Annotated in this window: 109 protein-coding genes, 3 tRNA genes and 1 pseudogene (1 of these 113 cut by a window edge); 50 read left to right on the top strand and 63 right to left on the bottom strand. The window is 71.4% G+C overall.

All coding sequences use genetic code 11. The annotated features are described in order from the left end of the window. From WHN02_RS04240 to WHN02_RS04225, 4 genes are all read right to left on the bottom strand, one after another. Positions 1 to 611: the 5' portion of a LytR/AlgR family response regulator transcription factor gene (locus WHN02_RS04240; protein WP_434742146.1), read on the bottom strand. 145 nt of this gene lie to the left of the window's left edge; the window shows 611 of its 756 coding nt (coding positions 1–611); it begins with the start codon at positions 609 to 611; the stop codon falls past the left edge of the window. After that, positions 608 to 1813, bottom strand: coding sequence for a sensor histidine kinase (locus WHN02_RS04235; RefSeq protein WP_434742145.1), 1206 nt, complete (start codon positions 1811 to 1813; stop codon positions 608 to 610). The genes WHN02_RS04240 and WHN02_RS04235 overlap by 4 nt, the downstream gene beginning before the upstream one ends. A 19-nt stretch (positions 1814 to 1832) precedes the next feature. Next, entirely contained in the window at positions 1833 to 3344 is a 1512-nt protein-coding gene (locus tag WHN02_RS04230) for a sugar transferase (protein ID WP_434742144.1), read from the bottom strand. A gap of 321 nt (positions 3345 to 3665) precedes the next feature. Then, on the bottom strand, positions 3666 to 4526 hold the full coding sequence (locus tag WHN02_RS04225) for an Fpg/Nei family DNA glycosylase (RefSeq protein WP_434742143.1): 861 nt from the start codon (positions 4524 to 4526) through the stop codon (positions 3666 to 3668). Between the two features lie 25 nt (positions 4527 to 4551). Here WHN02_RS04225 and WHN02_RS04220 point away from each other — a divergent pair, with 25 nt between their 5' ends. After that, on the top strand, positions 4552 to 5754 hold the full coding sequence (locus WHN02_RS04220) for a glycosyltransferase (protein ID WP_434742142.1): 1203 nt from the start codon (positions 4552 to 4554) through the stop codon (positions 5752 to 5754). 72 nt (positions 5755 to 5826) lie between these two features. On the opposite strand, the gene WHN02_RS04215 is transcribed toward WHN02_RS04220, so the two are convergent. The 6 genes from WHN02_RS04215 to WHN02_RS04190 form a co-directional block, all read right to left on the bottom strand. Beyond that, complete coding sequence (locus tag WHN02_RS04215) at positions 5827 to 7077, bottom strand: hypothetical protein (RefSeq protein ID WP_434742141.1); 1251 nt, start codon at positions 7075 to 7077, stop codon at positions 5827 to 5829. 253 nt (positions 7078 to 7330) lie between these two features. Beyond that, a complete protein-coding gene (locus WHN02_RS04210) occupies positions 7331 to 8566 on the bottom strand; it encodes a helix-turn-helix domain-containing protein (protein ID WP_434742140.1) in 1236 nt (411 codons plus the stop codon). Next, positions 8556 to 8741: a hypothetical protein gene (locus WHN02_RS04205; protein WP_434742139.1), complete on the bottom strand. Its 186-nt coding sequence runs from the start codon at positions 8739 to 8741 to the stop codon at positions 8556 to 8558. The genes WHN02_RS04210 and WHN02_RS04205 overlap by 11 nt, the downstream gene beginning before the upstream one ends. A 10-nt stretch (positions 8742 to 8751) precedes the next feature. After that, positions 8752 to 9078: a hypothetical protein gene (locus WHN02_RS04200; protein ID WP_434742138.1), complete on the bottom strand. Its 327-nt coding sequence runs from the start codon at positions 9076 to 9078 to the stop codon at positions 8752 to 8754. Further along, positions 9054 to 9215, bottom strand: a complete 162-nt coding sequence (locus WHN02_RS04195; protein WP_350896240.1) for a hypothetical protein — start codon at positions 9213 to 9215, stop codon at positions 9054 to 9056. Before WHN02_RS04195 ends, WHN02_RS04200 begins: the two co-directional genes overlap by 25 nt. Then, entirely contained in the window at positions 9212 to 9442 is a 231-nt protein-coding gene (locus WHN02_RS04190) for a hypothetical protein (RefSeq protein WP_434742137.1), read from the bottom strand. Before WHN02_RS04190 ends, WHN02_RS04195 begins: the two co-directional genes overlap by 4 nt. A gap of 144 nt (positions 9443 to 9586) precedes the next feature. Between WHN02_RS04190 and WHN02_RS04185 the strand changes: the two genes are divergently transcribed. The 5 genes from WHN02_RS04185 (at position 9587) to WHN02_RS04165 (ending at position 12382) form a co-directional block, all read left to right on the top strand. Beyond that, the gene (locus tag WHN02_RS04185) at positions 9587 to 10468 is read left to right on the top strand and encodes a helix-turn-helix domain-containing protein (protein WP_434742136.1); all 882 of its coding nucleotides are present in this window, start codon (positions 9587 to 9589) and stop codon (positions 10466 to 10468) included. 18 nt (positions 10469 to 10486) lie between these two features. After that, complete coding sequence (locus tag WHN02_RS04180; RefSeq protein WP_434742135.1) at positions 10487 to 10660, top strand: DUF397 domain-containing protein; 174 nt, start codon at positions 10487 to 10489, stop codon at positions 10658 to 10660. A 79-nt stretch (positions 10661 to 10739) separates the two neighbouring features. After that, complete coding sequence (locus tag WHN02_RS04175) at positions 10740 to 11261, top strand: GntR family transcriptional regulator (protein ID WP_434742134.1); 522 nt, start codon at positions 10740 to 10742, stop codon at positions 11259 to 11261. 2 nt (positions 11262 to 11263) lie between these two features. Then, complete coding sequence (locus WHN02_RS04170; RefSeq protein ID WP_434742133.1) at positions 11264 to 12040, top strand: GntR family transcriptional regulator; 777 nt, start codon at positions 11264 to 11266, stop codon at positions 12038 to 12040. 156 nt (positions 12041 to 12196) lie between these two features. Further along, positions 12197 to 12382 (top strand): DUF397 domain-containing protein, encoded by a 186-nt coding sequence (locus tag WHN02_RS04165; protein WP_434743813.1) that lies wholly within the window; start codon positions 12197 to 12199, stop codon positions 12380 to 12382. 222 nt (positions 12383 to 12604) lie between these two features. On the opposite strand, the gene WHN02_RS04160 is transcribed toward WHN02_RS04165, so the two are convergent. The 8 genes from WHN02_RS04160 to WHN02_RS04125 form a co-directional block, all read right to left on the bottom strand. Next, on the bottom strand, positions 12605 to 13015 hold the full coding sequence (locus WHN02_RS04160; protein WP_434742132.1) for a hypothetical protein: 411 nt from the start codon (positions 13013 to 13015) through the stop codon (positions 12605 to 12607). Positions 13016 to 13266: 251 nt separating this feature from the next. Beyond that, positions 13267 to 13662: a PIN domain-containing protein gene (locus tag WHN02_RS04155; protein WP_434742131.1), complete on the bottom strand. Its 396-nt coding sequence runs from the start codon at positions 13660 to 13662 to the stop codon at positions 13267 to 13269. Continuing rightward, entirely contained in the window at positions 13647 to 13895 is a 249-nt protein-coding gene (locus WHN02_RS04150) for a type II toxin-antitoxin system Phd/YefM family antitoxin (protein ID WP_434742130.1), read from the bottom strand. The genes WHN02_RS04155 and WHN02_RS04150 overlap by 16 nt, the downstream gene beginning before the upstream one ends. Before the next feature lie 62 nt (positions 13896 to 13957). After that, complete coding sequence (locus tag WHN02_RS04145) at positions 13958 to 14680, bottom strand: CDP-alcohol phosphatidyltransferase family protein (RefSeq protein ID WP_434742129.1); 723 nt, start codon at positions 14678 to 14680, stop codon at positions 13958 to 13960. After that, entirely contained in the window at positions 14655 to 15722 is a 1068-nt protein-coding gene (locus WHN02_RS04140; protein WP_434742128.1) for an iron-containing alcohol dehydrogenase family protein, read from the bottom strand. The genes WHN02_RS04145 and WHN02_RS04140 overlap by 26 nt, the downstream gene beginning before the upstream one ends. Beyond that, entirely contained in the window at positions 15710 to 16441 is a 732-nt protein-coding gene (locus WHN02_RS04135) for a phosphocholine cytidylyltransferase family protein (protein WP_350896230.1), read from the bottom strand. The genes WHN02_RS04140 and WHN02_RS04135 overlap by 13 nt, the downstream gene beginning before the upstream one ends. A 122-nt stretch (positions 16442 to 16563) precedes the next feature. Beyond that, on the bottom strand, positions 16564 to 17334 hold the full coding sequence (locus tag WHN02_RS04130) for a hypothetical protein (RefSeq protein WP_434742127.1): 771 nt from the start codon (positions 17332 to 17334) through the stop codon (positions 16564 to 16566). Then, a complete protein-coding gene (locus WHN02_RS04125; RefSeq protein ID WP_434742126.1) occupies positions 17331 to 17498 on the bottom strand; it encodes a hypothetical protein in 168 nt (55 codons plus the stop codon). The genes WHN02_RS04130 and WHN02_RS04125 overlap by 4 nt, the downstream gene beginning before the upstream one ends. A 203-nt stretch (positions 17499 to 17701) precedes the next feature. Here WHN02_RS04125 and WHN02_RS04120 point away from each other — a divergent pair, with 203 nt between their 5' ends. Beyond that, complete coding sequence (locus tag WHN02_RS04120) at positions 17702 to 18160, top strand: ester cyclase (RefSeq protein WP_434742125.1); 459 nt, start codon at positions 17702 to 17704, stop codon at positions 18158 to 18160. A 113-nt stretch (positions 18161 to 18273) separates the two neighbouring features. Further along, positions 18274 to 19371, top strand: a complete 1098-nt coding sequence (locus WHN02_RS04115) for a PLP-dependent aminotransferase family protein (protein WP_434742124.1) — start codon at positions 18274 to 18276, stop codon at positions 19369 to 19371. Between the two features lie 368 nt (positions 19372 to 19739). Here the strand turns inward: WHN02_RS04115 and WHN02_RS04110 are convergent, their stop codons facing one another. After that, on the bottom strand, positions 19740 to 20609 hold the full coding sequence (locus tag WHN02_RS04110; protein ID WP_434742123.1) for a hypothetical protein: 870 nt from the start codon (positions 20607 to 20609) through the stop codon (positions 19740 to 19742). A gap of 84 nt (positions 20610 to 20693) precedes the next feature. Between WHN02_RS04110 and WHN02_RS04105 the strand changes: the two genes are divergently transcribed. The 6 genes and pseudogenes from WHN02_RS04105 to WHN02_RS04080 form a co-directional block, all read left to right on the top strand. Next, the gene (locus WHN02_RS04105; protein ID WP_434742122.1) at positions 20694 to 21224 is read left to right on the top strand and encodes a peptidylprolyl isomerase; all 531 of its coding nucleotides are present in this window, start codon (positions 20694 to 20696) and stop codon (positions 21222 to 21224) included. Positions 21225 to 21281: 57 nt separating this feature from the next. Next, positions 21282 to 22193, top strand: coding sequence for a rhomboid family intramembrane serine protease (locus WHN02_RS04100; RefSeq protein ID WP_434742121.1), 912 nt, complete (start codon positions 21282 to 21284; stop codon positions 22191 to 22193). A 56-nt stretch (positions 22194 to 22249) separates the two neighbouring features. Further along, positions 22250 to 23308 carry a phosphotransferase gene (locus WHN02_RS04095; RefSeq protein ID WP_434742120.1) on the top strand — a complete coding sequence of 353 codons (1059 nt, stop codon included), beginning with the start codon at positions 22250 to 22252 and terminating at the stop codon, positions 23306 to 23308. A 123-nt stretch (positions 23309 to 23431) separates the two neighbouring features. Then, on the top strand, positions 23432 to 23986 hold the full coding sequence (locus WHN02_RS04090; protein WP_350896220.1) for a hypothetical protein: 555 nt from the start codon (positions 23432 to 23434) through the stop codon (positions 23984 to 23986). Positions 23987 to 24065: 79 nt separating this feature from the next. Further along, complete coding sequence (locus WHN02_RS04085) at positions 24066 to 24758, top strand: response regulator transcription factor (RefSeq protein ID WP_434742119.1); 693 nt, start codon at positions 24066 to 24068, stop codon at positions 24756 to 24758. Beyond that, positions 24751 to 26181: pseudogene (locus WHN02_RS04080) on the top strand (sensor histidine kinase); the annotation flags it as partial. The gene WHN02_RS04085 and the pseudogene WHN02_RS04080, both read left to right, overlap by 8 nt. 41 nt (positions 26182 to 26222) lie before the next feature. Here the strand turns inward: WHN02_RS04080 and WHN02_RS04075 are convergent. Then, the gene (locus WHN02_RS04075) at positions 26223 to 28226 is read right to left on the bottom strand and encodes a hypothetical protein (RefSeq protein ID WP_434742118.1); all 2004 of its coding nucleotides are present in this window, start codon (positions 28224 to 28226) and stop codon (positions 26223 to 26225) included. Positions 28227 to 28348: 122 nt separating this feature from the next. Between WHN02_RS04075 and WHN02_RS04070 the strand changes: the two genes are divergently transcribed. Continuing rightward, positions 28349 to 29053: a glycosyltransferase family 2 protein gene (locus WHN02_RS04070; protein ID WP_434743812.1), complete on the top strand. Its 705-nt coding sequence runs from the start codon at positions 28349 to 28351 to the stop codon at positions 29051 to 29053. A 51-nt stretch (positions 29054 to 29104) separates the two neighbouring features. Here the strand turns inward: WHN02_RS04070 and WHN02_RS04065 are convergent, their stop codons facing one another. Both WHN02_RS04065 and WHN02_RS04060 read right to left on the bottom strand, forming a co-directional pair. Next, a complete protein-coding gene (locus WHN02_RS04065; protein WP_434743811.1) occupies positions 29105 to 29989 on the bottom strand; it encodes a transketolase family protein in 885 nt (294 codons plus the stop codon). A 137-nt stretch (positions 29990 to 30126) separates the two neighbouring features. After that, positions 30127 to 30882: a transketolase gene (locus WHN02_RS04060; RefSeq protein WP_434742117.1), complete on the bottom strand. Its 756-nt coding sequence runs from the start codon at positions 30880 to 30882 to the stop codon at positions 30127 to 30129. A gap of 46 nt (positions 30883 to 30928) precedes the next feature. Between WHN02_RS04060 and soxR the strand changes: the two genes are divergently transcribed. Next, positions 30929 to 31411: a redox-sensitive transcriptional activator SoxR gene (soxR, locus tag WHN02_RS04055; protein ID WP_434742116.1), complete on the top strand. Its 483-nt coding sequence runs from the start codon at positions 30929 to 30931 to the stop codon at positions 31409 to 31411. Here the strand turns inward: soxR and WHN02_RS04050 are convergent. Then, positions 31389 to 32375: an NAD(P)H-quinone oxidoreductase gene (locus WHN02_RS04050; protein WP_434742115.1), complete on the bottom strand. Its 987-nt coding sequence runs from the start codon at positions 32373 to 32375 to the stop codon at positions 31389 to 31391. The two genes, soxR and WHN02_RS04050, sit on opposite strands and share 23 nt — an antisense overlap. Positions 32376 to 32688: 313 nt before the next feature. Between WHN02_RS04050 and WHN02_RS04045 the strand changes: the two genes are divergently transcribed. Beyond that, positions 32689 to 32775: transfer RNA gene (locus tag WHN02_RS04045), tRNA-Ser, on the top strand. Positions 32776 to 32857: 82 nt separating this feature from the next. Here WHN02_RS04045 and WHN02_RS04040 read toward each other — a convergent pair. Together WHN02_RS04040 and WHN02_RS04035 are read right to left on the bottom strand one after the other, a co-directional pair. Next, positions 32858 to 33532 (bottom strand): DUF6891 domain-containing protein, encoded by a 675-nt coding sequence (locus WHN02_RS04040; protein WP_434742114.1) that lies wholly within the window; start codon positions 33530 to 33532, stop codon positions 32858 to 32860. 203 nt (positions 33533 to 33735) lie between these two features. Then, a complete protein-coding gene (locus WHN02_RS04035) occupies positions 33736 to 33909 on the bottom strand; it encodes a hypothetical protein (RefSeq protein WP_434742113.1) in 174 nt (57 codons plus the stop codon). A gap of 115 nt (positions 33910 to 34024) precedes the next feature. Here WHN02_RS04035 and WHN02_RS04030 point away from each other — a divergent pair, with 115 nt between their 5' ends. Continuing rightward, positions 34025 to 34558, top strand: coding sequence for a YbhB/YbcL family Raf kinase inhibitor-like protein (locus WHN02_RS04030; protein ID WP_434742112.1), 534 nt, complete (start codon positions 34025 to 34027; stop codon positions 34556 to 34558). Positions 34559 to 34708: 150 nt separating this feature from the next. On the opposite strand, the gene WHN02_RS04025 is transcribed toward WHN02_RS04030, so the two are convergent. Continuing rightward, complete coding sequence (locus WHN02_RS04025) at positions 34709 to 35419, bottom strand: class I SAM-dependent methyltransferase (RefSeq protein ID WP_434742111.1); 711 nt, start codon at positions 35417 to 35419, stop codon at positions 34709 to 34711. Positions 35420 to 35729: 310 nt separating this feature from the next. Further along, positions 35730 to 36443, bottom strand: coding sequence for an IucA/IucC family C-terminal-domain containing protein (locus WHN02_RS04020; protein WP_434743810.1), 714 nt, complete (start codon positions 36441 to 36443; stop codon positions 35730 to 35732). Between the two features lie 296 nt (positions 36444 to 36739). On the opposite strand from WHN02_RS04020, the gene WHN02_RS04015 reads away from it, so the two are divergent. After that, a complete protein-coding gene (locus WHN02_RS04015; protein ID WP_434742110.1) occupies positions 36740 to 38266 on the top strand; it encodes a peptide deformylase in 1527 nt (508 codons plus the stop codon). A gap of 141 nt (positions 38267 to 38407) precedes the next feature. Here WHN02_RS04015 and WHN02_RS04010 read toward each other — a convergent pair whose 3' ends face one another. Then, entirely contained in the window at positions 38408 to 39526 is a 1119-nt protein-coding gene (locus WHN02_RS04010) for a globin domain-containing protein (protein WP_434742109.1), read from the bottom strand. A gap of 174 nt (positions 39527 to 39700) precedes the next feature. Between WHN02_RS04010 and WHN02_RS04005 the strand changes: the two genes are divergently transcribed. After that, the gene (locus tag WHN02_RS04005; RefSeq protein WP_434742108.1) at positions 39701 to 40471 is read left to right on the top strand and encodes a CPBP family intramembrane glutamic endopeptidase; all 771 of its coding nucleotides are present in this window, start codon (positions 39701 to 39703) and stop codon (positions 40469 to 40471) included. On the opposite strand, the gene WHN02_RS04000 is transcribed toward WHN02_RS04005, so the two are convergent. Then, on the bottom strand, positions 40432 to 41202 hold the full coding sequence (locus tag WHN02_RS04000) for a hypothetical protein (protein ID WP_434742107.1): 771 nt from the start codon (positions 41200 to 41202) through the stop codon (positions 40432 to 40434). The genes WHN02_RS04005 and WHN02_RS04000 overlap by 40 nt on opposite strands. 630 nt (positions 41203 to 41832) lie before the next feature. On the opposite strand from WHN02_RS04000, the gene WHN02_RS03995 reads away from it, so the two are divergent. After that, positions 41833 to 41923, top strand: a tRNA-Ser gene (locus WHN02_RS03995). 35 nt (positions 41924 to 41958) lie between these two features. After that, positions 41959 to 42031: transfer RNA gene (locus tag WHN02_RS03990), tRNA-Arg, on the top strand. 171 nt (positions 42032 to 42202) lie between these two features. Here the strand turns inward: WHN02_RS03990 and WHN02_RS03985 are convergent. After that, complete coding sequence (locus WHN02_RS03985) at positions 42203 to 43117, bottom strand: NADP-dependent oxidoreductase (protein ID WP_434742106.1); 915 nt, start codon at positions 43115 to 43117, stop codon at positions 42203 to 42205. Between the two features lie 99 nt (positions 43118 to 43216). Between WHN02_RS03985 and WHN02_RS03980 the strand changes: the two genes are divergently transcribed. Continuing rightward, positions 43217 to 44155: an AraC family transcriptional regulator gene (locus WHN02_RS03980; RefSeq protein WP_434742105.1), complete on the top strand. Its 939-nt coding sequence runs from the start codon at positions 43217 to 43219 to the stop codon at positions 44153 to 44155. A gap of 54 nt (positions 44156 to 44209) precedes the next feature. Beyond that, positions 44210 to 44575 (top strand): trypsin-like serine protease, encoded by a 366-nt coding sequence (locus WHN02_RS03975; RefSeq protein ID WP_434743809.1) that lies wholly within the window; start codon positions 44210 to 44212, stop codon positions 44573 to 44575. Here WHN02_RS03975 and WHN02_RS03970 read toward each other — a convergent pair. The 3 genes from WHN02_RS03970 to WHN02_RS03960 form a co-directional block, all read right to left on the bottom strand. Next, the gene (locus tag WHN02_RS03970; protein WP_434742104.1) at positions 44496 to 45266 is read right to left on the bottom strand and encodes an rRNA methyltransferase; all 771 of its coding nucleotides are present in this window, start codon (positions 45264 to 45266) and stop codon (positions 44496 to 44498) included. The genes WHN02_RS03975 and WHN02_RS03970 overlap by 80 nt on opposite strands. A gap of 330 nt (positions 45267 to 45596) precedes the next feature. Then, positions 45597 to 46265 carry a response regulator gene (locus WHN02_RS03965; protein ID WP_434742103.1) on the bottom strand — a complete coding sequence of 223 codons (669 nt, stop codon included), beginning with the start codon at positions 46263 to 46265 and terminating at the stop codon, positions 45597 to 45599. After that, positions 46262 to 47560, bottom strand: coding sequence for a sensor histidine kinase (locus WHN02_RS03960; protein WP_434742102.1), 1299 nt, complete (start codon positions 47558 to 47560; stop codon positions 46262 to 46264). The genes WHN02_RS03965 and WHN02_RS03960 overlap by 4 nt, the downstream gene beginning before the upstream one ends. Before the next feature lie 147 nt (positions 47561 to 47707). Here WHN02_RS03960 and WHN02_RS03955 point away from each other — a divergent pair, with 147 nt between their 5' ends. Genes WHN02_RS03955 through WHN02_RS03945 form a run of 3 tightly spaced genes read left to right on the top strand, consistent with a single transcriptional unit; the run spans position 47708 to position 50375 of the window. After that, the gene (locus WHN02_RS03955; protein WP_434742101.1) at positions 47708 to 48475 is read left to right on the top strand and encodes an ATP-binding cassette domain-containing protein; all 768 of its coding nucleotides are present in this window, start codon (positions 47708 to 47710) and stop codon (positions 48473 to 48475) included. Next, on the top strand, positions 48472 to 49809 hold the full coding sequence (locus tag WHN02_RS03950) for a hypothetical protein (RefSeq protein ID WP_434742100.1): 1338 nt from the start codon (positions 48472 to 48474) through the stop codon (positions 49807 to 49809). The genes WHN02_RS03955 and WHN02_RS03950 overlap by 4 nt, the downstream gene beginning before the upstream one ends. Then, entirely contained in the window at positions 49806 to 50375 is a 570-nt protein-coding gene (locus tag WHN02_RS03945) for a hypothetical protein (RefSeq protein ID WP_434742099.1), read from the top strand. The genes WHN02_RS03950 and WHN02_RS03945 overlap by 4 nt, the downstream gene beginning before the upstream one ends. A 139-nt stretch (positions 50376 to 50514) precedes the next feature. On the opposite strand, the gene WHN02_RS03940 is transcribed toward WHN02_RS03945, so the two are convergent. The 4 genes from WHN02_RS03940 to WHN02_RS03925 form a co-directional block, all read right to left on the bottom strand. After that, positions 50515 to 51702, bottom strand: coding sequence for a hypothetical protein (locus WHN02_RS03940; RefSeq protein ID WP_434742098.1), 1188 nt, complete (start codon positions 51700 to 51702; stop codon positions 50515 to 50517). Beyond that, positions 51689 to 52222 (bottom strand): SigE family RNA polymerase sigma factor, encoded by a 534-nt coding sequence (locus tag WHN02_RS03935; RefSeq protein ID WP_434742097.1) that lies wholly within the window; start codon positions 52220 to 52222, stop codon positions 51689 to 51691. The genes WHN02_RS03940 and WHN02_RS03935 overlap by 14 nt, the downstream gene beginning before the upstream one ends. Before the next feature lie 148 nt (positions 52223 to 52370). Beyond that, positions 52371 to 53606 (bottom strand): MFS transporter, encoded by a 1236-nt coding sequence (locus tag WHN02_RS03930; RefSeq protein WP_434742096.1) that lies wholly within the window; start codon positions 53604 to 53606, stop codon positions 52371 to 52373. 115 nt (positions 53607 to 53721) lie between these two features. Further along, entirely contained in the window at positions 53722 to 54726 is a 1005-nt protein-coding gene (locus WHN02_RS03925; RefSeq protein WP_434742095.1) for a LacI family DNA-binding transcriptional regulator, read from the bottom strand. A 411-nt stretch (positions 54727 to 55137) separates the two neighbouring features. Between WHN02_RS03925 and WHN02_RS03920 the strand changes: the two genes are divergently transcribed. Next, positions 55138 to 56811 (top strand): cellulose-binding protein, encoded by a 1674-nt coding sequence (locus WHN02_RS03920; RefSeq protein ID WP_434742094.1) that lies wholly within the window; start codon positions 55138 to 55140, stop codon positions 56809 to 56811. Between the two features lie 135 nt (positions 56812 to 56946). Here the strand turns inward: WHN02_RS03920 and WHN02_RS03915 are convergent, their stop codons facing one another. Together WHN02_RS03915 and WHN02_RS03910 are read right to left on the bottom strand one after the other, a co-directional pair. Continuing rightward, positions 56947 to 57939, bottom strand: a complete 993-nt coding sequence (locus tag WHN02_RS03915) for a MerR family transcriptional regulator (protein ID WP_434742093.1) — start codon at positions 57937 to 57939, stop codon at positions 56947 to 56949. A gap of 69 nt (positions 57940 to 58008) precedes the next feature. Continuing rightward, positions 58009 to 58665 (bottom strand): TetR/AcrR family transcriptional regulator, encoded by a 657-nt coding sequence (locus WHN02_RS03910; RefSeq protein WP_434742092.1) that lies wholly within the window; start codon positions 58663 to 58665, stop codon positions 58009 to 58011. Between the two features lie 243 nt (positions 58666 to 58908). Between WHN02_RS03910 and WHN02_RS03905 the strand changes: the two genes are divergently transcribed. Further along, positions 58909 to 61200, top strand: a complete 2292-nt coding sequence (locus WHN02_RS03905) for an MMPL family transporter (protein ID WP_434743808.1) — start codon at positions 58909 to 58911, stop codon at positions 61198 to 61200. 98 nt (positions 61201 to 61298) lie between these two features. Here the strand turns inward: WHN02_RS03905 and WHN02_RS03900 are convergent, their stop codons facing one another. Continuing rightward, a complete protein-coding gene (locus tag WHN02_RS03900) occupies positions 61299 to 62282 on the bottom strand; it encodes an RNA polymerase subunit sigma-70 (protein ID WP_434742091.1) in 984 nt (327 codons plus the stop codon). Positions 62283 to 62321: 39 nt separating this feature from the next. On the opposite strand from WHN02_RS03900, the gene WHN02_RS03895 reads away from it, so the two are divergent. From WHN02_RS03895 to WHN02_RS03860, 8 genes are all read left to right on the top strand, one after another. Beyond that, positions 62322 to 62945 carry a maleylpyruvate isomerase family mycothiol-dependent enzyme gene (locus tag WHN02_RS03895; RefSeq protein WP_434742090.1) on the top strand — a complete coding sequence of 208 codons (624 nt, stop codon included), beginning with the start codon at positions 62322 to 62324 and terminating at the stop codon, positions 62943 to 62945. 74 nt (positions 62946 to 63019) lie between these two features. Then, positions 63020 to 63157, top strand: a complete 138-nt coding sequence (locus WHN02_RS03890; protein WP_434742089.1) for a hypothetical protein — start codon at positions 63020 to 63022, stop codon at positions 63155 to 63157. Positions 63158 to 63244: 87 nt separating this feature from the next. Continuing rightward, positions 63245 to 65941, top strand: coding sequence for a DUF4040 family protein (locus WHN02_RS03885; protein WP_434742088.1), 2697 nt, complete (start codon positions 63245 to 63247; stop codon positions 65939 to 65941). Beyond that, positions 65938 to 66264, top strand: coding sequence for a cation:proton antiporter subunit C (locus tag WHN02_RS03880; RefSeq protein ID WP_434742087.1), 327 nt, complete (start codon positions 65938 to 65940; stop codon positions 66262 to 66264). The genes WHN02_RS03885 and WHN02_RS03880 overlap by 4 nt, the downstream gene beginning before the upstream one ends. Beyond that, positions 66261 to 67793, top strand: a complete 1533-nt coding sequence (locus WHN02_RS03875; protein ID WP_434742086.1) for a monovalent cation/H+ antiporter subunit D family protein — start codon at positions 66261 to 66263, stop codon at positions 67791 to 67793. The genes WHN02_RS03880 and WHN02_RS03875 overlap by 4 nt, the downstream gene beginning before the upstream one ends. Then, on the top strand, positions 67790 to 68158 hold the full coding sequence (locus WHN02_RS03870) for a Na+/H+ antiporter subunit E (RefSeq protein ID WP_434742085.1): 369 nt from the start codon (positions 67790 to 67792) through the stop codon (positions 68156 to 68158). The genes WHN02_RS03875 and WHN02_RS03870 overlap by 4 nt, the downstream gene beginning before the upstream one ends. After that, the gene (locus WHN02_RS03865) at positions 68155 to 68412 is read left to right on the top strand and encodes a monovalent cation/H+ antiporter complex subunit F (RefSeq protein ID WP_434742084.1); all 258 of its coding nucleotides are present in this window, start codon (positions 68155 to 68157) and stop codon (positions 68410 to 68412) included. The genes WHN02_RS03870 and WHN02_RS03865 overlap by 4 nt, the downstream gene beginning before the upstream one ends. Beyond that, positions 68409 to 68771: a cation:proton antiporter gene (locus WHN02_RS03860; RefSeq protein ID WP_434742083.1), complete on the top strand. Its 363-nt coding sequence runs from the start codon at positions 68409 to 68411 to the stop codon at positions 68769 to 68771. The genes WHN02_RS03865 and WHN02_RS03860 overlap by 4 nt, the downstream gene beginning before the upstream one ends. On the opposite strand, the gene WHN02_RS03855 is transcribed toward WHN02_RS03860, so the two are convergent. Continuing rightward, the gene (locus tag WHN02_RS03855; RefSeq protein ID WP_434742082.1) at positions 68757 to 69353 is read right to left on the bottom strand and encodes a class I SAM-dependent methyltransferase; all 597 of its coding nucleotides are present in this window, start codon (positions 69351 to 69353) and stop codon (positions 68757 to 68759) included. The genes WHN02_RS03860 and WHN02_RS03855 overlap by 15 nt on opposite strands. Before the next feature lie 370 nt (positions 69354 to 69723). Between WHN02_RS03855 and WHN02_RS03850 the strand changes: the two genes are divergently transcribed. Further along, on the top strand, positions 69724 to 70950 hold the full coding sequence (locus tag WHN02_RS03850) for a lytic polysaccharide monooxygenase (protein ID WP_434742081.1): 1227 nt from the start codon (positions 69724 to 69726) through the stop codon (positions 70948 to 70950). Positions 70951 to 71052: 102 nt separating this feature from the next. Here the strand turns inward: WHN02_RS03850 and WHN02_RS03845 are convergent, their stop codons facing one another. From WHN02_RS03845 to WHN02_RS03825, 5 genes are all read right to left on the bottom strand, one after another. Then, a complete protein-coding gene (locus WHN02_RS03845; RefSeq protein ID WP_434742080.1) occupies positions 71053 to 72054 on the bottom strand; it encodes a glycoside hydrolase family 11 protein in 1002 nt (333 codons plus the stop codon). A 310-nt stretch (positions 72055 to 72364) separates the two neighbouring features. After that, the gene (locus WHN02_RS03840) at positions 72365 to 73399 is read right to left on the bottom strand and encodes a hemolysin family protein (protein WP_434742079.1); all 1035 of its coding nucleotides are present in this window, start codon (positions 73397 to 73399) and stop codon (positions 72365 to 72367) included. Then, positions 73396 to 74745 (bottom strand): hemolysin family protein, encoded by a 1350-nt coding sequence (locus tag WHN02_RS03835; protein WP_434742078.1) that lies wholly within the window; start codon positions 74743 to 74745, stop codon positions 73396 to 73398. Before WHN02_RS03835 ends, WHN02_RS03840 begins: the two co-directional genes overlap by 4 nt. Positions 74746 to 74883: 138 nt before the next feature. Further along, entirely contained in the window at positions 74884 to 75525 is a 642-nt protein-coding gene (locus WHN02_RS03830) for a response regulator (protein WP_434742077.1), read from the bottom strand. Beyond that, positions 75522 to 76751, bottom strand: a complete 1230-nt coding sequence (locus WHN02_RS03825; RefSeq protein ID WP_434742076.1) for a sensor histidine kinase — start codon at positions 76749 to 76751, stop codon at positions 75522 to 75524. Before WHN02_RS03825 ends, WHN02_RS03830 begins: the two co-directional genes overlap by 4 nt. 146 nt (positions 76752 to 76897) lie before the next feature. Here WHN02_RS03825 and WHN02_RS03820 point away from each other — a divergent pair, with 146 nt between their 5' ends. Both WHN02_RS03820 and WHN02_RS03815 read left to right on the top strand, forming a co-directional pair. Next, positions 76898 to 77668, top strand: coding sequence for an ABC transporter ATP-binding protein (locus WHN02_RS03820; protein WP_434742075.1), 771 nt, complete (start codon positions 76898 to 76900; stop codon positions 77666 to 77668). After that, positions 77665 to 80217 (top strand): FtsX-like permease family protein, encoded by a 2553-nt coding sequence (locus WHN02_RS03815; RefSeq protein WP_434742074.1) that lies wholly within the window; start codon positions 77665 to 77667, stop codon positions 80215 to 80217. Before WHN02_RS03820 ends, WHN02_RS03815 begins: the two co-directional genes overlap by 4 nt. 54 nt (positions 80218 to 80271) lie before the next feature. Here WHN02_RS03815 and WHN02_RS03810 read toward each other — a convergent pair whose 3' ends face one another. The 4 genes from WHN02_RS03810 to WHN02_RS03795 all read right to left on the bottom strand — a co-directional run bounded on the left by WHN02_RS03810 (position 80272) and on the right by WHN02_RS03795 (position 83923). Continuing rightward, positions 80272 to 80697, bottom strand: coding sequence for a hypothetical protein (locus tag WHN02_RS03810; protein ID WP_434742073.1), 426 nt, complete (start codon positions 80695 to 80697; stop codon positions 80272 to 80274). After that, entirely contained in the window at positions 80697 to 81416 is a 720-nt protein-coding gene (locus WHN02_RS03805) for a hypothetical protein (RefSeq protein ID WP_434742072.1), read from the bottom strand. The genes WHN02_RS03810 and WHN02_RS03805 overlap by 1 nt, the downstream gene beginning before the upstream one ends. Positions 81417 to 81477: 61 nt before the next feature. Then, positions 81478 to 82053, bottom strand: coding sequence for an FHA domain-containing protein (locus tag WHN02_RS03800; RefSeq protein WP_434742071.1), 576 nt, complete (start codon positions 82051 to 82053; stop codon positions 81478 to 81480). 1 nt (position 82054) lies between these two features. Then, a complete protein-coding gene (locus WHN02_RS03795) occupies positions 82055 to 83923 on the bottom strand; it encodes a serine/threonine-protein kinase (protein ID WP_434742070.1) in 1869 nt (622 codons plus the stop codon). A 191-nt stretch (positions 83924 to 84114) separates the two neighbouring features. On the opposite strand from WHN02_RS03795, the gene WHN02_RS03790 reads away from it, so the two are divergent. Both WHN02_RS03790 and WHN02_RS03785 read left to right on the top strand, forming a co-directional pair. After that, complete coding sequence (locus tag WHN02_RS03790) at positions 84115 to 85227, top strand: alginate lyase family protein (protein WP_434742069.1); 1113 nt, start codon at positions 84115 to 84117, stop codon at positions 85225 to 85227. A 51-nt stretch (positions 85228 to 85278) separates the two neighbouring features. Beyond that, the gene (locus WHN02_RS03785; RefSeq protein WP_434742068.1) at positions 85279 to 87081 is read left to right on the top strand and encodes a peptidoglycan-binding protein; all 1803 of its coding nucleotides are present in this window, start codon (positions 85279 to 85281) and stop codon (positions 87079 to 87081) included. Positions 87082 to 87169: 88 nt separating this feature from the next. Here WHN02_RS03785 and WHN02_RS03780 read toward each other — a convergent pair whose 3' ends face one another. Continuing rightward, on the bottom strand, positions 87170 to 87940 hold the full coding sequence (locus WHN02_RS03780; RefSeq protein ID WP_434742067.1) for a hypothetical protein: 771 nt from the start codon (positions 87938 to 87940) through the stop codon (positions 87170 to 87172). 179 nt (positions 87941 to 88119) lie between these two features. On the opposite strand from WHN02_RS03780, the gene WHN02_RS03775 reads away from it, so the two are divergent. The 6 genes from WHN02_RS03775 (at position 88120) to WHN02_RS03750 (ending at position 97435) form a co-directional block, all read left to right on the top strand. Further along, entirely contained in the window at positions 88120 to 89352 is a 1233-nt protein-coding gene (locus WHN02_RS03775) for a helix-turn-helix domain-containing protein (RefSeq protein WP_434742066.1), read from the top strand. Positions 89353 to 89644: 292 nt separating this feature from the next. Beyond that, positions 89645 to 89782, top strand: a complete 138-nt coding sequence (locus WHN02_RS03770) for a hypothetical protein (RefSeq protein WP_434742065.1) — start codon at positions 89645 to 89647, stop codon at positions 89780 to 89782. Further along, on the top strand, positions 89769 to 90980 hold the full coding sequence (locus WHN02_RS03765) for a helix-turn-helix domain-containing protein (protein WP_434742064.1): 1212 nt from the start codon (positions 89769 to 89771) through the stop codon (positions 90978 to 90980). The genes WHN02_RS03770 and WHN02_RS03765 overlap by 14 nt, the downstream gene beginning before the upstream one ends. Next, on the top strand, positions 90977 to 91237 hold the full coding sequence (locus tag WHN02_RS03760; protein ID WP_434742063.1) for a hypothetical protein: 261 nt from the start codon (positions 90977 to 90979) through the stop codon (positions 91235 to 91237). The genes WHN02_RS03765 and WHN02_RS03760 overlap by 4 nt, the downstream gene beginning before the upstream one ends. A 163-nt stretch (positions 91238 to 91400) precedes the next feature. Continuing rightward, positions 91401 to 91844 (top strand): DUF5956 family protein, encoded by a 444-nt coding sequence (locus WHN02_RS03755; protein ID WP_434742062.1) that lies wholly within the window; start codon positions 91401 to 91403, stop codon positions 91842 to 91844. A 131-nt stretch (positions 91845 to 91975) separates the two neighbouring features. Beyond that, the gene (locus tag WHN02_RS03750) at positions 91976 to 97435 is read left to right on the top strand and encodes a carboxyl transferase domain-containing protein (RefSeq protein ID WP_434742061.1); all 5460 of its coding nucleotides are present in this window, start codon (positions 91976 to 91978) and stop codon (positions 97433 to 97435) included. A 98-nt stretch (positions 97436 to 97533) separates the two neighbouring features. Here the strand turns inward: WHN02_RS03750 and WHN02_RS03745 are convergent, their stop codons facing one another. From WHN02_RS03745 to WHN02_RS03725, 5 genes are all read right to left on the bottom strand, one after another. Further along, positions 97534 to 98646, bottom strand: a complete 1113-nt coding sequence (locus tag WHN02_RS03745) for a sodium:proton exchanger (protein ID WP_350897792.1) — start codon at positions 98644 to 98646, stop codon at positions 97534 to 97536. Positions 98647 to 98776: 130 nt separating this feature from the next. Then, the gene (locus WHN02_RS03740; RefSeq protein ID WP_434742060.1) at positions 98777 to 99457 is read right to left on the bottom strand and encodes a S1 family peptidase; all 681 of its coding nucleotides are present in this window, start codon (positions 99455 to 99457) and stop codon (positions 98777 to 98779) included. A 149-nt stretch (positions 99458 to 99606) separates the two neighbouring features. Next, on the bottom strand, positions 99607 to 100251 hold the full coding sequence (locus WHN02_RS03735) for a class I SAM-dependent methyltransferase (protein ID WP_434742059.1): 645 nt from the start codon (positions 100249 to 100251) through the stop codon (positions 99607 to 99609). Between the two features lie 54 nt (positions 100252 to 100305). Further along, positions 100306 to 100791, bottom strand: coding sequence for an NUDIX hydrolase (locus WHN02_RS03730; protein ID WP_434742058.1), 486 nt, complete (start codon positions 100789 to 100791; stop codon positions 100306 to 100308). Between the two features lie 141 nt (positions 100792 to 100932). Then, the gene (locus WHN02_RS03725) at positions 100933 to 101724 is read right to left on the bottom strand and encodes an FkbM family methyltransferase (protein ID WP_434742057.1); all 792 of its coding nucleotides are present in this window, start codon (positions 101722 to 101724) and stop codon (positions 100933 to 100935) included. A gap of 269 nt (positions 101725 to 101993) precedes the next feature. Between WHN02_RS03725 and WHN02_RS03720 the strand changes: the two genes are divergently transcribed. Continuing rightward, positions 101994 to 103574 carry a Na+/H+ antiporter gene (locus WHN02_RS03720; RefSeq protein ID WP_434742056.1) on the top strand — a complete coding sequence of 527 codons (1581 nt, stop codon included), beginning with the start codon at positions 101994 to 101996 and terminating at the stop codon, positions 103572 to 103574. Positions 103575 to 103636: 62 nt separating this feature from the next. Here the strand turns inward: WHN02_RS03720 and WHN02_RS03715 are convergent, their stop codons facing one another. The 7 genes from WHN02_RS03715 to WHN02_RS03685 form a co-directional block, all read right to left on the bottom strand. Beyond that, positions 103637 to 105040: an MBL fold metallo-hydrolase gene (locus WHN02_RS03715; protein ID WP_434742055.1), complete on the bottom strand. Its 1404-nt coding sequence runs from the start codon at positions 105038 to 105040 to the stop codon at positions 103637 to 103639. Positions 105041 to 105154: 114 nt separating this feature from the next. Beyond that, positions 105155 to 105712 (bottom strand): hypothetical protein, encoded by a 558-nt coding sequence (locus WHN02_RS03710; protein ID WP_434742054.1) that lies wholly within the window; start codon positions 105710 to 105712, stop codon positions 105155 to 105157. Between the two features lie 222 nt (positions 105713 to 105934). After that, complete coding sequence (locus WHN02_RS03705) at positions 105935 to 108031, bottom strand: cellulase family glycosylhydrolase (RefSeq protein ID WP_434742053.1); 2097 nt, start codon at positions 108029 to 108031, stop codon at positions 105935 to 105937. Between the two features lie 184 nt (positions 108032 to 108215). After that, the gene (locus WHN02_RS03700; protein ID WP_434742052.1) at positions 108216 to 109640 is read right to left on the bottom strand and encodes a DUF6297 family protein; all 1425 of its coding nucleotides are present in this window, start codon (positions 109638 to 109640) and stop codon (positions 108216 to 108218) included. Beyond that, positions 109637 to 110254, bottom strand: a complete 618-nt coding sequence (gene ccmA, locus WHN02_RS03695; RefSeq protein WP_434742051.1) for a heme ABC exporter ATP-binding protein CcmA — start codon at positions 110252 to 110254, stop codon at positions 109637 to 109639. The genes WHN02_RS03700 and ccmA overlap by 4 nt, the downstream gene beginning before the upstream one ends. A 65-nt stretch (positions 110255 to 110319) precedes the next feature. Next, on the bottom strand, positions 110320 to 111087 hold the full coding sequence (locus tag WHN02_RS03690; RefSeq protein WP_434743807.1) for an HAD family hydrolase: 768 nt from the start codon (positions 111085 to 111087) through the stop codon (positions 110320 to 110322). A 234-nt stretch (positions 111088 to 111321) separates the two neighbouring features. Next, entirely contained in the window at positions 111322 to 111774 is a 453-nt protein-coding gene (locus WHN02_RS03685) for a PRC-barrel domain-containing protein (RefSeq protein WP_434742050.1), read from the bottom strand. Between the two features lie 107 nt (positions 111775 to 111881). Between WHN02_RS03685 and WHN02_RS03680 the strand changes: the two genes are divergently transcribed. Next, positions 111882 to 112139, top strand: a complete 258-nt coding sequence (locus WHN02_RS03680; protein ID WP_434742049.1) for an SCO4848 family membrane protein — start codon at positions 111882 to 111884, stop codon at positions 112137 to 112139. Positions 112140 to 112170 lie beyond the last annotated feature (31 nt).

Genomic DNA, 112170 nt, shown 5'->3' with positions numbered 1-112170 from the left:
TGGACCAGGAACGACCGGTGGATCCGGACGAAGCCGCCGTCCGCCCACCGTTCGGCGAGGGTGGCCAACGAGACCCGGACCAGGTGTGAACCGTCCCCGGTGTGCAGCCGGGCGTAGTCCCCCTGCGCCTCCACCCACCGGACCGCCGAACGGGGCAGCATCCGGGTGCTCCCGGCCAGCTCGACCGGGATCGTCGGATCCTCCTCGGCGCGGGCCAGCGCGGCCGGATGACTCGGCACCACCCGGGCGCCGATCACCCGGCGCAGCGACTCGGCGAGCCGCTCGGCCCGTACCGGCTTGCGGACGTAGTCGGTCGCCCCCACGTCGAAGGCGTCCGCCGCCCCGTCGTCGTACGCGGTGACGAAGACGATCGCCGGGGGCCTGGCGAACCGTTGCAGCACCCGGGCCAGCTCCATGCCGTCCAGGCCGGGCATCCGGATGTCGAGGAAGACCACGTCCACGTCGTCGTCGCGCAGGACCCGCAGCGCCTCGGTGGCGTCGGAGGCGGTGTGCAGCCGGGCGACCCGGGGGTCGGCCCGCAGGTGGTACGCCAGCTCGTCGAGGGCCGGCGGTTCGTCGTCGACCGCCAGCACCCGCAGGAACCCGTTCACGAGGTGACCCGTACGCCGGGATGGAACTTCGGCACCCGCAGGCTGACCTTCGTACCCGAGCCGACACCTGTCTCGACGACCAGGCCGAACCGGTCCCCGAAGGCCGACCGGAGCCGCTCGTCGACGTTGGAGAGGCCGACGTGCTGGCCGGAGTCGTCGCCGGGGTCGCTCCCGGCCAGGTCGGCGATCCCTGCGGTCAGGGTCGTCGGATCCATCCCCACGCCGTCGTCCTCCACCGTGATGTGGCACTCGGCACCCGCGTCCCGGGCCTCGATGCTCACCATGCCGGTGCCGGGCTTGCCGGACAACCCGTGCCGGACCGCGTTCTCGACCAGCGGTTGCAGGCAGAGGAACGGCAGGGTCACCGACAGCACCTCCGGGGCGATCTGCAACCGCACCTGCAACCGGTCACCGAACCGGGCCCGCTCGATGGTGAGGTACCTGTCGATCGACCGCAGCTCCTCGGCCAGCGTGGTGAACTCGCCGTGCGCCCGGAACGAGTAGCGGGTGAACTCGGCGAACTCCAGGATCAGCTCCCGGGCCCGCTCCGGGTCGGTGCGGACGAACGAGCCGATCGCCGTCAGCGCGTTGTAGATGAAGTGCGGGCTGATCTGGGCGCGCAGCGCGCGTACCTCGGCGCGGGCCAGCCGCTCCCGCGACGCGTCCAGCTCAGCCAGGGCGATCTGGTTTCCGGCCCAGTACGCCGTCTCCAGGGTCGCCTGCACCAGCCCCGGCGCGGGGGCGTCGTCGGCGACCGCCACCAGCGCCCCGACCACCCGTCCGGCGGCGCGCAGCGGGGCCAGCACCGCCCCGCGTACCGGGCAGTCGACCCGGTCGCAGCGCAGCTCCGCCTGACCGAGGACCGTCGACCGGTCGGTCGCCACGGTCCGCCGGGCCGCCGCGAGCAGCTGCCCGGCGTGGTGACCGCCCCGCCCGTCGAGGGCGAGCAGCTCCGCCCGGTCGGTCAGCGCCAACCCGGCCGCGCCCACCAGGGTCCGCAGATGGCGTACGGCCTTCGCCGCCCCCGCCTCTGTCAGCCCGGTACGCAGCGGCTCGGCGGCCAGCCCGACGGTGTGCAGCACCTCGTAGGTGGCCCGCTGGGTGGCGGTGGCGATCCCCCGCCGGGCCCGGAGCCGGACCAACGCCCACAGCGCCGCGCCCAACGCACCGACCAGGACCGCCCCACCGAGTGCGGCGGTCATCCCGAACCCCGGGTGCCGGTCAGTACGCGCCCTTGCGGGCCAGGACCACACCGACGGTGCGCCACAGGATGCTCAGGTCGTACGTGAGCGACCAGTTGTCGACGTAGTAGAGGTCGAGCCGGACCGCCTCGTCCCAGGACAGGTCGGAGCGCCCGGAGACCTGCCAGAGCCCGGTCATCCCGGGCCGGACCAGCAGCCGCCGCCGGACGTCGCCCAGGAAGTCACCGTCGTCGGCGGGCAGCGGACGCGGCCCGACCAGCGACATCTCCCCCTTGAACACGTTGATCAGCTGGGGCAGCTCGTCCATCGACGAGGCACGCAGGAACCGGCCCACCGGGAAGACCCGGGGGTCCTCCTTCATCTTGAACAGCATGCCGTCGGTCTCGTTCTGGTCGACCAGGCTGGCGAGTCGGTCCTCGGCGTCGACGTACATGGTCCGGAACTTCCAGACCCGGAAGGTACGCCCCTCGTGGCCGACGCGGGGCTGCCGGAAGAAGACCGGACCCCGGTCGGAGATCTTGATGGCGATCGCGATGGCCACGAAGACCGGGACGAGCGCGAGCAGGCCGAGTCCGGCGGCGGCCTTGTCCATCAGGTTCTTGGCCAGCAGGGCCGGCCCGGACAGGGTCGGCTCCTCCACGTGCAGCAGCGGCAGGCCCTCGATGGGGCGGATGTGCACCCGGGGGCCGGCGATGTCGGTCAGCTGCGGGGCCACCACCAGGTCGACCCCGGAGCCCTCCAGCTGCCAGGCCAACCGGCGCAGCTCACCGGGCTCGGCGCTGGCCGAGCCGCAGACCGCGATGGTGTCCCCGCCGACCTCCCGGACCAGGGCGAGCACGTCGCGTCCGGCGTACACCGGAACCGGCGTCTCCACCCCCCGGGTGGCGGTGTAGCCGTCGGTGAGGTGGATGGCCACCGGCACCAGCCCGGCGCTCGGAACCCGGGTGACGGCGGTGTAGACCTCCAGGCACTCCGGGAGGGTGCCGACCAGGACCATCCGGTGCCCGGCCTGGCTCATGTTGCGGCGGATGACGTGCAGCACGAAGCGGCAGAGGATCCGGTTGAGCAGGACCAGCAGCAGCGCACCGAGCAGGGCGGTGCCGACGGTGAACCGGGACAGGTCGGTCTTGGTGGCAAAGGCGAGGAAGGAGACGGCCGCGACCACCGCCACCCCGGCCCGGATCACCCGCTTGAACTCGTCAGGTCCGAGTCCCAGGTAACGCCGGTCGTACGCCCGGTTGCCCCACAGGATGACCATCCAGCCCAGCGGGAGCAGCCCGAACGCCACCGTGTAGAACCAGGTCGGGTCCTCGGCTGCCTGGTAGAACCCGGCCCGGGACTGGTCGAACGACTCGATCGCGATCAGGCTGGCGACCGCCGCCGCCCCGAAGTCCAGCAGCAGGAGCAGCACGATGTACGGGCGGTGCCAGCGGGACACCCGCCGCCGTGCCCGAGCCCAGGCCGACCGGGGAACCCCGTTGGGAGACGGAGGTGTGGGCGGCTGGATCTCGAAGCTGTCGACATGCCGCACTGCTCTGCTCCGGCCTGAGTTGGATACTGGGCGCTGGAGGCTAGTCGTCACCTCAACCCTGTCCTCCCTGACGCGTACCGCTCACGTGCCGTGAGGGCGCGGATCGCCCACCGGTTCCGTTCCCATGCGTACCCCGACCGGACGTGAACGTGCTCGACCTGCTGTGTTCGGTGGAGTTCGATGGGATCTGGCCGGTTCTGCCACGCTCGGCAGCCGGGGACCGGGCCACTATACCGGCGGAGACCGGGCGGGTGGCAGCGGCGAGCGGGGGGTTCTCCACCTGATGGGCGTTTCCCGCCGACGAACGGTAGGTGGCGTCACTCACCGTACAAGTCGGGACAACCTGCGGTCAGCGAGCGTCCGGCCGTCGGTCTGGCAGGCGGGGCAGTACTGGAGGCTGGAACCACTGAAGGAGACCTCGCGCACGGTGTCCCCACAGACCGGACACGGCAGGCCGGTCCGGGCGTGCACCTGCAACCCGGACCGCTTCTCCGACTTCAGCTCCGCCGCCCGCTGGCCCACCGAACGCTGCACCGCCTCGGTCAACACCCGACGGGTCGCGGCGTGCAGGGTGGTCAGCTGCTCGTCGGTCAGCCGGTCGGTGAGGGCGAACGGCGAGAGCTTCGCGGCGTGCAGGATCTCGTCTGAGTACGCGTTGCCGACCCCGGCCAGCACCTGCTGGTCGGTCAACACCCCCTTGACCTGCCCTCGGCGGCTCCGGATCCGCTCGGCGAAGACGGACTGGTCCACCGACAGGGCGTCCGGCCCCAGCCGGGCCACCCCCGGCACCTGGGCGGGATCGGTCACCAGGTAGACGGCGAGGCTCTTCTGGGTGCCCGCCTCGGTCAGGTCGAAACCGGAGCCGTCGTCGAGGCGTACCCGCAGGGCGATCGGCCCCTTCCCGGGGCGCAGGGGTGCGGCGGAGGGGAACCCCTCCCGGTAGTGCAGCCACCCGGCCCGGGCCAGGTGCACCACCAGGTGCAGGTCCCCGTCGACGACCACGTCCAGGAACTTGCCGTGCCGTCGGGCGTCGACGACGGTACGACCGGCCACCGCGGTCGTCGGCGGGTCGTACGTCTTCAGGGCGCTGACGGCCGCCACGTCCAGCCGGTCGACACGCCGCCCCACAGTGCGTTGTCGCAGGTAGCCGGCGAGCGCCTCCACCTCTGGTAGTTCGGGCACGAACCTAACGGTAGCGTGTCACGGCGTGAGAATCGTGGTGGCGCACAACCGGTACCGGGAAGCTCAGCCGTCCGGGGAGAACACCATCGTCGACGTGGAGACCGCCCAACTCAGGGCGGCCGGAGTCGAGGTGCTGCCGTTCGTCCGCAGTTCCGACGAGATCCCGTCCATGTCGAAGACGTCGAAGGCGCTGCTGCCGATCTCGCCGATCTACGCCCCGAAGGCGCAGGCCGACCTGTCCCGGCTGATCACCGAGCACCGGCCGGACGTCCTGCACCTGCACAACCCGTACCCGCTGCTCTCGCCCTGGGTGGTCCGGACCGCGCACAGGCACGGGGTCCCGGTGGTCCAGACGGTGCACAACTACCGCCAGGTCTGCTCCTCCGGGCTCTACTTCCGGGACGGGAAGATCTGCCAGGACTGCCGGGGCAAGACGCTCGGGGTCCCGGCGATCAAGAACCGGTGCTACCGGGGTTCGACCGTGCAGAGCGCCCTGATGGCCACCACCCTCGCCGTCCACCGGGGCACCTGGCACTCGGTGGACCGGTTCATCGCCCTCACCTCCGCCGTCGCCGACCACCTGCGTGACTACGGCGTCCCGGCCGACCGGATCGTGGTCAAGCCGAACGCGATCCCCGACCCCGGCCCGCCCGCACCGGTCGGCGAGGGGTTCCTCTTCCTCGGGCGGCTCTCCCCGGAGAAAGGCCTCGACCTGCTACTGGACGCCTGGCGGCGGCACCCCGACGGCTCGCTCGGCCCGCTGCGGATCGCCGGTGACGGCGAGCTGCGTCCGCTGGTCGAGGCGGCTGCCGCCCAGCGCGCCGACGTGACCTTCCTCGGGCCCCTGGACCGGGCTGGGGTCCGCGCCGCACTGGACGCCAGCGCCGTGGTCCTGGCCACCTCCACCTGGCACGACGTCCTCCCCACCGTGATCATCGAGGCGCTGGCCAGTGGCCGCCCGGTGCTCGGCACCAACCTCGGCGGCATCCCGTTCCTGGTCGGCGCGGACCACCCCGGCGCACCCGCCGGTGCGGCCCTGGTCCCGGGCGAGGCGGGATGGGTGGTCCCGGCGGATCCGGCCGCCCTGGCCGCCGCCCTTCCGGTCGCGGCGGCGGGGGCCGCCGCCCTGTCGGCCTCGGCCCGGTCCCGCTACGAGCGCACCTTCCACCCCGACGTGGTCACCAAACGCCTGATCGACGTGTACGCCTCACTCGCCCCCACCGCCTGATTCCTGGTCGAGACAGTTACGGAGTCATCCGACGAACGGTGACCGCCCCGGGTCTGCCGCAGCGGGAATCGCTCAGGATCTGGGCGACTGGCTCCGCCGTTCCGGCCTGCTCTGGTCGGTGCGCCAGGCTCTACCAGGTGGTTCCGTGGCGCTGGAGGTAGCACCGACCCCTCCTGGGGTCATCCAGGCGTATTTCCTCCCTCTGCTCCCAGCCGCGAACGCCACCATCGAATTCGTACTCGCGATGTCGGCTGCACGTCGGTCTTCATCCGGTCGAGCCTGTGCTTGGGTCCGCTGGGAGCCGGCTTGTTTTGCCTGGTCGATGATTTCCTGCTGTTCGGGTGTGAAGGTGACGAAGCTCCCGTTTACCCAATTGCTCAGTGTTCCGGGCGGAAGGTTGTTCTCTTCGGCGTATCCGGTCAGGGTTGTTCCGTATGCAATGCGTTTTTCTGCCCAGCTCACTGCGTGTTCGACGCGTTTCGCGACCGGGGTCCGCTGGGAGCTGGCTTGTTTCGCCTGGTCGATGGTTTTCTGCTGTTCGGGCGTGAAGGTGGCGTTTGTGCCCCCGTTCGCCCAACTTCTCAGTGCTTCGAGCGAAAGGCCGCGCGCTGCGGCGTATTCGGCCATGGTCGTTCCGTGTGCAGCGCCTTCTTCTGCCCAGCTTACGACGTGTTTGATGCGTTCCTCGACCGGCAGAATCCGTCGAGTGGCTTGTTTTGCCTGGTTGATGACATCCTGCTGTTGGGGTGTGAGGGTGGCGCCGTTGTTCCCGTTTGTCCAACTGTTTAGCGTTCCTATCGGAAGGTCGTGCGCTGCGGCGTATTCGGCCATGGTCGTTCCGTGTGCAATTCCTTCTTCTGCCCAGTTGACGGCGTGTTTGATGCGTTCTTCGACCGGGTGGATCCGGTGGGAGGCCGCTTGTTTTGCTTGGTTTAGCATTTCTTGCTCGTCGGGCGTGAAGGTGGCGCCGTTCCCGTTGACCCACCGGGCGAAGGTTGAGGGTGCAATGCCATTGATCTCCGCGTATTCGATCGTTGGCATTGGACTCCTCAGGCATTCTCGGGTCCATTTCATAGCGTGTCGAACGCGCTCTTCGGGTGAGTAGATCCGGTAATCTGAAACGCGTCTCGCTTGGTTTACCAGCTTTTTTTCCTCAATGGTGAATCTGACCCCGTTGTCCCCGTTTGTCCAATTGATCAGCGAGCCGGTCGAGATCCCGTTCTCCCTCGCGTATGCGTCCCTCGACTTTCCCTCGTCAAGTCTGGCCTGCGCCCATCCCAGGACGTGTTTCTTGCGTTCCTCGACGCTGTACTTCTCTTTCATCTGTCACCTCTGTCAGATCGGCTCGAAGATCTCTCGGCTCTCCACCTGGAAGCGGCCCGCGTGACGGTGACTGGTTCGTCGTTGCTCCCACTGTGCTGGTGATGCCGGCCGGATACCGTCAGGACGGATGCGAGGGGTCGTCGGTTCAACTGGAGGTGCCGAGTTTCTCGGCCGGCGAGTGGCCGTCCACGTCGGCTCGCCGACACGACCACCGGCGGCTCGGACGACACCGACCTCGGTCCAGGCCCGATCGTCACCACGCGCCGTGAAGTCCGGCCGCTTCGGCCAGGGCCAGGAGGTGCGGGTCCGGGGTCGGGACCCTGTCCAGTACGTCGGCCAGCACCGCCCGCCCGGCGGGGCGTACCCGCACCTCCGGTGGGGCGAGGCGGTCGGCGGCCCGCAGGGTCCGGACCGCACCGGGCGTGTCGTCGGCCGCCAGGTACGCCCCGGCCACGTCGAGCAGGTACCCGGCCCGGTGCTCGATCGGCAACCCCCGCCATCCCGGCCGGGCCGTCAGGATCTCGTGCAGCTCGACCGCCGTCCGGTGGTCGCCGAAGGCCGTTGCGGCGGTGACCCCGGCCGCGTCGACCGCTGCCCGCTGCGGCCCCTCCGGCTCGGTCAGGGTGGTGGCGTCGTCGAGGAGGTCCAGGGTGGTCGACGGGTCCTCGCGTTCGGCGGCGGCGAGGGCTGCCTGCACGAGCAGCGCCACGCTGGCCGACCGCGCGGCGGGCGTACCCGGATCGGGGGTGAGCGGGGTGACCTGGTGGGCGGCGGCGACGGTGGCCTCGAACGCGGCCCGGGGGTAACCGGCGGACCGCAGTGCCTGCCCGAGGGGTAGGGCCGCGACCGCTTCCAGCAGCGGATCGTCGACGGTGGTGGCCAGGGTCAGGCCCCGGTCGGCGGCCAGCCAGGACAGCTCCGGGTCACCCAGCTTCACCATGACCTGGGCGGTGAGCCGGTATCCCCGGATCCGCAGGTCGGCGGAGACCTCCCGGCGGTGGCTCTCGTCGAGCAGGCCGGGCAGCAGCCGGAGCAGCGAGGGGTACTCGGCCCGGTCGTACCCGGCCTCGGCGTGGGCGATGCGGATCCGGTACCGGCCCGGGTCGACCGGCGGGTCGTCCCCCGACGGCAGCAGCCCGGGGTACCGGGCGAGGGCGGCCCGGACCAGCCCGACCCCGGAGGTTCGCCCGTCGCCTACGCGGTCGGCGGCGGACGGGTCGCTGCCCGGGTGGCCGGAGCCGGGCGGCCCGTCGCCGGGTCGGCCGGGTGCGGTCGGGGCGGTGTCGTCCAGCAGGACGGCCGGGGCGACCCCGAGGGCCTGGGCGACCTCCCGCAGCACCGACCACCTGTCCAGGCGGCGCACCCCTCGCTCGACCTTGTCGACCCACGACTTGGACTTGCCGAGCCGGTCGGCGAACACCTGTTGGGACAGCTTCCGCCGATTCCGCCAGTACGCCACGCGTCGGCCGACCGGCAGCTCATCGCCCATCCCGCCACCGCCGTTCCGGCACGGCCCGGGTGGTGTCGTCGAGGGGGGTCCGCTCCGCCTCGGCCTGGGCGAGGATCCGCTGCTTGGCGGCCTCGTGCTCGGCGGCCTGCACCTCGGCCGCCAGCACCTCGGTCGCCGTCGGCCGGTCAGTTTCTTTCCGGGTACGTCTGATCATCGCCATCCCCTCACGGCTGCTGTCGAGGGCATCTGGGCGCGGATGCCGTGGCGGTGGCGTCTCGCCCGGGATGCCGGGGCTTCGGTGCGGAGCTGCCCAGGGTGGGCAGCGTGCGGATTCCGGCGAGCCGGACGAACAGTTCCCGGCGGGCGACCGCCTCGCCACGCTCGTCCACCTGGTAGCCGTCGAGCCAGGACCAGCCCTGGTAGGTCGGCAGGTCCAGCACCCGGATCAGGCGGAACCTGATCGGGGTACCGAACTGCACGCTGGCGGCCCGGGTGAGGTGGAGCAGGTCCCCGGCCCGGAGCCCGGTCACCGGCTCGGGTAGCGACGCCACGCCGTGATCCGGGTCCGGGCCACCTGGACGGCCGGACACCACCCGCCGGTCGTGCAGCGTGGGCAACGGTGGTGCCGGTGGAAGTCGAGGACGTACCAGGCCCGCCGGACCAGGTAGGGCAGCCGTCGCACCGTCACGACCAGAGTCCCGCCCGGACCTCCCCGGCGAGGGTCAGCAACGGCCGTTCCGGCAGGTAGACCACCCGGGCCACACCGATCGCCCGGTACGCCGCCACCCGCTCGGCATGGATCGTCGCCAGCCCCGGGCGGTCTATCGGTCTCGCCCGGGGCCGCCCGAACGGCCAGATCCTGCGCATCCTCCACAGCAGACCGCCGCTTGGCGGGTTCTTCGCGTGCCGAGCCATGGGACCTCCCGGAAGGTAACAGCTTCTACTCAGAGAGTGACAAAGCTGATCCGAGAAATCTAGACTTCCATGGAAGATTTCCATGGAGAATCTAGGTTCGCTTGTCGTTCCTTGATCTCGGAGGGGGAGAGGAGAACACTGGCGATGTTCACGACCCTGGAGGTAGACGTGGCGAGGGCAAGCGGCCCGACGATTGCTCGATGGCAACTCGGGCGGGAGCTGCACCGGCTCCGCGAAGCGGCGAACGCCTCGCACAAGGAGATCGCCGCAGAGCTGGGCTGCTCCGAATCCAAGGTCTACAAGATCGAGTCCGGTGATGTCGGTGTCAGTCGAGCCGACGTGATCGTGATGCTGACCCGCTACGGCGTCGAGGACGAACCGACTCGGCAGGCCGCCCTCGACCTCCAGCGTCAAGGTAAGGAACGCGGCTGGTGGGCCAAGTTCGGCCAGCTTCCGAACCCGTACAGCATGTACATCGGGCTTGAATCCGCCGCGACTGCTGTACGGAACTTCGAGTTGGCCGCCGTCCCGGGACTACTCCAGACCGAGCGGTACGCCCGAGCCATCTTCGACCAACAACGGATGACCGAGGCGGCATCCGAGCGGGAGAAGCGACTCCAGGTGCGGATGGCGCGACAGGTGTGCCTCACCGAGGAGCCACTACTCAACCTCTGGACGATCATCGACGAGAGCGCGCTGCACCGCGAAGTCGGCGGTCGGGAAGTGCTCCGGGAGCAGTTACTCCACCTCGTGGAGATGAGCGGGCGCGACAACATCGACATCCAGGTCCTGCCGTACGGCGAGGGTGCCCACCCGGGGATGCTCGGCTCGGTCGCCATCCTGGAGTTCCCACAGGGTGTCCACACCCCGGTCGCCTACGTCGAGAGCTTCGCCGGTGACGTGTATCTGGAGCGGGAAGAGGACATGCGCCGAGTTACCCTGGCGTATACGTACCTGCACAGCTCGGCCCTCAGCTCCACCAAGTCCCGTGAGCTGATCGCCGATGTGGCCAGGAGTCTGGCGTAACCGGTAGGAGGGGTGGCCATGAAGCCGAAGTGGCGCAAGAGCAGCAGAAGCCAGAGCAATGGGCAGTGCGTCGAAGTGGCGGACCTCCGGGACGGGGTCGCCGTTCGGGACAGTAAGGACAAGACCGGGCCCGTGCTGGCCTTCGAGGCCCAGGGCTGGCGCACCTTCGTCGACTCCCTCAAGAGCAACTAGCCCGACCTCTCGTGACGTGCCCCGGCTACCAGCTCTGGAGTCGGGGCACTCTCGCTGTCCCGGGACGGAGCCGGAGCCGATGCAACAGGACAGCACCTCAGACCGGTACGTGACCCCCGGTGGTGGCGATGCGTGGGCCCAGGAGGCAGCCGCGACCGGCAGGCGCGGAACCCAGCGCATCACCGCAGCGGAAGAGATCGCCGCACCGGCGGAGGTTGCCGAGGCCCTGCACCTGGCACCGGACACCCGGGTCGTGCTCCGGCGGCGCGTGATGCTGCTGGACGGTCGCCCTGTCGAACTCACCGACTCGTACTACCCGGGCAGCATCGCCACCGGCACCCCGCTGGCAGAACGCGCCAAGATCCCCGGCGGAGCCGTAACCCTGCTCGCCAACCTCGGTTACACCCCCGATCGGGCGGTGGACGACATCACCGCCCGCCTCCCCACCCCCGAGGAGCAGCATGACCTTCGTATCTCCGAGCGTGAGCCAGTGATCGTGTTGACCCGGCTCACCTTCACCGCCGACGGCACCCCCTTCGAGTACAGCGTCATGACCATGACCGCCACCGGCCGACACCTCCGCTACCAGACCAAGGCGTGACCATGCCCCGTCCCAGCAAGGACCCGCGCTCGCGGCACCAGCAGATCGCCGCCGACCTGCGGGCGAGGATCCTGACCAAGGACCTGCCGCCGGGCACCAAACTGCCGAGCACCGCGCAGCTACAGGAGGAGTACGGCGTACCCAACCAGACCGTGCAGAACGCAGTCGCCGTCCTCAAGCGTGAGGGCTACGCCGACAGCGCACCGGGCAAGGGCGTGTTCGTCCGCGAACGACCGCAGCGCGTCGTGGCGCCCGCCGCCTTCGTCACCCCTTCCCCGCCGGGGGAGTCGTACCCCTGGCTGAGTGAGGCCGAACGACGCGGACTCAAGGGGTCGATTGAGCTGTTGCACGTCGCGGAGGTGGTACCGCCCGTTCAGGTGCGACTCGCCTTCGGCCTCGGCGACGAGGATGTGGCCGTGCTGCGCAAGCAGGTCATGCAGCTCGACGAGGAGCCCGCCGAACTGGTGTACTCCTACTACCCGGTCGATCTCGCGCGGGGAACCCCGCTCGCTGAGAAGCGACGCATCAAGGGCGGCACACCGCGCGCCCTCGGCGACATGGGATTCAACCCCCACGAGTTCGTCGACCAGGTGTCGACGCGTCCCCCGACGCCGGAGGAGTTCGTTGCCCTGGAGCTACCGCCCGACATCTCAATCCTGCGGACCTTCCGCGTGGTCTACGCCGAGGGTCGCCGTCCTATCGAGGCGACGGTGATGGTGAAGGCCGGGCACATGTACGAGTTGCAGTACCACCACGTCCTCACTCCACCCGCCGTCTAGTCCATGCCGAAAGGCACCTGTCGGAGTGTCCTGCAACCGGCGAGCGATCGTCGAGGTTACGTCCCCGGCATCCTCCAGACCGACGCGGATTACCTCGACAGCCCCGAGGCGCTTCGGTCCTACAATCGGCTGTGGGCTGGTCTCCGGGCTGCGGCCCTGGGGCCGGCGGAGTCCCGCAAACTCAAGTCCACCCGCAGCGACGCCAACGGTGGCGCGTGCGTCGAAGTGGCGGACCTCCGTGACGGGGTGGCCGTCCGGGACAGCAAGGACAAGACCGGTCCCGCGTTGGCCTTCGACGCCCGGGGCTGGCGCACCTTCGTCGACTCTCTCAAGAGCAACTAGCGCTGACTCGTCAAGTGCCCCGGCTACTCATTCCTGGAGCCGGGGCAATCTCCTCGTCCGCCACGTGACCCCCCATCGATCTTGGACACTTTTCGTTGGATCCAACGAAAAGTGTCCAAGATTCGGAAGGTCGGTGGCGGTCGACCCCGGGCGGCTCCGTCCCCTGCTCGCCGGGGGCGACCGCAGATGCGCAGACCTCTGGCGAGCTGGGAGAAGCGGTTGTCAGGGCTTGTGCCCGCTGCTGTTCTGGTGGGGTCCCGGCGTCGTCGTACTGGCCGGGGTGGTGGGGGCGGAAGGGTTCGGCCGGGCGTTCTGCTGAGCCGTCGAGGTGACGGTGCCGCCAGCCCAGGGCGAGGTCATGCCGGCGGCGTACGACGTGTCAGTCTGCGGTGAACTGCTTGAGGCGGCCGACGTCGCGGCGTCTCGGTACGCGGCCAGCCAAGCCCCGGTCATCGTGGTTTGGACGTGATTCACCACAGGGCTGTCGACCCCCTGCCCTGCAAGTTCTTCTCTTGCCGCAACGACAGTGTCGAAGTCCCGCGAGAAGGCCCTCATATTGGCCCGGTCCCGTAGACCGTTTGCCGTCATCTCCCAGGGCTTCTTCTCCCGGGAGGGGTTCCTGTCGTCAGGCATTGTTGATCTCCGTTCGCGGGGGCTGGGGCGCTACCCTGCCGGGTCACCCCGCTAGCCAGAAATCTTGGACATCTGCTGTTCGCACCGAACGCCAGGCGTCCAAGATTCACAAGGCGGCCCTGTGCATCCTCAATGAGTCCACATGGGGTGGTGAACGATATCACCGGCCGCCCCCCGCCCCCCGCCCCCCGCCCCCGAGGAGCAAGTTGAACTCCGAATCGAGCACGAGGTTGCGGGGCGACGTCACCGGGTCAGATCGCGTGAATCGTGATGAGGTCTTCGAGACCTGCGAGGTCGTCGGCATTGCGGGTGTATATGGCGGCATCATGGGCGTGTGCAGTGGCAGCGATGAGCAGGTCCATCACCCGGGCTCTGGGCTGACGGCCGGTGTCGACAACGCGTGCGGCCAATCGCGCATAGCTGTCCGCGATGGCCTCGTCGATGGGTAGCGGGTCGAATCGACGTTGGATGGCGCTCAGTCGGGCCAGACGGAGTGCCCTCGCCTCGGCGGTCTTGGCGACTAGAACGCCGAACTGAAGTTCGGCGAGGCTGGCGACGCTGATGGCCAGTTGTCCGGGTATCGGGGTGACGTCAGTGGCGATGAGGACGCTGGTGTCGAGGATGCCCCGGCTCACCGTTCGGCCCACGGATCGACAATCGTATTGTCGAGTAGGTCCCGATCGTCCGCCCATCCCGGGTCCGTCGATTGGTCGAAGATGCCGGCGAGGTCGCTCCATTCACGCCAGGCGCGAGGGCTGACCGGGCCGAGGACGGCTGCCGGCCGTCCTGCGACAGTGATCGTCACGCGTTCACCCGCTTGTGCCCGGCGCACCAGGTCGCTGGCATTCTGCCGCACGTCCCGCAGTCCGACCTCATTCATGCAACCGAACGTAGCACATGTGCTACGTGCGGAGTGGCACATGTGCTACATGACGTGTCGGGTCAGAGCGAAGCCCGGGCCGAGAAGACGATGCTGGCGAGGAGGAAGCCGCCGTTGACGACGGTGAAGGCGATGATCACCCAGAAGACCAGGGCCGGGGCGAACGCCAGCACCAGGGCGGCGGCGAAGATGACAGCCCCGTAGTCGCGGACCAGCTTCACCAGGCGTACCGGCAGGGAGGTGGAGGTGACCATGCTGGCCGCGTTCGGGCCGGACTGCATGACCGAGGTGACCAGGTTGACCATCCAGGTGCCGGCGAAGATCGCCACCAGCCAGGTCGGGGTCTCGGGGCGCTGGGCCACGGCGGTCGCCGCCAGGGCGGCCACCAGGGCGATCTGGGCGGCCACGTCACAGAGGACGTCGACCCGGGCACCGGCCGGGCTGCCCTGCCCGGTCACCCGGGCGAGCTGACCGTCGGCGCAGTCCAGGGCGTACGCCACCTGCCACCCGACCAGCGCCACCGACCCCACCAGCCAGGCCGGTACGGACCCCTCGGCGACGGCCGGGGCGAGCGCCACCACGCTGACCGAGGTGGCCAGCCCGAGGATCAGGTTGGTGATGGTCAGCACTGTGGGGCGGAGCCCCAGCCGCTGGGCGACGAGCGCGAAGACCGCCCCCAGCCACTGGCTCACCGACTCGCTGAACAGGCCGCCGCCCCGGTTGACCCGGTGGAAGTCGGCGACGGAGGGCTTGGTCGGCTCAGCCAACGTGCTGGCGTAGTTCATCGGCGTACTCTCCAAGCCGCCTCCGGGTCTCCGCAGGCGTGAGCGTGAGGTGTTCGAGGATGGTGTAGCGGTCCGGTCGGGTCCGTGGCGCGTGCTGCACGACCTCGACGAACTCGTCGTCGGTCAGGCCCAGGTCGGCGGGGGTGGTGGCCAGCCCGTGCCGGTGCAGACAGCGGGCGAGCTGCCCGAAGCGTTCCAGGTCGCCCCGGAGGAAGGTGCAGAAGAGGGCACCGAGCCCGGCCTGCTCCCCGTGCGAGGACCGGCCCGGGTGCAGGTGCTCGATGGCGTGTGAGATCTCGTGGTCCCCGCCGCTGGCCGGGCGGCTCGACCCGCAGATCGACATGGAGATCCCGCCCAGGATCAGGGCCTCGGCCAGGGTGGTGAGGAACCCGTCGTCCGTGATCTTGCCGGGGTGGTTGATCAGGGCCTCGGCTCCGGTCCGGGCCAGGGTGACGGCCAGCCCGTCGATCGGTTCGCCGCGTGCCTCGTGGGCCAGTTCCCAGTCGGCGCAGGCGCTCAGGTTGCTCACCGCGTCCCCGATGCCGGCCTGGGTCTGCCGGTCCGGCCCGTTCTCCACGAAGTCCAGGTCGACCATGACGGCGATCGGGATGTGCACCCCGTACGAGCCCTTGCCGCCCTCGTGGGTCAGCGACGCCACCGGGGAGGCGATCCCGTCGTTGGCCAGGCTGGTCGCCACCGTCACCATCGGGATGGCGTACCGGCTGGCGGCGTACTTGGCGGTGTCGATGGTCTTCCCGCCGCCGATGCCCACCACCGCGTCGTAGTTGCGCAGCCGGAGTTGGTCGCCCAACTCGTTGGCGGAGTCGACGGTGCCCCCGGTCACCGTGAACACGTCGGCGGAGCCGAGCGTCGGACGGCACAGCTCGGCGATCTTCTCGCCCTGCCCCGGGCCGACCACCACCGCCACGTCCCCACCGGCGGAGATCCGCCGGTCGGCCAGGAGCGGACCCAGGTCGGCCACCGCACCCCGGCGTACCTCGATCGCCAGTGGGGTGTTGACCGTACGGGCTAGTAGCGGCACGCGATCTCCCGCGCCCGGGCCAGGTCGTCGTGGTTGTCGACCTCCACCCAGGCGACGTCCCCGATCGGGGCCGCCCGGACCTCGCCGCCCCGCTCGGCGAACTCCTGGTAGCCGTCCTCGTAGTAGAGGTTCGGGTCCCGTCGCCAGGTGGCCTCCAACGCGTCGGCGAGCGCCTCGGCCACCTGCGGTTCGATGAGCGTCGCGCCGATGTACTCGCCGTACGCCTCGCCCGGGTCCATCAGCTTGGTGATCCGGGTCAGCTGACCGGCGGCGTCGAAGGTGGTCTTCATCTCCTCCTCGGCCAGCACCTTGAGGGTGTCGACGGCGAGCAGGACCCCCGGCCCCCGCTCGGCGAGGAGGGTCTTCTCCACGCTGACCGGGTGCACGGTGTCCCCGTTGACCAGCAGGACGCCCCGGGCGAAGTGCTCGCGGGCCAGCCAGAGCGAGTACGCGTTGTTCCACTCCTCGGCCCGGTCGTTGTGGACCAGGGTGAGGGTGACGCCGTAGGTCTGCTCCAGGTCGGCCTGACGGTCCCGGACCGCGTCGGCGGCGTACCCGACGACGATCACGACCTCCCGCAACCCCACCTCGGCGAGGTTGCGCAGCGCGATGTCCAGGATGGTGGTCTCCCCGTCCACCGGCACCAGCGCCTTGGGCAGTGTGTCTGTGTACGGCCGCAGCCGGCGTCCGGCACCGGCGGCGAGCACCATCCCGATCATGCCGACGTCCTCCCTCGTACGACTGCGGTCACCGGTGGAGGATAGCGCTGCCGTCGGCGTGCCCCATGGCCAACCGGTCAGCCGGGGGAGCGCGGCCAGGTCAGCCGGGGAGGGCGGCCGAGTCAGCCGGGGAGGGCGGCCAGGTCGGCCAGGACCGACAGGCGCTCCGAGGCGGTCAGCGCGGCGTACGGCGTCGCGGCCCGCCGGTCGGTCTCCAACTCGATCGCCATCCGCTCCGGCCCGTCCGACAGGTCGTCGACGCTCTGCGCGGTGTGCCCGGCGGCGCTCCAGGCGGCGGCGTGGGCGTCCGCCCGGTGGTACCGCAGGGCGCCGAGCCGGTTGAGCAGCAGCACCCCGGGCGGGGTGCCGTCCGGCTCGTACGGGGGTGCCAGCGCACAGAACGCGCTCGCCTCGGCGGTCTCGTCCGACTCCACCGCCACCAGCGCGTACTCCAGCAGCAGCCCGAACGCCTCCACCAGCCGGAGCACCCGGTCGTCGTGACCGGCCCACAACTCCTCGGTGACCTCGGCGTGCACCTGGAACAGCTCGCCGAGGAAGGCGGTGCCCCGTTCGGTGGCGGAGAACGCCCCGTTGCCCCGCCGGTGCAGCATCCCGTGCGCCACGTGCTTGTCCAGGGCACGTCGGCTGTCCGCCGGGTTCCGGTACCGGCACACCGCAGCGAACCCCGCCGCGTCGACGATCCCACCGGGTGCGGCGAGTCGGGTGCGGAACTCGACGAGGAAGGCGGTGGCGGTCGGGCCACCGTACCGTTGGCTCAGCTCGGCACCGCCACCGTCGCGACCGGCCAGGACACCGGCGACGAAGGCCCTGTCGATCGCCGGGCTGACCAGCCCCGCGAATCGGTGCGGTGCCAGCTCGACCGCGTCGCTCACCGACCGATCGCGCAGCCGGCGGCGGTGGCGGTGGTGACGCGCCACCGGAACGGCCCGTCACCGACGGGTACGAGGCGCCGGTGCTGGGGCCGTCGCAGGTGTGCGGTTGCGCCGTCGTCGCCGACGACCAGCACGCCGGCGCAGCGTAGGGGCTCGGTGGACACGTCACGACAGTAGCGAGCGGGCCGGCGGTTGCGCGACGGCCGGTCTGCTTCGCGTCGACCACACACGGTGGGCGACCGATCGACTCCGCCCAGGTCACAGCGGTTTGCAGGTGTGAACGGGCCATCGACGGGTAGAGATTGACTGCGGGTGCGGACGGGCCGCAGGACCCGCGGAGGGCACCGAGCCCGCGGAGGAGGGCACCATGAGCACCGCCGAACGCCTCGCCGGCCAGCAGTACGCGATGATCCTGCGCCGGGACCTCGCCCGCCTGCCGGGCCTGTACGCCCCGGACGCCGCCTACACGATCCCCGGCGCCACCCTCCGGCCGACCGAGCTGCCGGCGTTCCTGCGTACCTGGACCGGGGCCTTCCCCGACCTGCGGGCAGACGTGATCGGGCGGGTGGAGACAGCCGGCGGGCTGGCCCTGGAACAGCGGCTCACCGGGACCCACACCGGGGTCCTGCACACCCCGCTGGGCACCGTCGCGCCGACCGGCCGGACGGTGAGCTGGGACGTGGTGGACGTGGTCCGGGCCCGTCGGGGCCGGATCGTGGCGTGGCGGTCCTACTTCGACTGGGGTCAGTTCTACCTGTCGCTCGGGGTGCAGCTGTCGGGGTTCTCCCGTCAGCTGCGGCACGAGCCCCTGGCCGTCGCCGCCTGAGCGCTCCCGACCCGCTGCGTCGCTGGTCGGAGGTCACCCGACAGGTGGCTCATGATGCGGACATGGCCGTGCCGTCGACGATCGGCCGGGGACCGCCCGTACGCTCTGGAACCATGACCGCCGAGCAGCTGATCTCCTTCGCCCGTGGCGCTCCCTCGCTGGACATCGTCGACGTCGAGGGCCTCAAGGCCGCCGCCGTCCGCGCCTTCGACACCGACCCCGCCGGGATCACCGCGTACGGTACGTCCGTCGGGTACCCGCCCCTGCGGAAGTGGATCGCCGACAAGCACGGCGTCCCGGCCGACCAGGTCCTGATCACCAACGGGTCGTTGCAGGCCGACGCCTTCCTCTTCGACCACCTGGTCCGTCCGGGCGACCCGGTGGTGGTGGAGCGCCCGACCTACGACCGGACCCTGCTCAACCTCAAGCAGCTCGGCAGCGAGCTGCACGCGGTGACCATCCAGCCGGACGGGATCGACACCGCCGAGCTGCGCAAGCTCCTGGAGTCCGGGGTACGCCCCCGGCTGGCCCACATCATCCCGAACTACCAGAACCCGGCCGGGGTGACGCTGTCGCTGGACAAGCGTCGGGAGCTGCTCGACCTGGCGGTCGAGTACGGCTTCACCATCTTCGAGGACGACCCGTACGCCGACATCCGGTTCCGGGGCGAGGCGCTGCCGTCGATGCTCTCCCTGGACACCCGCGACGTCGTGGTGCACGCCTCCAGCTTCACCAAGACCGTCTGCCCCGGCGTACGCGTCGGCTACCTGGTCGGACCGGCGGCGTTGATCGCCGACATCGCCAAGAAGGCGACGAACCTCTACATCTCCCCGGGCATGGTCTCCGAGGCGATCGTGTACCAGTTCTGCGTCTCCGGTGACATCGACCGCTCGATCGAGACCGTCTCGACCGCCCTCGGCGAGCGGGCGCGGGTCCTCGCCGAGTCGTTGCGTCGGCACATCCCGGACGCCCGGTTCGTGGAGCCCGACGGTGGCTACTTCCTCTGGGTCGAGCTGCCGGACGACGTCGACGTCGAGCTGGTGGCCCCGGCCGCCGCCGAGCGTGGGGTGGCGGTCGTCAAGGGCAGTGACTTCGTCGCCGAGGGTGGTCGGCACGCGCTGCGGCTGGCCTTCTCGGCGGTGACCGCCGACCGGATCGACGAGGGGGTCCGTCGGCTCGCCGAGGCGGTCGCCGAGGTCCGCAGCCGCTGACTCCACCGGCGGTAGCTGGGGAAAGTTATCGGATGGTGACCGGCCCGGGGGTCCCGCCGGGCCGGTCGACGACCCGACAATGTCGCGAGCACCATTCATGTTGTGGTCGTGGTCACCCTGTGCCCGACGTGCGACCTGGACGGTGCGGCGAGCATCACCCCCGCCCCCAGGGTGCCGGGCGGGTCGGGTCGCCTCTCACCCCCCTGAACCGACCCCGCCCGCCCGGCACCACCCCCACCACCCCACCACCCCACCCGATGTGTTGATCAAGGGATTTGCGTCAGGTAAGCCGACTACCGTGACGCAAACCCCTTGATCAACGAGGTGAACGGGTGGTGCGGGTCAACCGGTGGTGCGGGGGGTGGGGGTCAGCGGTGGGTGGGGGTTTGGGCGCCGTTGCGCCTGTGCAGGGCCTCGTTGAGGTCGTCGGCCGGACGGCCGGAGACGTCCCGGGCGCCCTCGGCGACCGACGGCACACCGGGGTTCTCGTGGATCACCGGCTGGGTGCCGGGCCGCGTGGTGGAGGCGCTGTCGCCACCGGCCACCGGGGAGCTACCCGCCCCGGTCGGGCCACCCGCCACCGGCGAGCTGCTCGACATGGTCGACGCGTCGGACACCTTCGCCGACGCGTCGGCGGTCCGCACCGACGAGGAGTCACGCCCGGTCGCCGTCCGGACCTCAAGGGTCTCCACCTCGTCGTGCATCGGCTCCAGGGTGTGACCCGGGTCGTACTCGGCCCACTCCTGCTGCTCGCGGCGACGCCGTACCGCCATGGCACCGGCGGCCACCCCGGCGACGGTGCCGACGGCGAGCAGCCCGACCAGCATCCCCCGGGACCGCTTCTGCCGACGGGCGGTGGCCTTGCGGGTCTTCGCCTTGGCCTTCTTGCTCATCGCGGAGGTCTTCGCCGCGGCGACCTTCTTCCCGGTCTTCGCCCGCCCGGCCGCCTCGGCCTGTGCGGTGCGGACCGCCAGGGCCAGCGGTGCCATCGCGGCGGCCGTGGTGGACAGACCGCTGGTGGCCCGGTCCCGCACCACCAGGACGGTCGGCGCGACGTAGCTCTGGGCCGCCCGGACCCGTGGGCCGACAGTCGCGCCCGCACCCTTCGCGGCGTGCGTCGCGGCCGACCTGAGGTGGCCGACACCCTGGTTGAGTTCGGCCCTGGCCAACTGCCCCTGGGTCTTCCGTCGCGCGATTCCAAACACGTTCCCACCTCCTGGGAGTCGTTCCTCCGTCATCCTCCACCTTCGGATGCCTCCGCACTGCCAGATCGGGCACATGGGAGGATCCGCATGGAACTGACCAACGACTGAGGAGTACCCGTGGCCGAGGCTGTCTACGCCACCTTGCACACCAACGCCGGGCCGATTCGCCTGGAGCTGTTCCCGAACCACGCCCCGAAGACCGTCCGCAACTTCGTGGACCTGGCCGAGGGCAACCGGGAGTACACCGACCCGCGGACCGGTCAGCCGGGCTCGGGGCCGTTCTACGACGGCACCATCTCGCACCGGGTCATCTCCGGTTTCATGATCCAGATGGGTGACCCGACCGGGACCGGTCGGGGCGGACCGGGCTACAAGTTCGGTGACGAGTTCCACCCGGAGCTGCGGTTCGACCGTCCGTACCTGCTCGCCATGGCCAACGCCGGGCCGGGCACCAACGGGTCGCAGTTCTTCGTCACCGTGGCCCCGACGCCGCACCTGAACAACCGGCACACCATCTTCGGCCAGGTCGCCGACGAGGAGTCGGTCAAGATCGTCAACACGATCGCCAACACCCCGACCGGCCCGAGCGACCGGCCGTTGCAGGACGTCGTGATCGAGCGCGTCACCATCGAACGCAACGAGGCCTGACCGAGGACCGCGAGGTACCTTTGCCTGCATGACTGAGCGCTCCGCAGGGCGGGCACGGTGAGCGAATCCCCGCCGACCACGCCGGTCTGCTACCGGCATCCGGGTCGGGAGACGTACATCCGGTGCAACCGGTGTGACCGTCCGATCTGCCCGGACTGCATGCGCGAGGCGGCTGTGGGGCACCAGTGCCCGGAGTGCGTCGACGAAGGCCGTCGCAGTGTACGGCCGGCGCGTACCGCCTTCGGTGGCGGTGACGCCGGCCGTCACGGCTACGTGACGAAGGTTCTCATCGGGCTGAACCTGATGATGATGTTGGTGTCCATCCTCTCCGACCGTGGCGGGGACGCGGTGGCGGGCGGGTCCGGGTTCGGCGGCCTGATGGGCGGCAGCACCCCGCTGACCAACTGGGGTGCGGTCCTCGGGCAGGCGGTCTTCCTCGACGGCACCGTCGGCGGCATCGCCCAGGGCGAGTGGTACCGCCTGGTCACCGCGATGTTCCTGCACTACGGCGTGCTCCACCTGCTGCTCAACATGTGGGCGCTCTGGGTCCTCGGACGCTCCCTGGAGGCGGTCCTCGGCCCGGCCCGGTTCGTCGCGCTCTACCTGGTGGCCGGGCTCGGCGGCAACGTCGCCGCCTACCTGTTCAGCGCGGAGAACCAGGCCACCGCCGGTGCCTCCACAGCGATCTTCGGTCTCTTCGCGGCGACCTTCGTGATCATGCGACGGCTCGGGCGGGACACCTCGGCGATCCTGCCGATCCTGGTGATCAACCTGATCTTCACCTTCGCCGTGCCGGGCATCTCCATCGCCGGTCACCTCGGCGGCCTGGTGACCGGGGCGATGGTCGCGTTGGTCATGGCGTACGCCCCCAGGTCGCACCGGACCCTGGTCCAGTCGGTCGGCACCACCGCCGTCCTGGTCCTCCTGCTGGTGCTCGCCCTCGGCCGGACGTTCGCCCTGCTCGGCTGAGGGAGCCTGCGGAAAACGGCTTCCCGACGCGCCACCGGCCCGCCTACGCTGCGCCGATGACCGCCCCGCCGTCCGCCGACGCCACCGACTCGCCCTATCCCGCCGTCGGAGCGCCCTGGTCGGCGACCTCCTGGCGCCGACAGGCACAGGAGTGGATCGCCGACCGGCTCGCCGCCGGGTCCGGTCGGCGGGTCACCGGCCCTGTCGAACCCCGGGTCCGCCCGTGGTCGGTGGTGTGGCGGGTGCCCACCGACGCCGGGCCGGTGTGGTTCAAGGCCAACAACCCCGCCACCAGGTACGAGGTCCCCCTGGTGGCGACGTTGGCCCGGATCGCCCCGGAGGCGCTGCTCACCCCGCTGGCTGTCGACGTCGAGCGGGGGTGGACACTGCTGCCCGACGGGGGTCCCACCCTCCGGGCGGTGCTCGGCTCGGACGGCCGGACCGCCGCAGCGCAGGGCCGCCCCGGGCTCGCCCGATGGGAACACGCCCTGGCCGGGTACGCCGCCCTGCAACTCGCCTCCGCCCCGCACGTCGGGGAGCTGCTGGCCCTCGGGGTGCCGGACCACCGGCCGACGGCCCTACCCGACCTGCTCGACGACCTCCTCGACGACGCCACGGCGCTGCGGGCCGGGGAGGACGACGGGCTCACCGCCGACGCGTACGAACGGCTGAGGGCGTACCGGCCGAGCTTCGTGGAGCTGTGCGTCCGGCTGGCCGAGTCCGGTCTGCCCGCCACCGTCCAGCACGACGACCTGCACGACGGGAACGTCTTCGCCACCGCGACCGGGTACCGCTTCTTCGACTGGGGCGACGCCTCCGTCGCCCACCCGCTCGGCACCCTGCTGGTCACCCTCCGCTCGGTGGCGTACGCGTTCGACCTGCCGCCCGGCGATCCGGCGCTGCTCCGGCTCCGGGACGCGTACCTGGAGCCCTGGACCGATCGTCACGACCGGCGTGACCTGCGGGCGGCGGTCGCCCCGGCGATGACAGTGACGAAGGTCAGCCGTGCGCTGTCCTGGCGTCGGGCGGTGGACACCGGCGATCCGGCCCGGGACGGCTACGTCGCTGCGGTCCCCGGTTGGCTGACCGAACTGTTCGAGCCGGATCCGGTCTGACCGAGCCCGCCGGGTGGCGGGTCGGCGCGCCCGGGAACCGGGATCCGCGTCGCGTGGCGTGGAAGTTCCGCAGAATTGTGGCGTGTCCCACGTCACATTTGCGACACCGTCGTTGGTACCAGCATGGACGTCTTCTCCCGTACGTTCCTGCCGGCCGCCGCCGAGGCGGGCCTGGCGGTGCAGACCGTCAGCCGGCACATGCCGATCTTTCGCCGGTGCGTGGGCTCCGGCGACGCCACCGTCATGGTGGCCAGGTGCAGCCGACCCGACCGGCCGATGGCCGGCGAGTACCTGCTCCTGCTGACCCATCGCCGTCTGGTGGTCACCCGGCAGACCCGGGTCCTGCACCGGCTTCGCCTGCACCTCAACAGCGAGCTGCGGGAACTGAGCCACGTGACCTGGCACCCCGACCCGCGTACCCCCGCGCTGGAACTGGCCGCCACCGCGATCGACGGGGTACGCGAACGGTTCGTCATCCGGGCCCACCACGCCAAGCAGGTGTGGCACCTGGACGCCCTGCTCGGGCAGGCGTTCCGACTCCGCCCGCCGGGCACCCCGGCCCGCCCGCCGGTGACCGCCGCCCCGGACCAGCTCTTCCGGCCCGACGGCCCGGCCCGGGACCGACGCCAACCGTTCGCCGCCCAGGTGACGGCCGGATCCGTCGCGCTCGGCGGCTGAGTCACCCCGGCCCGGCTCCTTGCCGAACCCGGACACCCGTCGACCCCCGGCACGGCCGGGGGTCGGTCATCATGAGCCGGTGACCGTCGACACCGCAGGGCGTGGGCTCGTCCTCCTGGTCGAGGACGAGCCCTCCATCGCCGACCTGGTGCGGCTCTACCTGACCCGGGACGGGTTCGGCGTCCACCTGGAACGCGACGGCGACGCGGGCCTGTTCGCCGCCCGACGGCTGCGCCCGGTCGCCTGCGTGCTGGACATCGCCCTGCCCGGCCTCTCCGGCACCGAGGTCTGCCGCCGGTTGCGGGCCGACGGGGACTGGACCCCTGTCGTCTTCCTCACCGCCCGCGACGACGAGGTGGACCGGATCGTGGGCCTGGAGTTGGGCGCCGACGACTACGTGACGAAGCCGTTCAGCCCCCGGGAACTCGTCGCCCGGCTCCGGGCGGTGCTGCGTCGGACCGCCGGGGTGCCCGACCCGACCGGGCAGTCCCGGGTGGTCGGCGCGGTCCGGCTCGACCCGGCCCGCCGGACCGTGACCGCCGCCGGGCACCCCGTGCAGCTCACCTCCACCGAGTTCGACCTGCTCGCCCACCTGATGGCCCGGCCCGGTCGGGTGTTCACCCGTGAGGAGCTGCTCGCCGCGGTCTGGGGGTACGCCGCCCACGCCGGCACCCGGACCGTCGACGTGCACGTCGCCCAGGTACGCGCCAAACTCGCCCCGGTCACGGTGATCCGGACCCACCGGGGCGTCGGGTACGCCGCCGATGGCTGACCCGACCCCGCCGGTCGACGGTCCCCGACCCCGGGGGCGGTTCGCCCGTACGCTGACCGCCCGCGCGGTCCTGGTGACCTGCGCGGTGGCCCTGGTGTCCGTCGTGGTGACGGTCCTGGTCGCGGTCCCCCTGGCGGTCCGCAGCGCGGAGCGGCGGGATCGGGAGGCCCTCGCCGACCAGGCCCGGCTCGTCGCCGACGTGCTGCGGGCCGAGCCCGACCGGGTCCGTACCGCAGCCGGGGATCCGCTGCCGGCCCGCCTCACCGACCGGGACGTCACGGTCCACGTCCTGCCCTCCGGTACGACCGACCGGTCCGGGCTGCCCCGGCAGGTGGTCAACCGGCTCGCCGAGGGCCGGGACTTCTCCGGTAGACGCCTCGTCGACGGCCGCCGCGCCCTCGTCGAAGGACGGACCCTGCCCGGTGGCGACGCCGTGGTGCTGACCCGACCGACGAGCCCCGGACTGTGGCGTCGGGTGGCCGGAGGTCTCTGGCTGCCCCTGGTGGCCGGGCTCGCCGCCGGGGCGGTGGCCGGGTCGTTGCTGGCCCGTCGGTTGGCCAGGCCGATCCGGGGCGCGGCCGACGCGGCCAACCGGCTGCGGGCCGGACAGCGGGGGGTCCGGTTGCCGGTCCACCCGCCCGACGAGGTCGCCGACCTGGCGTACGCGCTCAACGGGCTGGCCACGGCACTGGCCGCCAGCGAGGGACGGCAGCGGGAGTTCCTGCTCTCGGTCTCCCACGAGCTGCGGACCCCGTTGACGACACTGCGGGGGTACGCCGAGGCGCTCGCCGACGGGGTGGTCGACGCCGACGACGCGGCCCGGGTCGGGCGGACCATGTTGGCCGAGGCCGAACACCTGGACCGGTTGGTCGCCGACCTGTTGGCGTTGGCCCGGCTGGAGGCCGTCGACTTCCCCCTGGAACCGGTGCCGGTGGACCTGTCCCGGCTGGTCGGTGACGTCGGCGAACGGTGGGCGGACCGGTGCGCGACCCTCGGGGTGCCGTTGCGGGTGGAGGTGCCCGACCATCCGGTCCGGGCGTACACCGATCCGGGGCGGATCCGGCAGGTGGTCGACGGGCTGCTGGAGAACGCCCTGCGGGTGGTGCCGCCCGGCGCGCCGGTCGTGGTCGCGGTCCGGGCCGCCGGGCCGGGTCCGGCCGACGGCGGCCTCGTCGAGGTACGCGACGCAGGCCCCGGCCTCACCGACGACGACCTGGCGGTGGCCTTCGAACGCGGGGTCCTGCACCGGCGTTACCTGGGTGTCCGCAAGGTCGGCAGCGGGCTGGGTCTGGCCCTGGCCGCCGGACTGGCCCGCCGTCTCGGCGGCGACGTCACCGCCGGGCACGCCCCCGAGGGGGGTGCCGCCTTCACGGTCACGGTGCGAGGAGAACCCGCCGACCCGGTCCCGACAGCGACCCCGGCCGGAACTGGTGTCCGGCCGGGACGGGTGCCCGGTCAGCCCGGTCAGCCCGGCGGGCGCAGGGCGTAGCCGACGTAGTCGCGGAACTCCAGTCGCCACCCGTCGGGGACCAGGTCGGCGCAGACCTTACGGGAGCCGGTGCAGACGATCGCGTCGACCGAGGTGGGATCGGCCGGGGGTCGGTCCGGCAGCACCGACTGCAACGCGACCAGCTCCGGGGCCTGCCCGTCGGCGTCGCGCAGCAGCAGCCACCAGGGGTACTCCCAGTTGTCGTTCTGCTGCACCAGCCCGACCCGGCCGGCCCCGTGCTCGCGTACCGCCGAGGCGGCCCACTGGAACTCCGCCGTCCACTGGGGCCGGCGCAGGAACCGGGTGTCCCACTCGGAGGTGGTGAAGACCGATCCGTCCCCCACCAGTCGCCGGGGGAAGCCGTACGACACGGCGAGGACACCGGCCAGGGCCGAGGTGGCCAGGACCGTCACCACCAGCCCGGTCGCCACCGACCGTCGGCCGTTGCCGGACCGGCTGCGCAGGAGGGTGTCCAGCCAGAGACCGGCCAGCGGTACGCCGATGGTCAGGGCGTACACCAGCAGCCGGTTCCCCCACGGCTGCCACTTGATCATCGAGGTGTGCAGGAGGAGGGTGATCCCGATCGCCACCGCGTACGCCCGTACCGCCGGTGGCATCGTCGGGGCCACCCGCCCCGGTCGGGCCATCGCCAGCACCAGGGCGATCAGGACCGCCATCCCGGCGAGCGGGAACGCCACCCGATCCTCGTCCGGATACCAGGACGGTTCGGGGAACATCTCCCGGCCGAAGGTGATCTCCCGGTCCTGCGGGTCGACACCGATCGCCTCCGCGCCGGCGACGATGGCGGCGGCCGAGCCCTTCCGCAGCGGCTCCAGCGGGGTGTCCAACGCGGTGTGCCCGATCCGCAGCGCGTTGACCAGGATCGCGGGCGGGTCGTGCCGCTCCATCGGGATGGACTCGCGCAGCCGGGGCGGCCCGAGCGGGTGTCCGAACTCGGCTGTCACCCGCACCAGGAACGGCCCGACGACGAGGGCGGCGACGGTCAGGATCGCCACCGACCCGAGCACCGTCGTCGCGTACCCCCGGCCACGTCGGTCGGCCCTTCCGGCGTACGCCAGGCGCAGTTGGGCCAGGCCCCAGAGCACCAGCAGCGGCCCGACCCCGATCAGGCCGCTGGTCTTGGTCACCGCGGTCAGTCCGGTGGCCGCCCCGAGGGCGAGGACGGTGGCCGGTCCGCTGCGGCGGTGCAGCCCGTCGAGGACGAGGGTGGCCGCGCAGGCGACCCAGGCGGCGCAGACCAGGTCGGTCTGGGTGCTGGTCGCCTGAAGGGCGATCATCGGCGTGGTGGCCAGCAGGAACGCGGTGATCAGCTGGGCCCGCCGCCCCCCGCCCAACTGGGCGGTGATCCGGGTGACCACGACGACGGCGAGCACCCCGGCGGCCCACTGGACGAGGTTGTGCAACCCGTCGGAGCCGGTGAACAGCCGCAGGTGCAGCAGGAGGTACTCGGCCCCCGGCGGGATCGTCACCTGCCGGTGGATGGCGGTCGCCCAGAACTCCAGGTCACCCTGCTGCACCCAGTGCTCCACCTTGGGCAGGTGGTAGGTCTGGGAGTCGAAGTTGTTCGGTTCGGCGAGCAGGGCGACGACCAGTTCGACCAGGATCAGCCCGGCGACGGTGCCGAGGAGCAGGCGTTCACCCCGACCGGCCGTACCCCAGCGTTCTCGTACGTCGCTCCAGGTGGGACGGACCGGGTCACGACGGTGCCGCAGCCAGACCGCTGTCCCGGCGGCGGCGAGGGCGACCACCCAGGCCAGCGCGAACGCCGGTGCGGTCAGGCCGCCGACCGCGCCGAGCAGCTCCACCACCCCGACGGCGTACGCTCCGGTGAGCAGCGCAGCGCGCACCACGGCCAGCCGGAGCGGAGCCACCGGTGTCGTGCCGGACGGGCGCAGCGCGTAGGTGAGGGCGGCCACCGTGGCGACCGGCAGGATGACGAGCAGGAAGCCGGCGGACATGGCGGGAAGTAAACACCATCACGTTCGGGGCGCTGCGCCGACCGTTGGCGATGGCAACCGTCTCCGCCAGGGGTACCAGGCTAGGCTAGGTCGGATTTACTGTCGCCACCGTGGAGAACCTCGTGAAGCTCTCGATCCTCATGCCGGTCTACAACGAGGAGGACCGCATAGCCGACGCCCTCAAGCAGGCGTTGGCGGTGGACTACCCGTGTGAGATCGAGCTGCTGGTGGTCGACGACGGCAGCCGCGACGGCACGGGCGAGGTCCTCGGGCGGGCCGACGACTCCCGGCTCCGGGTGATCACCCACCCCCGGAACCGGGGCAAGGGCGCGGCGATCCGGACCGCCGTCGACAACGCCGACGGCGAGTACATGGTCATCCTCGACGCCGACCTGGAGTACGACCCGCAGGACATCCCGAAGCTCCTCGACCCGGTCCTCGACGGCCGGGCCGACGTCGTCTACGGCAACCGGACCTTCGGCAGCCACAGCGCCTACAGCTTCTGGTACGTGATGGGCAACAAGGGCGTCACGATGGCGGCGAACGTCCTGTTCAACTCCTACATCGGCGACCTGGAGACCTGCTTCAAGCTGATGCCGGTGGCCCTCTACCGATCCCTGGACATCAGGTCCCAGGGGTTCGGGATGGAGGCCGAGGTGACAGGCAAGCTGCTGCGTCGCCGGATCCGCCCGTTCGAGGTCCCGATCAGCTACCGGGCGCGGGGTCGCGAGGAGGGCAAGAAGATCACCTGGAAGGACGGCGTCGAGGCGATCTGGATCCTCGGCCGGGAGCGGACCCGCCGCAAGTCCGACGGCCCTCCCCGCTGACCCCACGTCACCGTGTCGCCCGCTCCGGCGCTGCCGCTGCCGGGATCCGGCTCAGGGCGTCGACAGGAAGCCGGTGACCGACCGGCGGATCCCCGTCTCGTCCAGGCCGTGCCACCGGTCGTGGTCCTCGGCCGACCCGTAGCGCCGGAGGTCCGCCCGGCCGACCCCGAGCGCCAGGAGCCGGTGCGGTCGGTCGGCGAGGGCGTCGGCGACCACCCGGCTGGACGTACCGGCCAGGTAGGGCTCGACCAGGATCACCTCGGTGCCGGCCAGCGCCCGCAGCCCCACCGTGTCGAACGGTCGAGGGCGGTGTGTCCAGGCCACCGTCACCGGCAGGTCGGCCACCGCCGCCACCGCCGCGTCCCGCAGCGGCCCCACCGCCACCAGCAGCGGCGCGCCCGCCCCGGCGTCCCGCACCACCTCCAGACTTCCGTCGCCGAACCGGGGCCGGTCGTTGGTCCGCGTCGACAACCGCAGGTACGCCGCGTCGTCCCGGGCCACCAGGGCGCGCAGCAGGCGGGGCACCTCGTCGGGGTGCCCCGGAACGTGCACCGTCCAGCCGCCGAGGGTGTCGATCAGGGCCACGTCGGCGGGTGACAGGTGGGTCCGGCCGGACTCCGGCCTGTCGTACGACGCACCGATCCCGACCAGGACCGCCCCGACCCCCTGGTGGTCGAGGTCCAGCTTGATCTGTTCGTACGCCCGCTCGACCAGGAACGGCGCGTAGCTGTGTGCCACAGGTCGCATCCCGGTCAGGGCGAGCCCTCCGGCGACCCCCAGCAGCAGCTGCTCCCGGATCCCGACGTTGATCACCCGATCGGGGTGCCGGTGTGCCGCCGAGGCGAAGGCCAGGGCGGAGATGTCGGCGAGCACCAGTGCGGTACGCGGCTGTTCCGCCAGCAGGTCGGTCATGGTCCCGACGAACGCGTCCCGCATGCTGTCGGCACCGCCCGTCGGCGTCGGCGGGCCTGTCGGCGGAACGGCAGCGGCCGTCGGTGGGGCTGTCGTCGGCGGAACGGCAGTGGTGGTCGGCGGGACGGGCGTGGTCGTCGGGGGGACTGTCGTCGGCATCGTCACTCCTCGGGGTCGACGACCGCGACGACGACGTGCGGCCGGTGCGCGGTCTGCCCGGTCAGGGCGGAGTACAGGAGGTCGTGGTCGTGGCCGTCCACCGTGTCGGCGGTCCAACCGTTGACGGTGAACCGAGAGGCGATGCCACCGGGCCACCCGTGGCTGGCCGACCCGTTGTCGATCACCACGGCGGTCAGCCCCGCCAGGCCGGTGGCTCCGGCGTACGCGATCGCCTCGTGGTTGGAGCCCTCGTCGAGTTCGGCGTCGCCGACCAGGACGTACACCCGGGGGGTGGCAAGGCCCTGGGCGCGCAGGCCGAGGGCGGTCCCGACGCCGAGCCCGAGTCCGTGGCCGAGCGAACCGGAGCCGATCTCCACCCCGGGGACCAGGACCCGGTCGGGGTGCCCGCCGAGTCGGCTGGTCGGGGAGCCCGGGTCGTCCAGCCACTCGACCGGCACGAACCCCTTCGCGGCGAGGAGGGCGTAGTAGCCCTCCACGTCGTGCCCCTTGGAGAGCAGGAACCGGTCCCGGTCCGGGTCGTCCACGGTGTCCGGGGTGATCCGCAGGATCCGGTCGTAGAGCACCCAGAGGACGTCGAGGGTGGAGAAGACGTTCGGGTCGAGCGCCCCCCGGGCAGCGAGCCGGTCCACCGTCGGGACGAGGGCTCGGGGCAGGTTCCGGGCGGCCGGGCCGGTCCGGGATCGACCGGGGTCGGCTCTGTCCGGAGCCGGTTCGATACTGGCGGTAACGGTGTCCATGCGCCTAGCCTGCAAGATGAAGTTCACTTCAACTCAAGGCGAGCGGATGAACGAATCCCTGACGATCGGTCAACTCTCCGACCGCAGCGGGGTGGCACCCTCGGCGCTGCGCTACTACGAGCGGATCGGCCTGATCAGCGCCGCCCGTACCGGCGGCAACCAACGCCGGTACGCCCGATCGGAGCTGCGTCGGGTGGCGTTCATCCGGATCTCCCAGCAGATCGGGGTCTCCCTGGAGGAGATCAAGGCGGCGCTGGACTCCCTCCCGGCGGGGCGTACCCCCAGCCCGGACGACTGGGCCGCGCTCTCCACCGCCTGGCGGGACCGGCTCACCGAGAAGATCGAACTGATCACCCGGCTCCGCGACAAGCTCCACGGCTGCATCGGCTGCGGTTGCCTGTCGTTGCAGCTCTGCACCCTCTACAACCCCTCCGACGACCTCGCCGCCGAAGGCCCCGGCGCCCGCCTGATGCTGCCCCGCCCACCCGGAGAGGAGACGGCTGCGGTCACCCCGCCGGATCGACGGTGAGCAGGACCTTGCCCAGGTGGTCACTCGCCTCGACCAGCCGGTGCGCCTGCGCCGCGTCCGCCATCGGAACCCGCCGGTCCACCACCGGCCGGATCCGCCCCGCCTCGACCAGCGGCCACACCTCGCCCCGGACCCCCGCGACGATGGCGGCCTTCTCCGACACCGGCCGGGACCGCAGGGCGGTGGCGGTCACCGAGGCGCGCTTGGCCAGCAGCGCCCCCAGATCCAGTTCGCCCCTCCGACCACCCTGCATGCCGATCACCACCAGCCGACCCCCGGTGGCCAGCGCCGACACGTTCCGGCCCAGGTAGGCCGCGCCCATGATGTCCAGGATCACGTCCGCGCCCCGCCCCCCGGTGACCCGGCGTACCTCCTCGACGAAGTCCTGCTCCCGGTAGTCGACGAGGTGCGCGGCCCCCAACTCCCGCAGCCGGTCGTGCTTGGCCGACCGGGCGGTCGCCACCACCGTCGCCCCGAGGGCGGCCCCCAACTGGATCGCGAAGGTGCCGATCCCGCTGCCACCCCCGTGCACCAGCAGGGTCTCCCCCTCCGCCAACCCGGCCACCTGGACCACGTTCGACCAGACGGTGCAGGCCACCTCCGGCAGGGCCGCCGCGTCGACCGGGTCGACCCCCGCCGGAACCGGCAGGAGCTGCCCGGCCGGAACGACCACCCGCTCGGCGTACCCGCCACCGGCCAGCAGGGCACAGACCTCCTGCCCGACCGCCCACCCGGTCACCTCCGGCCCGACCTTGGCCACCACCCCGGAACACTCCAACCCGGGGTACGCCGACGCGCCCGGCGGGGGCGGATAGTGCCCCTGCCGTTGCAGCAGGTCGGCCCGGTTGACAGCGCTGGCCCGAACGGACACGAGCACCTCACCGGGGCCGGGCTCCGGGTCGGGGACCTCCGCCCAGACGAGTGCCTCGGGGCCACCGGGTTCCGGGATCGTGACAGCACGCATCCCCCAGTCTTACCCGCTCCACCCCACCCCCTCACCCACCGCCCCTCACACCCCCACCCCTCGCACCGAGCGGGGGTTTTCATGATTGTTTGCGGTTCAGCGACCTTTTCCCCGGCGTGTCGGGCTGCTCAACTGCAAACGATCACGGCGGGCCTGCCTCGGCGGGCTGCTCAGCCGCAAACGACGATGGTCGGCCCGCCTCGGCGGTGCAGGGGCGGTCCGCCGGCGTGTGGCCGGAGTCGGGTACGGGGATGGCACCCGTGCGGGCTTCTGGCACACTGGTCGGCGGTCGCGCCCTACGGGGCGCGGGCCGGGAGGGTTCGCCTAGAGGCCGATGGCGCTGGTCTTGAAAACCGGTAAGGCAGCGATGTCTTCGTGGGTTCGAATCCCACACCCTCCGCCCACACTGGATCTCCTCAGAAGCAGGTCAGCCCCGGTCTCCGGACCGGGGCTGACTCATGGTGGGGAGCTCATGGGGGGAGTCAGACCAATGGCGCGTACCACTGGGCTCCGGTCACCCGGACCCGCCTGTTCTGCTGGCGGTTCCACTCCACCCGCATCCCGTTCCTGGTGAGCACCGGGAACACGAGGTCGTCGAGTAGCCGTTCCAGGTCGGCCTGGTAGCGGGCCTGCTGTTCGGATTCGGGGAGGGCACCGTAGGCGGCCTCGTCGAAGTCGGCCGGGGCGAATGCACCGTAGCCGAGGTAGACCTCGCCGTCCTCGCTCGTGAGCAGCGCTTCGGTGTCCTGCTGGTGGAACCAGACGTATCCGTGCCAGTGTCGGGAGTCGTCGCGCTCGTCGTGGATCTCGGTGGCCGCGCAGGTGCCGCAGCAGGTGAAGTCCGCCCTGGCCACCACGCCGAGTTCGGTGAGTTCGGCGAAGGCCCGGTCGAGGTTGCCCCGGATCTCGCCCCACTGCTGTTGCTGCTCCCGGCGGGCTGCCAGTGCCTTCCCGTACGCCGCACGCAGGTCGTCGTCGGTGGCACCGTGGCGGTACTCGTCCCCGTCGAGGTGGTCGACGAACTCGTCGGGGTCGTCCTCGCCGCGTACCACCCAGTCCCAGATCTCGTCCTCGATCTGGGTACGGCCCGGCTCGGCGATCCGCTCGTCCAGGACCCTGAGCCCCTCGGGGCGGTCGTTGTAGATCCACTCAGTCACGGCGCCGATCCTCACACGACCCTGTGACACCCCGACCTCAGCCTCTGCGGCGCAGGGCTGCTGCGGGCGCTCTCCGTCCGGCTCGCCCGACTCGACCACCGGGTCCCCGAGAGCCAGGACCTGGACATCCCCTCTGCACCGGATATTGACCCGACCCGCCGGCGGACTAGTGATCGCCGTACGCCCGGGGTGGACCGCCGCCGTCAGGCCGGCCAGGCGACCCTGTCGGTCGGCGGCAGCTCCTTGTCGGTCAGCACCTCGTGCAGCGCGATCTCCAGCCGCGCCAGCCCCGGCCGGGACCGTGGGAAGCGTCGCGCGGAGACCAGGAGGATTCCGGCGTGCGGCATCTGGGTGGCGAGTCGGGCAAAAGTCGACAATCGGGTGACGAGGTCGAACAGGGCGGGGTCGGACGGGCGACTGTCGGGACCAGTGGCGCTCGACGGGGTATGAAGGTGCGCAGACAACATCCGCACACCGGAAGGATCCGTTTCGATGAGCCTGGAACGACCGATCGCCCCGGACCCGTACGAGCTGCTGCCGATCGTCCCGAGCTTCGAGCTGACCAGCGCGGACGTCCGCAACGGCGAGCCGCTGGACGGGTCGTACGCACACGGCAGCGCCGGGGGTGACAACGTCTCGCCGCAGCTGGCCTGGTCCGGGTTCCCCGACGAGACGAAGAGTTTCGTGGTCACCTGCTTCGACCCGGACGCCCCGACCGGGAGTGGTTTCTGGCACTGGGTGCTGGTGAACCTGCCGGCCTCGGTGACCGAGCTGCCGCGCGGGGTCGACGAGGCCGGGCTGGGTGGGGCGTTCAGTGTGCGCAACGACTACGGGGACTCCGGGTACGGCGGTGCCTCCCCGCCGCCCGGGGACCGGCCGCACCGGTACGTCTTCGCCGTGCACGCGGTGGACGTGGAGAAGCTGGACCTCGGGCCGGACGCCTCGTGTGCGTACGTCGGGTTCAACCTGGCCTTCCACACCCTGGCCCGAGCGGTGATCCGCCCGACGTTCCAGGTCAAGGAGTAGGCCGGGCGCGGTCGGTGACCGCGCCACGCGTGGTTGTGGTGGCCTGCGCCGAATGGTCGAGGCCACCACAACCTGTGCGCGGCCCACGGGAGCGTGGGCGCGGGCGACAGGCGGGGTGGTCGGTGTGGTGGGTCGAGCGAAGAGGCGCGCTCAGCCGGGGACGCGGGCCACCGCGAAGACGGACTGGCCGAACGGGGGGCGGACGACCTGTTCGGCGCCCTTGGTGGCGGGCAGGACCAGGGTGTCGTAGACCTTCACCATCGGGCCCTCCTTCGGCATCAGCCGGAAGACCTTGGTGGCCATGAAGTAGCCGATCAGGCCGAGGGCGTTGGCGTAGTGGATCCGCTCGACCCGCAGGCCCGCCTGGGTCATCGCCGCGCCCAGGGTCTTCTTGGTGTAGCGCCGGACGTGTCCGGTGGCGACGTCGGCCGGGCTCATCGCGAACATGAACGCCGGAACGATGATGATCACGGCCCCGCCGGGTCGGACCAGGTCCTTCATGCTGCTCAGTGCGCCGACGTGGTCCTCGATGTGCTCCAGGACGTTGTACGACACCGCGGCGCTGTATCCGCCGTCCTCGGAGTGCGGCAGCAGCATCTGCCGTACCTCGATGTTGGGGTGGTCGGCGAGCCGGTCCTTCAGGGAGACCAGCCGGTCGGGGTCGGCCTCGGTGGCCGTGAACCGGGGGACGTGCGGCGCCCACTCCAGGGCGTAGTCGCCGAGGCCACTGCCGATCTCGATGGGATCGTCGCCCAGGTACGGCAGGGCCAGCTCGACGAACCATCTGCGGTGGTTGACCGCTGTGGCCAAGCCTTCGAGCACCTCTGACTGGATGCGCTGATCCCCAGTGATATCTGCCATCGTCGTCGATTCCTCACGGTATGACTAGACCCGCGCCTGAACCGACAGAGTGAATCACCCGCCCAGAACGTGCCGGAACCGGGGGACCAGGATGGCCGAATCGTGGGTCGGGGGGCGGCGCGAGATCGGCGGTCAGCGAACCCCGCACATATTACGCCAGTGCCTCGAACCCCGCACGGCGCCCGGAGCGCTAACTACCCTATGAATTGTCATGACTACTCATTAAATAGGATGAAATGCCGCTTTCGGGAACGGGGGTGACCGGGGTTGACCAGGTGTTCTATCTCGCACCGGCGATGAGGAGCGGCGGTCAGGAGCGGACGCAGCAACCCTGGCAGACCTTCGGCCTCGGCAGGGTGAACGCCAGGCAGCAGGTGCGGCGTTGCACGGTGGGCCGGCCGGAGGCGTCGGGCACCACCTCGACGAGGTCGGCCAGGTCGAGGGCGTCCAGCAGGGTGTCGACGCTGCGGGTCGTGGGTCCGGGTAGCGCGTCGGCGGCCTGGAGCAGCGCGTGGGCCGCGCTGGAGGCGACCGATCCGAGCAGGGTACGGGTGCCGACCCGGGCCTCCCGCTGGAAGGCGGTGATCATCGGGTGGAAGTGGGCGTCCAGGAGGGTGGAGCGCAGGACGGCCAGGAGTTCGGACTCGTCGGCGACCACCCGGGTCCCGGGGAGCCCGGCCAGCGGGTCGGTGGGCAGCACCGCGACGGGGATCGAGGCGCGCAGGCCCAGCGTGACCAGTGGGCGGGGGTCGGCGAAGGTGATCAGCACGTCGGCCGGGTCGAGCAGCGGGACCCGCCGGGCGGCGGCCCAGCCGAGGATCGCGGGCAGCGCCGCGTAGTAGCTGTACGACTTCCACGCCAGCGCGGCGCAGGCGTGCGGGGTGCCGCCCCAGCGGCGGGCCGCCTCGGCCAGCACCCGTGGCAGGTGGGTCCCGTCGATCAGGGTGGTGGCCGGTTCCCAGCCGAACTCGTCGGTCACCAGCAGGCCGGGGGTGAGCCCGGGCAGGTCGTCGGTGCCGAACATGGCGCGCAGGGTGGCGGTGACCGGGGTCAGCGCCTCGCCGACGGTGAGTTGTAGGTGGTCCGCCCCCGGCTTCGGCAGTACCGACGTCACTGGAATCACCCCTTTCGTCACCGTTTGGCCGTCTCAGCTAAGGCAAGCCTAACCAACCTGTCGAACGAGCGGAAGGGTTTGCCGAGAGTCGGTGCTCACGATCGAGGTAACCGGGGGATGTCAAGGCAAAAGTCGAGAAGACGTCACTTTCTTCGGTCGACGGACACCGAACGTGAGACTTGTACTACCCAGCCCTGAGGAAGCTGATGACGACATCCCCGCTCGACCGGGCCGCCGACTCCTTCGCGGCCGAGCTCGCCCGACACCGCACCGGGCGGGGGCTGTCCAAGAAACAGCTCGCCACCATGATGGGGTTCGACCCGTCGTACGTCAGCCACGTCGAGGGACGCCGACACCGGCCGACCGAGGACTTCGCCCGCCGGGCCGAGGCCGTCCTCGAAGCCAGCGGCGCCATCTGGCAGCGATACCGCGAGTACGACGACCTCCGACACGCCCGGTCCCTCCCCGCCCACCGGGAACCGCCCCAACCCGGCCAGTGGATGCCACCCGGGACCGGCCTCATCGTCGAACGCGAACACGCCACCCTCACCCACACCGGTGACGACTACCACTGCGTCATCCGGCGGGAGCTGTACAACGCCGGAACCGAACCGGTCACCCGCTACCTCGCCCGGGTCGCCGTCGACCGCTACCCCAACGATCCGGGCCGCTCCAACCTGCACCACCGGGAACACCCCCTCACCTTCGCCGAACTGCAACTGAACGCCCTGCGCGACGACGCCGGCGAACAGGAGCCGATGCACTGGCGGGCCAAACACGACAGGGACGCCTTCAAGGAGATCTGGCTGCTCTTCGAGAACGCCGACAGGCGTTTCCCGCTCTACCCGGGTCACCGGGCCACCATCGAGTACTCGTACCGGGTGGGCCGGGACAAGTGGGGCACCTGGTTCCAGCGGGCCGTACGCCTGCCCACCCGGCACCTGGCCGTCCGCCTGGACCTCCCCGCCGACCTCGACCCGCAGGTGTGGGGGGCGGAGACGTCGCTCTCCTCCGAGGAGGGACCACTGCGTACCCCCGTCGCCCGACAGAACGTCGACGGGCGGGCGGTCTTCGACTGGAAGACCGAGGACCCGCCGCTCAACGCGCGCTACCGGATGCAGTGGCGGTTCCGGGCCCAGCCCGGCACCGAGTCGGAGCACCCCGACACCCCCACCCGGGTACGCGCCAGCGACCGGATGCGGGAGTTCGGCATCGTCCAACGCGGCGCCGACCTGCTACGACAGCCCAGCCACCAGTTCGACCTGCCCCGACAGGAGTCCGCCGCCCGGGAGATCGTCGACCGGCTGAACACCGCCCTGGCCCGGCTCGACGAACTGCACCCGTTCCGCAAGGGGGTCGGCATCGCGGCCCCGCAGCTCGGCATCGACTGGGCGGCGGCCGTGGTCCGCCCCCCGGACCGCACCGCCGACCCGGTCGTCCTGCTCAACCCCCGGGTCGTCGACGCCGCCCCCGACACCGACGAACAGTACGAAGGCTGCCTCTCCTTCTTCGACCACCGGGGACTGGTGCCCCGGCCGCTGCGGCTCGACGTCGAACACTCCCGCTGGGACGGGAGCCGGATCATCACCTCGTTCGAGTTCGGCATGGCCCGCCTGGTGGCGCACGAGGTCGACCACCTGGAAGGGCGGCTCTACGTCGACCGGATGACCCCCGGGGTGCCCCTGGTCCCGGTCGAGGAGTACCGGGAGACCGGCCAACCCTGGCGGTACTGACCCCTGAACCAGGCGCGGCCCAGGTCGCGTGCCGACAGGCGACACCGAGCCGGGTCGCGTGCCGACAGGCGGGACGGGGGCCGGGTCGCGTGCCCCAGGGGGCAGGGGCACGCGACCCGGCACGGGGGGAGGAAAGAACAGCTACAGGTTCCCGAACGTGTCGTACCTGATGTGGGCCGGCGGGACCTCGTCCTCCGCGAGCGCCCGCAGGGTGGCCCGGACCATCCGGGCCGAACCGGAGACGTAACAGTCGTGGTCGGTCCACGGCCCGAACCGGGACAGCACGTCCGAGACCAACCCCTGCTCACCGTCGAAGTCGGTCCCCTCGCTGCACGCCGGGGTCACCGACAACCACTGATGCTCGGCGACCAGCTTCTGCAACCCCGGTAGGGCGTAGAGATCCTCGGGGCGGCGAGCGCCGTAGAAGACGTGCACCCAGCGGGTCCGGTTGTGCGCTGCCAACTCCTCGACCAGCGCCTTCACCGGTGCCACCCCGACCCCGCCGGCCACCGCCACGATGTCCCGCGTGGACGCGCCGTCCACTGTCATCGAACCCATCGGGGCGGCGATCCGGAGCAGGTCACCCGGCTTGGTCCGGCGGACCAACGCCCCCGACACCCAGCCCGCCCCGGTCGGCGTACGCACGTGGAACTCCAGGACGTTCTCCTCGTTCGGCGCGTTCGCCACCGAGTACGTCCGCCACACCCGGGGCAGATGCCGGGGCACCTCGACACTGACGTACTGGCCCGCCTTCCAGGGCAGCGGGAACTGCAACGCCCGGCAGGTCAGGACGGCCGTGTCCGGGCCGATCCGCTCGTGGGTCAACACCTCGGCGTGCCAGAACGGCGGATTCGGGTCCCCCTCCGCCCCGGCCGTCATCTTCGCCGAGATCGCCGCGTACGCGTCCCGCCAGGCCTGGTCGAACTCCAGGTTCCAGTCGTCCCCGGCGGTGGTCCGCAGAGCGTCGAGCAGGGCGACGCCCATCGTCGCGTAGTGCGCCGCGTCGACGTGGTACTTGCGGTGGTCCCGACCGAGTGCGCGCAGGTACTCGTCGAAGGACTCCGGATCGTCGACGGTCTGACTGGCGGTGATCACCGCGTCCAGGAGCCGGTCACCCTGCCCGGACATCTCCGCCGGGAACAGCTTGCGCAGTTCGGGGTCGAGGAGGAAGAGCCGAGCGTAGAAGTAACCACTCAGGCGGTCCCGGTCGGGCTCGACCAGGATCCAACTCTCCTTCAGCAGCCGCGCGAAGTGCTCCACTGGCACGCTCCCTCGGGTGACCGGCGTTCGGGCTCACCAAGGATGCGTACGGAGCGTGTGCGTGGGTCGCACAGAATGTGCGACCGGCTCACAGAGTGATCCCGTCCCGCCCTCCCGACCTGGTCGTCGGCCCCGGACGGCACCGCAGACCACGTCGTACGGCACAGTGGTGCGGTGACGGTCGACCTCACCCGCCAGCTGTCCCGCCGGACCCTCGGCACCGAGACCGTGCTGATCCTCGGGCTCACCCTCGGCCAGTCGGCCGTCTACGCGGTGGTCTCCATCATCGCCAAGCTGACCGCCGAGGGAGGGCTGTCCCAGCAGACCGCAGCCCTGAACACCACCGCGTCACCCCGGCCCTACCTGGACCTGACGTACCAACTGCTCGGGATCGCGTTCGCGCTGCTGCCGGTCCTGTTCGCCGTGCACCTGGTGAACCGGGACCCCGGCGACGCCCTGCGGACCCTCGGCCTGGACGCCCGCCGACCCGGATCGGACCTGGTCCGGGGGGCCGGGCTGGCGGCGCTGATCGGCCTCCCCGGACTGGTGCTGTTCTGGGCGGCCGCGCAGCTCGGCCTCAACGCCACACTGGTCCCGGCGGCGCTGCGGGACTACTGGTGGGCGGTCCCGGTGCTGATCCTCGCCGCAGTGAAGAACGCGGTCCTGGAAGAGGTGATCGTGGTCGGCTACCTGGTCACCCGGCTGCGGCAGCTCCGGTGGCGGTTCTGGACGATCATCGCCACCAGCGCTGTCCTGCGCGGTTCCTACCACCTCTACCAGGGTTTCGGGGCCTTCGTCGGCAACGTGGTGATGGGGGTGGTGTTCACCTACTTCTTCATGCGTACCCGGCGGGTGATGCCACTGGTCGTCGCGCACACCCTCATCGACATCGTGGCCTTCGTCGGCTACGCCCTGCTCCCCCGGGAGTGGTTCGACTGGCTCTGACCAGCCGGTCGGTACTGGGCGAGAGCGCGGGCGGCCACCCGGTCCGTCGCGGCGTACCCTCCGGCTGCCGCCGCAAGCGCCGACGCCCCCGGCAGGAGGCGTGCCGCGAGGCGGACCGGTAGCCGACCACCGCCGACCAGCGGCTCCACCAGCCGCCACACCGACGCCACCACCGGCGACCAGGCGACGACCCCCGTCCCGGACACCCCGCTCTCCTCCCCCGTCGCCTCCGCAGCGGCCTCCAGTGCCGTCCGTGCGGCGACCGGGTCCGGGTGGATCCCGGTCGAGACCAGCAGCTCGACCGCCCGGTCCGGGTGCCCGGGATCCCGGCCGTACGCCGCCGCCAGGTGCAGGACCAGCTCCGCCTGCGCCCAGAGCACCGCCGCCGACTCCACCACCGGTGCGATCAGGCCGGTCGCCGTCGCCGCCGCACCACCCACTCCCGCCCGCCGACCGAACCGTCGTACGGCCAGCCGCGCCAGACCCGCCGCGTCAGCCTCCGGATACCGGGCCCGCAGACCGTCCGCCCAGGTCCCGGCGCGCGGCCCCAGCACCTCGACCGCCGCCAGGGCGAGCAGCTCCGGGGCGTACTCCGGCCTGTCGAGCACCGTCGCGGCGACCTCCCGGAAACCCCCTCCACCGGTACGCCCACCCGGCGTCTCTCCCCGGTCCTCGACCTCGACCGGACGGCCCTGGACCGTCTCCGGGGCGGGCGGGGTGACGACCGGCACCCCGGCACCAGCGGTCCGCGCAGGTGCCTTGGTGGCCTCTGCCGCTGACTTGGTGGTCTTCGCCGCTGCTTTCGTGGTCTTCGCCGCTGCCTTCGTGACCTTTGGTGCTGCTTTCGTAGCCTTTGTCGGCGTCGCGGCGGGCGCCTTCGTGGCCTTGGCGGTCGTCTTGGCCGGCTTCGGAGCCTTCGCGGTGGCCGGCTCCCCGTGGTCGAGGGCGGCATCGGACGCCGCCGCCCGAGGCGCCGGTCGGCGTCGGGGCACCACAGGTGTGTCGACAGTCTCAGGAGGCTGGAAAAGCACCTTCGGAGCGCTCTTCACCCGCCGGGTCGACGCCCGTGGCGGCTCGACATGCTCGGATTCCCCCTCGCGCGGCGGCGGGACCGGGTCGGGCTCCGGCGGGCGGCTCCCGGACGCCTCCGCACGGGGGCGACGGGTCGGACGGCGGGGCGGGACGCTCGGCGGCTGCTCCTCCATACCCGTGCAGAGTAGCCTTGATCAGGCCGTTCCACCGGTCGTGGCGCTCCCGGCGACCGGTGTCGGCCGAACCCGGGGCGACGGGGTGGGATAGTCGTTTTGCTCCGGGTGGGTGGGGGCCTGTATCCTCAGGCCCGGTGGTCTGCAGGCCACCGAGGAGACTTCGCCTAGTCTGGTCTATGGCGCCGCACTGCTAATGCGGTTGGGGTCTTAAAGCCCCTCCCGGGTTCGAATCCCGGAGTCTCCGCGCGAAAGCCGGTGTGTAAACTGGCCGAGCAGCGAGCGCCCGTAGCTCAATGGATAGAGCATCTGACTACGGATCAGAAGGTTAGGGGTTCGAGTCCCTTCGGGCGCACATCAGAATCAAGGCCGTGACCCGGTGTAACGCCGGGTCGCGGCCTTGATCAGTTCCTGGCATGTGCCGTGCTCTTCCACCACGTGACACCTGGTGCTCTGAGAACCGGGTGGCGGCCCCCGACACCTGACCCAGCCCTGCGAGGCCTCGGCTGCCGCTGAGCCGCGTACTTCACGGAACAAGGATCGTCTTGCCGCGGATGCGGTCGGACTCGGCGTCGCGGTGCACCGCGGCCAGGTCCGCGAGTGGACGCGACGCGGCGATGTCGACTCGAACGGCGGCGGCGTCGACGAGCTCGACCAGGGCGGCGAGGTCGCCGGTGTCGTTGCGGGCCACAAAGCGTATTGCCGTCACCGGCGACCCGGCGGGCACCCCCAGCGCAACGGTGGCGGAGACGACGACGCCACCTGACCGCACCAGCGATGTCAGCGTCGCAGCCTGCTGCGCACTGACCACGACGAAGTTGAGGATCACATCGACCGGGCCGTCGAGCGCGTCAGCGAGGGGTTCGGCCGTGTAATCGATGATCCGGTCGGCTCCGAGGTGGCGGACCGCCTCGGTGCTGCGTGGGCCAGCCGTTGCGACGACGTGGGCCCCGGCATGCTTGGCGAGCTGGACCGCGAACCCGCCGACGCCACCGCCCGCGCCGTTGACCAGGACCCGCTGCCCGGACGTGACACCCGCGTGCTCGAACACCGCCTGCCAGGCGGTGACACCGGCGATGGGGATGGCGGCGGCGTGCGGAAGCGGAATGGCGGTGGGCGCCGCCACTACGGTGTCGGCTGCGGCAGTGACGTACTCGGCCGCGGCGCCACCGGTGTCGAGCCGGCCGATGACCCGGTCACCGACGGCGAGTGTGTGCACGCCGTCGCCGACCTCGACGATCGTGCCGGCGACGTCCCCGCCGAGGGTGTACGGCAGATCCAGCGGGGAGACGGAGCGCAGCAGCCCGCGGCGCAGCCCGATGTCGGACGGATTGAACGAGGTCGCGGCGACCTGGATCAGCACGTCACCACGGCCCGGTACCGGGCGCGGCACGTCTTCCTCGCGGATGACCGAGGCATCACCGTACTGGTGGATTCGCATAGCTCTCACGATTCGAACTTATGGCGGTACCCGAAGACGGACCATGCTCAGTAGTCCTCGATTCATTCTTGTGCGTCTCCACGGTGATACTCGGACCGTATGGACGTACTCAGTGACGTGATCACGGTCTTGCGCATCGGTCAGCCGCGCTCCGCGCGGGTCGCCTGGCATGCCCCGTGGGCGCAGCAGTTCGTGTCCGTACCCGGCTCCGCCGGCTTCCAGATAGTCCTGGAGGGACCGTGCTGGCTCATCGCTCCCGACACCGGCCCGGTGCCACTCGCGGCCGGGGACATCGTGTTCCGGCCGCACGGTCGCGGGCACCTGCTGGCCGACAGCCCATCGACCCCACCTGGCGCGCCGGCCTGCGACCCGGACGACCCGCAGCTCCAGCGTTACGCCACCGACGTCGTCGGCGCCTCCGCCGACACCGGCGTTCCCGCCACGGTCATCCTGTGCGGTGCCTATCGACTTGATCCGGCCCGTGCCCATCCGCTGCTCAACGATCTGCCCGAGCTCATCCATCTTCCCGCGCACCTCGGGCGACACCCCGAACTACGCGCCACTGTCAGTCTGCTCGCCACCGAACTGGAACATCGCCGTCTCGGCACCGACGCCGTCGTTCCGGCGTTGCTCGACATCCTGCTGATGCACATCCTGCGTGCCTGGCTCGACCGGAACCCCACACCGGAGACCGCAGCCACCGGCTGGGCGGCGGCGCTCAACGATCCGGTCACCACGGCCGCCCTGCAGGCCATCCACCGCGATCCGGCGCGGCCGTGGACCGTTGCGACGCTCGCCGCTGAAGCGGGCCTGTCCCGAGCGCCGTTCGCTCGCCGTTTCGCCACTCTTCTCGGGCAACCACCACTGACCTATCTGACGTGGTGGCGGATGACCACCGCCGCCCGACTTCTCCGCCAATCCGACACGTCGGTGAGCGCCATCGCGGGAAGAGTCGGCTACACCTCCGAGTTCGCCTTCGCCAATGCCTTCAAACGCCAGTACGGAATCGCCCCCGGCAGATACCGTCGTAGCAGTTGACCAGTGACAGCACTCATCCTGCGGCTCGCCACCGTGTCCCGGCAGCTGCAGTCGATGACCGTCACCGGCTGGGGCACGAAGAAGGCAGGCGGCCCCCAGGAACGCTTCCTCGACAAGGTGGAGCTGCCGTTCCTGCCGGACGAGCAGTGCTTCGACGATCCCTGGTGGGACGAGCACCCCGAGTATCCGAGGTCGACGATCTGCGCGAAGTCGGTGGACCAGAAAAGCCACGGCCCCGGCGACTCCGGTGGAGCGGCCCTGCGCCGGCTGCCCAGGGACGGCTGGGAACAGGTCGGCATCGTGACCGGGCCGCTCCCGAGGCCCTCAAGGTCGAGTGGTGTCACCGTTCGAGGGTGCCGGCCACCGCGGGTCGAAGGTCCTTCAGCCGAACGAGTGCTGTCGCCCGCGTTCCGATCTTGAACCGGGCCGTGGTCTGGACACCTTCTGGCAGCCCGACGCGGCGACCTCGGGTCGTCAACGCGATCAGGGTGTCGGGGGGAAGCGCCGACGCGAGCGTTCCCAGCAGTCCGGGGATGCTGTCCTCCTGGTGCGGACCCAGCCATGAGGTCTGTTCGCCGTACGGGATGTCGGTCAACACGAGATCCGGCGGCGACATGTCGGTCAACAGGTCGGTCACCTGCTGTCGGTCGAGGGCGTCGGCCTGTCCGACGACATGGGGGAGGTCTGCGCCGCTCCGGGACAGCAGTTCCTGCAGGCGCCGTGCGGCTTCGGCGGATTGGGCGTAGGAGGGTCGGCCGAACCGGCGGGCCATGTCCTCCAGCTCGGCCCGCCGCTTCCTCATGCCCTCGGCGGTCAGGAGGGCGAGGTTGGCTCGTGCGAGCCGGAGCGGGCCGTCGGCGATGTCCGAGGCGACGAGTCCCGCGATCCTGTCCCGATGGAGCAGGCCCAGCACGGTCAGCAGGTACCCGCTGCCGCAGCAGGGGTCCCACACGGTCAGAGACCGGGGTCGTCCCAGGGCGTGCCATGCGCGGAGGAACACCTCCGAGGCGAGGCGGACGGGAAACCCCGGATGGCCCGGTGCCGAACGCAGCACCGCCCCGCCGGCCAGGTCGGAGTAGTCGAGTCGCTCCGTCACGAACCGATAGGTCATCGCACCCCCGAGTCGGCAACCACTGTCCGCACCACGCACGCCGGACCGCGCACCCCGCACCACGAACTACGCACCCCAGCACCTCCGCACCCCGCGCCGCGCATCTCGACGTCGACGTCGGTCGCTCGCGTCCGGTGTCCATCATGGACCAGATCGGTCCCCGTCGACACCACATTCAACCGGGGGGCGGAGCGTTCCGATGCGGTCGGCGAGTTCGCGCACCACAGCGGCGCGTCCTCGCGCGTGGCCCACGGTGCGGTCCGGGACCTACCCGCCCGCACATGTGCCGTCGATCGACGACACGACTTCAGGGGTGGAACTCCCGATCGGTCAGGTCGGGGAGCAGACGTCGTTGCGCCATGCCCAGGCCGCGATCTCCACGCGGTTACGGGCGGCGAGTTTGCGCTGCACGTTGGCCAGATGCGTCTTGACCGTCGACAGCGTCACGTAGAGCCGTCCGGCGATCTCGTCGTTGGTGTGCCCGTGCGCCACCAGCCGGACCACTGCGAGTTCGCGTTCGGTGAGCGGCTCCGTGGGGGGCGACTCCACCGTCTCCTGTTCGGCGTCGCGGCGGGGGGCGAGGTGGGAGAGCAGGCGTACGGTCACCGCCGGCGAGATCAGGGAGGTTCCCTCGGCGGCTGCGCGTACCGCCTCCACCAGCAGGTTGGGTGAGGTGTCCTTGAGGAGGAATCCGCAGGCCCCGTTGCGCAGCGCCCGGTACACGTACTCGTCGAGGTCGAAGGTGGTGACGATGAGGACGTTGAGCGGGTTCCGGACGGCCGGGCCGGCCAGGAGCCGGGTCGCTTCGAGGCCGTCGAGTTTCGGCATCCGGATGTCGAGCAGGCACACGTCGGGGCGGAGTCGACGGGCCTGGTCGACGGCGGCCTCGCCGTCCGCCGCCTCGGCCACCACCTGGATGTCCGGCTGGGTGCCGAGGATCATGCGGAAGGCCGTACGGATCATGTCCTGGTCGTCGGCGAGCAGGATCCGGATCGTCATCGGCTCTCCTCGACTTCCGCTCCGGTCGCCGACCGACGTGGCGCCGTCCGACGTAGCGCCGTCCGACCGTTCCCCGACCGGCGTAGCGCCGACCGCCATCCACCGGTCGGGGAACGGTCGGTGATCGGCAGGGCCGCGGTGACCTGCCACCCTGATTCGACAGGCCCGGCCGAGAGTTCGCCTCCTGCGGCGCGTACCCGCTCGCTGAGCCCGGTCAGGCCGAAGCCGCCGGCCGGCAGGGGCGACTCGGTGGCTCTTCCGTCGTTGCGGACCGACACCTCGGCGAGGTCCGGCCGGTCGGGGTGGATCCGGAGGCGGATGTCGATCCGGGCGGTCCCGCTGCTGTGGCGCAGCACGTTGGTCAGCGCCTCCAGCACCGTGTGGTGCGCGGCGTCGAGGCTGGCCGGGGGCCACGGCCGGTCGGACAGCGCCTCGTCGACCGAGACCGTCGGTGTGGGGTGTCCGGGCGTCAGGGTGCCGACGACCTCGGTCAGCATCTCGTCGAGGTCGGCGTGGACGGTCGCGGTCGCTGGTGTCTCGTCGCGCAGGATGCCGACGAGTTTACGCATCGAGGTGAGGGCCTGGCCGCCGGCCTTTTCGACGCCGGCCAGCAGGGTGTCCAGATCCTCGGGCGACGGGGCGGTACCCGCGCCGGTGACGAACCGGATGGCGCGGGTCTGCGCGACGATGGCTGTCACGTGGTGGGCGACGTAGTCGTGCAGGTCGCGGGCGTGGTCCATGCGTTCCGCCTGCCGGGCCAGCCGGTCCAGGTCGGCCCGACGGCGTTCCAGCAGGCGCAGGTAGAGGCCGAGCAGTGCCAGGAACAGCACCCAGGCGGTCAGTACGGCGGCCACCAGGCTGCCGTCCTGCGCCATCGTCGGCGCGTTCACCGGATGGAACAGCACCCGGGTCGGCAGCAGCCCGATCGCCAGGACGGTCAGGGCGGCCGGAGCCGCCGCGTACCGGATCGGGTGTTGCATGACCAGGCGGATCACCGCCACCGAGAGCACTGCGAACTCCACGATGCCGAAGGTGTGCTCCGGACGCAGCGCCGGTACGAGCCCGAAGGCGGCCGAGACCGCGAGGGAGACGGACGCGGCCACGGCGACCGCGACCGGGCGGGCCTCGGCCAGCAGCAACACGGCGACCGCGAGGAGCCCGCTGACGATCATGGCGAGCTTGGCGGGAAGGGTGGGGCCGTCCGACCCCTCGACGACGACGAGGGCCGCCGCCACGACGGCGAGCAGGCCCACCATCACCCGCTGCCACCGGGGTCCCGGAAAGATGATCAGCACGGAAGGCCACGGTACGACACCGACACGTGGTCGGTGTAGTTCTTTCGGCCGAACCCCCTCGGTTCCGCTCGGCAACTCGGCCGAGGTGGATCACCGTCGCGCCGCCGCACGATCGAAGCCCTACGAAATCGACGAGCGGAGAAGATCGTGGCGACGACGGTGCAGGCTGAAGGTCTGCGAGTGAGAACAGGCCGATACCTGGCGGTCGACGGCGTGGACCTGGATCTGGGCACCGGCGTCCATGGACTGCTCGGCCCGAACGGCGCCGGCAAGACCACCCTGATCCGAGCCCTGGCGACGGTCCTGCGCCCCCACGACGGTCGGCTCCGGTTGCTCGGGCAGCCGATGGACGGGCGGCCCGACCTGCGTGCGGTACGCCGGGCCCTCGGCTACCTGCCCCAGGAGTTCGGCTACTACCCGAGGTTCACGGTGTCCGAGTTCGTCGAGTACATGGCGTGGACCAAGGACGTGCCCGCCGGTGAACGCCGCCGTGCCGTACGGAACGCGATCGAGCGGGTGGGTCTGGTCGACCGGGCGGACTCACCGATGAAGGCCCTCTCCGGTGGCATGCTGCGGCGGGCCGGCATCGCACAGGCGATCGTCAACGAGCCGGAGCTGCTGCTGCTCGACGAGCCGACTGTGGGCCTCGACCCGCAGCAGCGGCTCGACTTCCGGGCGATGCTGCGTGACCTCGGCGAACGCTCCTGCGTCGTGGTGTCGACCCACCTGGTCGAGGACGTGGCGGCGGCGTGTTCGAGCGTCGTGCTGGCCGACGCCGGCCGGATCGTGTTCCACGGGACGCCGGACGCCATCGCGGCAGCCGGTGGTCCCGACGACGCCGGGGACAGCCCCATCGAGCGTGGCTACTCGGCGCTGATCACGCGGCACCGGGCCGGACCGGGGGTGGCGTCGTGACCCGCATCCTCCGGATCGAACTGCGCCGTTGCGGCGCACTCCTCACAGGGGCGGCGACGGCCGCGATCGGCGTGGCGGGGCTCTACGTCCTCGCGCTCACCGGGCAGACCGACCTGTGGGACCAGCAGTGGAACCTGCTCGCCGTCTTCCAGCGCATCATGCTGGTGATCCTCTGGCCGCTGGCGCTGGCCGGCGGTGCCTGGCAGGCCGGCCGGGACCGGCGCAACCGGATCGAGGAGTTGCTCGGCACCACACCGGCTCCCCGGTGGCGGCGGATGCAGCCGTCCGCCGTGGTCACTGCGGCGTGCCTCGCCGGTGGGTACCTGGTCGTGCTGGCCGCCGGGGCACCGAAGGTCGCTGTCGCCGCCGGCCATCCGGGCAGCGGTTGGCCGGTGGTGACGCTCGTCGGCGTACTGACACTGGTCGCTGCGGGCTGGCTCGGCCTCGGCGTGGGCAGGCTGCTCCCGCACCCGTACACCCCTGCCGTCGCGGGAGTCGGCAGCCTCGCCGCACTTCTCGCGGCGATCGAGGCGACCAGGCCCAGCGAGGTCACGGACCCCGGGGCGGCCCTCCTGCTGCCCTTCTTCACCAACACGATCTCCGAGTTCGAGATGGTCGCCGGGTCCGTCAGCGCGGGCCAGGCCTGGTGGTTCGGCGGGTTGGCCGCCGGAGGACTGGTGCTCTACCTCGCGACGAACCCGCTGGTACGACTGCTCGCCGTGGTCCCGCCGGCACTCGGGCTGGTGCTCGCCGCTCCGATGCTGACCGTACCCCTGGAGCGGGCCTTCCCTGTCGACCCGGCTGCGGTGGCCGAGGTCTGCACCACCGACGACGGTCCCCGGGTCTGTGTCACAGCAGCCCACAGCCGTCAGCTACCCGCTCTCGTCGCACCGGCCCGGGACGCGCTGCGCCTGCTCGCGAAGCTGCCGGACCCGCCGGTCTCGGTGCACGAGGTGGTGCCGGACTCCGGTCGGGCACAGCCGGCGACCGAGGCGTGGGTGGACAGCGGCAACCTCGGGCCGACCCGCGATCCCGCCGACGTGACCGCCCGCATCCTGGCCGGGGCCGGTACCCCACTGTGCGTCCGGGCCGACGACGACGCGTACCTCGACGTGCTGCGCGCCCGGTCCGTGGCGGCCGCCTGGCTCTACGGCAGCCACCCGGTGCCCGGCCAGACCCTCTTCGGGGACGAGCAGGCCGTCCGCGACGGGATGTGGGAGACGTTCACCGCGCTGCCGGCCGACGAGCAGGTACGCCGGGTCGCAGCGGTCCGCACCGCCGGGCTGACCTGCGGTGACCAGGCTGCCGCCCTCGGCATCGGAGCCGACCGGTGACGCCCCTGCTCCTGTTCCTGCGCTCCCGTGAGGTGCCGCGAGGGCTGCTCTGCGCGGTGCCGACCATGGCCCTGCTCGCCTGGTTCGGTGCCGCGCAGGACGACCCGAGGCACGCCGTCACGGCCGCCGCCCTCGCCCTGGCGCTGGGCGTGGCGGTGCTCGGCAACGGCCTCGGCGGGCCGGACACCACCCTGGACGCGACGGCGGCGATCCGCTGGACGCCTCGCCGCGCGCTGCACCTGGTCGCGATGACGGTGGTCGCCGGCACCGTGGTGACAGTCGTGACGACGGCCCCGGTCGGTGTCGTCCTGCGTGACGCGGCGGGTTTCACCGGGCTCGCCGCCCTGGCCGCGACGCTGTTCGGCCGGCGACTGGCCTGGACCCTGCCGGTCGTGACGGGCTGCGTGTCCGCCGGTGTCCCCGCGGTGCCGGAGCCGTTCGCGTTGTACCTGGTCACCTGGGCGGGCCAACCGTCGGACAGCGTGGCGGCGATGACGACCGCCGGGGTCTTCGCTGTCACCGGGGCGGCCGCCTACGTGATGCGCGGCCCCCGCCGGGTCGACTGACCAGCCCCCACTGCCACGGCCGGCCCGGGGGAAGGACAGTCGCGGCCGGGCCGTGCGGCCCGAGGGAACAACAGTGGCGGCCGGGGGGAAACAGTGGCGACCGGGCCCCGAGGAGCCCGGCCGCCACGTCAGGCGACTGTCACTTGACGAGCGCGGTGGCCGCGTCCGCCCAGGTGGAGTCGTTCTTCACGTTCCTCAGCTTCAGGCCCTTGAGGATCTTGGTCATCTCGGCGTCGGAGAGGCGTCCCTCGCTCGCCACCTGGATGCTGGTCTTGCCGTCCTTGCTGCGGTGGGTGCAGAAGCCGTTGCCGCACTTGATCGTCGTGTCGCCGGTCGTCTGGTTCGAGTTCTTCGACGGCACCACGAAGATCTGGAAGCTGCCGGGAAGGCTCGCCCCGTCGACGCCGCCGTACGGCTCGACCAGGCCGGTGGTGGCCGGTGCCGGGTTCGCGAAGATCGCGCCACCGTGGTCGCCGTCGCGGGCGGCAGCGATGCCGTTCAGGCCCGACATGCTGTGCGAGCCGATCTCGACGGGCTGGTAGCCGGCCGGCACGTAGTCGAGGGTGAACGGCAGCTTGGCCGGGGCCGCCTTGACGGGCTTGAGGCCCGGGACGATCTTCTGGAGGTCCGCGTCGGACGGGTCCTCGGTGGAGTTCGAGTTCGTCGACAGGACCGCCCACGCGTCCGAGTCGTACGACCAGGCGAGCGTCCGACGGGTGCCGCCGTGGGCATCGCCGCTGACCTGGTACGCCTCCTTGCCGTCGACGGTCAGCCTGGTGGCCCCGGTCAGACCGGCGGGGTCGAACGCGCCCGGCCGGTACAGCACCAGGTACGCGTAGATCGTCGGCTTCGGCGTGTAGCCCGGTCCGCCCTTGCGCCGGTCACCGCCGCGGGCGATCTCCGCTTCCTCCTCGTCGGTGACCGCCCTGTCGTTGGTGGTCCGGCCGTCCAGGTAGACCGGTGCGATCTGGTACGACGTCGACGCCACGGTAGGCGCCGCCACCTTCCAGCGGTCGACCTCGAAGGCGCCGAACGTGAACTGGAACGGGTCGGCCGGGAACTCCCAGGTGGCCGCTCCGGCGTCCTGGGTGACAGCCGACGGGGCGGCCCCCGCCTCGATGACGGTGCTCTGACCCGTACCCCCGAAGACGGACGGGAGGGAGACGGCAGCGCTCACCGCGACCACGGCGAGCGCCGCGCCCGCACTGGCGAAACCGGCCCGCCGCCGACGCTGCGCCCTGCGGCCCTTGCCGACGATCTCGTCGACAGTGTTCCGGTCCGGCGGCGCGTTCGACGTCGCCAGATCCACCACCTCATGCAACCGCACGGGACAACTCCTCGGTATCCGCGACCCGTAGGTCGATTCTCTCGGTGGCCAGCAGCTCACGAAGGCGCGCGAGCCCTCGCGAGGTCTGGCTCTTGGCGGTGCCGACGGAGACCCCCATCACCGCCGCGCTCTCCTCCAGGGTCATCCCGAGGTAGTAGCGCAGGATCAGGGCGGCCCGCTGCTTGCGGGGTACGGCACGCAGGGCGACCTGAACCCGGATCCGTTCGTCGGTGGCGGCCGCCGGGTCGCGCAGGGCGACGTCCGGCATCTCGTCACCGGCGGAACGTTCCCGACGCCACGGTCGGCGGACCTCGTCGACAGCGGCCCGGTACACCATCGTCTTGGCGTACAGGTCGGGACGGTCGAGCTTGCGCCAGCGCGGGTAGAGCTTGGCCAGGGCAGTGGACACCGCGTCTTCCGCCGTGTGCCAGTTACCGCAAGTCAGGTACGCCAGTTTGCGTAACGGTCCCAGTTGGGCCGCGACGAACTGCCGGAAACCTTCCTCTTCCTCGGCATTCAAGATCGCCTGCCTCCTTCGACGGAGATGGAACGGTGGCAGCCGGGGAAAAGGTTGCAAACAGCTTCTGTGTGACGTGCGGCACATGGACGGCTGTCGTGTCGCAATTCGGCCGGACCTGCGCGATCGCGGACCGGTCTGCTGTGGGAACTCAGGTGTGCCGGGTGGTGGGCGTGGCCGGTCGGTTCGCGAGCACGCGAGCGAGGACCAGGACGAGACCGCCGGCGAGGACGACGGTGAGCAGGCCGACCCGGAGGCTGGTGAGGTCGGCGATGATCCCGACAGTGGGCGCGGAGAGCAGGAACCCCCCGCGTAGCAGCCAGCTGACGATGGTGAGGCCGGTACCGGGCGGCAGGCCGGGTAGCTCGTCGGCGGTGTGCATGGCGGCGGGGACGAGGGTGGCGACGCCGAGTCCGGCCAGGGCGAAACCGATGAGGGTGGCCGGGACGGACTGCACGGCCAGGGCGGTGCCCATCCCGGCGGTGACGAGGGCTCCACCCGCCCGGGCGACGGTGCGTTGGCCGTAGCGGTCCACGACACGGTCGCCGGTGAGGCGGCCGACCGTCATGGCCACCTGGAGGGAGACGACGGCGAGGCCGGCGGTGGCGGCGCCGGCGTTCAGCTCGTCGTTGAGATATATCGCGCCCCACGAGGCACCGGCGTCCTCCACGACGGCACCGCAGGCGGCGAGGACGCCCAGCGCGGCGAGCATTCGGACGGTGACCGCCGAGAACGAACGCCATCGGCGGTTCGGCACTGCCGCGTCGGAGGGGGCACCGGCGTCGGGGCGTCGTTCGGCGTTGTCGTCACCTGGCAGGAGGAACCGGTGGGCGAGCAGGGCGACAGCACTGAACAGGACTGCCGAGGCGGCCAGGTGGATGACGAGCGGGATGCGCAGACCGGCGGCGGCGGAACCCATCAGGCCGCCGAGGACGGCACCGACACTCCACACCCCGTGCAGGGAGTTGACGATGGAGCGGCCGTACCGGCGTTGGACGCGGAGGCCGTGTGCGTTCTGCGCGACGTCGACGACCGCGTCGAGGGAGCCGACGACGAACAGCGCGGCGGCGAGGGCGGTCCAGTGCGGAGCGACGGGTACGGCCAGCGTGGCGACCGTGGTCACCACGATGCCGAACGACGCCACCCGGGCCGAGCCGAGTCGGCGTACGGCCGCGCCGGCCAGCAGACCGGCGAGCAGCGCCCCGGCCGGGTAGGCGACCAGGGCGGTGCCGAAGAGCGCGTTGTCCAGGCCGAGGTCGTCCTTGATCTGCGGATACCGGGGCACGATGTTGAAGAAGACGGCCCCGTTGGTCAGGAACAGCACGGCCACGGCGGCGCGGGCTGCACGGGTGTCCCGGGTCGGCACGGTGGTGGTGGGCAGGGACACGGTGGTCTCCGAGATCGTCTGGGCTCTGCTTCTCGACCGCCCTCCGGCGGGAAGGGCGGACGGCGGCACGTCGAGCGTCGGTCGTGGGCGGCTGCCCCGGCCGACCGGCGGGCTGTCAGGTCGCGAGTCGGCCGGTGCTGTCCCGCTCGACGAGCTCGACGGTGAACCGTTGCCGATGGCCGCTGGGGACGTCGCCGGTGAGCAGGAGCCGGGTCGCGGTCGCGGCCATCTCCTCCACGGGCAGGCGCATCGTGCTCAGGGGCGGGTTCGCGCAGACCGCGGCGATGCTGTCGTCGAAACCGACGACCTGGATGTCGTGCGGTATCCGGCGGCCGGTCGAGGTGATCGCCTGGACCGCACCGGCGGCCATCAGGTCGCAGGCGACGAAGATCGCGTCGATGTCCGGATGCTCGTCGAGCAGGCGCAGCGCGGCCCGGTGGCCACCGGCACGGAGGAAGTCCCCGTGGGCACCGATGTTCGGCAGGCCGAGGTTGTCGACGGCACGCCGGTAGCCGGTGTGCCTGTCGATCGCGCAGGGGTTGGTGGCGGGGCCGTGGATCGCGGCGATCCGGCGGCGGCCCAGCGCGTGCAGGTGCGCGACGGCCCGGTACGCCCCGGCGGTGTTGTCGGCCTCGATCGCGGGCACCGACGGTGCGGTGGCGACCAGGGACACCGCCCGGGGACAGCGGCGGTGGAACCGGGCGGCCATCGTGGGGGTGACGGTGGCCAGGACCGCGCCGACAGTCGCGTTCGCGGCGATGGTGTCGATCGTGTCCGGCGTGGCGTCGCCGTTGACGGTGTGCAGCCGTACCGGCACCTCGGCGGCCTCCAGCACCGACATCATCCCGGCCAGGACCCGGCTGTAGTACGGGTGCACCCCGAGCCAGCCCTCGACCGGGCCGTAGGTGACGGCGAGTACGTCGACGGCGCGTTGCCGGCCGGATGCCAGTGCCCGCGCACTCTGGTTGGGTCGGTAGCCCAACCTGCTCACCGCGTCGTGCACCCGTGCGCGTACCGGGTCGGACGCGCCGGGCGCGTCGTTGATGACCCGCGACGCGGTCGCCCGGGAGACCCCCGCCACCTGCGCCACGTCGTCGATCGTCGGCTTGGATCTGCTCATGTCCGGATCCCACGTTCCGTCGTCCGGCCGCACGGGGAGATGCGCGGCTGCCTGCACGATAGGCCCGAGAGCGCTCTCATCCGAAGATCCTTCGGGAGCCGTCGTCGGTCGGGCCGGTGCGGGGCGCCCGGGCCTTCCGTGACCTGGTCGAGGAGATGGACCCCGACGGCCGGGTGCGGTGTCCGTCGTCGGTGTGTCTCGTCGCCGGTCGATTCCGTCTCCCGGATGTTCTGCAACAAACCTGCACGTCTTTAACCCTTGCGCCGCAGGCAAGCGCTTTCCTAACCTGATGTTACATCGATGTTTCGCTCTCTGGCCGGGCTGAAGACACGGACACGTAGTAGTCACCCTGCGGTGTCGGGCTGTGCAGGCAGTGCCCTCGCACCGTGCTCACTCCCGAGGAGTCAAACAGTGAGAACTGTCGTGCGACACAGGCTGATGGCCGGCGGTACCGCAGTGGTCGCCGCAGCCGCGATGGCGGCGGCGTTGCCGATGGCCCAGGCGTCGGGCGCGGCTGACGGCCCCGCCGCCGCACCGGTCAGCGCCGCCGCCACCAACCTCAGTCTCGGGGCCGGTGCCGACGGCTCCAGCAAGGGCGGCGGCACCAGCTACGGCAACGTGCTCGACGGGAACACGGGCACCTACTGGTCCCCGTCCGGCTCGACCGGCCGGATCTCGATCAAGTGGGGTGCGGCGACCACCGTGGCCTCGGTCAACATCCGGGAGGCGGCCGGAGCGGTCGGGGCCGTCGGCTCGTGGCGGCTGGTCAACAACGACACGGGTGCCACCCTGGCCAGCGGTACCGGGGCCGGGGTCGTCAACTTCCCAGCCACCTCGCTTCGCAAGATCAACTTCGAGATCACCGGTGCGACCGGCACCCCGAGGATCGCCGAGTTCGAGACGTACGCCTCGGGCGGGACGACCCCGCCGACCACCCCGCCCCCGACGACCGGGCCGACCACCCCGCCGCCGACCACGCCCCCGCCGACGACCCCGCCCCCGTCGAGCAGCACCCTGTACGTGGCACCGACCGGCACCGACAGCGCGCCCGGAACGCTGGCGAGCCCGACGACGCTCACCTCCGCGATCACCCGCATCCAGGCCGGTGGCACGATCTTCCTGCGCGGTGGGACCTACCGTCACTCGCAGACCATCACCATCGGTCAGGGCAACAGCGGCACGTCGAGCGCCCGCAAGAACATCTTCGCGTACTCGGGGGAGACCCCGATCCTGAACTTCTCCGCCCAGAGTGAGGATCCGGCCAACCGGGGTCTCGCGATCGGCGGATCGTACTGGCACATCAGGGGGATCATCGTCGAGCGGGCCGGGGACAACGGCATCCTGCTCGCCGGCAACAACAACATCATCGAGCGTACGGTGACCCGCCACAACCGGGACTCGGGACTCCAGCTCTCGCGGCTGATCGCCGACGCGCCCCGCGCCCAGTGGCCCTCGAACAACCTCGTGGTCAGCACCGTCTCGCACGACAACGTCGACTCCGACGGTGAGGACGCCGACGGGTTCGCCCCGAAGCTGACCGTCGGGCCGGGCAACGTGTTCCGCTACACGGTGGCCCACAACAACATCGACGACGGCTACGACCTCTACACCAAGAGCGACACCGGGGCCATCGGCGCGGTGACCGTCGAGTCCTCCCTCGCCTACGCCAACGGCACCCTGAGCAACGGTGGCCAGGCCGGCAACGGTGACCGCAACGGGTTCAAGCTCGGCGGCGAGGACATCGCGGTGAACCACACCATCCGGGGCAACATCGCCTACGACAACGGCAAGCACGGGTTCACCTTCAACCGCAACCCGGGCACGATGACGGTGTCGAACAACGCCAACATCGGCAACACCGAGCGCAACTTCAACTTCGACGGCGGATCCTCGGTGTTCCGGAACAACACCTCGTGCGACAGCGGCTCCAACGACCGGATCGTCGGCAACTCCGACAGCTCCAACCAGTTCTGGTCCGGTACCAACGGATCCCGGTGCTCGTCGTACACCGGGGCGTTGGGCTGGTCCTTCGCCTCCGACGGCCGACTCGTCGTGACCTTCGGCGGCCGGGTGGTCACCCCCTGACGGACAGCACAGGACGCCGGTGTCACCCTCACGCGAGGGTGACACCGGCGTCGCTCGTCCGCGCGGCAGGTCGGCGGCGGGGTCGGCAAGTGCCCGCCCTACGGCGGGACCAGTGAGTACGCGCCCGGCGGCGGGTCAGTGAGCCGACGGGACGGAGGCGTGCAGTGCCGCAGCCAGCCACTCGTACGGGAAGAACTCGGGCGGCTCGTCGTTCACAGTGGTGACCAGATCCATGTACCGCTCGAACAGACCCTCCGGTTCCACCGGGGTGCGCTCCCACTCCGCGCCGGCCGACATGTGCTCGGCCGTCTCGGTCCGGAACTCGGGGGTGTCCGGGATGCCGGGGCTGTCGGGTGTCGCGAAGATGGTGGTCAGCCACCCCATCCACTGGTCGGCGATCTCCCGCCCGCGTGGCGAGTCCGGCGACACCCCCTCCTTGGCCGCCGTCATCACCGCCTCGCTGATCGGCATCCCCGCCTCCAGGGAGTCCAGCATCGGTGACGAGGTCATCAGCGGGCCGACCCCGGTGTTGCACACCTCGTGCAACTCGTGCCGTACGGTCCGCCGGGTCTCGGGGTCCCGGACCAGCTCGGCCAGCTCGATCCACGCCTCCAGCTGCTTCGCCGTGGGCTGCTCGGGCAGCACCGGCCGGGCGGCCCGCCACCACTGGACCATCCGCTCCGGCGGCTCCCAGCCGGTGGAGACCTCGGTCCAGAAGTCGTCGACGAGCCGGTCGCGCTCCTCGTCGGGCATACCGACCAGCTTGTGCATCAACGTGACCTGTTCGGCGGTGGAGTCCTGCCGCAGGATGGTCGACAGCACCGCGCGACGGCTGCGCAGCCGGGCCTCCTGCCGGGCCAGCAGGGCCAGGTGGGTGGTGGCCAGCTCACGCAGCGTCGCCTCACCGGCCAGCACCCGTCGGATCTCGTCCAGGCCGGCGTCGAGTTCCCGCAGCGTCCGGACCAGTTCCAGGCGGGAGATGGCCGACACGTCGTACAGGCGGTGACCGGCCGGGGTGCTGGCGGCGGGTGTGACGACACCGGCGTCCGCGTAGTACCGGACGGCGCTGACGCTCAGGCCGGTTCGCCGGGCGACGTCCCCGATGGCGTACAACTCGTTCATGTCCACGGCCCCACTATGCGATCTCAAGCAGCTTGAGACGCAAGCGGTCGTGCGCCGGTCCGGCGTGGCGAACCCTCACCACACCTCGGGGTGATCCGGCTGGGGGTGTGGCGGTTCGAGGAGCCGTTGGAGCAGCAACAGGCCGCTCTTGATGTCGGCGCTGCCGTCGAGGAGCCACTGGGTGCTCAGGCCGTCGGCCGCCGCGAGGACGAGCGAGGCCGCCTCCTCCAGGGGGATGTCGGACCGTACGCTTCCGGCCGCCCGACCTTCCGCGAGGAGTGCCACGATGTTCTTCCTGAGGTCGGCGTACCGCTGCGAGAAGTGTGCTCGTGATCGGTCGTTTCCGGCCTCCAGCGCATGGGCCACCATGCTGTTGAGCAGGGCCATCAGCCCCGGCACCCGCATGCTGTGCTCGGTCGACTGGTGGATCAGGTCGACGAAGGTGCCCTCGCCCTGGGCGGGGGCGTCGAGGAACCGCCTGTCGTACTCCCGCAGGACCTCGATGAAGAGCTGTTCGCGGGTGCCGAAGTGGTGTTTGAGGACCGGGTGGGTGACGCCGATGGCCTCGCCGACGGCGCGTAGCGAGGTGCCCTCGAATCCCAGCCTGTTGTAGACCGCCAGGACCTCGTCGATGATCTGCTGCCGCCGCGCGAGTCCCTTCGCGTACGGGCCTCTCTTCGTCGAGGTCTCCTGCGGGGTGGGGCGGCTGCCCCGGGGTCTCTGGTCGGTCATCGCATCCTCCATCGCGATCGACGGGCTGGTGGAGCAGGGCCATCCTATGAGCCACGACCCGAAAATATCCAGTCGGATATTTTCGTGCTACGGTCTGCCCAGCGACGAGATCCCGTCGCCGTCCCCGACCCCGAGGGAAGTGACCAGATGCGTGTCGCCGAAGGCCCGACGACCGGCGTGGCCCGCCCCAGCCGACCGACGACCGACCCGAGCGCCGACCCCGGACGCGCGGGAGGGGGCGGCATGGCGTGGCAGTTGTTCAGACTCGGTCGCTGGTCGTTCCGCCGCCGGTGGACGGTGACGGGAGTCTGGGTGCTGCTGCTCCTCACCGTCGTCCTCGGGTCGGTGACCCTCTCCGGCAAGACCAACGACAGCTTCGAGCTGTCGGGCATCGAGTCGACCGAGGCGTTCGACCTGATCAGGGAGCGGGACCCGGAGGCAGCGCCGGACGGCGCGACCGCCCGGGTGGTGTTCCAGGCGCCGGAGGGCCGGTCCATCGCGGACCCGGCCAACCAGCAGGCCGTCTCCGAGGCGCTCGCGGCGCTGCGGACCAGCGGGGTCGTGTCGGTCCTCGACCCGTTCACCGCCGGGACGATCTCCGAGGACGGGCGCACCGCCTACGCCTCGGTCAGCTACGACCGGGGTGCCGTCGACCTGTCCCCGGCGGACCGGGACGGCCTGGAAGCCGCCCGTGACGTCGCCGAGCAGGCCGGGCTGACGGCCGCCATCGGCGGAGACGTACTCGGGGTGGAGATCGGTGGGGCACTCGCCGAACTGATCGGCATCGCCATCGCGTTCGTGGTGCTGGCCCTCACCCTCGGGTCGCTCGTGGCGGCCGGGATGCCGCTGCTGACCGCGCTGGTCGGGGTCGGGATCGGCATCACCGCCATCGCCACCCTCTCCGGGTTCGTCGAGCTCAGCACCACCACCCCCGCGCTCGGTTCGATGCTCGGACTGGCTGTCGGCATCGACTACGCGCTGTTCATCCTGTCCCGCTACCAGGCCGAGGTACGCCGGGGCCGCCCGCTGGAGGAGGCGGCGGGCCGTGCCGTGGGCACCGCCGGCTCGGCCGTGGTGTTCGCCGGTCTGACGGTCGTCATCGCCCTCGTCGGGCTCTCCGTGTGCGGCATCGGATTCCTCACCGAGATGGGCCTGGGCGGGGCGTTCATGGTCGGCCTCGCCGTCCTCATCGCCCTCACCCTGCTGCCCGCCCTCCTCGGGTTCGCCGGCGACCGGGTCACGAAGCGCAGCCGCCGCTCGGCGAAGACGGTCGGCGGCACCGGGTTCACCGGGCGCAGCCACCGCTCGGCGAGCACGGACGCCGACGCCGACGCCGACGCCGACGGTGCTCGCGTCGAGCCCCGTCCGCTCGGACGCCGGTGGGTCGAGGGTGTGGCCCGACACCGCTGGGCCGCCCTCCTCGCCGGGATCGTGGCCGCCGCCGTGGCCGCCGTCCCCGTCGCCTCCCTGCAGCTCGCCCTGCCCGACGACAGCACCAAGCCCGCCGGCAGCGACGTGCGTGTCGCGTTCGACCTCATCGAGGAGAACTTCGGCGCCGGAGCCAACGGTCCGCTGCTCGTCGTCGTCGACACCAGGCAGGCCCCGGACCCGGTCGGTGCGGTGGCCACCGCCACCGAGCGGCTACAGACCCTGGCCACCAGGGACGACTCCGACATCGCCCTCGTCATCCCGGCGATCATCAGCGACACCCCCGAGGCGCAGGCCGCGTACCTGGGGCAGTTGGAGACCGCACAGCTCGCGACCCTCACCGTCGTCCCCCGCTCCGGGCCGTCGGACCAGTCCACCAAGAACCTCGTCGCCGACATCCGCACCGCCCTGTCGGACCTTCCCGACCAGAACGGAGCCCGGGCGCTCGTCACCGGCGTCACCGCCGTCGGCGTGGACATCTCCAACGAACTCGCCGACGTGTTCCCGCTCTACCTCGCGGTCGTCGTCGGGTTGGCGCTGATCCTGCTCGTCGCGGTGTTCCGCTCGATCTGGGTACCCGTCAAGGCCGCGCTCGGCTTCCTGCTCTCCGTCGGCGCATCCCTGGGGGCCACCGTCGCCGTCTTCCAGTGGGGTTGGCTCAACGAACTCGTCGGCCTCGACGCCACCGGCCCGGTGCTGTTCCTTCTGCCGATCCTGCTCACCGGCATCCTGTTCGGCCTGGCGATGGATTACGAGGTCTTCCTCGTCACCCGGATGCGGGAGGCGTACGTCCACGGCACCCCGGCCCGTCAGGCGGTCGTCGAGGGGTTCACCCACAGCGCCCGGGTGGTGGCCGCCGCAGCACTGATCATGGTCGGCGTCTTCGCCGGCTTCACCTTCACCGACGACATCATCCTCAAGACCATCGGTTTCGCCCTCGCCGTCGGCGTCCTGGTCGACGCCTTCCTGGTCCGGATGCTCGTCGTCCCCGCCGTCATGCTCATCCTCGGCCGCCGGATCTGGTGGATGCCCCGCTGGATGGAGCGGGTCGTCCCGGCCCTGGACGTCGAGGGTGAGGCACTCGAACGCCGACTCGCACCCCGCTGACCGACAGTCACCGCGATCGACGTCGCACCCCGCACCGCCCCGGCCGAGCGTTCACCCCTCGGCCGGGGCGGTGACCCCGTCGAGGGGCGGGTTTCCCCTCACAGCGCCGCCGGGAGGCCGAAGGCGGGGAAGTGCTCGCCCCCGAGGAACGACGTGATCAGGGAGATCCGCTCGGCCCGGACTGTGAGAACCGTGATCGACCAGGCGGCGTGGGGACCGTCCCGGTCCGGCCCGACGTAGAACGCGACAGCCGGTTGGCCGTTCGCGCTCACCACCCGGTACCGCCAGCTCGGGCAACGGGTCATCGGCACGGCGACGGCGAAGTCGGCCACCGCCCGACGCCCCCGGTACCAGCGTCGCAGCGGCGGCATGGACCAGGTCACGTCCTCGGTGACCAGGGCGACGAAACGGTCGACGTCACCGCGTTCCAGGGTGTCGGCGAACTCGGTGGCGAGCCGACGCAGCCGTACGTCGTCGAGCGTGGCCGTCTCGTGCCGACTCGGCCGAGGGGCCTTCTCCGCGACGATCCGGCGGGCCCGGGCCAGTGCCGAGTTGACCGCCGTCGTGGACGTCTCCATCATCCCGGCGATCTCACCCACCGTGAACCCGAGGACGTCGAAGAGCAACAGTGCCGCCCGCTGGTTGCCGGGAAGGTGTTGGAGGGCGGCGACGAAGGCCAGCTCCACCGCCTCGCGCTGCTCGTACGCGGTGAGCGCCGAGTCGGCGTACGGGCCGAGCCAGGCGATCTCGACGGCCGGCTCGTCGGGCCCGTCGGCGACCCGTTCCGCCGCGGGGCTCAGGTCGGCGGGGAGCGCCCGTCGGCCACGCTGTTCGGCCAGGTCGAGACTGGTGCGGGTGGCGACGGTGTAGAGCCAGGACCGCAGGCTGCTCCGCCCCTCGAAGCCCGCCAACCCCCGCCAGCCCCGCAGGAGGGCGGCCTGGAGTGCGTCGTCCGCGTCGTGGACCGACCCGAGGATCCGGTAACAGTGCGCGTGCAGCTCGCCACGAAGTGGTGCGACGAGGCGGGTGAATGCCACGTCGTCGCCCGCCTGGGCTCGGGTCAGGTCGGATTCGTCGTTCACCACCGACGATTCTGCCCCGTCCCGGCGGTCACCATTCACATGACCGAGAAGAACCTCTGGCCGCTGGTCCACGCCGAGCGGGCCGCCCTCGCCACCGACCTCACGACGCTGACCGAGCCGGACTGGCGTACGCCCTCGCTCTGCTCCGGGCTCAGCGTCCGCGACGTACTGGCCCATCTCACCGCCGCCGCCAGCCTCACCCCGTTGCGGTGGTTCGCCGGGGTGGTCCGCTGCCGCTTCGACTTCGACAGACAGGTCGCCGTGCGGCTCGCCGAGCACCTGGGGGAGACCGGGGGCGAGACGCTCGACCGGTTCCGGGCCGTCGTCGACAGCACCACCAAGCCGCCGCTGCCGGTGGTGGCGATGCTCGGTGAGGCGGTCGTCCACGGGGAGGACATCCGACGTCCGCTGGGGATCCGACGGCGTCACCCGTCGGCCGTCCTGACCCGGCTCGCCGCGTACTACAGCGGGTCCGACCTGGTGGTCCGGGCCAGAAGCCGGATCGGCGGTCTGCGGCTGGAGTCGACCGACGGCCCCTTCCGGGTCGGCGAGGGTGCCCTCGTCACCGGCCCGACACTGGCGCTGATCATGGCGATGACCGGTCGCGCCGACTACATGGAGGAGTTGAGCGGCCCGGGGGTGGCGACGCTGGGCAGTCGGTGACGACCGGCGACCGGGCCGGGCGGTGAGACGCGGGTCACCGGCCGCCGCCGGGAGCGGCGACTAGGATCGTCTCCATGTCTGCCCTGGCCCCGACCTGGCGACCGGCACGGGTGCCGGTCCGGTGGGTGCTGTCCCATCCGGGCACCAACGGGTACGTCTCCACCTGGGGCGCGATCCTGGCCGGCGTCGTTCCGGTCCCTGCCGACGCGTAGGCCTCGGCCCGACGTCGTCCGACGCTTCGCGAGGACGACAGCTCGCCGGTCCGAGGGTTTCCCTGGCATTCGGACTGAGGTGGACTCGTGCTCTTCGCCTGTCTCGGGGCGTCCCTGCTCGCCTGTGTCGCCGCCCCCGTCGTCACCCGGACGGTCGGGCGGGCCGCAGGGTGGGTGTCGGCCCTGCCGCTGCTGGTGGCGGCGACCCTCGGTGTCGACCTCGCCCTGCGCCTGGACGACCTGGCCCTGCTGTTCGCCCTGCTGGTCCTGGTGATCGGTGCGGCGGTGCTCGGATACTCGGCCCGCTATCTCGGGCCGGGTCGACACACGTCGTTCTTCGTCCTGATGACGGCGTTCGCCACGGCGATGCTGCTGCTGGTGCTGGCGGACGACCTGGTGGTGCTCTTCGTCGCGTGGGAGGCCACCACCCTCTGCTCGTTCCTGCTCATCGCCCGGTCCGGCCCGGCCGGGCGTGAACCCGCCGTACGCACCCTGCTGGTGACGGCCGCCGGTGGGTTGGCCCTGCTGGCGGCGGTGGCCCTGACTGTCGTCCGGACGGGCACCACCCGGATCGGCGAACTCCTCACCGACCCGGTCTGGGCGCAGGACCCCGCGTTCGCCACCACCGTCGCGGTCCTGCTGGCGGTGGCGGCGTTCACGAAGTCGGCGCAGTTCCCGTTCCAGGCGTGGCTTCCGGACTCGATGGTGGCGATCACACCGGTGAGCGCCTACCTGCACGCGGCGGCGATGGTCAAGGCCGGCGTCTACCTGCTGCTGCGGTTCTCCCCGGCGGTCTCGGACGTGCCGGCCTGGCGGCTGCTCCTGGTGACCGGCGGCCTGGTCACCGCAGTGTTCGGGGCCGTCGCGGCGCTGCGCCGACACGACCTGAAGGAACTGCTGGCGTACTCGACGATGAGTCAGCTCGGGTTGCTGACGGCGTTGATCGGGGTCGGGACGCCGGCGGCGCTCACTGCCGCCGTCGTGCACACCGTCGCGCACGCATTGTTCAAGTCGGCCCTGTTCATGCTGGTCGGGGTCGTCGACCACGAGGCCGGTACGCGGGACGTCCGCCGGCTCCGCGCGATGCGCCTGTCGATGCCGGTGACCGCCGTCGCCACGGGTACGGCTGCGGCGTCGATGGCCGGTGTCCCGCTGCTGCTGGGGTTCGTGAGCAAGGAGTCGATGTTCGCCGCGTTCCTGGACATGCCGGGTCCGGCCTGGATCGGGGCCACCGTCACCGGGGCGGTGGTGGTGACGGCGGTGCTGACCTTCGCGTACTCGGGTCGGATCGTGTTCGGGGCGTTCGCCGGGCGCACCGGACGGGTGGTGCGCGAGGCGCCGGTCACGCTCTGGGCCGCGCCGGTGCTCTGCGCCCTCGCCGGGCTGGTCCTGGGTTCGGCTCCGTTCCTGCTCGACCCCCTGGCCACCGGTGCGGCCTCGGCGGCGGCCGGTGCCCCGGTGGACGTCCACCTCGTGCTGTGGCACGGGTTGACCCTCGCCCTCGGGATGTCGGTGCTGGTCCTCGGGCTGGGCTCGACGGTGGTGGCGGCCCGGCGTCGGGTCGACCGGGTCCTGGCGCCACTGCGGTCACCGGTCTCCGGGATCGACGTGGTCGACAGGTCCCGGGCGGGCCTCGTCCGGTTGGGTGCCGTCGTCGGCGGGTGGACCGGCACCGACGCACCCCGTCGACACCTGGCCGTCCCCGTCGTGTGTGTCACGGCGATCGCCCTGGTCGGCGTACTCGCCGGGAGCCCACTGGGGCCGGTCGTCGGCGACCCGTCGCTGCCGCTGGACTGGCTGCTCGTGGCGTTGGTAGCGGGGGGAGTCCTCGCTGCCGTACGCGCCAGGACCCGGATCGCCGCCGTGGTGGTCGTCGGTGTCACGGGGTTCGCGACGGCGTTGTGGTTCTTCGCCCTGGGCGCTGTGGACGTGGCGTTGACGCAGCTGCTGGTGGAGATCCTGACGGTCTGCGTGATGGTGCTGCTGCTGCGACGACTGCCGGTCCGGTTCGCCGCCGAGCGGGTGCGGCGGCGACTCCCGGCGGCCCTCCTCGCGATCGCGGCGGGTACGGCGACCACCCTCGGGGTGTGGGCGTTCACCGGCCGACGGGAGATGTCGGCGGCGTCGGAGTACTTCCTCCGTCAGGGCGAGCAGACCACCGGCGGGGCGAACGTCGTCAACACGATCCTCGTCGACTTCCGGGCGATGGACACCCTCGGCGAGTTGACGGTGCTCGGGGTCGCCGGGGTCGCCGTCGCGGCACTGTTGCACGCGCGTCGACCCGTCCCGGTACGGTCGGCCCGCCTCGACGACCGGTCCCCGCTGGCCGACCCGCTGGACAACACCGTCTTCGTCCGGACGGTGACCCGGGTGGTCGGTCCGCTGATCGTCCTGCTGTCACTGCTGTTGCTGGTCCGTGGTCATCAGGAACCCGGCGGCGGGTTCATCGCGGCCCTGGTCGGCGGGGCCGGGTTCGCCCTGCTGTACCTGGCGGCCCCCTCGGACCCGGCGGCGCGGATCCGCTGGCCGTACCTCCTTCTCATCGGTTGCGGCGTCGTCGTGGGCACCGGGACCGGGCTGCTCGGCTACGTCGACGGGTCGTTCCTCAGACCGCTGCACGGGGAGGTGTTCGGGATGAAACTGACCACCGCGTTGGTCTTCGACGTCGGTGTGTACCTGGCGGTGGTCGGGGTGGTGCTCACCGCCTTCAACCTGCTGGGCCGACAGCACCGGGTCGGTGGACCCGGCGGTGCCCCGGCTCCTGACGAGGTGGGCGCACGATGACCCTCGCCGTCACCGCCGGACTCCTGGTCGCCGGGGCCGTCTACCTGTTCCTCCAACGTGAGATGCTGCGCGTGATCCTCGGGTTCGTCCTGCTCGGACACGCCGTGAACCTCGCCCTGATGGCGGCCGGGGGGACGTCACGTCGTGCGGCGCCGTTCGGCAGCCCCGAGGATCTGTCGGCGGTCGCCGACCCGTTGCCGCAGGCCTTCGTCCTGACGGCGATCGTGATCGCGTTCTCGATCACGGTCTTCATGCTGGTGCTCGCGGTGACCGGCCGGGAGGACGACACCACCGATCCGGCGGCGGACGGGGGGCGGCGATGACCGCCTCGGTGCTTCCGCTCCTGGTGGCGGTGGCGTTGCTGGCCGCCGGGTTCCTGGTGGCGTGCGGAGACCGTCCCCGCCTCCACGCCACGGTGCTGCTCACAGTCCTGACGGCGGTCACTGCCACCGGTGTCGGCCTCGTGGTCACCCTCGCCGACGGTGGCGTGCTCGCCCACGGGGTGGGCCGGTGGCCGTTCGGCGTCGCGATCCCCTTCGCCGCCGACATGTTCACCGCCCTCATGCTCACCGTCACCGGGCTGTTGTCGCTCACCGTCGCGGCCTTCGCGCTCGCCCAGGGGCGGGTGGGCACCCGGTACTTCGCCCCGCTCGTACTGGTCCTCACCGCCGGGGTGAACGGGGCGCTGTCGACCGCCGACCTGTTCAACCTCTTCGTGTTCGTCGAGGTCATGCTGCTTCCGTCGTACGGCCTGTTCGTGCTGGCAGCCCCCCGGAAGGCCCCGCTACGACAGATCGCCGGGGCCCGGCTGTACGTGACGGTGAACCTGCTGACCTCGACTGTCTTCCTGGCCGGGGTCGGATTCGTCTACGGCACGGCCGGCACCGTCAACCTCGCCGAGTTGGCAGGTGCCGCCCGCCGGGACGAGACTGTCGCACTCGCCACCGCCGTGTGCCTGTTCGCCCTCGGCATCAAGGCCGCCGTCGTACCGGTGCACGGATGGTTGGCGCGGGCGTACCCGGCCACCTCACCGGTGGTCACCGCCCTCTTCTCCGGCCTGCACACCAAGGTCGCGATCTACGCGATCTACCGCATCTACGCCGTGGTCTTCGACGGGGACACCAGGTACCTGTGGGTCGGCGTCGTCGTGTTCAGCCTCACGATGGTCGTCGGCGTGCTCGGCGCGGTCGGGGAGGACACGACCCGGTCCATCCTCGCCTTCCACATGGTCAGCCAGATCGGTTACATCCTGCTCGGCGTCGCCCTGTTCACAGAGGCGGGGCTGACCGCAGGGATCTTCTACCTGCTGCACCACATGATCGTGAAGGCGTCGCTGTTCCTGTCCACCGGGGCGGTCGAGGTCCGCCACGGCACCGGGGCCCTCGGCGCGGTCTCGGGTCTCGCCCGCCGGGAACCGGTGATCGCCGCCGCGTTCCTCGTGGCCGCGCTCTCGCTGGCCGGGCTGCCGCCGTTCTCCGGATTCGTCGCCAAGCTCAGCCTGGTGACGGCCGCCCTCGACACCGGCCGGAGCACCGCGGCAGTGGTGATGATCCTGGTCAGTCTGGTCACCCTCCTGTCCATGCTCAAGATCTGGTCCGGCGTCTTCTGGGGTCCCGTCGGCAAGGGGCCTGTCGGCAAGGGTTCCGGCGGTGAAGGTCCCGTCGGCCAAGGTCCCGGCGGTGAACCGGCGGGGCCTCGGATCGGTGTGGCACTGGCGGCACCGGCGGTCGTGCTCGCGACGCTCACGCTCGGTCTCGGCCTCGGGGCCGAGTTGCTGCTGACCCTGGCCCGGATCGCCGCGGCGGGCCTGCACGACCCGTCCGGCTACGTCGAGGCGGTGATCGGGTCGTGACCGCCTGGATCACCTGGCCGCTGCGGCTCGTCGCGTTCGCCGCCTGGTACGTCAGGGAACTCGTCGTCGCCAACGTCGTCGTGCTGCGCGACAACCTCACCCCCGGACAGGACTCCACCCCGGGGATCGCCCGCCTGGACACCCGATGCCGTACCGACGCCGAGATCACCCTGCTCGCGGCGCTGATCACCCTGACTCCCGGCACCCTCACCCTGGGCACCACCACCAGCGCCGACGCCAAGGGCACCCGGGTGCTGTTCGTCCACGGCATGTACGCACCCGACGCCGACGCCCTGCGCGCCGAGCTTCGCGTCATGGAGACCCGCATGCTGCATGCCGTCCGTCCCTCCGGAGACCCGACATGATCGGTATCGACCTCGGCATCGTCGTCATCGGACTCGCCTGTCTGGTGGGCACCGTCCGGATGGTGGTCGGTCCCACCGACGCCGACCGCGCCGTCGCCGGTGACCTGCTGTTCTTCGGGGTGATCGGCCTCGTCGCCCTCGTCGGAGTACGAACGGCCAGCCCGTTCACCTTCGACCTCGTCCTGGTCGCCGCCCTCGTCGGCTTCCTCGGCGCCCTGTCGCTGGCCCGCGCACTGACCCGGGGGAAACGATGAGCAACGCCCTGACAGTCGTCGGGAACGTCGTCGTGGTCCTCGGCGCGTTGGTCTTCGCCACCGCAGCCCTCGGCATCGTCAGGTTCCCCGACCCGTACACCCGGATCTCCGCCGTCGGCACCGCCGGTGGCGTCGGCATCGTGCTCGTGGTGACCGGGGCCCTGCTGGTCCAGCCCAGTCTGTCCGGGCTGGTGAAGGTCGTCGCGATCGTCGCCCTGCACCTGACCACCTCCGCGATCGGCACCATCGCGCTGGCCCGCTCCGCCCACCTCACCGGCACCCGGCTGCGACGTCGGCACTTCGACGAACTCGCCACCGCCGCAGCGGACGATCCGACCCGGGGGTCAGGGGCGGGGTAGCGGGCGGCGGCAGTGGTAGACCAGGGCGGGAGGCATGTTGGCCCAGACCGTCCGACCGACTGTCACCTCGTCGAAGGCCTCGGTGAGGAGCCGGTGGAACCGTCGGGCCGGAGGGGTCGGCAGCGCGTGCCGGTACGCGAAGGTGGTGAAGACGCCGCCGGCGTCGAGCGACCCGACGACGGCGTCGAGGATCACCGACTGCCGGTCCTGCGGCAGGGCGGCCCAGGGCAGTCCGCTGATCACCACGTCGGCGGCGGCCAGGCGACGCTGGGCCAGCAGGTCCCCCAGCGTGGCCGCGTCGGCCTGGACGACGTCGACCCCCGGGTGCCGACGGGCCAGTCCGGTGGCGAAGCTCGGATTGACCTCGACAGCCAGGTGATGGCCCCGACCTGCCAACCGCTGCTGGATCGCCTCGGTGAACACCCCGGTCCCCGGCCCGAGTTCGACCACCAGGGGGTGCCCTCGGCGCGGCACCGTCGCGGTGATGTCCCGGGTCAGCGTGGACCCGCTGGGCAGTGCAGCGCCGGTGGTGAGGGGGTGGCGGATGAACTGGCTGAGAAAGGTCGAGCGGTCGCTGATCACGGTGTCGACGCTAGACGGGAGAAGGCGAGGGAGTCTCGTGGCGGTGGTCGGCGTACCGGACATTTGGCGGGGGCCCTGTGGCCGATGGAAGGACCGTCGGGGGTGCGCTACGTCACGTGACAGGCTGGACGGTTCTGAGCTTTTCCTGACCGGTGGATCAATCCGTGGTGACATTCGTCCTGGTCCGGCTGAACCGAACCCCCATTCACCCCGTGGTAGGGGTGGCGGCAGTCACAGCCGCCGTCCGCGAATGACTGAGGAGTGTGTGATGGGACTGAGGTTCGGTCGTCGGGCATCCTTGGCCGCCTGGCCCGCGTCATCCGGGGGCATGCCGTCCCGGGACGGCTCGACAGCAATGGATCGCTTCGGGGTGCGTCGGGTCGCCGCGCTCACCGCCTCGGCGGTCCTGGCCAGTGCCTCGGTGGTCGCCTGGGTGTTCACCCTCGGCGAGGGGCAGGCGGCGGCGCACGGGTCGATGCAGTCACCGCCGAGTCGGATCTACCTCTGCTACCAGGAGGGGGCGGAGACGCCACGGTCGGAGGCGTGCCGGGCGCTCCTGGAGGCCGGTGGCCCGCAGGCCCTCTACGACTGGAACGGCGTCCTCGTGCCCGACGTGGACGGACGGCACCGTGAGGTCATTCCGGACGGCAAGCTGTGCAGCGCGGGCAACGAGGCGTTCCGGGGCCTGGACCTGGACCGGGGCGACTGGCCGACGACCAACCTGCCGTCCGAGGGCAACTACCAGTTCCTCTGGCACGGCACCGCGCCCCACGTGGGCACGTTCGAGTTCTACGTGACGCGCGACGGATACGACCCCGCCGCCCCGTTGACCTGGGGCGACCTGGAGTCGGAGCCGTTCCTGCGGGCGGAGCGTCCGCCGCTGGAGGGGAACCTCTTCAAGATCGACGGTCAGTTGCCGGGGAAGCAGGGCCGGCACCTGATCTACACGATCTACCAGCGGTCGGACAGCCCGGAGGCCTTCTACGCCTGCTCGGACGTGGTCTTCGGAGGCGGCGGCACGCAGCAGGGCAACCCCGAACAGCAGCCCGACCCTCGGCCGCACAACCTCATCGAGCAGCGCCCCGAGGACCAGCCGCCGGGTCACGAGCACCACGACGGCCACGGTGAACACCACACCCCGGGCGGGCAGGAGAACGACCAGCACGAGAACCACCAGAACACCCCGCCGCCGGCACGGGAGCATCGTGCCGACACCCGGAACCCGGGTGGCCAGGAGAACCACGGTGAACACCACACCCCGGGCGGCAACGAGAACCACAACCCGGGCGGAGCCGAGTGGGCGGCCGGTACGTCGTACGCGGCCGGGGCGCAGGTGACGTACCAGGGGACGACGTACGTGGCGGTGCAGGGGCACCAGGCGCAGCCCGGTTGGGAGCCGTCGAACGTACCCGCCCTCTGGCACGCCGCCGCCGAGGCCGGTGGTGAAGGGGTGCCGGACTGGCGGGCGCAGACCCCGTACGCGACCGGCGCGCACGTCACCTACCAGGGAGTGGTCTACATGTGCCGGCAGGGGCACGTGGCGCTGCCCGGTTGGGAGCCGACCCAGACCCCGGCCCTGTGGGAGCGGATGGGCTGACAGGCGACCGGCGCACCCGTACGTGCGGGTGCGCCGGGGGGTTCTCGCAGGTACGGCGGGGTGTCGACGACTGTTCGTCGGCACCCCGCCGTCGCGTTCGGGTCAGCCGGTCGTACAGCTGGCGGTGGGTGTGGTGTTGTTGCCGTTCTTGTAGAGGGTGACGCCGAAGTTGTTGCCGTTGCCGTTCGGGCGGGCGGTGAGGGTGCCGCTGGTGCCGCTGACCGATGCGTTCCAGCTGTTCTGCAGGCTCTGGCCGCCGTTGGTACGGATGCTGACGACCCAGTTGTTGGTGCCGCTGACCGAGAGGTTCACGTTGAACCTGTCGCTCCACTCGTCGGCGCGGCTCACCGTGACGGTGCATCCGCCACCGGGCGGCGGGGTGGTCGGGTTGGGCGGGTTGGTGCTGGTGCCGCCCACTGTGATGTTCGAGCTTCCGCTGCTCTGGTAACCCTCGGTCGCCATGATCTGGTAGTAGTGGTTGCCGAGGTTCATCCCCCGGGCGGCCCACGCGTCGAAGTGGGCGCCGGTGGTGATGGTGCCGCCCACCCGCTTCGAGGTCCGGACGCTCCAGTACTGGTAGAACGTCTGGATGCCGTCGATGGAGGGCTGCTGGACCCGCTGGGTGCGGTAGATGTCGTACGTCCCGCCGTCGGTGTTGATCGTGCCCATCGAGTTGGCGCCCGGTGGGCGCCAGGAGCCCCAACTGTCGACGATGTAGTACTCGACGAGCGGACTCCTCGTCCACCCGTAGAGGGTCAGGTACGAGTTGCCGTTCGGGCTGAAGGTGCCGGAGTAGGTGACGTTGCGCCGGGTGCCCGGGTTCCAGCCCTTCCCGGCGACGAAGTTGTTGACGTTGCTCCACTGGGTGCTGTACTGACCGCCGCTACCCATGGTCATGGAGACGTTGCCGCTGTCCTTCCAGAACGAGAAGAAGTAGCCGTTGTGGTTGCCTTCGAGGTTCGACGTCACGGTCTGGGCCTGGGCGGGACCCGCCACGATCGCTGTGGCTGCTGTGGTGGCCAGCACGGCGGCGCAGGCGGCACCGAGGAGCATTCGGAGGCGGGGGCGTCTGCGGTGGCGTACCTGGGCGGGGTTGTCGAGCATGTGCGTGCCTTCTTCCTCGGGACGGGCTGGCGCGGGGTCCGGCAGCGGGTCGTCCGGCACGAGCTGCCGGGGTGCGGTGGGTGGGATCGATCTCCATGGATGTCAATCGATGGCGCCAGTATTGGACTGACCGATCGCCCTTGTCAACGACTTTCGGAAATATCGGCGAAACACTGTGGCGTAACCGGGCCGAAAGTTTCGGAAGCGGTGCCCCGTCAGGTTCCGCCGGACCACGACGAAAGCCCGGCACCACGACGAAAGGCCGGTACGGAGAACGGTCTCCGTACCGGCCCTGTCGGTGTCGGGTCGGTCAGCGGGTGGTGGCGTCCTGGACCTCGCCGACCAGCTCCTCGACGATGTCCTCCAGGAAGAGGACGCCGGTGGTGGTGGCGCTCTCGTCGAGGACCCGGGCGATGTGCGAACCGCTCCTGCGCATCGCGGCCAGCGCGTCCTCCAGCTCGCTGTCCCGGCGGACCGCCGCGAGCCGGCGTACCCGTTTGGCCGGTACGGCGAGGGTGTACTCCTCGCCGGTCAGGTCCATCACGTCCTTGACGTGCAGGTACCCGCTGGGCTCACCGTCGTCGGTGAGCAGGTAGCGCGAGTAGCCGTGCGCCGCGACCGCCTGCTGGAGGTCGGCCGGGGTGGCTCCGGACGGCAGGACCACCAGCTTGTCGAGGGGGACCTCGACGTCCCCGACGGTCTTCTCGGTGAACTCGACCACCGCCGTCAGGGTGCCCGTGTCGTCGACGAGCACCCCCTCCCGGGTCGACTGGGCCACGATCGTGGCCACCTCGTCCAGGGTGTACGTGCTGGTGGCCTCGTCCTTCGGCGTCACCTTGAACAGGCGCAGGATCCCGTTGGCGATCCCGTTCAGGCTCCAGATGATCGGCTTGAAGATCCTGGCGACCAGCACCAGCGGCGGGGCGAGGATCAGCGCCGCCCGGTCGGGCACCGAGAACGAGATGTTCTTCGGCACCATCTCACCGAAGACCACGTGCAGGAACGTCACCAGGACCAGCGCCACGACGAACGCCAGGACGGTGACCGACCCGGGCGACAACGGGGTGTGCGCCAGCGGGATCTCCAACAGGTGGTGGATCGCCGGCTCGGAGACGTTCAGGATGAGCAGCGAGCACACTGTGATGCCGAGCTGGCTGGTGGCCAGCATCAGGGTGGCGTGCTCCATCGCCCAGAGGGTGGTCTGGGCGGCACGGCTTCCGGCCTGGGCCTTCGGTTCGATCTGGGACCGGCGGGCGGAGATGACAGCGAACTCGGAACCCACGAAGAACGCGTTGACGACCAGCAGGACGAAGAGCCAGATGATCCCGGGTAGGTACTCGCTCATCGGGTCTTCTCCTCCGTACGGTCACCGGCCGGGCGGTCGGCCCCGGTGGCCGCCACCTCGGTCGGGAGGAACCGCAGCCGGTCCACCTGTACGCCGTTGAGGTGCTCGACCCGCAGTACCCCGCCCGCGATCTGCACCTCGTCCCCGATCTTCGGGAACCTCTTGAGGCGGTCGGTGACGAAACCCGCGACGGTGTCGTACTCGTCGTCCTCGGGAATCACGATCTTGGCTCGTTCGAGGAGTTCGTCGGGGCGCAGCGAGGCGTCGAAGTAGACCGACTTGCCCCGCCGCAGCAGGACGGTCCGCGCCCGGTCGTGCTCGTCTTCGAGATCGCCGATGATCTCCTCGACGAGGTCCTCCAGCGTGACGATCCCGGCGGTACCGCCGTGCTCGTCGTAGACCACGGCGAACTGCAGACCCTTGCCGCGCAGGGTGGGCAGCAGCACGTCCAGGTGCATCGACTCGGGGACCCGCGACGGCTCCACGAGCAGGTCGCTGGCGCGTACCTGTGAACGCTCCGGCAGCGGGACGGCGAAGGCGTGCTTGACGTGCAGCACCCCGACGACGTCGTCGGAGTCGCGGCCGATGACCGGGAACCGGGACAGGCCGGTGGACCGGGACCGTTCGACGATCTCGGCAGCGGTCGCCGTGGTCTCCACCGCCGTCATCCGGACCCGGGGCGTCATCACGTCACCGGCGTTGCGCTCCGAGAACCGCAGGGTACGGTCCAGCAGCGTCGCGTGGTCCTGGTCGAGTACGCCGGCCCGCGCCGAGTGTCGCAGCAACGAGCTGAGTTCCTCGGCACTGCGTGCGCCGGACAACTCCTCCTTCGGTTCGATCCCGAAGGCCCTGATGACCGCGTTGGCGGTGTTGTTGAACCCCAGGATCACCGGCTTGAGGACGGTGGTGAAGAGGGCCTGGAACGGCACCACCAACTTCGCCGTCTGCAACGGCACCGCGAGGGCGAAGTTCTTCGGGACCAGCTCCCCGATCACCATCGAGAAGAGCGTGGCGAGCAGGATGCCGACGATCGTGCCGACGGCGGGAACGGCCCGCTCGGGTACGCCGACGGCACCCAGCGGGTCGGCCAGCAGTGAACTCACCGCCGGCTCGAAGGTGTAACCGGTGAGCAGGGTGGTCAGCGAGATCCCGAGCTGGGCGCTGGACAGGTGGGTGGAGGTGATCTTCAGCGCGGCGATCGTCGGACCGAGGCGCTTCTCCCCGCGTGACTGGCGTGCCTCAAGTTCGCCGCGATCCAGATTGACCAGCGCGAACTCGGATGCCACGAACATGCCGGTGCCGACGGTGAGCACCAGGCCGATCCCGAGAAGGATCAGTTCATACATCGGTCAGCCCCTGCCGCGTGGTGATCGCCGGTTCGGCGGTCAGGACGAGCAGAGGCCACGGACTATGATGAGGTAAATCTTCCATAATCCTGCGGATACTAGCCGCACCCGCTGTGAGCAAGCGCTAGACCCAGCCGGTCAGGTGATCAGGTGTCGTTCCCAGGCCCAGGCGGCGATCTCGACCCGGTTCCGGACGTCGAGTTTGGCCTGGATGCTGCCGAGATGGGTCTTGACGGTCCCGACCGAGATGTAGAGCCGTCCGGCGATCTCGGCGTTCGTGGCACCCCTGGCGACCAGCTTGACCACGTCCAGCTCACGCGGGGAGAGGACGTTCTGCGGTGCCCCGGAGGGCGTCGACGGCGGATTCAGGTGTTGCAGCAGCCGTACCGTGATCGAGGGGCTGATCAGGGCGTCACCGGACGCGGCGGCGCGGACCGCCTCCACCAGCAGGGCCGGGCCGGAGTCCTTGAGCAGGAAACCGCAGGCCCCGTTGCGCAGCGCGGTGTGCACGTACTCGTCGAGGTCGAAGGTGGTGACCACGACCACCCGGACCGGATGGGCGGCGGGGTCGGCGAGCAGTTTCAACGCCGCCAGGCCGTCCATCCTCGGCATCCGGATGTCGAGGAGGGCCACGTCCGGGCGGGTCCGGCGGGCGACCTCCACCGCCTCGACGCCGTCACCGGCCTCCCCGACCAGCTCCATGTCCGGCTGAGCACCGATGATCATGCCGAAGCCGGTCCGTACCATCGCCTGGTCGTCGGCGACCATCACCCTGATCACCGGGGCACCGTACCCCTGGTCAGGGGCAGTTCCGCGTCGACGGTCCACCCGCCGTCGACACCCGGGCCGAACCGGAGCCGCCCGCCGGTGGCCGCTACCCGCTCGGTCAGGCCGACCAGCCCGAACCCCTGCCGGGAGCCACGGCGGGTCACCGCCCGGGTGGTCGGGGCGTCGTCGGTGACCCGGACCAACAGCCGATCCGGCGTACGACTCACCCACACGTCCACCCGTCGGGCACCTCTGGCGTGCCGGCGGACGTTCGTCAACGCCTCCATCACCACCCGGTACGCCGAGGAGGTCACCTCCACCGGCAGGTCGTCGAGGGCACCCTCGGTGTGCAGGTGGGCCTGTACTCCGTCGGCGGTGCCGAACCGGCCGACCAGATCGGGGAGGTCCGCGACGTCGACGAGGGGGGCCAGCGGGGCGTCGGGTGCCGCGTCGTCCCGCAGGACGCCGACCATCCGACGCATCGCGGTCATGGTCTCCGCCCCGGCGTGCTCGATCCGCTCCAACGCCTCGACCGCCCGCCCCGGGTCCTGTGCGGCGACGTACCGGGCGCCCTGGGCCTGCACCACGATCCCGGTCACGTGGTGGGCGATGAAGTCGTGCAGGTCCCGGGCGAACTCCGCGCGCTGCTCGGCGCGGACGGCGGCGAGTTGCCGGTCCCGGACGGCGGCGGTCAGCCGCAGGTACATTCCGCCCGCCGCCACCCCGGCGGCGACCAGCGCGTAGACCATGCCGAAGAAGAGGTAGACGAAGTCCGTCCCGGACCGTAGGGGCATGACGGCGAGCGCGAACCCGGTGCAGCCGAGGGCGACCATGGCGGGCACCGGCCTGGCGATCCGGGCCAGGGCGAAGACGACGCCGAGCAGCGCCAGTGACTCGGGCAGCCCCCAGAAGGTGGGGGCGAGACCGCCGTACCCGACGTCCCGGTAGTCCCCTGCGCCGAGGCCGAGCAGGACGACCGGGCCGATGCTCAGACCCGCCGACCCGAGCGCCACCAGTGTCGCCGCGACCGCCGACCGGGTGGGGCCGAGCCGGTGGGCGGCGAGCCAGACCCCGGCGGCGGCGACGGTCAGGAACCCCCGGGCCACCATGACCAACGCGGTGTACGGCCCGGCACCCGGGTTCCCGAAGGTCGTCTCGAAGAGCCAGAGGACCCCCATGCCGGTCAGGGCGAAGACCGTCCCGGCCCGCCCCAGCCAACGCTGAATGGTCTCTGTCATCGCCCACCCACGGTAGCCAGCCCCGACGGCCCGCCGGATCGGCCGAAAGTCAGAGCCGTCCGCCCCCGGACCTGCCCCTGGACGGATGTGCCGATGGCCGGTGTCCCGCCAGGATCGACCCCGTTCACCCCAGACGTGGAGGGAAGATGAGGATGCGACACCCCGCCCCGGCCGGTCCGCCGCCACCGACGACGGCGGTCGCGGCCGTCGATCTGGTCAAGGTGTACGGCAGGGGCGAGACCTCGGTACGCGCCCTCGACGGCGTCACCGTCGGGTTCGGTCGGGCCGCCTTCACGGCGATCATGGGGCCGTCCGGCTCCGGCAAGTCGACGCTGATGCACTGCCTGGCCGGGCTGGACACCGCCACCTCGGGGCAGGTGCTCCTCGGCGGGACCGACCTGACCCGGCAGTCCGACCGGGTCCTCACCCGGGTCCGGCGGGAACGGATCGGGTTCGTGTTCCAGTCGTTCAACCTGTTGCCGCAGCTCACCGCCGAGCAGAACATCAGGCTCCCGCTGGACCTCGCCGGGCGCGACGCCGACCCCGCCCTGTACGACCACGTGGTGGCGGTCCTCGGCATCGGTGACCGGCTCCGGCACCGGCCCAGTGAACTCTCCGGCGGGCAGCAGCAGCGGATCGCCCTGGCCCGAGCCCTGGTCACCGCCCCGGAGGTGGTCTTCGCCGACGAGCCGACCGGGAACCTGGACTCCACCTCCGGTGCTGAGGTGCTGTCGTTCCTGCGTACCTCTGTGCGGGAACTCGGGCAGACGGTGGTGATGGTGACCCACGATCCGGTGGCCGCCGCGTACGCCGACCGGGTCGTCCTGCTCGCCGACGGGCGGATCGCCGGTGACCTCGACCGGCCCGACCGGGCGACGATCGCCGGGGCGTTGCAGGGCCTGGCGGTGCCCCGGTGAGCCGACGGACGACGGTGCTGCGTTCCCAGCTGGTCGACGGCCTCCGGCGACCCCGGCGGGTGCTCCTGATGGGGCTCGCGATGATCGTCGCGGCCTTCGTCACCTTCGGCACCGTCCTGGCGGCCCGGAGCACCGAGCGGACGGTGGTGGCCGACTTCGCCGGTACGCCGGCCGCCGTCGACTACGTGGTCGGCGCGAGCGGCGGGGCCGACCCGAGGATGCTGGCCGCCGTCCGTGAGCTGCCGGAGGTCGCCGAGGCGGTGGCCCGGACCTCCGTCGGCACCCGGCTGGTGGGGGAGCCCCGACCGATCACGATCGCCGTCGACCCGGGCACCGGTCCGCTGGCCACGGTCCGGGTGGTGGCGGGGCGGTACCCGAGCGCCGACGACGAGATCGCGGTGACCCGGCTCACAGTCGAACGGCTCCGGCTCGACGTCGGCGACACCACCCGGATCGAACCGCCGGTCGTCGACGGGTCCGACGGCGCGCCGGACCCGATCACCCTGAGGGTGGTCGGGGTGGTCGACGCCCCCGGCGACGGCGGCGACACCGCGTACACCACGGACGCGGCGGCGGTACGCCTCTCCGCCGGCTGGATCGCCCAGATCGAGGTACGCCTGGCTCCCCGGGCCGACCAGACCGCCGCCCTGGCCGCCCTGGAAGCGGTCACCGGGGGCACCGTCACCGACGGGCAGAGCCCGACGATCGTCACCGGCGAGGAGACCCGACAGGCCGAACTCGACGCCGTCAGCGACAGCATCGACAGGCTCTTCGCCCTGGTCGGCATGTTCGTCGCCGTCACCGTCGTGGCCGCCGCCCTGGTGGCGACCTCCACCTTCCGGATCGTCTTCGCCCAGCGGATGCGCCAACTCGCCCTCCTGCGCGCGGTGGGGGCCGACCGGGGCGAGCTGCTGCGGGCGCTGGTCGCCGAGGGAGCGCTCACCGGTCTGGTCGCCGGTACGGTCGGCGTGACGGTCGCGTACCTGCTGGGTCTGCTCCTGCCCCGGGTGGCGGGCCTGTCCGGCGTCGAGGTGGTGGCCCCCGGCCACCCGGTCGGGGCGGCGGTGGCGGTGGTGCTCGGCACCGTCCTGGTCGCGGTGACGGCGGTCCTCGCCCCGGCGGCGACCGCCGCCCGGGTGGCACCGCTGGAGGCGTTGCGGACCGCCGCCACCGCCCCCGGGGGCAGCGGGGTGGGACCGTTGCGCGCCGTCGCGGGGGTGCTGGGCGCGGTCGGCGCGCTGGCCGTCGCCGCCCTGGTGGTGACCCGACTGCCCGGCGCCGAACCGCAGGCGTACGACGCGACGGTCCCCCTGATGCTCGTCGTCCTCTCCGGCACCCTCGGGTACGCGGCGCTGGTGGCGCTCGGTCCGCTGGTGGTACGGCCGGTGGTGGCAGCCGTCGGGTGGCCGCTGCGTCGACTCGGCCCCCTGGGTCGGCTCGCCGTCGGCGGGGTCGGCGGGGCGCCACGGCGGGCGGCTGCGGTCAGCGTGGTGGTCGCCCTCGGGGTCACCCTGGTCGCCGGTGTGCTGATCGGCAAAGCCTCGTTGGAGCAGGTCATCGACAGGGAGTTGGCCGGTCGGGCGCCCGCCGACCTGGAACTGCACGGGAGCGTGGACAGCGGGGTGCCGTTGTCGGCCGGGGTGCTGGACCGGGTCCGGGCGGCCGACGAACTGACCCGGGTGGTGCCCTTCCGGGCCACCCGCGACGTACGGGTCGACGAGGTCGAGGTCGACGGGCTGGACACCGTCGACGTGGACCTGCGCGCCCTGACCACCTGGGCGGACTTCGGTGCCGCCGCCGGTGACCTGGAGGATCTGAGGCCCGGCCGGGTGGTGCTGTCGAGCGCTGTCGCCCGCGCGGCGCAGGTCATCCCCGGGGACACCGTCACCCTCACCCGGGGCGACCGTTCGGTGGAGCTCACCGTGGCCGCCACCCTCGACGACACCCCGGTGAGCGCCGGGTCGATCCTCCACCCGCAGGACCTGGACCGGCTCGGCCTCCCGGCGGCACCGACGGCCCTCCTGGCCGACGTGGCGGGCGACCGGGACCGGGACCGGACGGCGGCGGTGGACGCCCTGCGGGCCGCCGGAGGTCCCGACGCGTACCTGACGGTGCTCGCCGACGGCCGGGACGACCTGGCGGGGAACCTGGACCGGGTGGTCGGGGTGATGCTGTCCCTGATCGGCCTGACAGTGCTGGTGGCGGTGGTCGGAGTCGGGACGACTACCTCGCTGTCGGTGGTGGAGCGGATCCGGGAGTCAGGTCTGCTCCGGGCGGTCGGGATGTCCCGGGGACGGCTGCGGTTGATGATGACCGTCGAGGCGGGGCTCTACGGGTTCATCGGCGCCACCCTCGGCCTGCTCCTGGCCCTGCCGTACGCGGCCCTGGCGGTCCGGGCGATCGGCGCGAACGCGCCGGTGACCTTCCCGGTGGGGCGACTGTTCCTGGTGGTGGTGGCCCTGGCGGCGGCGACCGCGGTGGCGGGGTTGCTCCCGGCCCGTCGGGCGGCCCGGGTCAGCCCGGTGACGGCCCTGGCCGCCGACGGGTGACCCGGACGGTGCGGTGGTCCCGGACGAATCGTCCGGGACCGCCGCACCCGCCCTTCACCTACTCTGGCCGGGCGGGTTCGCACTCTGCTGCGACACCGGCCTGAGCGCGACCTGCGAGCTGCGCGGGCTGAGATCCGGCGTCTCCGGAGGGCGGTCCGGGGGATTCCAGTGCGGTGACCGCATCGCCGCCCAAGCCGGTCGACTGCTCGGGTCGACGCCGTAACTCATGAGGTCGAGGTCTGCGTAGACGCGATCGTCAAGCTTGTCCCGCGCCGTCTGGTACTCCTCCAGCGCCCCCGCCGACGAGGTGCGGAGGGCGAACTTGGCCCTCTCGATCGCGTCGAGCTCGTGGCGCGCACTCTCGACGATCTGGCGCTGCTCCTCCGGGGTGCACTGATCCAGTTCGCGCTGAACACTGAGGGTGTAGACCTCTTCCCGCAACAGCGACCAACGCTCCGGTGGGGGAGCCGGATCCGTCATCAGCGCGGACCCCTGCCGCTACCGCCACCGCGCTCCTGGTGGTGCCGGGAGGAGCGTTGACGCGCGGAGTTCCGCGAAGAAGGGCCGCCTCCCCCGACCCCGGTGGAGCTGACCGCACGGGAACTCACGGACCCGGGTCCCGTGTTGAGGTTCTGCAACAGCCACGCCAGATCCTGCTGGTCCTCGACCGGATAGGGGGCCGGCTGGAAGCCGTTTGCAGAGGAGGCCGCTGTGAACTCGGTTCCGGTGTTCGACCCGGTCGAGTTCACGCTGTCGTTGTCCGAGTCCTCGGCTCGTTCCTGTGCCCGTGCCTGTGCCTGTGCCCGTGCCTCTGCCAGTTCTCGTTGCCAGGCGTTTCCGCTGCGTGCGTTCGCAGGAGGTGGCTGGGGAATACCACTGTGAGCAGCCGCGATGACCTCAGGAGAGAAGGGTACGGCGATGCGCCTCTGCCTCATTGCGGACTCGATCTGCCCGGCGAGGTTTCTGGCAGCACCTTGGGCCGACTGAATTGCATTGCCGTACTCGGTCTGAGAGATCGGTTCACCGGAGTTACGGGCTTCATCAAGGTAGAAAGCATTTCGACTGGTGATCTGCGCCCGTTCCAGTTGTCGAGCGACGTCGCTCGCAATGAGTCGTGCTTGATTGCGATCCAGCCCCGCGACCAGATACTGCTGATCCTCCATCAGGGCGTATTCCAGTCGCTGTTTCGAGCTGGTCACAGTCGTCTCCTGCCGTCGGGATGATCGAACGACCTCACTACGGCTCGATGGCCACTGCGGTTCAGGTGGGTTTCCGGCGGAGGGCCTCCCCGGCGAGGCGGGCGCGGCGGCGGTCGTCGTTGCCGGTCAGGCCGTACTTGTCGTAGAGGCGGGAGAGGTGCTTCTTCACCGCGCTGTCGGTGATGTGCAGGGTGGCGGCGATCGTCCGGACGGTGGGGGGCTCGGGGAACGGCGTCCCGCCCACCACGTACGGCCGGCAGAGGACCTCCACCACGTCCTGCTCCCGGGGGGTCAGCGTCGGCGGTGGGGACGGCGGTTCCACCCCGACCGTCCGCGACCCGGTCTGCCCGGCCGGGGCGTGGAAGACCAGCCGGGCCGGGCCGATCTCCACCCGGTCCCGGTCGCGCAGGATCTGCGCCGTGCGGAGCCGGGTGGCGTTGACCCGGGTGCCGTTGGTGCTGCCCAGGTCCCGGATGGACCAGCCGGTGGGGAACCGCTCGACCAGGGCGTGCAGGCGGGACACCAGCTTGCTGTCGATCGTCACGTCGTTTCCGGCCGCCCGGCCGATGGTGAGCGTCTCCGCGAGCGGGACCAGGCGTACCGATCCGGCGAGGTGAAGCTCGAAGTATCCGCCCACGTCACCCGCAGAACGGGTCGGTGGTGGCGGTCATCGACTCCCCGGTGACGCTGTGGGTCACCGTCGCGGTCGCCACGGTGCAGTCCACGCCCGCCCCGAGGTCCAGGGGGATGGTCCACAGCTCGTGTGCCTGCCCGTGGGCCTGCTGCAGCACCCCGTCTCCGCCGTCGGTCGGTCGTCCGGCCAGGTCGATGGTCCAGGTTCCGCCGCCGGGCATCGCGGTGTCCCGGTACTGCTGCCAGACCCAGACGTACGCCATCGTCGCCCGGCACTGCGGCGACCAGAACTGCTTCACCGACAGCCCCCGCAGCCCGCCCGAGTAGCCGTAGGCGGACGGGCCGACCTGGTGGGCGTCGTCGTAGCACCGCCCCGGCGGGGCGTCGTCACTGCTCGCCGGGCGGAGCCGACCGGCCCCGGTGACCCGCACCGTCAACGGCAGGGTGCGCCCGACGACGGTCACCGACAGCAGGGGGTTGCGGGCCCCCACCTCCCGAGGACTGAAGATCATGCGGATCTCGCAGTGCTGCCCCGGGCTCAGCATCCGGCCGGTGCACTCCTCGCCGGTCAGCCGCAGGTCGTCGCCGTGCGGGCCGTCCGTCGCCACCCCGTGCAGCCGGACCTCCCGTCGACCGGTGTTCTGCACCGCCACGGTGGTCTCCTCCGAGGAGGCGAAGAGGTCGTACTCGCCGATCGCCACCTCCACCGGGACGGTGAGCCGGTCGGCCGGGGCGGTGACCGCCGACCCGGCGACGGCGAGCACCGAGACCCCGGCGACCAGGAGACCGACGGCCCGGACCGATGCCGGTACGCGACGCCGGGTGGACCGTCCGACGGTGGCGGTGACCGTCGGGTCGTCGTCACCGGCAGCCCTTGGTGCCCCGTCGCCCGTCGTTCCCGGACCGGCGTCACCAGTCGTTCCCGGGGAGTCGTCACCGGCAGACCCCGGCTCGCCGAGGGCAGCGGTGGTCTCGGCGCCCAGGACGAAGGGGGTGACCGGTTGCCCGGCCGCTCGCTGGGCGTGGCGGAGTTCCCCGGCGAAGGCCGCGACGGAGGGCTGCCGATCGGCGGGGCTCTTGGCCATGGCCCGTTCCACTGCCGCGCAGACCGCGTCGGGAACCCCGTCGAGGCGCAGGTCGGGGACGGGTTCGGCGGCGATCCGCCGCAGGAGTTCGGGTTCGGAGTCACCGGTGAAGGCCCGCTCACCACGGATCCAGTGCAGGACCGTCGCGGCGAGGGCGTAGACGTCCGAGGCCACCGAGGCGGGCTCGCCCCGGAGCACCTCCGGTGCCGTGTAGGGCACGCTCGCGGTGATCCGGCGTCGGCCGCCCTCGGTCACCTCCGCACGCGACCGGGCCAGCCCGAAGTCGGCGAGCTTCGGTTCGCCGTACCGGGAGACGAGGATGTTCCCCGGTTTCACGTCGCGGTGCAGGACGCCGGCCCGGTGGGCGGTCTCCAGGGCGCCCGCCACCGCGACGCCGCCGGCCACCGCGTCCACCCATCCCGGCGGCGCGGTCTCCCCGTCGGGTACGGCGGGCGGTGCCGCCAGACGGTCGGCCAGCGAACCCCCGTCCTCGTACGCCATGAGCAGGTACGGGTTCCCGGCGGCGGTCCGCCCCGCCTGGTGGAGGGTGACGATGTGCGGGTGGTCCGACAACCGGCCCAGCATCCGGAGTTCCCGCTCGAACCGGGTCCGGGACGGCCCGGCCCAGTCGGCGGCGATCACCTTGACCGCGACCCACCTGTGGAAGTCCGGCTGCCAGGCCCGGTAGACGACCCCGAAACCACCCCGACCGACGGGTACGGCGTCGGTGCACCCCGGCACCCCGAGGTCGATCCCCGGGCCGCCGCCGTCTTCCGTTCCGTGCACCATCGCCCGCCATTATGGCCGAACCGGTTTGGTCCCTGATGGGGTGTGGGTGACGGTGTGGGGAGGTTTCCCTCCCCACGCCTGGTTCCGGGTCGGACCCGCCCCTACCGTGAGGCCAGCTCACCAGCCCGAACGAAGTCCCACCGCGCTGTCGTCACCGGCGTGGTGACCTTCCCTGCCCGAAGGAACCTCTGATGCCATCTGATCCGGCCCCGGTCACCGCCAGCCGACGGTCGTTCCTGCGCAGCGTCGCGGTGGTCGGTGCGGGAGTGGGCGCGGCGAACCTGCTCGGCCCGTTCACGGCGACCCCGGCGCGGGCCGCCGACGGCACCCACCCGGGCCTGCTGCACACCACCTCGGGGCTGGCCACCCTCCGGACCAGGTCCGCCGCGACGACCGGCCCGTGGGCGTCCGGCTGGGCGGCCCTGCGCAGCCACCCGGAGTCCCAGCCCGGCAGGTCACCCCGACCGGTGGCGACACTGGACACCGGCGGCCCCGACGAGAACTTCCCGACGCTGCTCGGTGACGCGCACGCCGCGTACCAGAACGCGTTGCTCTGGAAGATCACCGGAGAGGCCGGGTACGGCGACACCGCCCGGACCGTCCTCGACGCCTGGGGACGGACGTTGACCTCGGTCACCGGGTCGCCCCTGCTCGGGCAGACCGCCGGGATCTACGGGTTCGTGCTGGCCAACGCCGCCGAGCTGGTCCGGGACCATCCGGAGTTCGACGCGGCCCGGTTCGGCACCATGCTCTCCGACGTGCTCGCCCCGGTCAGCGAGGCGTACCTGGACGCGGAGCCGGACGCCTGCGGCCCGTCGTACGCGGTGAACTGGGAACTGTCGCACCTCGCGTCGGTGCAGGCGATCGGGGTCTTCCGCGACGACACCGCAGCCCTCGACCGGGTCACCGGGGCACTCGCCGACACCCCCCGGCTGATGAACGCCATCCCGTACGGCTGGGACGGCGGCGACTCCGACAGGTACTCGGTGACAGGTCTCGGTCTCCTCGCGGCGATCTGCGAGACGGCCTGGAACCAGGGCCGTGACCTGTACGCCGCCCACGACGACCGGTTGCTCACCGCGGCCGAGGAGATGGCCCGCCACGAACCCGAGCCGGTGGAGGGGCTGGCCCTCGGGGTCTGGGGCACCTCCGCGACCAGCCCGGCCTGGGCGATCCTGCACGACCACTACGTGACCCGTCGGGGGCTGGCCGCCCCGCAGACGGCGCTGCTCGCCGACCGGGCGCGTGCCGAGGGGGGCGGGTTCGACCTGGTGGGTCTGGGTGCCCTCGCCTACCACCTGTAGCTCGTCCGGCCCTCGTCACCCGAAGACAGTTCGACAGAAAGTGGTTCCGTCATGAAGTTCGTCAGCAGGGCCGGGTGGGGTGCGCGTCCCACCACGCCGAACGGCGACGCCCGGATCGACACCAACCTCGGGGTGAAGATCCACTACCTGGGGTCGCCCTATCGGATCCTCGGTCACGAGAACTGTGCCGCCAAGGTCCGGAGCGTGCAGAGCGGCCACCTCAACGAGGGCTACTGGGAGATCGCCTACAGCCTGGTCGTCTGCCGGCACGGCTACGTCTACGAGGGGCGAGGGGCGAACGTCCAGTGCGGTGCCAACGGCACCCGGACGTTGAACCGTAACCACTACGCGGTTCTCGGGATGGTCGGCACCAGCCTGCCCGGACTGGGCAGCATCGGCCTCGGGTACCTGGACACCAAGCCCACCGACGAGATGAGGCAGGGCCTCCGCGAGGCCATCGCCTACCTGAGGCGCTACGGCGGCGCTCGGGGAGAGATCCTGGGCCACCGGGACGGGTTCCCCACCAGGTGCCCCGGGGGACCTCTCTACGACATGTTGCGTGCCGGTTTCTTCGAACCCGGCGCCAACAGCGGACCCGTCCAGTACGTCACCGTCGCCGGGGACACCCTGGGGTCGGTCGCCGCGAAGTTCCGGGTGCCGTGGTCGACGCTTGCCGAAGCGAACGGGCTGCCGATGGTGTTGACCGGCTCCCACCGGTTCGTCGTCGGCACCCGGCTGACCATCCCCGGGCAGGCGTCGAGCCCGGACCCGCAGGGCGGGGGGACCCCGATCACCGGGTACGTGCCGTTCCCCGGGACGGAGTGGTTCGAGGGACGCCCGAACAGCCGGATCATCACCGCGATGGGGGTCCGGCTGGTGCAGGAGGGGTGCAACCCGTACCGGGTCGGCCCCGGCAGCCAGTGGTCCGACGTCGACCGGGACGCGTACGCGATGTGGCAGCGCAAACTCGGGTTCACCGGGGCGGACGCCGACGGGTGGCCGGGGCGTACCTCCTGGGACCGGTTGCGGGTGCCCTCCGAGGGGGGAGTGTCGGCCGGTCCGGTCGGCTACGAGCCGTTCCCCGGGGCGGCGTGGTTCCGGGCCAACCCGAACAGTTCGGTGGTCACCGCGATGGGGGTCCGGCTGGTCGCCGAGGGGTGCGGGGCGTACCTGTCCGGCCCGGGGCCACGGTGGACCGGAGCGGACCGGACGTCGTACGCCAACTGGCAGCGCAAACTCGGGTTCTCCGGGGCGGACGCCGACGGGTGGCCGGGGCAGACGTCCTGGGACCGGCTCCGGGTCCCCCGTCAGGGCGGGGGGCTCCCCTACGAGCAGGGCGGTGCCCCCGGCCGCACCTACGAGTCCTTCCCGGGCGCGGAGTGGTTCCGGGGTCGGCCGAACAGCGCCGTCGTCACCGAGATGGGCCGCCGACTCGTCGCGGAGGGGTGCGGGCGCTACACCGTCGGCCCCGGCCCGCAGTGGTCCGACGTGGACCGGGAGTCGTACGCGGCGTGGCAGCGCAAGCTCGGCTTCTCCGGGGCCGACGCGGACGGGTGGCCCGGCCGGTCCTCCTGGGAGCAGCTCCGGGTGCCCCGGTACACCGAGCAGTACCAGCCCTATCCGGGGGCGAACTGGTTCCGGTCCAACCCGTCGAGCCCGATCGTGACGAACATGGGCCGTCGACTGGTGGCCGAGGGATGCGGCCAGTACCGGATCGGGCCGGGTCCGCAGTGGACCGACGTGGACCGCCAGTCGTACGCGGCGTGGCAGCGCAAGCTCGGGTTCTCCGGGGCCGACGCCGACGGCTGGCCGGGGCAGGTCACCTGGGACCGGCTCCGGGTCCCGAGGGCCTGACCCTGCGGAAGGGGACCGGGCGGGCGTCGAATCGGGGGAGTCCGTGCCGCGCCGTGACGGCGTCTACGGACCGTGACGCCCCCCGGTCTCACCCGGGACTCGGCCCACGTCCCTTCTGGTGCGGTGGACCTGGCACGAGCGGGCGCTGCGAGCTGCGGGGACTGAGGTCCGGCGTCCGGACCGGCCTGGTCTGCGCGGGATCGCGGTGCGGTGACTGCATGGCCGCCACCTCGGCCTGCCGGTTGGGGTCACCGACCCGAGCCGGTAGGCCCAGGATCTCCGCGACCCGGGCGTCGAGTACCGCCCGCGCCTGCGGGTAGGTCTCGGCGGTCCCGTCTCCCCTGTTGCGGAGACTGAACCTCTCCGCCTCGAACCTGTCGAGTTCCCGGCCGACCTGACGCAGGAGGTCGGGATCCGGCCGGTTCGGCGAGAGGGCCTCCCTGACGTCGGGGCTGAGCAGTGCCCCCCGCAGGGCCTGCCACCGCATCGCGTCCCACTGTGGCTGACGGGGCCGATGAGATGCGGGATCGGCGAGCGACCTGATCCAGGCCCATGTCGCCGAGGCCCAGCCGACGGGGTCGAGGACGCGGTGGCCGACGGCGATGGCGAGATTCTTGCGCGCACTGTCGTATGCCTTCTGCACCGACTCGTCCTCGGGGGACTTCTCGACAGCGGCCCACGCCTGTTCGACCCGGTCGAGTTCGGGGGCGAAATCCTCGACGAGGCGCTGCTGGACCTCCGGTGTCGTCCGGTCCAGGGCATCCTGGATCCGACAGCCGACGATCTCGTGCCACAGCCTCGCCGACCGGGCGTCCGGCCAGTCCGGCTGACCGGCGTTGCCGCCAGGGGTACCGGTCATCTCCGTCTCCTGTCACCGATCGTCGATCGGATGACAAGAATGCCAGCAATTTCGGACCTGGATGGTTGGCTGTCTGCGTCGGTGTGGCCACCCAGGGTCACAGGGCGTACCGTCCGAAGTGGTTAGACCGCCGGGGTGGAGGCGAAGACGCCGTCCCGTCCGATTCCTGGGAGAGACCGATGAGCAAGCCGACCACAGGCCACAACCTCGCGCGGATCCGTCGTCAAGCCGGTCTGACCCAGGAACAGCTTGCCGAGCGCTCTGAGGTCGGCGTGGAAACCATCAGGAAGTTGGAGCAGGGCACGCGGTCACCCCGACTGAAGACACTGCACGCGCTCGCTCGCGCTCTCGGGGTGGCGACCGTCGCTCTCATCGGTGACCAGACCGAGGCCGTCGTCCGTGCCCAACCAGGCAGCCGTCCTCTGTCCCTGGCAGAGATCCGTCGCGCGGTGGTACCGATCCGGAGCCTCGGCGGCGGCTACCTGACTGCCACCCCCGACGAACCGCCGCCGCCCGAGGCACTCCGCAGCCGACTACGGACAGCCGATCGGGCGTACCAGGCCAACGACTACGGGGCTGCCCTCAGCTTGCTGCCACCGCTGCTGCTCGATGCCCGAGCTGCCGCCGGGTCGGCCACGGGCGAGACCCAGTCGGCCGCGTACGTGCTCGTCGCCCGCGCCCTGCACCTCACCGGTAACCTGCTCATCCAGTTGCGGGCGGGGGACCTGGCGCAGACCGCGCTTTCGGACGCGCTCGATGCCGCTGAATCGGCGGGGGACCAGGTGGTGGCCGCCACCGTCATGCAGGGCATGTGCTGGCTGCTCATGCGACAGGGGCGACTCGCCGAGGCCGCCGACCTGGCGGTGGCCACCGCAGACCAGATCGAGCCTCGGTTCTCCCGAGCGACTCCGGAGGAGCTTGCCGCCTGGGGGTGGCTGACCATGGGCGCAGCAGCCGCGTATGCCCGCAACAACGAGCCGGACACCGCGAAGCAACTCGTTGACGCGGCGGCGGCAGCCGCCGCCGCCATCGGTGAACGACAGCCGACCAGCGGCCACCTGATCATGGTCAGCGGTTTCGACGCCTCGCGGGTGCAGATGCAGCGCGTCGAGAATGCGGCGATCGCCGGTGATCCGGCTCGGACACTGGACTTGGCCGCGTTGGTGCCGCATGGTCCGACGCCGGTCGGTTCGTCCTGGCAGCGACACCGCTTGGACGTGGCCTGGGCGCACGCGCAGCGACGGCAGTACGCCGAGGCCACTGCCGTGTTGATGGAGCTGTGGAGAATCGCCCCATCGTGGCTGAGGCACCAGCGGTACGCCCGGGACATCGTGACCGCCATCTCGAACGGACGCCGTCGGGCGATGTCAGCCGAGCTGGCCGACCTGGCCTCGCTCGTCGGTTGCAGCTGACCAGCGGAACTGGTACTCGGAGTACCAGTGAGAGTAGATCACGTTGCTGCTGATGTCTGCCCACCCTGGCTGACAGCAGCAGGTATCGACACTCTGTGGATGGGTTGATTACCGACTGTTGCTTCGTCGGTCGAAGCCCAGGTGGCGGCGGGTCCCTGTGCCCTAGCAAGAAGGTGCAGCGCGTCGCCACCTCCTTCTCCCGGGGTGCGTGCCTGACCAGAGCCGTCCCCGGCTACCGAGTTGCAGGGGGATGGCGATGATCAGGCGTACCCGAAGGACCGAGCCGCCACCCGTGTCGGGGTCTGAGATCCAGGCCGCCGAGTACGAGGCGGCGCGGCAGCGGATTCTCGACCAGGCCGAGGCCCAGCGGACGCCGCTCGACGACCCCACCCGGGCCGTACGGGTCGGACGGCGACGTGACCGGCCCTGATCACAACTCGTTGCCGATCGGTCGCCGGGTGGCGTACTGGCGTGGTCGGCGGAACCTGTCCCAGCAGGTGTTCGCCGACCGGATCGGGAAGTCGAAGTCCTGGGTGGACAAGGTCGAGCGGGGCATCCGGCGTCTGGACAGGGTCTCCGTCCTCGACGAGATCGCCGACGCCCTGAGGATCGACGTCTCGCTGCTCCTCGACCCGGTCGGTGAGAGGCGTGTGGTCACCCCGGGTGACGACCTTCGGGGTGCGGTGGCACGGGTACGGACGGCGCTCGCCCGACACGACCCCGCGCCGTGTACGCCCTCCGTGGCGGAGTTGCAGAAGGCGGTGCGGCACGGGTGGTCGTCCCTGCGTCACGGGCGGCTGCTGCGACTCCTGGGCGACCTGCCCCGACTCTTGGCCGGGCTGCGCCACATCCCGGGTCCGGACCTCGGCACCGCCGCACAGGTGGTCAGCCAGGCGTACCAGCTCGCCGCGACCGTACTGCGGCGGGTCGGGGCGTGGGACGCGGCGTGGTTGGCCGCCGACCGGGCGATGACCGTCGGCGCGGGTCTCGTCCCGGTGCTGGCGGCTCGCGCCGCCTTGCCGCTCGGCGGGGTGGTGCGGGACCTCGGCCAGCCCCGGCCCGCGTACGAGTTGTGCGTCTCGGTCGCCCACGACCTGGCCCCGACCGACCCGTACCGTGCCGACCCCGATCACCTGTCGGTGTACGGCAGCCTCCTGCTCCAGGCGGCGATGGCCGCCGCCCAGCTCGGCGACCGGCCGAGCGTCGCCGAGCTGGTCGACCAGGCCGCCGACGTCGCCGAGCGGGTCGGGGTCGGCCTGGACCACCACGACACCGCCTTCGGTCCGCCGCTCGTCGACGGGGTACGGGTCGCTGCGGCCCTGGCCCTCGGCGACCTTACCGAGGCGGTGGCCGGGTACGAGGCGGCCACGACCCGGCCCGGGTACGTGACGCTTCCGGCGGGTGTCCGGGCGGACCACCTGATCGACGTGGCCGGTGCGTACGCGCACCTCGGTGACCTGGACGGGGCCGGGTGGGCGCTGTTGCGCGCGGACCGGCTCGCGCCCGACGAGATCAGGCTGCGGCCGACGGGACGGGCGACTGTGTCGTCGGTGCTGCGCCGGTCCCACCCTCCGGACCCCCGGCTCGCGGCGCTGGGCGAGGCCCTGGGGTTGGACGGTGCCCGGTGACGGCACTGGTGGTGCCGGCCGGACTCCGGCTGTCGCTCGCCGCCGGTGACTGGGCGAGTCACCTCGGTCTGCCGGGGATGGTGCCGTTGGAGGTGCGGACGGTGGTCGCGGCGGTGGCCTCGGCCGGTGGTGCCCCGGTCGGCATGGTGTGGGTGCGCGGGCACCAGCCGGAGTGCGACCAGGTGGGGTGCGCGCGGTCGTGGTGTGTGCGGGTCGCGGTCCGGGCCGAGGTGCTCTACGACGCGCTGGCCGGGTGAAGTTGGCACCGGCCGTCGCGCTTGAAACCCGCCGGTCACAGCTCATGGCCGGTCTATAGTCCCGACTGTGGTGACCTATGACTGGGGGACAGACCAACCCCCTCACCCGCACGCTGCGAACTCGGCCGCGCACCTTGATGCAGAGCCCGGACGGTTGCCGGAGGTGCAGCGGCTGATCGAGCAGGGTTGGGAGTTGGCACCAGACGCCCCGATGCTGGCCTTCCTCCCCGCCGTATGGCCCGCAGATCTACGGACGTGGGTACCGGACCGCTCCACGCGACACGAGCAGCGATGGACCACCGATCCCGCCACAGGCGAGAGCCGCAGCTTCACGGCCCAGTCCAGCACCACCCTCGTCGAGGAGGTCGAGAACGACATCGACGCCTTGCTCGCGGAGGCAGGGATCCTGGACCGGCCAAGAGGCCGCATCTGGCTACTGAAGCCACCAGCCGGATTCGCCTCGCTGGAAGCATTCCTCCAGCACGTCGGACACCAGGTAGATGCCGCCGGCATCAACGGTGAACTGACCGAGGCGTACGTCGCTGTAACTGCCCGCTGCCTCACCGTCCGGCTCGGTGTCGGGTGGGGCGGACAACAGGAGTTGTAGGCTTCCTACAACGGGTGCGGTCGAGTATGCGCGGCTGCGACATGGCGCCGCCGCCCGGGAGCGGGAAGGGTGAAGACTGCCGAGACCCTCGGGGCTCGGCTCTTCGTCGGTCTGCAGGAGGGCTCGCTCGCGTGTTCAGTCGTGTCGCCATCGTCAACCGTGGCGAGGCCGCCATGCGGCTCATCCACGCCGTCCGGGAGTTGGCCGCCGAGACCGGGACCCCGATCGAGACCGTCGCCCTGCACACCGACGTCGATCGTACTGCCACGTTCGTCCGTGAGGCCGACGTCGCGTACGACCTCGGGCCGGCGTCGGCGCGGCCGTACCTCGACCTGAAGGTCCTGGAGCGTGCCCTGGTGGAGACCGGGGCGGACGCCGCCTGGGTCGGGTGGGGGTTCGTCGCGGAGGACCCGGCCTTCGCCGAGTTGTGCGAGCGGATCGGGGTCACCTTCGTCGGGCCGAGCCCGGACGCGATGCGCAAGCTCGGTGACAAGATCGGCGCGAAGCTGATCGCCGAGGAGGTCGGCGTCCCGGTGGCCCCGTGGAGCCGGGGAGCCGTGGAGAGCCTGGACGCCGCCGTGGCGGCGGCGGCCGGGATCGGCTACCCCCTGATGCTCAAGGCCACCGCAGGCGGGGGCGGACGCGGCATCCGGGTGATCAACAACGAGGCCGAGTTGGCCGACGCCTACGAGCGGACCAGCCAGGAGGCGGCGCGGGCCTTCGGCAGTGGCGTGGTGTTCCTGGAGCGTCTGGTCACCGGGGCCCGTCACGTCGAGGTCCAGGTGATCGCCGACGGCGAGGGCACCGCCTGGGCGCTCGGCGTCCGGGACTGCTCGGTGCAGCGGCGCAACCAGAAGGTCATCGAGGAGTCGGCGTCGCCGGTCCTCGACGCCGACCAGACGGCCGAGTTGAAGTCGTCGGCCGAGCGGCTGGCGGTGGCGGTCGGCTACCGGGGCGCGGCGACCGTCGAGTTCCTCTACCACCCCGGCGACCGGCTGTTCGCGTTCCTGGAGGTCAACACCCGGCTCCAGGTCGAGCATCCGATCACCGAGTCGACGACCGGGTTCGACCTGGTCAAGGCGCAGCTGATGGTGGCCTCCGGCGGTCGCCTCGAAGGTGGGCCGCCGGTGGAGCGGGGGCACGCCGTCGAGGCGCGGCTCAACGCCGAGGACCCCGACCGGGACTTCGCCCCCTCCCCGGGCCGGATCGCCCGGCTGGACCTGCCCGCCGGGCCGGGCATCCGGGTCGACACCGGGGTCAGCGAGGGCGACACCATCCCCGCCGACTTCGACTCCATGATCGCCAAGATCATCGCGTACGGGCGGGACCGGGACGAGGCCCTCGGCCGACTCCGGCGGGCCATGGCGCAGACCACGGTGATCATCGAGGGGGGTGCGACGAACAAGAGCTTCGTCCTCGACCTTCTCGACCAGCCCGAGGTCATCGACGCCAGCGCCGACACCGGATGGATCGACCGGGTCCGGGGCGAGGGGCGTCTCGTCACCCACCGGCACTCCGGCGTCGCCCTGGCCGCCGCCGCGATCGAGGCGTACGAGGAGGAGGAGCGCGCGGAACGGCAGCGCCTGCTCTCCACCGCCTTCGGTGGCCGCCCCCAGGTGCAGCACGACAGCGGCCGTCCCCTGGACCTCAAACTGCGCGGGGCGAGCTACCGGGTCCGGGTCGCCCGGGTCGGCGCGCACCGGTTCCGGGTCGGCATCGAGGCCGGTGACACGGTCGGGGCCGCCGACGTCGACCTGGACCGTTTCGACAGGCACACCGGTCAGATCGTCGTCAACGGAACCCGGTTCCACCTGCTCATCGGCACCCACGGGCCGATCCACCTGGTCGAGGTCGACGGCGTGGCCCACCGGGTCAGCCGGGACGAGGGCGGTGTCGTCCGCTCCCCCGCACCGGCGCTGGTGGTGGCGACCCCGCTCGCCGTCGGTGCCGAGGTCGAGGCGGGCGCTCCGGTCCTGGTGCTGGAGAGCATGAAGATGGAGACGGTCCTGCGGGCACCCTTCCGGGCCCGGCTCAAGGAGTGCGCCGTCTCGGTGGGCAGCCAGGTCGAGACCGGTGCGCCCCTGCTGCGCCTGGAACCGATCGCCGACGGCACCGAGACGCAGGAGACCACCACCGACACCGTCGAACTGGACCTGCCCGTCGCCTCCGACGCGGTCCCGACCCGGACCCGGACCATCCGGGGCCAGGAGGACCTGCGCAGCCTCCTGCTGGGGTACGACGCCGACCCGCACGACGAGGGCCGGGTCCTCGACGACTACGTCGCCGCCCGACAGAACGCCATCGCCGACGGGCGTCGGCCGCTGGCCGAGGAGATCGAACTCGTCGACGTCTTCGCCGACCTCGCCGAGCTGAGCCGCAACCGCCAGTCCGGTGAGGACAGCGGCGGCGAGGGCCACCTGCACAGCGCCCGGGAGTACTTCCACACCTACCTGCAGAGCCTCGACGTGGAGCGGGCCGGGCTGCCGAAGTCGTTCCAGGGTCGGCTCGCCAAGGCCCTCGGCCACTACGGCGTCACCGACCTGGAACGCTCGCCCGACCTGGAAGCCGCCGTCTTCCGGATCTTCCTCGCCCAGCAGCGGGCCACCACCGACGCCGCTGTCGTCGCCACGCTGCTGCGCGCCTGGCTGCGGGAGCCCCCGCCGGACGCGGTCCTGCACGAGCCGGCCGGTCTCGCCCTGGAACGGTTGGTGGCCGCCACCCAGGTCCGGTTCCCGGTCGTCGCCGACCTCGCCCGGGGCGTGGTGTTCGCCTGGTTCGCCCAGCCGCTGCTGCGCCGCAACCGGGCCCGCGTCTACGCCGACGTCCGCCGTCACCTGCGGCACCTCGACGCGAACCCGGACGCCCCGGACCGCGCGGAGCGCGTCGCCGAGATGGTACGCAGCACCGAGCCGCTGGTCCGGCTGCTCGGTCAACGGCTGATCCGGGTCGACCGGGACAACACGGTGATGTTGGAGGTGCTGACCCGGCGGTACTACGGCAACAAGGGGCTGACCAGCGTCCGGACCCGTACCGTCGCGGGTTGCACCTTCGTGGTGGCCGAGCGCGCCGGATCGCTGCTGGTCTCGACGGCGGTGAGCTTCGAGTCGCTGGGGAACGCCCTGCGGGGACTCGCCGAGCTGGCCGACGGTGAGGAGGCCATCGACGCCGACGTCTACCTCGCCTGGGAGAACCAGCCCGAGAGCACCGACGCGATGTCGGCGGCCCTGCACGAGGTGGTCAGCGCGAACCCGCTGCCGGCCCAGGTACGCCGGGTCACCACCACCGTCGCCGGGCGCAGCGGCGCGGTGATGCACCACCACTTCACGTTCCGTTCGTCGACCCTCGGGATGACCGAGGAACGGCTGATCCGGGGCCTGCACCCGCACATCGCCCAGCGCATGCAGCTGGAGCGGCTCCGCAAGTTCGACCTGACCCGGCTGCCGTCGTCGGACGAGGAGGTCTACCTCTTCCAGTGCGTGGCCCGGGAGAACCCCTCCGACGATCGCCTCGTCGCGTTCGCCCAGGTACGGGACCTGACCGCACTGCGGGACCAGGACGGCCGACTGGTCGCCCTCCCGACGGCCGAGGACACCGTCGCGGCCTGCCTCGACTCGATCCGTCGGGCCCAGTCGCGGCGACCGTCGAAGAAGCGGGTCAACACCAACCGGGTGGTCCTCTACGTCTGGCCGCCGAGCGAGCTGACCCGGGCCGAGCTGGAGATGATCGCCGGTCGGGTCCGCCCGACCACCGCCGGTGCCGGGCTGGAGGAGATCCTGCTCATCGCCCGGGAACGGGACTGCACGAGCGGTGAACTCGTCAAGATCGCGGTACGGATCTCGTTCGACGCGTCCGGCGGGGCCGAGTTGACAGTCGGCGAGCCGTCGGACGACCCGATCGAGCCGCTCGACGACTACCGGCAGAAGGTCCTGCGGGCCAGCAGCCGCAACACGGTGTACCCGTACGAGCTGACGGCCCTGCTCGGTGACTTCGTCGAGCACGACCTCGACGCCGACCACGTCCTGGTCCCGGTGGACCGGCCGAAGGGCCGCAACACGGCGGCGCTCGTCGCCGGTGTGGTCACCACGCCGACCGCCCGGCACCCGCAGGGCCTCACCCGGGTCGTCCTCCTCGGCGACCCGACGAAGTCGCTCGGTGCGCTCTCCGAGCCGGAGTGCCGTCGGGTGATCGCCGCCCTGGACCTGGCCGAGCGGTTGCAGGTCCCGCTGGAGTGGTACGCCCTCTCCGCCGGTGCCCGGATCTCCATGGCCTCCGGTACGGAGAACATGGACTGGGTGGCGGCGGCGCTGAAGCGGATCGTCGAGTTCACCCAGGACGGCGGCGAGATCAACATCGTGGTCGCGGGGATCACCGTCGGCGCCCAGCCGTACTGGAACGCCGAGGCGACGATGCTCATGCACACCAGGGGCATCCTGGTCATGACCCCGGACTCGGCGATGGTCCTCACCGGCAAGCAGTCGCTGGACTTCTCCGGTGGCGTGTCGGCCGAGGACAACTTCGGCATCGGCGGCTACGACCGGGTGATGGGGCCGAACGGGCAGGCGCAGTACTGGGCGCCGGACCTGACCGCCGCCCGGGGCATCCTGATGTCGTACTACGACCACACGTACGTCGCGCCCGGTGAGGACAGGCCCCGCCGGACCGGCACCACCGACCCCGTCGACCGGGACGTCACCCGGTTCCCGCACGTGGTGGAGGGCAGCGACTTCACCACCGTCGGCGAGATCTTCTCCGCCACCGCGAACCCGGACCGCAAGAAGCCCTTCGACATCCGGACGGTGATGCGGGCCGTCTCCGACCTGGACCACCCGGTGTTGGAGCGGTGGGCGGGCATGGCCGACGCGGAGACGGCTGTGGTGCAGGACGTCCACCTCGGCGGCATCCCGGTCTGCCTGCTCGGCATCGAGTCCCGGACGGTGTCCCGGCGGGGGTTCCCGCCCACCGACGGCCCCGACGTCTACACCGCCGGCACCCTGTTCCCCCGGTCGTCGAAGAAGGCCGCCCGGGCGATCAACGCGGCCAGCGGCAACCGGCCCCTGGTGGTCCTGGCGAACCTCTCCGGCTTCGACGGGTCGCCGGAGTCGATGCGCAAGCTCCAACTGGAGTACGGCGCGGAGATCGGCCGGGCGATCGTCAACTTCCGGGGTCCGATCGTGTTCTGTGTGATCTCCCGGTACCACGGTGGGGCGTTCGTGGTCTTCTCCAAGGCGCTCAACCCGAACATGACGGTCCTCGCGTTGGAGGGCTCGTTCGCCTCGGTCCTCGGCGGTGCCCCCGCCGCAGCCGTGGTCTTCTCCGGTGACGTCAACGCCCGTACCGCAGCCGACCAGCGGGTCCGGGACCTGGAGGCCCGGGTCGCCGCCGCCACCGGCACCGACCGGGCGGCGCTGACCGCAGAGCTTGACGAGCTTCGTTCCTCGGTACGCGCGGAGAAGCTCGCCGAGGTGGCCACCGAGTTCGACAGGGTGCACAACATCCAGCGGGCCGTCGAGGTCGGCTCGGTCGACGCGGTCATCAGGGCCACCGAACTGCGTCCCCGGATCATCGAGGCCATCGAGGCCCGGCTGGGCTGACGCCCGGCCCGACCCGCGACCGCCCGGTTCCCCTTCGACGGGGGACCGGGCGACGTCGTCGTGGGCCGGGGGGTCGTGGGCCGGGTCGCGCGGTTACCTCATCCCCACCAGAAGAGCGAGCCGAGCACGATGTAGAGGGCGACGAGGGCCAACCCCTCCAGGTGGTTGACCGTCCCGTCGATGGTGACGAAGACGACCAGCAGGGCCGCCACGATGACGGCGACGATCTGCAACGGCGGGAAGATCAGCGTGAACTCCCCGGCACCGAGCAGCGGCGCGATCAGGGTCAGCACCGGGGCGAGCATCAGGGCGACCTGGAGTGCGCCCTCCATGGTGATCGCGGTGGCGGTGTCGGCGTCCCCGCGCAGGCTCAGCTGGACCGCCGGGGCGAGCTGCGACAGGTTGCCGACGGTGGCGACCAGGAACAGACCGACGAACGCCGGGTTGAGGCCCATCGCCTCGGTCGCCGGCACCAGGGCGTCGGTGAGCCAGTCCGCCTCGAAGGCGATCAACAGCCCGGCCACCACCACCAGGATCAGCACCCTCGGCAGCGGCCAGGTGCCGACCTTCGCCTCACCGGTTCCGTTGTGGACCGGCGGCGGCGCGTCGGTGTTCTTGCCCAACCGGAACGGCAGCGACACCAGGAAGACGGTGAGCAGGGCGATCGCCACCACGTACGAGACGGCGCTGGTGTGCTCGGCGGCGGGGGTGCCCAGGTTGACGGCGATCGCCGGGGTGATCAGCGTGGCCATCAGCAGCACCAGGAGGACCCGGGTGACCTTGGCGTGCCGGCCGTCGATGGTCATCGTCCCGTTGCGCAGCCCACCGGTGAGGTACGCCAGTCCGTTGCCGAGCAGCAGCAGGTTGAGCACCGACCCGATCAACGCGGCCTGGACGACCGTGACCAGTCCGGCCCGCAGGGCGAAGATGCAGATGATGAGTTCGGGCAGGTTGCCGACGACGGCCTGGAAGGTGCCGATGGTGGCGGGTCGCATCCGGCCACCGAGCTGGTCCAGTGCGCGGCCGAGGACGGCGGAGGCGAGGGTGATCGCCCCCAGGGTGCCGAGGAACCGCAGGACCGGAGGGGCTCCGGCGAAGTGGGCCGCCCCCACCAGCAGCGCCGCGATGATGGTCGCCACCCAGAGCATGAGGTCGACGAGGCGACCGATGTCCTGGCGTCGGCCCTGGACCCCGGACGCGGCTTCTCCCATGATCACACTATGCCGGGTGGGGGTCGCCCGCCGTCAACGGGCCTTGATTCATGTCACTTCGTCGCCGCTCCCGGACCGGCTTGGGGGCGGCGTGGTGCGGGACGCCGGACCGGCACCCCGCACCACCACCTCAGACGCCGGTGACCGAGGTGATCCAGCTTCGGCTGTTCGCCACCGAGGCGTAGTTCTGGTAGGTCGACCCGTTGCCGGTCGAGCAGACTCCGACCTGCTGTCCGTTGTAGAACTGCGGTCCGCCCGAGTCGCCCCGCCAGGCGACCCCGTTGACGCCGGTGCTGCGGATGGCCTGACCGCCGTACGCGTCGGTGGCACTGGTGGAGCTCACCTGCACGGTGGCGGTCTTCAGGGTGGGGGATGCGGCGCAGTTGGTGCAGGTCCGGCCCCACCCGAAGATCGTGTTGGTGGACCCGGTGGGCGGGTTGCTGCTGGCCAGGGTCACGTACGTCGTGGAGATGGCGGTGCTCAGGTAGAGCAGGCCGAGGTCGTACCGGTTGTAGGTGGCGCTGACAGTGGCGGTGCTGCCGCCGGAGGAGCGGTTGACGCTGCCGACCCGGACCGACATCGACCCGCCGAGGCAGTGTGCGGCGGTGAGCACCCAGCGCGGCGCGATGATCGAGCCGGAGCAGGTGAACGACCCGCCGGAGAGGACGGCGGCGGCCCACGGCGCTGACGCGACGGGGCCGCCGCCGATGATCGGCTGCGGTGCGGTGGGGGCGGCGACTGCGGTCGAGGGGGCGAGGAACGCGCCGACGAGAGCGGTGGCGACGGTCGCCATGGCGAGGCGGAGACGCAAGACGAACTCCTTACCGAGGGGGCGATGAGGCCCGACAGTAAGCGAATCCAGGTGTCGGCGACAATATCTGGAACAACTGTTTCCGAACTGTGCGGCTCATCGCTCCAGTCGGTGGGTCGGTGGTATGACCCGGCGATTATCTATTTATCTCACTGGATCTGATTCGGTGTGGCCCGGGGTGCGGAGGCGGCCTCCAGGACGTACAGTCGCCATTCCCGGCCGTCCTGGCCGAGGAGGTCCTGACGGGCGGGCGAACGGGCCACGAGGTCGGCGTTGAGCCGGTCGACGAACGTCCGCCACCGGGGGGTGCGACCCTCGTCCGGCTGCCACAGCGAGACCACCAGCGCGCCTCCCTCGGCCAGCAGGGGGAAGAGGCCGTCGATGACGGCGGGCGCGTCGTCGAGGTAGTAGAGGACCTCGTTGAGCAGGACGACGTCGAACCGGCCCCGCACCGGCAGGGCGGTGACGTCGGCGCAGACCCAGTGGTGACCGGCACCCCAGGGGGGACGCGGGAGCGCGGTCATGGACCAGTCGACCCCCAGGTACCGGCCGGGGTACGCGGTCCCGCCCAGCGCCTCGTACAGCAGGCCGGTGCCGGAGCCGAGGTCGAGGAGGCTGGTGGCCCCGCGCTCACGTATCTCGGCGGCGATCCGCTGGTAGCGGACCGCCTCCACGTCGTCGGCGAGGTAGTCCCATCGACCGCTGCGATACTGCGACTCCCACTCGGCGCGGTCTGTCGAATCGGGTACGCGAATCGTGGCGGCGCCTGCGGAATCCTCACTGGTCTGCGTCATCACAGCACGATAACCCGGTGTACGGCGGGCCGCCGATCGAGCGGAACGGATGCCTCAGGTGGTCGACGGACCGCCCCACCACCGTTCCAGAAAGGCGGCCTGTTCGGGGATCGTCCCGTCCGGAACCCGGCGGAAGGTCCCGATCTCGTCGGCCTGCTCGGCGGCGGCCAACCGGCCCGTCAGCACGGCTGCCTCGAAGGCGACCCCGACCGGCCAACCCGGATATCCGCCCCGGTGCAGGCTCGGATACTCGATGTAGCCGATCATCCCCAGGACGTCCACCTCGACCCCGAGTTCGGCGCGGGCGACCCGGCGGACCGCGTCGGGCAGGAGCTCGCCGAAGTGCACGGTCCCGCCGGGGATGTGCCACCGACCCCGGCACGGCTCGATGGACCGACGGGTGAGCACCACCCCGGTCGGGGTGGTGACGACGACCTCGACGGTCAGCCGGGGCACCCGCGCGTAGATCGCCGCGAACTCCGCCGGTGGTAACGGCCGGTCAGCCGTCGGTCCGACCGGCGGCGGGAGGACATCCACCATGGCAGCCAGGTTGGCACACCGGCCCCGGACGACCGGTCAGGTGACCCGGCGTGGCGTCCGAGCGCCGGTGACGGAACCCGGAAGAACGTCAGCGCCCCGGCACGCACGAGCAGCGCCCCGGCCCGTCAGCGGTACGGCCCGTCAGCGGCGTGGACCGGTGACGAGTCGGGCGTACACGTCGCCGGAGCGGCCCAGCGGACGGAACCGTTCGATCAGCTGTAGCAGTTCGGTGGCGTTCATCCAGCTGTCCTGGGCGTACCGCATGGTCTCGATCGGCGAGTAGTTGTACTCGTAACCGCCCGCCGGGGCGCCCAACCGCTCGACCTGGCCGAGCACCTCGACCGCGGCGTCGTGGGCGGGCGGAAGGTACTCGAAGGAGAGCGCCGGAACCGGATGGGTGAGTCCGGCGAGCACCTCCGACTCGAACCCCTCGACATCGATCTTGCAGAAGGCCGGCACCCCGTGCCGGGCGATCAGGTCGTCGAGGGTGGTGACAGTGACCTGGAGGGTCTGGTCCCACCGGACCCTGGCGAAACTCTGGTCGGTGGTCACCGAGTCGATCCACTTCTGCGACAGGGTGGAGACCGTCGGGGTGGCCGTCGACAGCGCCAGGCTCGCCTGACCGGCCTGCGCCCCCACCGCGTCCGGGACGAGCGTCACCTGCGGATCCCGGCCGAAGAACAGCCGCAGCACCCGCAGACAGTCCGGTTGCGGCTCGATCGCCACCACCCGGGCACCGAGCTTGCGCCAGGTGCGGACCCGGCCACCCACGTGCGCGCCCACGTCGAAACCGAGGTCACCCGGGCCGAGGAAGTCGCCGTAGAGGCGGGCCGCCCGGCGGTGTTTGCCCGGCTGGCCGTGGTACAGCACCATCGACCGGGCCAGACCCCACGCGCGGCGGGGCAGGTCCCGCCCCCGTCCAGCAGTCTCCATGCTCGTTCCTCCCGCTGTGCGCCGTCAGGCTCCGGCAGCCCGACGTGGGTCGGCTGCGCGGAACGCGGCCGACACCGTCTAGTACGGCATACCCCGGTTCGCCGGTTCACCGCGGCCGGATACCGGACCGGCTCGCCCACTGTGGCACCCCTCGGACCGCCTGACGACCCGAAACCCCCTGTCGGATCCTCTGTTCCCCCATGTCACGGGCGGTACCCGTAACACGATGGTCGGGGGACCGGTGCACCGGACGGAGGGGAGGGCGGGGCGTGGAGGCTCTGGTGCTGATCGTGGTGCTGGGCGCCACGGTGATCGTCGGCACCACCCTGGGCGGCCGGTACAGCGTCGCCCCGCCGGTCCTGCTCATCGCGCTGGGCGCACTCCTCGCCCTCCTGCCGCCGCTGTCCCACGTGGTCCTCGAACCCGAAGTGGTGCTGCTGCTGTTCCTCCCGGCCATCCTCTACCGGGAGAGCCTGGTCGTCAGCCTGCGGGAGATCCGGGCGAACCTCCTGGTGATCGTGCTCCTCGCCGTCGTCCTGGTCGTCCTGACCATGTTCGCGGTGTCGCTGACCGCCCAGGCCCTCGGCGTCGTACCGGCGGCGGCCTGGGTGCTCGGGGCGGTGCTCGCGCCGACCGACGCGGCCGCGGTCGCCGGGCTGGCCAAGCGGATGCCCCGCCGGATCCTCACCACCCTGCGCGCGGAGAGCCTGATCAACGACGGTACGGCGCTGGTGCTGTTCGCGGTGACCGTCGGGGTGATCTCCGGGCACGCCTCACCGGGCGCACTCGAACTCGTCGGGGAGTTCGTGGGAAAGGCGACCGGCGGTATCGCCGCCGGACTGGTCACCGGAGGGGTGGTGGTCCTGATCCGCCGTCGCCTCGACGATCCGCTGCGGGAGGGCGCGCTGAGCGTACTGACCCCGTTCGTGGCGTTCCTGCTCGCCGAGACGGTGCACGCCAGCGGGGTCCTCGCCGTGGTCGTCGCCGGTCTGCTCCTGTCGTACGCCGCGCCCCGCGTCATCCGGGCACCGTCACGGGTGCTGGCCCTCGGCTTCTGGGACCTGGCCACCTTCCTGATCAACGGTTCGCTCTTCGTCCTGCTCGGCATGCAGATCCCCCGGGCGGTACGCGGCATCACCAGCATCTCGGCCGTGCAGGCCCTGGTCATCGCCCTGGTGGTGACCGGGGTGGTGGTGGCCACCCGGATGGTCTGGGTGCACCTGTCGATCGGCCTGATCGAGGCGTTCGACAGGCGGCCGGGTCGGCCGGCGGAACGGGTCGACTGGCGGGTCCGGACGATGGCCGGGTGGGCGGGTTTCCGGGGCGCCGTCTCCCTGGCGGCGGCGCTCGCGGTGCCGGTGACCACCGACACCGGGTCGCCGGCAGCCGAACGGGATCTGATCATCTTCTGCACCGCCCTGGTCATCGTGCTGACCATGCTGTTGCAGGGCACCACCCTCCCGGCCGTCGTCACCTGGGCGCGCCTGGTCGGCGACCCCGGCCGGGACGACGAGGTCAGGCTGGCCAGGGTGGCCGCGACCCGGGCGGGACTCGCTGCGCTGCCCGGGGTGGCCGCCCGGCTCGGGGTCAGCCAGGACTCGGTCGACAGGCTGCGCGGCGACTACGAACAGCACCTCGACGACGTCGAGTCCGCCGGGAACGACGAGGGGGACAGCACCCGTGACCGGGAACTGGTCCGCCGCCTCCAGCTCGACCTGATCGACCACAAACGCCGCGAGGTGACCCGGCTGCGCGACCGCAACGAGATCGACGACGCGGTACAGCGGGAGGTGCAGGCGGTGCTCGACATCGAGGAGATCCGGCTGCTCGGCCCGCAGACCCCCGACTGACCCCCGCTCACGGCCCCGACTCGTCCCCGCTCACTGCCCCGGCTCCCCCGATCCAACCCTGCTCACTGCCCCGGATCGCCCGGGACCACGGGGAGGCCGGCGTCGGCTGCGACGCCGTAGTCGTCGTCGACGAGCACCGTCGTACGACCGGCGCGGGCGAGCAGGCTGGCGGCGACGGCGGCCCGGTACCCGGACCCGCAGTGCACCCACACCGTCCCGGCGGGCACCTCGTCGAGGCGGTCCGGCAGGTCGGCCAGGGGGAGATGCACGGCACCCTCGACGTGATCGGTGCGCCACTCGTTGCCCAACCGGACGTCGAGCAGGACGTCCACCCCGGGCAGGCCGGACGGCGGGGCACCGGCGCGGGCGGCGGCGAGGTCGGCGAAGGTGGCCCGGGGCAGCCCGACGAGCCGCTCCTCGACGCCGTCGGCCCACTCCCCGGGGTCGCCGGTGGCAGCGGCGGCGGGGCGGTCCACCCCGATGCGGGCCAGTTCCCGCTGCGCCTGCGCGATCTGCTCCTCGCTCTCGCCGAGCAGGGTCAGCGGGGCCTCCCACGGGGCCAGCCACCCCAGCCAGGTGGCCATCGGCCCGTCCAGCCCGAAGCTGAGCGTCCCGGTCAGGTGCCGACTGGTGAACGCCGTGCGCGACCGCAGGTCCACCACCCACTGGCCGTCGGCGATCCGGTCGGCCACCTCGGCGGCGTCCGCCCTCCGGGCCGGGGTCAGGTCGATCGGGTCGGCCCCGGCGGCGTTGATCGCCCCCAGGTGCGCGTAGTACGCCGGGTACGCGTCGAGCCCGGCGAGGGTCTGCTCGACGAAGTCGTCGGCCTCCAACCGCAACGCCGGGTTGACCTGCCGTTCCCGCCCGACCGTCGACTCCGGCGCGTCGGACTGGGTGGCCGCGCAGAAACTGCCGAACCCGTGGGTGGGCCAGACCTGCGCCCCGTCGGGCAGGAGGTCGGCGAGTCGGCGTACCGACCGGTGCTGGTGCGCGGCGAGGGCGTGGGTGTGCCGGTGACCGAGCAGGTCGGTGCGTCCGGTGGTGCCGAACAGCAACGACCCGCCGCTGAACACCCCCACCGGCCCGTCCGGGCCGTGCAGGACGTACGACAGGTGGTGGAAGGTGTGTCCGGGGGTGGCCACCACCCGGAGCCGCATCCGGTCGGAGACGGTGACCTCGTCGCCGTCGGTCACCGGCACCCGGTCGAAGCCCACCTCGTCGGCGGCGGCCACCAGGTACCGGGCGCCCGTCGTCCGGGCCAGGGCCAGCCCCCCGGAGACGTAGTCGTTGTGCAGGTGGGTCTCGACCACGTACGCGACCCGGACCCCGAGCCGTCCGGCCAGCGCCAGGATGCGGTCGACGTCGCGTTGCGAATCCACCACGATCGCTACCTGGCCGTCGTGGGCCAGGTAGCTGCGGTCGCCCAGCGACGAGGTCTGGACGATCTGTACGTCGAGGTCGGCCATGACCTGTCTCCGATCTGTCGTCGTGTGGTCACCAGTCGCCCGTCTGGTGACCACTACGCCTGTCCAGGGTGAAGAGGAGGGTCACTCTCCGAACATTCCTCTTGCCGTCAGTGGCTACTGCCTCTGACGCTTGTTGGGGCGCTCCGCGCTCGGGCCGGGTTGATACCGGGACGGCCCGGAGGGGTCGACCCTGTTGTCAGCCGTGTTCATCTGCTGCGTACCCGGGAGAGGCTGCTGAGCCGCCTGCGAAACATGGGCTTGGCGGACACCCGGGGTCCGGTCGAGGAGCGGATCGTAGGGCATCAAATGCCGGGTCTGTTGGGCGTGATGCGCGTACGCCTCCGGCGTCCAGTTATGCCGGTTCCACTCCTGGGGCCAGGCATGAGCCATCCGATCCCCGGCGTTGTAAGTGACTCCCGTCTGACGAACTGCGCTCGGTGTGCCCAGGACCAGACTGGACTCAACCCTGAGGGCGGCTTCTGCGGACTCTAGCTTGACCCACTGAGTTTGCCATTTATCGTATGCGGCATGTTCGTCTGCGGTCGGCTGGTGGCCGTTCTGCATGGCATTGGTCAGCGCCGTAGCAAATTCGCTGCCCTGCTCGACCTCTCTCTTCAGCCGCGCACGATTTTCCGGGTCACGCAGGTTACCTTCAACGTTGTCTTCGAGCATTCTTTTTCTCCTTCCATGGGTGGACGCATACCGCGCACCTCACGAAGGGTGAACGACCGAAGGTGGCGGCATCCCTTATACGGGCGACGCCCTTCCCTGGTTCATCCCGTCCTGCGGAAACCTTCGGGAGCACCAGCACCACGCGGCCTGTGGTCGCGGCCCAGTCGTGGCCGGTGGTCCGGGCCGCCGTGGGGCGCCAGGCGGTCCGGACCACCGTGCGGGTCAGGCGGTGGTGCCGGTGACGGTGCTGCCGGACTTGGTGACGTGGTAGGTGACCGTCGCGCCGCTCCAGAAGTGGAAGGTGAGGGTCACCCGGGAACCGGCGTTGACCTCGGCGAAGAAGGCCTCGGTCAGGGTGATGCGGTTGCCGGTGTAGTCCGGGGAGAAGGTCACGTCGAACTCCTTGAACGACGTCCAGTTGTGCGGTCCGGCGTTGCTGCCGTCGGCGTACTTCGCCTCCATGGTGGCGAGCTGGTCACCCCGGAACTGGGTGGGGACGGCGAAGGCGGTGGTGCTGCCGGTCGCGTTGGACAGCACCGGCGGGTCGTACGAGATCACGTCGATCCGCCACGGCACGCCGGTGGAGAACCGTGCGTGCAGGGTGGCGTTCACCCCGTACGCCCGGCTGCCGACCAGCCGGGTCAGCGCGCTCGCGGTGAGGGTGAGCTGGCTGCCCGAGACGGTGTAGTCGGTGCCCTGCACCAGGTTGGTGTTGCCCTGACGCAGCCCGGAGAAGGTGGTGCCGTTGAGGTTCAGGGTCAGCGACTTGGCGGTGACAGCCCCGGTACGCGGGACGTACACCTGGTCGGAGGAGGCGGTGCCGGAGCGGGTGGTCCAGCTCGACCTGATCTGGGCCCACAGCTCCGCGTCCCGCCACTGGAAGGTGGTCCGGTTGAAGTGCTGCCCGTTGTCCCAGAGCTGGGTGGTGAGTCGCCGGCTCTTGGCGTAGTGCCCGAGGAACTCGAAGAACTTGAGCTTCTCGCCCTGCTGGATGGTGCCGGTGTGCCTGTCGAAGCCGAGCAGGCCGTACTCCCCGACGATCACCGGGATGTTCCGGGTGACGAAGGTGTTGTACACCCTGTCGAACTGGTCGGTCAGGTCCTTCTGGGTGGTGGCGTCGAAGCGGGTGCCCCCGGCGACGTTCACGCTGAACGGCCAGTACCCGTAGAAGTGCACGGTGGCGATCAGGTTGCGGTCGTTGAGCTGGTTGATGGTGGCCAGCAGTTCGTCGGCGCGGGCCTGGTCGGTCTGGGTGTAGACGGTGGGCAGGACCAGCATCCGGGTGGCGTTGTTGCCCCCGGAGGCCCGGACGATCCGGTGGAACGAGGTGTTCAGCTCGTGCAGGAGCTGGGCGTTCTGGGCGTCACCGGAGCTGTTGGCGAACTGGGGTTCGTTGACGCTTTCGAGGTGCAGCTTCGGTGAGGCGTCCTTGAACGCGGCGGCGATCTGGGTCCAGAGCGCGTTGTACCGGTTGAGGACGTTGGTCCGGTCGGTCGGCATGGTGTTGATCCACTGCCACGAGTCGTGGTGCAGGTTGATCATCACGTAGAAGCCGTCGTCCAGGGCCCAGCCCACGACCTCCTTGACCCGGTTCAGCCACGCCGTGTCGATGGTGTACGCCGGTGCAGGCCCGTGGTGGTTGCTCCAGGTGACCGGGATCCGGATGCTGTTGAACCCCTGCGCCCGGATGGCGTCCAGTTGCGCCTCGGTGACCCGGGGGTTGCCCCAGGCGGTCTCGTCGGCCCCGACCGCGTCGAAGGTGTTGCCGAGGTTCCAGCCGGGCTGCATCGCCGCCACGTAGGCCATCGGGTCTCCGACCGGGGGTGGGGTCGTGGGCGGCGGGGTGGTGACCGGCGGGGTGGTGGGTGGGGCGGTGGTCGGGCCGACCCCACCGGTGCAGGTGACGCCGTTGAGCGCGAAGGTGGTGGGGGCGGTGTTCGTCCCGGTCCAGGAGCCGTTGAAGCCGAACGAGGCGGTGCCGTTGGTCGGCAGGGCGGCGTTGTAGCCGACGTTCGTGGCGGTGACCGCGGACCCGGTGGCGGTGACCGTGGCGTTCCACGCCGAGGTGACCTGCTGTCCGGAGGGGAACGTCCAGGTCAGACGCCACCCGTTGATCGGGTCGCCGAGGTTGGTCACCGCGACGTTCGCGGTGAAGCCGCCCGGCCACTGGTTGGCCGAGTAGGCCACCTTGCATCCGGCGGCCGCCTGCGCGCTGACCGCGAACGTCATGCCGAGGGTCACCATCACCATGCTGAGGGCGCCGGCGAACAGGCCGAGGCGCCATCTGGTCCTGCGGGTCGTGCCTCGTGTTCCGGTCATGACGCTCCTCGCCTGGGTTCCGTTGGGGACGGACAACGGCAGGCGCCACTGCGAAGGCGGCCGGCGCCCGATCGGGGAACGCAGATTAAGTTGGAATACCAAACTTTGTCAATCCATGAATCCCGATCAAAGGAGCCGCGAATCCTTCCGCCTCCACCCGACGTGAGCAGCGGATCCGATCCGGTCAGGACAGCAGGAGGCGGGCCACCACCAACACCGCCACCACGTCCCACCCCCGCAGCATCTGGGTCATCAGCCCGACCGGAATCACCCCGAACGGGGTGTGCGCCACCGGCGTGTCGTAGTCCAACGGCGGCCGGGTCCCCGACCGGTAGGCGGCGACCACCACGCCGAAGACCATCACCACCGCCACCCACCCCAACGACGGCCCACCCACCGGCAGGGTCGCCAGCCACCACAGCGCCGCCCCCATTCCCGGAACGACCACGTGCGCCACCTGGTTGCGGGAGTCGTCACCGCCCAGCGCCCGCCGCAGCCCGGGGGAACGGCTCAACGACCGGAGCCCCCCGGTCAACCGGTCGGTGGCCAGGTACGCCCCGATCACCTGCGCCGAACCGGCGACAGCCGGAGCAGCCACCGCCACCGCGTACTGCACCAGGATCAACGCCGCCCAGGCCGGCACCGCGCTCGGGTGCCGCCGCAACCGGCGTACCTCGGCCTGCACCAACACCCACCACCGCCGACCGGCGAGGAAACGCCGACTCCGTACCCGGCCCACCCCACGCCACCGACGGCTCTCCAACAGCCCGCCGAGCAACGACGGATCCAACATCACCGCGGCGGTGGCGGCCGCGTTGGCGAACTGCGCACCGGTGGTCAACGCGGCCCGGTCGACGAGCGGCAACGACCGGGCCGCCAGGGCGGCGGTCAGCACCGCCACCGGCAGACCGACGGCCAGGAGCCCGACCGCCACCGAACCGGAGGGGCGGACCAGCCCACCGCCGGTGAAGTGCGCGACCACCACCCCGACGGTCAGGACGGCACCGGCACCCACCAGGCCGACCCCCAGCAACCGGGGCCACCGACGCCCCGCCCGACTGCCCTGGGCGACGACGGCCAGCGCCGTCGCCGCCACCCCCACCACCCCGGCACCCGAGACCGCCACCACCAGGTCGACGCCGGCATCCACCCCGTCGACGAACGCGGAGACCGCCCCCACCAGCCCCACCGCACCGAACGCCCCGCCGAGCAGGACCACGAACCGGGGACGCAGCCAGGCCGCCCGGTCCACCGGACTGCTCACCGCCCAACTCTGCAACGCCGGTACGACCAGCAGCGGACCCACCGACCGCAGGCCCTGCCAACCGAGCCCGGCCACCGCCACCAGGGCGGCCACCACGATCCAGTACCGCTCACCGGCGTCCGCGGCGGCAGCCGCCGGCGAGTCCAGGTACTCGCGTGCGTTGCTGACGAACGCCACCCCGTACATGACCCCGAACAGGACCACCATGTACACGTCGGTGAGCAGGTCACCGACGGACTGGGTACGGTGCCGACGGCGGGCCTGACGCAACCGCGACCGCAGTTGTCGCGCGGTCGGGACATCCGCCGCCACCGCGGGCCGTTCCGACGTGTCCGACCCGGTCACGCCCCCAGCTCGATCCGATCGTCGGTCACCGCGTCGACCAGTTCCGCGTCGTGCGAGGCCATCAGCACAGCGGTGCCCGCGTCCCGCTCGGCGCGCAGCCGGTCGGCCAGCCACGCCCGCCCCCGTACGTCCAGTCGCTGTTCCGGCTCGTCGAGGACGAGCAGCCGGCGCGGTCGTACGAAGCACGACGCCAACGCCAGTCGACGCCGTTGCCCGCTGGAGAGGGTGGCCGGCAACTGGTCCCGAGCCCGGTCCAACCCCAGCTCGGCCAGGACCTCGGGGACCGGGTCGGCCGAACCCCCGTGCGCGTGGGCGAGGAGTTCGAGGTGCTCCACCACCGAGAGGTCCGGGAAGAAGTCGATGTCGTCGAGGGCGGCCGCGACGTACGCCCGCACCCAGGCATCCGTCTCGTACGCCCGCCGCCCGTCCACCAGCACCTCACCGGCGTCCGGCCGGTCGGCCCCGACGACACACCGCAGGAGGGTCGTCTTGCCGGAGCCGTTCGGGCCGGTCACGACGGCGATCCGCCCCGCCCCGACTGTGAAACTGACCTCGTCCAGGACGACCAGGCTGCCGAACCTACGGCTCAACCCCTGTACCGCGAGCGCCTCCATGCCGGCCCACTCTGCCAGTCGACCGCAACCGCGAACCTGCTAGGCAGGGTTCCTCCGCCGAGGAGTCACCGGCCCCTCCGCTCACCCAGTGCCTCACCCAGCAGGTCGACCAGTCCGTGGCCGTCCTCGATCCGGGCATCCGGCAGCGCGTCGGGCAACGGGGACTCCCGGTCCGTGCGCGCCGACCGCATCAACACCACGGCGGCGGTCCCGGCCCGCCGGGCGCACCGGACGTCCCGGTGCACGCTGTCCCCGACGAACCAGCACCCGCCGATCGGCACCCCGATCGCCCGGGCGGCCAGCAACGCCAGCTCCGGGTTCGGCTTCCGAGGCCCGGCCTCGTCGCTGTAGAACTGCGCGGCGAACAGGTGCGTCAACCCGGCCCGGTCGAGGAAGTCGCGGTGCGCAGCCCCACAGAGGGTGTTGCTGACCACCGCCATCGGCAGACCGGCAGCCCGAGCCGCCCGCAACGCCTCCGGGACACCCGGGCGCACGGCCCACCCGGAACGCCACGTCCAGGCGTACGCCAGCGGGGTCGCCTCCCGTTCGACCGCCGCCCGGGCAGCCGAAGGCCAGTCGACGGTGACGAAATCACGGAACACCTGCGCGTGCCCCATCTCGACGGACCGCTCGGTGTTCCCCACGTCGTCGCGCCACGCGGCGTACGCCCGGACCCCCGCGTCGAGGTCCTTCCGGATCCGCTCGGTGCCGACCTCCCCCCGGGTCACCTCGTCGACCCGCCGGACCAGCTCCGGTTCGGCGGTGTTCCGTGCCGGCGCGTCCGCGAGCACGCCACCGAAGTCCAACAGGAGAGCACGGGGTGGGGGGAGCATGGCCGTCATCCTGCCTCACCCCACAACGACCCGCCGGTCCGACGGCGGCCCCGGCGGTGGCCCGACCGTGGCTCGGCGTTCGCTGCGGCGGTGGCCTGGCGTTTGCTCGGCGGTCCGGCGGTGGCCCGGCGCTGGCCCGACGGCGTGTGCTCGGCGGTCCGACGGTGGCGCGGCGGTGGTGGCTCGGCCCGGCCGAGTTCGGAGCGGACCCGGTCGGGTGACGGCCCCGCTCTCTCAACCCTGCCCGTAGGTCTGCGTGAAGTACGTGCCCACCTGGTCGCGGTGCTCCTGCGCGCGCAGCTGCGTCGGGTCGACGCCCGGCGAGTCCTTGATCTGCTCCCGGCTCCGGTCGACGTGGACGATCCGGTCGAGGTGGTCGACCCGGGAGACCGTCCCCGCCGGCAGGAGCACCTGTCGACCGAAGATCCACGGACCGGTGTCGACGACCAGGTAGCTGGCGTCGACGTCGTTCGTCGCCTCGTCGATGGAACCGACCCGACCGTCGGTGGCCTCCACCCGGTAGCCGCTGAGGTCGAGCGGGGTGCCGGGGCCGGGCGCGTCCAGCCCGTCGGTCGCCCCGTCGGACTGCTCGGACGGCCCACGCGAGGGGCTCGCCTGGTCGTACCCGCCGGCGAGTGCGGCCGGATCACGCCAGGACCACGGATTGAAGTTCGGGCTCTGCTGCATCGGGACCTCCCGGGCGGCTGGACGGTTCCCCCTTCCTCCTGCCCCGGCCCACCGGGACGGAAACGGCGTACCGGATCCGGGTGGCTCCGCTGGCATACTCGACTCCCATGGTGCTGTCACGGGGCTGGGCGTTGTTCCTGGTCGGAGTCGGGGTCTGGACCTGGGCGATCTGGCCCCGGTTCGCCGTCGCCATCTGGCGCGACCCCCGCGCGTGGGCCAGTGGCACCGTCGGTGACTGGCCGGCCACCGGCTTCCTCTGGGTGCACGCCCTGTTGATCGGCGCCTCGCTGGCCATCGGCACCACCGTCGCCCTGTTGGGCGTCCGCGCCTGGCGAGCCGCTCCTCGGAGGACCGCGAACCGCTGACCCCGCAGAACCGAGCCCGGATTGGCGCCCT

It is taken from the genome of Micromonospora sp. SH-82 (assembly GCF_051132485.1).
Lineage (GTDB): Bacteria > Actinomycetota > Actinomycetes > Mycobacteriales > Micromonosporaceae > Micromonospora.
The sequence above is the reverse complement of the archived record's forward strand: the minus strand, read 5'-3'. Positions and strand labels throughout refer to the sequence as shown.

Coding starts and splice junctions, on each gene's coding strand:
- WHN02_RS03985 (WP_434742106.1), bottom strand. CDS start 43,117: ATGCGAATCCACCAGTACGGTGATGCCTCGGTCATCCGCGAGGAAGAC.
- WHN02_RS03715 (WP_434742055.1), bottom strand. CDS start 105,040: ATGGCCGACCTCGACGTACAGATCGTCCAGACCTCGTCGCTGGGCGAC.
- WHN02_RS04210 (WP_434742140.1), bottom strand. CDS start 8,566: ATGGGCGATGAGCTGCCGGTCGGCCGACGCGTGGCGTACTGGCGGAAT.
- WHN02_RS04025 (WP_434742111.1), bottom strand. CDS start 35,419: ATGGCAGATATCACTGGGGATCAGCGCATCCAGTCAGAGGTGCTCGAA.
- WHN02_RS03865 (WP_434742084.1), top strand. CDS start 68,155: ATGATCGGTATCGACCTCGGCATCGTCGTCATCGGACTCGCCTGTCTG.
- WHN02_RS03970 (WP_434742104.1), bottom strand. CDS start 45,266: ATGACCTATCGGTTCGTGACGGAGCGACTCGACTACTCCGACCTGGCC.
- WHN02_RS04060 (WP_434742117.1), bottom strand. CDS start 30,882: ATGGACACCGTTACCGCCAGTATCGAACCGGCTCCGGACAGAGCCGAC.
- soxR (WP_434742116.1), top strand. CDS start 30,929: ATGAACGAATCCCTGACGATCGGTCAACTCTCCGACCGCAGCGGGGTG.
- ccmA (WP_434742051.1), bottom strand. CDS start 110,254: ATGGAGGCGCTCGCGGTACAGGGGTTGAGCCGTAGGTTCGGCAGCCTG.
- WHN02_RS03690 (WP_434743807.1), bottom strand. CDS start 111,087: ATGCTCCCCCCACCCCGTGCTCTCCTGTTGGACTTCGGTGGCGTGCTC.
- WHN02_RS04180 (WP_434742135.1), top strand. CDS start 10,487: ATGAAGCCGAAGTGGCGCAAGAGCAGCAGAAGCCAGAGCAATGGGCAG.
- WHN02_RS04170 (WP_434742133.1), top strand. CDS start 11,264: ATGCCCCGTCCCAGCAAGGACCCGCGCTCGCGGCACCAGCAGATCGCC.
- WHN02_RS03860 (WP_434742083.1), top strand. CDS start 68,409: ATGAGCAACGCCCTGACAGTCGTCGGGAACGTCGTCGTGGTCCTCGGC.
- WHN02_RS04095 (WP_434742120.1), top strand. CDS start 22,250: ATGACCGCCCCGCCGTCCGCCGACGCCACCGACTCGCCCTATCCCGCC.
- WHN02_RS03775 (WP_434742066.1), top strand. CDS start 88,120: ATGAGCAAGCCGACCACAGGCCACAACCTCGCGCGGATCCGTCGTCAA.
- WHN02_RS03845 (WP_434742080.1), bottom strand. CDS start 72,054: ATGCTCGACAACCCCGCCCAGGTACGCCACCGCAGACGCCCCCGCCTC.
- WHN02_RS03745 (WP_350897792.1), bottom strand. CDS start 98,646: ATGGGAGAAGCCGCGTCCGGGGTCCAGGGCCGACGCCAGGACATCGGT.
- WHN02_RS03790 (WP_434742069.1), top strand. CDS start 84,115: ATGCCATCTGATCCGGCCCCGGTCACCGCCAGCCGACGGTCGTTCCTG.
- WHN02_RS03875 (WP_434742086.1), top strand. CDS start 66,261: ATGACCGCCTCGGTGCTTCCGCTCCTGGTGGCGGTGGCGTTGCTGGCC.
- WHN02_RS03835 (WP_434742078.1), bottom strand. CDS start 74,745: ATGTATGAACTGATCCTTCTCGGGATCGGCCTGGTGCTCACCGTCGGC.
- WHN02_RS03890 (WP_434742089.1), top strand. CDS start 63,020: ATGTCTGCCCTGGCCCCGACCTGGCGACCGGCACGGGTGCCGGTCCGG.
- WHN02_RS03840 (WP_434742079.1), bottom strand. CDS start 73,399: ATGAGCGAGTACCTACCCGGGATCATCTGGCTCTTCGTCCTGCTGGTC.
- WHN02_RS04150 (WP_434742130.1), bottom strand. CDS start 13,895: ATGAATGAGGTCGGACTGCGGGACGTGCGGCAGAATGCCAGCGACCTG.
- WHN02_RS03825 (WP_434742076.1), bottom strand. CDS start 76,751: ATGACAGAGACCATTCAGCGTTGGCTGGGGCGGGCCGGGACGGTCTTC.
- WHN02_RS04020 (WP_434743810.1), bottom strand. CDS start 36,443: ATGTTCGGCACCGACGACCTGCCCGGGCTCACCCCCGGCCTGCTGGTG.
- WHN02_RS04110 (WP_434742123.1), bottom strand. CDS start 20,609: ATGACGGAGGAACGACTCCCAGGAGGTGGGAACGTGTTTGGAATCGCG.
- WHN02_RS04050 (WP_434742115.1), bottom strand. CDS start 32,375: ATGCGTGCTGTCACGATCCCGGAACCCGGTGGCCCCGAGGCACTCGTC.
- WHN02_RS04135 (WP_350896230.1), bottom strand. CDS start 16,441: ATGATCGGGATGGTGCTCGCCGCCGGTGCCGGACGCCGGCTGCGGCCG.
- WHN02_RS04065 (WP_434743811.1), bottom strand. CDS start 29,989: ATGCGGGACGCGTTCGTCGGGACCATGACCGACCTGCTGGCGGAACAG.
- WHN02_RS04075 (WP_434742118.1), bottom strand. CDS start 28,226: ATGTCCGCCGGCTTCCTGCTCGTCATCCTGCCGGTCGCCACGGTGGCC.
- WHN02_RS04120 (WP_434742125.1), top strand. CDS start 17,702: ATGAGCACCGCCGAACGCCTCGCCGGCCAGCAGTACGCGATGATCCTG.
- WHN02_RS04030 (WP_434742112.1), top strand. CDS start 34,025: ATGAGCCTGGAACGACCGATCGCCCCGGACCCGTACGAGCTGCTGCCG.
- WHN02_RS03710 (WP_434742054.1), bottom strand. CDS start 105,712: ATGCTCGAAGACAACGTTGAAGGTAACCTGCGTGACCCGGAAAATCGT.
- WHN02_RS04115 (WP_434742124.1), top strand. CDS start 18,274: ATGACCGCCGAGCAGCTGATCTCCTTCGCCCGTGGCGCTCCCTCGCTG.
- WHN02_RS04215 (WP_434742141.1), bottom strand. CDS start 7,077: ATGAAAGAGAAGTACAGCGTCGAGGAACGCAAGAAACACGTCCTGGGA.
- WHN02_RS03910 (WP_434742092.1), bottom strand. CDS start 58,665: ATGACCGACCAGAGACCCCGGGGCAGCCGCCCCACCCCGCAGGAGACC.
- WHN02_RS04190 (WP_434742137.1), bottom strand. CDS start 9,442: ATGGCTCGGCACGCGAAGAACCCGCCAAGCGGCGGTCTGCTGTGGAGG.
- WHN02_RS03895 (WP_434742090.1), top strand. CDS start 62,322: ATGACCGAGAAGAACCTCTGGCCGCTGGTCCACGCCGAGCGGGCCGCC.
- WHN02_RS04015 (WP_434742110.1), top strand. CDS start 36,740: ATGACGACATCCCCGCTCGACCGGGCCGCCGACTCCTTCGCGGCCGAG.
- WHN02_RS03735 (WP_434742059.1), bottom strand. CDS start 100,251: ATGACGCAGACCAGTGAGGATTCCGCAGGCGCCGCCACGATTCGCGTA.
- WHN02_RS03820 (WP_434742075.1), top strand. CDS start 76,898: ATGAGGATGCGACACCCCGCCCCGGCCGGTCCGCCGCCACCGACGACG.
- WHN02_RS03780 (WP_434742067.1), bottom strand. CDS start 87,940: ATGACCGGTACCCCTGGCGGCAACGCCGGTCAGCCGGACTGGCCGGAC.
- WHN02_RS04160 (WP_434742132.1), bottom strand. CDS start 13,015: ATGCCTGACGACAGGAACCCCTCCCGGGAGAAGAAGCCCTGGGAGATG.
- WHN02_RS04235 (WP_434742145.1), bottom strand. CDS start 1,813: ATGACCGCCGCACTCGGTGGGGCGGTCCTGGTCGGTGCGTTGGGCGCG.
- WHN02_RS03725 (WP_434742057.1), bottom strand. CDS start 101,724: ATGGAGACTGCTGGACGGGGGCGGGACCTGCCCCGCCGCGCGTGGGGT.
- WHN02_RS03905 (WP_434743808.1), top strand. CDS start 58,909: ATGGCGTGGCAGTTGTTCAGACTCGGTCGCTGGTCGTTCCGCCGCCGG.
- WHN02_RS03880 (WP_434742087.1), top strand. CDS start 65,938: ATGACCCTCGCCGTCACCGCCGGACTCCTGGTCGCCGGGGCCGTCTAC.
- WHN02_RS03975 (WP_434743809.1), top strand. CDS start 44,210: ATGACCGTCACCGGCTGGGGCACGAAGAAGGCAGGCGGCCCCCAGGAA.
- WHN02_RS04090 (WP_350896220.1), top strand. CDS start 23,432: ATGGACGTCTTCTCCCGTACGTTCCTGCCGGCCGCCGCCGAGGCGGGC.
- WHN02_RS04205 (WP_434742139.1), bottom strand. CDS start 8,741: ATGATCAGACGTACCCGGAAAGAAACTGACCGGCCGACGGCGACCGAG.
- WHN02_RS04145 (WP_434742129.1), bottom strand. CDS start 14,680: ATGAACTACGCCAGCACGTTGGCTGAGCCGACCAAGCCCTCCGTCGCC.
- WHN02_RS03980 (WP_434742105.1), top strand. CDS start 43,217: ATGGACGTACTCAGTGACGTGATCACGGTCTTGCGCATCGGTCAGCCG.
- WHN02_RS03730 (WP_434742058.1), bottom strand. CDS start 100,791: ATGGTGGATGTCCTCCCGCCGCCGGTCGGACCGACGGCTGACCGGCCG.
- WHN02_RS03810 (WP_434742073.1), bottom strand. CDS start 80,697: ATGACGGATCCGGCTCCCCCACCGGAGCGTTGGTCGCTGTTGCGGGAA.
- WHN02_RS04185 (WP_434742136.1), top strand. CDS start 9,587: ATGTTCACGACCCTGGAGGTAGACGTGGCGAGGGCAAGCGGCCCGACG.
- WHN02_RS04175 (WP_434742134.1), top strand. CDS start 10,740: ATGCAACAGGACAGCACCTCAGACCGGTACGTGACCCCCGGTGGTGGC.
- WHN02_RS03925 (WP_434742095.1), bottom strand. CDS start 54,726: ATGAGCAGATCCAAGCCGACGATCGACGACGTGGCGCAGGTGGCGGGG.
- WHN02_RS03785 (WP_434742068.1), top strand. CDS start 85,279: ATGAAGTTCGTCAGCAGGGCCGGGTGGGGTGCGCGTCCCACCACGCCG.
- WHN02_RS03680 (WP_434742049.1), top strand. CDS start 111,882: ATGGTGCTGTCACGGGGCTGGGCGTTGTTCCTGGTCGGAGTCGGGGTC.
- WHN02_RS03965 (WP_434742103.1), bottom strand. CDS start 46,265: ATGACGATCCGGATCCTGCTCGCCGACGACCAGGACATGATCCGTACG.
- WHN02_RS03685 (WP_434742050.1), bottom strand. CDS start 111,774: ATGCAGCAGAGCCCGAACTTCAATCCGTGGTCCTGGCGTGATCCGGCC.
- WHN02_RS03705 (WP_434742053.1), bottom strand. CDS start 108,031: ATGACCGGAACACGAGGCACGACCCGCAGGACCAGATGGCGCCTCGGC.
- WHN02_RS03795 (WP_434742070.1), bottom strand. CDS start 83,923: ATGGTGCACGGAACGGAAGACGGCGGCGGCCCGGGGATCGACCTCGGG.